This window comes from Enterobacter genomosp. O (assembly GCF_001022965.1).
Lineage (GTDB): Bacteria > Pseudomonadota > Gammaproteobacteria > Enterobacterales > Enterobacteriaceae > Enterobacter > Enterobacter cloacae_L.
In genome coordinates this window covers 689,663-805,005 of the sequence record NZ_LECZ01000025.1, presented here as the reverse complement: position 1 = coordinate 805,005, position 115,343 = coordinate 689,663, and the positions used below count along the sequence as shown (strand labels likewise).

103 protein-coding genes and 1 tRNA gene (2 of these 104 running past the window's edge) are annotated in these 115,343 nt (G+C 51.0%); 69 read left to right on the top strand and 35 right to left on the bottom strand.

The genetic code is table 11. The features are described from left to right. The 3 genes in view from ABR39_RS13705 to ABR39_RS13695 are tightly spaced (at most 9 nt apart) and all read left to right on the top strand, a layout consistent with a single transcriptional unit that may run on beyond the window. Positions 1–283, top strand: the final stretch of a protein-coding gene (locus tag ABR39_RS13705) for an ABC transporter permease (RefSeq protein WP_047347363.1). It extends 659 nt beyond the left edge of the window; the window shows 283 of its 942 coding nt (coding positions 660–942); the start codon falls outside the window, past its left edge; the stop codon is at positions 281–283. Between the two features lie 2 nt (positions 284–285). Then, positions 286–1,161, top strand: a complete 876-nt coding sequence (locus ABR39_RS13700; RefSeq protein ID WP_047347362.1) for an ABC transporter permease — start codon at positions 286–288, stop codon at positions 1,159–1,161. Between the two features lie 9 nt (positions 1,162–1,170). Continuing rightward, positions 1,171–2,772 carry a gamma-glutamyltransferase family protein gene (locus ABR39_RS13695; RefSeq protein WP_047347361.1) on the top strand — a complete coding sequence of 534 codons (1,602 nt, stop codon included), beginning with the start codon at positions 1,171–1,173 and terminating at the stop codon, positions 2,770–2,772. 84 nt (positions 2,773–2,856) lie between these two features. Here the strand turns inward: ABR39_RS13695 and ABR39_RS13690 are convergent, their stop codons facing one another. Beyond that, positions 2,857–3,627: an amidohydrolase gene (locus ABR39_RS13690; RefSeq protein ID WP_047347360.1), complete on the bottom strand. Its 771-nt coding sequence runs from the start codon at positions 3,625–3,627 to the stop codon at positions 2,857–2,859. Positions 3,628–3,735: 108 nt separating this feature from the next. Continuing rightward, positions 3,736–6,180, bottom strand: a complete 2,445-nt coding sequence (gene fadE / locus ABR39_RS13685) for an acyl-CoA dehydrogenase FadE (protein WP_047347359.1) — start codon at positions 6,178–6,180, stop codon at positions 3,736–3,738. A 239-nt stretch (positions 6,181–6,419) separates the two neighbouring features. Here fadE and lpcA point away from each other — a divergent pair, with 239 nt between their 5' ends. Further along, positions 6,420–6,998, top strand: a complete 579-nt coding sequence (gene lpcA, locus ABR39_RS13680; RefSeq protein ID WP_047347358.1) for a D-sedoheptulose 7-phosphate isomerase — start codon at positions 6,420–6,422, stop codon at positions 6,996–6,998. A 46-nt stretch (positions 6,999–7,044) separates the two neighbouring features. Then, positions 7,045–7,812 (top strand): class II glutamine amidotransferase, encoded by a 768-nt coding sequence (locus ABR39_RS13675; RefSeq protein WP_010427885.1) that lies wholly within the window; start codon positions 7,045–7,047, stop codon positions 7,810–7,812. Here ABR39_RS13675 and dpaA read toward each other — a convergent pair. Further along, positions 7,783–8,523 carry a peptidoglycan meso-diaminopimelic acid protein amidase gene (dpaA, locus tag ABR39_RS13670; RefSeq protein WP_047347357.1) on the bottom strand — a complete coding sequence of 247 codons (741 nt, stop codon included), beginning with the start codon at positions 8,521–8,523 and terminating at the stop codon, positions 7,783–7,785. The genes ABR39_RS13675 and dpaA overlap by 30 nt on opposite strands. Before the next feature lie 298 nt (positions 8,524–8,821). On the opposite strand from dpaA, the gene ABR39_RS13665 reads away from it, so the two are divergent. The 8 genes from ABR39_RS13665 (at position 8,822) to dinB (ending at position 16,029) form a co-directional block, all read left to right on the top strand. Then, complete coding sequence (locus ABR39_RS13665) at positions 8,822–10,165, top strand: Na(+)-translocating NADH-quinone reductase subunit A (protein ID WP_047347356.1); 1,344 nt, start codon at positions 8,822–8,824, stop codon at positions 10,163–10,165. A 3-nt stretch (positions 10,166–10,168) separates the two neighbouring features. Continuing rightward, positions 10,169–11,404, top strand: a complete 1,236-nt coding sequence (locus ABR39_RS13660) for an NADH:ubiquinone reductase (Na(+)-transporting) subunit B (RefSeq protein WP_047347355.1) — start codon at positions 10,169–10,171, stop codon at positions 11,402–11,404. Then, positions 11,397–12,191, top strand: a complete 795-nt coding sequence (locus ABR39_RS13655; protein WP_047347354.1) for a Na(+)-translocating NADH-quinone reductase subunit C — start codon at positions 11,397–11,399, stop codon at positions 12,189–12,191. The genes ABR39_RS13660 and ABR39_RS13655 overlap by 8 nt, the downstream gene beginning before the upstream one ends. Next, the gene (locus ABR39_RS13650) at positions 12,184–12,822 is read left to right on the top strand and encodes an NADH:ubiquinone reductase (Na(+)-transporting) subunit D (protein WP_008500256.1); all 639 of its coding nucleotides are present in this window, start codon (positions 12,184–12,186) and stop codon (positions 12,820–12,822) included. The genes ABR39_RS13655 and ABR39_RS13650 overlap by 8 nt, the downstream gene beginning before the upstream one ends. Before the next feature lie 6 nt (positions 12,823–12,828). Beyond that, a complete protein-coding gene (gene nqrE / locus ABR39_RS13645; protein WP_044867920.1) occupies positions 12,829–13,425 on the top strand; it encodes an NADH:ubiquinone reductase (Na(+)-transporting) subunit E in 597 nt (198 codons plus the stop codon). Between the two features lie 10 nt (positions 13,426–13,435). Continuing rightward, complete coding sequence (gene nqrF, locus ABR39_RS13640; RefSeq protein ID WP_047347353.1) at positions 13,436–14,659, top strand: NADH:ubiquinone reductase (Na(+)-transporting) subunit F; 1,224 nt, start codon at positions 13,436–13,438, stop codon at positions 14,657–14,659. Then, positions 14,659–14,862: a (Na+)-NQR maturation NqrM gene (gene nqrM / locus ABR39_RS13635; protein ID WP_059310466.1), complete on the top strand. Its 204-nt coding sequence runs from the start codon at positions 14,659–14,661 to the stop codon at positions 14,860–14,862. Before nqrF ends, nqrM begins: the two co-directional genes overlap by 1 nt. Positions 14,863–14,970: 108 nt before the next feature. Then, positions 14,971–16,029 (top strand): DNA polymerase IV, encoded by a 1,059-nt coding sequence (gene dinB, locus ABR39_RS13630; protein WP_047347351.1) that lies wholly within the window; start codon positions 14,971–14,973, stop codon positions 16,027–16,029. A gap of 62 nt (positions 16,030–16,091) precedes the next feature. Here dinB and pepD read toward each other — a convergent pair whose 3' ends face one another. Continuing rightward, positions 16,092–17,549 carry a cytosol nonspecific dipeptidase gene (gene pepD, locus ABR39_RS13625; protein WP_047347350.1) on the bottom strand — a complete coding sequence of 486 codons (1,458 nt, stop codon included), beginning with the start codon at positions 17,547–17,549 and terminating at the stop codon, positions 16,092–16,094. Between the two features lie 260 nt (positions 17,550–17,809). Here pepD and gpt point away from each other — a divergent pair, with 260 nt between their 5' ends. From gpt to crl, 3 genes are all read left to right on the top strand, one after another. Next, complete coding sequence (gene gpt / locus ABR39_RS13620) at positions 17,810–18,268, top strand: xanthine phosphoribosyltransferase (protein ID WP_010427903.1); 459 nt, start codon at positions 17,810–17,812, stop codon at positions 18,266–18,268. 104 nt (positions 18,269–18,372) lie between these two features. Next, positions 18,373–19,617, top strand: coding sequence for an esterase FrsA (gene frsA / locus ABR39_RS13615; protein ID WP_047347349.1), 1,245 nt, complete (start codon positions 18,373–18,375; stop codon positions 19,615–19,617). Between the two features lie 57 nt (positions 19,618–19,674). After that, a complete protein-coding gene (gene crl, locus ABR39_RS13610; protein WP_045330370.1) occupies positions 19,675–20,076 on the top strand; it encodes a sigma factor-binding protein Crl in 402 nt (133 codons plus the stop codon). A gap of 159 nt (positions 20,077–20,235) precedes the next feature. On the opposite strand, the gene phoE is transcribed toward crl, so the two are convergent. Beyond that, entirely contained in the window at positions 20,236–21,288 is a 1,053-nt protein-coding gene (gene phoE / locus ABR39_RS13605; RefSeq protein ID WP_047347348.1) for a phosphoporin PhoE, read from the bottom strand. A 304-nt stretch (positions 21,289–21,592) separates the two neighbouring features. Between phoE and proB the strand changes: the two genes are divergently transcribed. The 12 genes from proB (at position 21,593) to ABR39_RS13545 (ending at position 33,825) form a co-directional block, all read left to right on the top strand. Next, positions 21,593–22,696, top strand: a complete 1,104-nt coding sequence (gene proB, locus ABR39_RS13600; RefSeq protein ID WP_047347347.1) for a glutamate 5-kinase — start codon at positions 21,593–21,595, stop codon at positions 22,694–22,696. 11 nt (positions 22,697–22,707) lie between these two features. After that, the gene (gene proA / locus ABR39_RS13595) at positions 22,708–23,961 is read left to right on the top strand and encodes a glutamate-5-semialdehyde dehydrogenase (protein WP_047347346.1); all 1,254 of its coding nucleotides are present in this window, start codon (positions 22,708–22,710) and stop codon (positions 23,959–23,961) included. Positions 23,962–24,072: 111 nt separating this feature from the next. Beyond that, positions 24,073–24,148 (top strand) — tRNA-Thr (locus ABR39_RS13590). Positions 24,149–24,323: 175 nt separating this feature from the next. Continuing rightward, the gene (locus ABR39_RS13585) at positions 24,324–25,538 is read left to right on the top strand and encodes a tyrosine-type recombinase/integrase (RefSeq protein WP_000772660.1); all 1,215 of its coding nucleotides are present in this window, start codon (positions 24,324–24,326) and stop codon (positions 25,536–25,538) included. Between the two features lie 148 nt (positions 25,539–25,686). Beyond that, positions 25,687–26,544, top strand: coding sequence for a DUF6387 family protein (locus ABR39_RS13580; RefSeq protein ID WP_001412615.1), 858 nt, complete (start codon positions 25,687–25,689; stop codon positions 26,542–26,544). A 90-nt stretch (positions 26,545–26,634) separates the two neighbouring features. Beyond that, positions 26,635–26,841, top strand: coding sequence for a helix-turn-helix transcriptional regulator (locus ABR39_RS13575; protein ID WP_001075424.1), 207 nt, complete (start codon positions 26,635–26,637; stop codon positions 26,839–26,841). 381 nt (positions 26,842–27,222) lie between these two features. Further along, the gene (locus ABR39_RS13570) at positions 27,223–28,428 is read left to right on the top strand and encodes a site-specific integrase (RefSeq protein WP_000540852.1); all 1,206 of its coding nucleotides are present in this window, start codon (positions 27,223–27,225) and stop codon (positions 28,426–28,428) included. A 1-nt stretch (position 28,429) separates the two neighbouring features. After that, a complete protein-coding gene (locus tag ABR39_RS13565; RefSeq protein ID WP_000428095.1) occupies positions 28,430–29,740 on the top strand; it encodes a tyrosine-type recombinase/integrase in 1,311 nt (436 codons plus the stop codon). Next, entirely contained in the window at positions 29,740–31,371 is a 1,632-nt protein-coding gene (locus ABR39_RS13560) for a hypothetical protein (RefSeq protein ID WP_001059532.1), read from the top strand. Before ABR39_RS13565 ends, ABR39_RS13560 begins: the two co-directional genes overlap by 1 nt. Beyond that, on the top strand, positions 31,372–31,770 hold the full coding sequence (locus tag ABR39_RS13555) for a hypothetical protein (RefSeq protein ID WP_001052045.1): 399 nt from the start codon (positions 31,372–31,374) through the stop codon (positions 31,768–31,770). 97 nt (positions 31,771–31,867) lie between these two features. After that, positions 31,868–32,281: a hypothetical protein gene (locus ABR39_RS13550; protein WP_000357937.1), complete on the top strand. Its 414-nt coding sequence runs from the start codon at positions 31,868–31,870 to the stop codon at positions 32,279–32,281. Positions 32,282–32,676: 395 nt separating this feature from the next. After that, entirely contained in the window at positions 32,677–33,825 is a 1,149-nt protein-coding gene (locus ABR39_RS13545; protein WP_047347345.1) for a hypothetical protein, read from the top strand. 77 nt (positions 33,826–33,902) lie between these two features. On the opposite strand, the gene bamE is transcribed toward ABR39_RS13545, so the two are convergent. From bamE to ABR39_RS25875, 7 genes are all read right to left on the bottom strand, one after another. Next, positions 33,903–34,205, bottom strand: a complete 303-nt coding sequence (bamE, locus tag ABR39_RS13540; protein ID WP_001417601.1) for an outer membrane protein assembly factor BamE domain-containing protein — start codon at positions 34,203–34,205, stop codon at positions 33,903–33,905. Between the two features lie 101 nt (positions 34,206–34,306). Then, complete coding sequence (locus tag ABR39_RS13535; protein WP_000027943.1) at positions 34,307–34,975, bottom strand: hypothetical protein; 669 nt, start codon at positions 34,973–34,975, stop codon at positions 34,307–34,309. Between the two features lie 310 nt (positions 34,976–35,285). After that, the gene (locus tag ABR39_RS13530) at positions 35,286–36,590 is read right to left on the bottom strand and encodes a relaxase/mobilization nuclease domain-containing protein (RefSeq protein ID WP_000677846.1); all 1,305 of its coding nucleotides are present in this window, start codon (positions 36,588–36,590) and stop codon (positions 35,286–35,288) included. Further along, complete coding sequence (locus ABR39_RS13525) at positions 36,559–36,999, bottom strand: hypothetical protein (RefSeq protein WP_000226603.1); 441 nt, start codon at positions 36,997–36,999, stop codon at positions 36,559–36,561. Before ABR39_RS13525 ends, ABR39_RS13530 begins: the two co-directional genes overlap by 32 nt. A gap of 183 nt (positions 37,000–37,182) precedes the next feature. Then, positions 37,183–38,427: a hypothetical protein gene (locus ABR39_RS13520; protein ID WP_047347344.1), complete on the bottom strand. Its 1,245-nt coding sequence runs from the start codon at positions 38,425–38,427 to the stop codon at positions 37,183–37,185. Continuing rightward, positions 38,420–39,514: a nucleoid-associated protein gene (locus ABR39_RS13515; RefSeq protein ID WP_000157695.1), complete on the bottom strand. Its 1,095-nt coding sequence runs from the start codon at positions 39,512–39,514 to the stop codon at positions 38,420–38,422. The genes ABR39_RS13520 and ABR39_RS13515 overlap by 8 nt, the downstream gene beginning before the upstream one ends. Positions 39,515–39,985: 471 nt before the next feature. Further along, positions 39,986–40,498 carry a hypothetical protein gene (locus ABR39_RS25875; protein ID WP_001063576.1) on the bottom strand — a complete coding sequence of 171 codons (513 nt, stop codon included), beginning with the start codon at positions 40,496–40,498 and terminating at the stop codon, positions 39,986–39,988. Positions 40,499–41,182: 684 nt separating this feature from the next. On the opposite strand from ABR39_RS25875, the gene hxsD reads away from it, so the two are divergent. Genes hxsD through ABR39_RS13490 form a run of 5 tightly spaced genes read left to right on the top strand, consistent with a single transcriptional unit; the run spans position 41,183 to position 46,199 of the window. Further along, entirely contained in the window at positions 41,183–41,455 is a 273-nt protein-coding gene (hxsD, locus tag ABR39_RS13510) for a His-Xaa-Ser system protein HxsD (protein WP_000333422.1), read from the top strand. Beyond that, on the top strand, positions 41,455–42,843 hold the full coding sequence (gene hxsB / locus ABR39_RS13505; protein WP_000422313.1) for a His-Xaa-Ser system radical SAM maturase HxsB: 1,389 nt from the start codon (positions 41,455–41,457) through the stop codon (positions 42,841–42,843). Before hxsD ends, hxsB begins: the two co-directional genes overlap by 1 nt. Further along, positions 42,836–43,948 (top strand): His-Xaa-Ser system radical SAM maturase HxsC, encoded by a 1,113-nt coding sequence (hxsC, locus tag ABR39_RS13500; RefSeq protein ID WP_000005563.1) that lies wholly within the window; start codon positions 42,836–42,838, stop codon positions 43,946–43,948. The genes hxsB and hxsC overlap by 8 nt, the downstream gene beginning before the upstream one ends. Next, positions 43,945–44,574, top strand: a complete 630-nt coding sequence (hxsA, locus tag ABR39_RS24870) for a His-Xaa-Ser repeat protein HxsA (protein ID WP_001667894.1) — start codon at positions 43,945–43,947, stop codon at positions 44,572–44,574. The genes hxsC and hxsA overlap by 4 nt, the downstream gene beginning before the upstream one ends. Positions 44,575–44,594: 20 nt before the next feature. Further along, positions 44,595–46,199 (top strand): TIGR04141 family sporadically distributed protein, encoded by a 1,605-nt coding sequence (locus tag ABR39_RS13490; protein WP_000694696.1) that lies wholly within the window; start codon positions 44,595–44,597, stop codon positions 46,197–46,199. A gap of 3 nt (positions 46,200–46,202) precedes the next feature. Here the strand turns inward: ABR39_RS13490 and ABR39_RS13485 are convergent, their stop codons facing one another. From ABR39_RS13485 to ABR39_RS13475, 3 genes are read right to left on the bottom strand one after another with little or no spacing between them, the layout of a single operon-like run. After that, positions 46,203–47,075, bottom strand: a complete 873-nt coding sequence (locus tag ABR39_RS13485) for a plasmid partitioning protein RepB C-terminal domain-containing protein (protein ID WP_000598936.1) — start codon at positions 47,073–47,075, stop codon at positions 46,203–46,205. Between the two features lie 8 nt (positions 47,076–47,083). Continuing rightward, complete coding sequence (locus ABR39_RS13480) at positions 47,084–47,956, bottom strand: ParB N-terminal domain-containing protein (RefSeq protein WP_000650759.1); 873 nt, start codon at positions 47,954–47,956, stop codon at positions 47,084–47,086. Further along, complete coding sequence (locus tag ABR39_RS13475; protein WP_000502165.1) at positions 47,957–49,492, bottom strand: recombinase family protein; 1,536 nt, start codon at positions 49,490–49,492, stop codon at positions 47,957–47,959. Positions 49,493–50,520: 1,028 nt separating this feature from the next. Between ABR39_RS13475 and ABR39_RS26225 the strand changes: the two genes are divergently transcribed. Both ABR39_RS26225 and ABR39_RS26220 read left to right on the top strand, forming a co-directional pair. Further along, positions 50,521–51,426, top strand: a complete 906-nt coding sequence (locus tag ABR39_RS26225) for a DUF262 domain-containing protein (protein WP_240477066.1) — start codon at positions 50,521–50,523, stop codon at positions 51,424–51,426. Positions 51,427–51,480: 54 nt separating this feature from the next. Next, on the top strand, positions 51,481–52,077 hold the full coding sequence (locus ABR39_RS26220) for an HNH endonuclease signature motif containing protein (protein WP_240477065.1): 597 nt from the start codon (positions 51,481–51,483) through the stop codon (positions 52,075–52,077). Between the two features lie 287 nt (positions 52,078–52,364). Here the strand turns inward: ABR39_RS26220 and catA are convergent, their stop codons facing one another. The 6 genes from catA to ABR39_RS13435 form a co-directional block, all read right to left on the bottom strand. Next, the gene (gene catA, locus ABR39_RS13465) at positions 52,365–53,042 is read right to left on the bottom strand and encodes a type A chloramphenicol O-acetyltransferase (RefSeq protein ID WP_047347343.1); all 678 of its coding nucleotides are present in this window, start codon (positions 53,040–53,042) and stop codon (positions 52,365–52,367) included. Positions 53,043–53,103: 61 nt separating this feature from the next. Beyond that, the gene (locus ABR39_RS13460) at positions 53,104–55,035 is read right to left on the bottom strand and encodes a putative bifunctional diguanylate cyclase/phosphodiesterase (RefSeq protein WP_047347342.1); all 1,932 of its coding nucleotides are present in this window, start codon (positions 55,033–55,035) and stop codon (positions 53,104–53,106) included. 17 nt (positions 55,036–55,052) lie between these two features. Then, entirely contained in the window at positions 55,053–55,547 is a 495-nt protein-coding gene (locus ABR39_RS13455) for a molybdopterin-dependent oxidoreductase (RefSeq protein ID WP_047347341.1), read from the bottom strand. Between the two features lie 1,027 nt (positions 55,548–56,574). Next, positions 56,575–58,119 carry a DHA2 family efflux MFS transporter permease subunit gene (locus ABR39_RS13445; RefSeq protein WP_047347339.1) on the bottom strand — a complete coding sequence of 515 codons (1,545 nt, stop codon included), beginning with the start codon at positions 58,117–58,119 and terminating at the stop codon, positions 56,575–56,577. Between the two features lie 13 nt (positions 58,120–58,132). Further along, on the bottom strand, positions 58,133–59,275 hold the full coding sequence (locus ABR39_RS13440; RefSeq protein ID WP_047347338.1) for an HlyD family efflux transporter periplasmic adaptor subunit: 1,143 nt from the start codon (positions 59,273–59,275) through the stop codon (positions 58,133–58,135). 49 nt (positions 59,276–59,324) lie between these two features. Next, on the bottom strand, positions 59,325–60,821 hold the full coding sequence (locus ABR39_RS13435; protein WP_205626271.1) for an efflux transporter outer membrane subunit: 1,497 nt from the start codon (positions 60,819–60,821) through the stop codon (positions 59,325–59,327). Between the two features lie 180 nt (positions 60,822–61,001). On the opposite strand from ABR39_RS13435, the gene ABR39_RS13430 reads away from it, so the two are divergent. Together ABR39_RS13430 and ABR39_RS13425 are read left to right on the top strand one after the other, a co-directional pair. Next, on the top strand, positions 61,002–61,646 hold the full coding sequence (locus ABR39_RS13430) for a TetR/AcrR family transcriptional regulator (RefSeq protein ID WP_047347336.1): 645 nt from the start codon (positions 61,002–61,004) through the stop codon (positions 61,644–61,646). Between the two features lie 124 nt (positions 61,647–61,770). Then, positions 61,771–62,175 carry a helix-turn-helix domain-containing protein gene (locus tag ABR39_RS13425; protein WP_047347335.1) on the top strand — a complete coding sequence of 135 codons (405 nt, stop codon included), beginning with the start codon at positions 61,771–61,773 and terminating at the stop codon, positions 62,173–62,175. A 12-nt stretch (positions 62,176–62,187) separates the two neighbouring features. Here the strand turns inward: ABR39_RS13425 and ABR39_RS13420 are convergent, their stop codons facing one another. The 4 genes from ABR39_RS13420 to ABR39_RS13405 all read right to left on the bottom strand — a co-directional run bounded on the left by ABR39_RS13420 (position 62,188) and on the right by ABR39_RS13405 (position 67,680). After that, positions 62,188–63,972 (bottom strand): diguanylate cyclase, encoded by a 1,785-nt coding sequence (locus ABR39_RS13420; RefSeq protein WP_047347334.1) that lies wholly within the window; start codon positions 63,970–63,972, stop codon positions 62,188–62,190. Positions 63,973–64,091: 119 nt separating this feature from the next. After that, a complete protein-coding gene (locus tag ABR39_RS13415; protein ID WP_047347333.1) occupies positions 64,092–65,201 on the bottom strand; it encodes an AI-2E family transporter in 1,110 nt (369 codons plus the stop codon). A 98-nt stretch (positions 65,202–65,299) separates the two neighbouring features. Next, on the bottom strand, positions 65,300–66,481 hold the full coding sequence (locus ABR39_RS13410) for an amidohydrolase (protein WP_047347332.1): 1,182 nt from the start codon (positions 66,479–66,481) through the stop codon (positions 65,300–65,302). Between the two features lie 11 nt (positions 66,482–66,492). After that, positions 66,493–67,680 carry an MFS transporter gene (locus tag ABR39_RS13405; protein WP_047347331.1) on the bottom strand — a complete coding sequence of 396 codons (1,188 nt, stop codon included), beginning with the start codon at positions 67,678–67,680 and terminating at the stop codon, positions 66,493–66,495. A 127-nt stretch (positions 67,681–67,807) separates the two neighbouring features. On the opposite strand from ABR39_RS13405, the gene ABR39_RS13400 reads away from it, so the two are divergent. From ABR39_RS13400 to tauD, 7 genes are all read left to right on the top strand, one after another. Then, positions 67,808–68,716 carry a LysR substrate-binding domain-containing protein gene (locus ABR39_RS13400; protein WP_047347330.1) on the top strand — a complete coding sequence of 303 codons (909 nt, stop codon included), beginning with the start codon at positions 67,808–67,810 and terminating at the stop codon, positions 68,714–68,716. 237 nt (positions 68,717–68,953) lie between these two features. Next, complete coding sequence (gene mmuP, locus ABR39_RS13395; protein WP_047347329.1) at positions 68,954–70,354, top strand: S-methylmethionine permease; 1,401 nt, start codon at positions 68,954–68,956, stop codon at positions 70,352–70,354. Then, complete coding sequence (gene mmuM, locus ABR39_RS13390) at positions 70,341–71,273, top strand: homocysteine S-methyltransferase (protein WP_047347328.1); 933 nt, start codon at positions 70,341–70,343, stop codon at positions 71,271–71,273. The genes mmuP and mmuM overlap by 14 nt, the downstream gene beginning before the upstream one ends. A 236-nt stretch (positions 71,274–71,509) precedes the next feature. Further along, complete coding sequence (gene tauA, locus ABR39_RS13385) at positions 71,510–72,472, top strand: taurine ABC transporter substrate-binding protein (protein WP_023293188.1); 963 nt, start codon at positions 71,510–71,512, stop codon at positions 72,470–72,472. 10 nt (positions 72,473–72,482) lie between these two features. Beyond that, positions 72,483–73,250 (top strand): taurine ABC transporter ATP-binding subunit, encoded by a 768-nt coding sequence (tauB, locus tag ABR39_RS13380; RefSeq protein WP_047347327.1) that lies wholly within the window; start codon positions 72,483–72,485, stop codon positions 73,248–73,250. Further along, the gene (tauC, locus tag ABR39_RS13375; RefSeq protein ID WP_047347326.1) at positions 73,247–74,074 is read left to right on the top strand and encodes a taurine ABC transporter permease TauC; all 828 of its coding nucleotides are present in this window, start codon (positions 73,247–73,249) and stop codon (positions 74,072–74,074) included. Before tauB ends, tauC begins: the two co-directional genes overlap by 4 nt. Next, a complete protein-coding gene (gene tauD, locus ABR39_RS13370) occupies positions 74,071–74,922 on the top strand; it encodes a taurine dioxygenase (RefSeq protein WP_047347325.1) in 852 nt (283 codons plus the stop codon). Before tauC ends, tauD begins: the two co-directional genes overlap by 4 nt. A gap of 69 nt (positions 74,923–74,991) precedes the next feature. On the opposite strand, the gene ABR39_RS13365 is transcribed toward tauD, so the two are convergent. Together ABR39_RS13365 and hemB are read right to left on the bottom strand one after the other, a co-directional pair. After that, complete coding sequence (locus tag ABR39_RS13365; protein WP_047347324.1) at positions 74,992–76,716, bottom strand: lysophospholipid acyltransferase family protein; 1,725 nt, start codon at positions 76,714–76,716, stop codon at positions 74,992–74,994. Between the two features lie 72 nt (positions 76,717–76,788). Continuing rightward, the gene (gene hemB / locus ABR39_RS13360; RefSeq protein ID WP_025756233.1) at positions 76,789–77,763 is read right to left on the bottom strand and encodes a porphobilinogen synthase; all 975 of its coding nucleotides are present in this window, start codon (positions 77,761–77,763) and stop codon (positions 76,789–76,791) included. Between the two features lie 451 nt (positions 77,764–78,214). Between hemB and ABR39_RS13355 the strand changes: the two genes are divergently transcribed. Both ABR39_RS13355 and ABR39_RS13350 read left to right on the top strand, forming a co-directional pair. Continuing rightward, positions 78,215–80,989, top strand: coding sequence for an autotransporter outer membrane beta-barrel domain-containing protein (locus ABR39_RS13355; protein WP_047347323.1), 2,775 nt, complete (start codon positions 78,215–78,217; stop codon positions 80,987–80,989). Positions 80,990–81,075: 86 nt separating this feature from the next. Then, the gene (locus tag ABR39_RS13350; protein ID WP_047347322.1) at positions 81,076–81,699 is read left to right on the top strand and encodes a helix-turn-helix domain-containing protein; all 624 of its coding nucleotides are present in this window, start codon (positions 81,076–81,078) and stop codon (positions 81,697–81,699) included. 2 nt (positions 81,700–81,701) lie between these two features. Here ABR39_RS13350 and ampH read toward each other — a convergent pair whose 3' ends face one another. Next, positions 81,702–82,862: a D-alanyl-D-alanine-carboxypeptidase/endopeptidase AmpH gene (gene ampH / locus ABR39_RS13345; protein WP_047347321.1), complete on the bottom strand. Its 1,161-nt coding sequence runs from the start codon at positions 82,860–82,862 to the stop codon at positions 81,702–81,704. 204 nt (positions 82,863–83,066) lie between these two features. Here ampH and ABR39_RS13340 point away from each other — a divergent pair, with 204 nt between their 5' ends. The 3 genes from ABR39_RS13340 (at position 83,067) to ABR39_RS13330 (ending at position 86,047) form a co-directional block, all read left to right on the top strand. Then, complete coding sequence (locus ABR39_RS13340; protein WP_047347320.1) at positions 83,067–83,600, top strand: isochorismatase family protein; 534 nt, start codon at positions 83,067–83,069, stop codon at positions 83,598–83,600. Between the two features lie 114 nt (positions 83,601–83,714). Continuing rightward, positions 83,715–84,935: a peptide antibiotic transporter SbmA gene (gene sbmA, locus ABR39_RS13335; protein WP_023334663.1), complete on the top strand. Its 1,221-nt coding sequence runs from the start codon at positions 83,715–83,717 to the stop codon at positions 84,933–84,935. A gap of 14 nt (positions 84,936–84,949) precedes the next feature. Next, entirely contained in the window at positions 84,950–86,047 is a 1,098-nt protein-coding gene (locus tag ABR39_RS13330) for a DUF1615 domain-containing protein (RefSeq protein WP_047347319.1), read from the top strand. Here the strand turns inward: ABR39_RS13330 and ABR39_RS13325 are convergent. Then, positions 86,044–86,343, bottom strand: a complete 300-nt coding sequence (locus ABR39_RS13325; RefSeq protein WP_047347318.1) for a DUF2755 family protein — start codon at positions 86,341–86,343, stop codon at positions 86,044–86,046. The two genes, ABR39_RS13330 and ABR39_RS13325, sit on opposite strands and share 4 nt — an antisense overlap. 248 nt (positions 86,344–86,591) lie before the next feature. On the opposite strand from ABR39_RS13325, the gene ABR39_RS13320 reads away from it, so the two are divergent. Beyond that, on the top strand, positions 86,592–86,828 hold the full coding sequence (locus ABR39_RS13320) for a DUF2754 domain-containing protein (protein WP_047347317.1): 237 nt from the start codon (positions 86,592–86,594) through the stop codon (positions 86,826–86,828). On the opposite strand, the gene ddlA is transcribed toward ABR39_RS13320, so the two are convergent. After that, on the bottom strand, positions 86,825–87,925 hold the full coding sequence (ddlA, locus tag ABR39_RS13315; RefSeq protein WP_047347316.1) for a D-alanine--D-alanine ligase: 1,101 nt from the start codon (positions 87,923–87,925) through the stop codon (positions 86,825–86,827). The genes ABR39_RS13320 and ddlA overlap by 4 nt on opposite strands. A 103-nt stretch (positions 87,926–88,028) precedes the next feature. Between ddlA and ABR39_RS13310 the strand changes: the two genes are divergently transcribed. The 6 genes from ABR39_RS13310 (at position 88,029) to adrA (ending at position 93,696) form a co-directional block, all read left to right on the top strand. Next, the gene (locus ABR39_RS13310) at positions 88,029–88,712 is read left to right on the top strand and encodes an extensin family protein (protein ID WP_047347315.1); all 684 of its coding nucleotides are present in this window, start codon (positions 88,029–88,031) and stop codon (positions 88,710–88,712) included. A 168-nt stretch (positions 88,713–88,880) separates the two neighbouring features. Continuing rightward, positions 88,881–90,095 (top strand): multidrug efflux MFS transporter, encoded by a 1,215-nt coding sequence (locus tag ABR39_RS13305; RefSeq protein ID WP_047347314.1) that lies wholly within the window; start codon positions 88,881–88,883, stop codon positions 90,093–90,095. A 209-nt stretch (positions 90,096–90,304) separates the two neighbouring features. After that, on the top strand, positions 90,305–90,565 hold the full coding sequence (iraP, locus tag ABR39_RS13300; RefSeq protein ID WP_024906786.1) for an anti-adapter protein IraP: 261 nt from the start codon (positions 90,305–90,307) through the stop codon (positions 90,563–90,565). 99 nt (positions 90,566–90,664) lie between these two features. Then, complete coding sequence (phoA, locus tag ABR39_RS13295) at positions 90,665–92,080, top strand: alkaline phosphatase (RefSeq protein ID WP_047347313.1); 1,416 nt, start codon at positions 90,665–90,667, stop codon at positions 92,078–92,080. An 89-nt stretch (positions 92,081–92,169) separates the two neighbouring features. After that, the gene (psiF, locus tag ABR39_RS13290; RefSeq protein WP_047347312.1) at positions 92,170–92,490 is read left to right on the top strand and encodes a phosphate starvation-inducible protein PsiF; all 321 of its coding nucleotides are present in this window, start codon (positions 92,170–92,172) and stop codon (positions 92,488–92,490) included. A 102-nt stretch (positions 92,491–92,592) separates the two neighbouring features. Next, positions 92,593–93,696 (top strand): diguanylate cyclase AdrA, encoded by a 1,104-nt coding sequence (adrA, locus tag ABR39_RS13285; protein ID WP_047347311.1) that lies wholly within the window; start codon positions 92,593–92,595, stop codon positions 93,694–93,696. Positions 93,697–93,712: 16 nt separating this feature from the next. On the opposite strand, the gene proC is transcribed toward adrA, so the two are convergent. Then, positions 93,713–94,522, bottom strand: coding sequence for a pyrroline-5-carboxylate reductase (proC, locus tag ABR39_RS13280; protein ID WP_047347310.1), 810 nt, complete (start codon positions 94,520–94,522; stop codon positions 93,713–93,715). A 97-nt stretch (positions 94,523–94,619) separates the two neighbouring features. On the opposite strand from proC, the gene ABR39_RS13275 reads away from it, so the two are divergent. The 5 genes from ABR39_RS13275 (at position 94,620) to ppnP (ending at position 97,257) form a co-directional block, all read left to right on the top strand. Then, positions 94,620–95,078, top strand: a complete 459-nt coding sequence (locus ABR39_RS13275; RefSeq protein ID WP_047347309.1) for a YaiI/YqxD family protein — start codon at positions 94,620–94,622, stop codon at positions 95,076–95,078. 144 nt (positions 95,079–95,222) lie between these two features. Continuing rightward, complete coding sequence (gene aroL / locus ABR39_RS13270) at positions 95,223–95,747, top strand: shikimate kinase AroL (protein ID WP_047347308.1); 525 nt, start codon at positions 95,223–95,225, stop codon at positions 95,745–95,747. A 44-nt stretch (positions 95,748–95,791) separates the two neighbouring features. Further along, positions 95,792–95,983, top strand: a complete 192-nt coding sequence (yaiA, locus tag ABR39_RS13265) for a protein YaiA (protein ID WP_032638425.1) — start codon at positions 95,792–95,794, stop codon at positions 95,981–95,983. Between the two features lie 237 nt (positions 95,984–96,220). Then, positions 96,221–96,898, top strand: coding sequence for an AroM family protein (locus tag ABR39_RS13260; RefSeq protein ID WP_047347307.1), 678 nt, complete (start codon positions 96,221–96,223; stop codon positions 96,896–96,898). Positions 96,899–96,969: 71 nt separating this feature from the next. Beyond that, on the top strand, positions 96,970–97,257 hold the full coding sequence (gene ppnP, locus ABR39_RS13255; protein WP_008503270.1) for a pyrimidine/purine nucleoside phosphorylase: 288 nt from the start codon (positions 96,970–96,972) through the stop codon (positions 97,255–97,257). A 46-nt stretch (positions 97,258–97,303) separates the two neighbouring features. Here ppnP and rdgC read toward each other — a convergent pair whose 3' ends face one another. After that, positions 97,304–98,218: a recombination-associated protein RdgC gene (gene rdgC, locus ABR39_RS13250; protein WP_023310540.1), complete on the bottom strand. Its 915-nt coding sequence runs from the start codon at positions 98,216–98,218 to the stop codon at positions 97,304–97,306. A gap of 123 nt (positions 98,219–98,341) precedes the next feature. Between rdgC and mak the strand changes: the two genes are divergently transcribed. Then, complete coding sequence (gene mak / locus ABR39_RS13245; RefSeq protein ID WP_047347306.1) at positions 98,342–99,247, top strand: fructokinase; 906 nt, start codon at positions 98,342–98,344, stop codon at positions 99,245–99,247. Between the two features lie 184 nt (positions 99,248–99,431). On the opposite strand, the gene sbcC is transcribed toward mak, so the two are convergent. Both sbcC and sbcD read right to left on the bottom strand, forming a co-directional pair. Beyond that, positions 99,432–102,563, bottom strand: a complete 3,132-nt coding sequence (gene sbcC / locus ABR39_RS13240) for an exonuclease subunit SbcC (protein WP_047347305.1) — start codon at positions 102,561–102,563, stop codon at positions 99,432–99,434. Then, positions 102,560–103,765 (bottom strand): exonuclease subunit SbcD, encoded by a 1,206-nt coding sequence (gene sbcD, locus ABR39_RS13235; RefSeq protein ID WP_047347304.1) that lies wholly within the window; start codon positions 103,763–103,765, stop codon positions 102,560–102,562. Before sbcD ends, sbcC begins: the two co-directional genes overlap by 4 nt. Positions 103,766–103,952: 187 nt before the next feature. Here sbcD and phoB point away from each other — a divergent pair, with 187 nt between their 5' ends. The 7 genes from phoB (at position 103,953) to ABR39_RS13200 (ending at position 115,189) form a co-directional block, all read left to right on the top strand. Then, positions 103,953–104,642 (top strand): phosphate response regulator transcription factor PhoB, encoded by a 690-nt coding sequence (gene phoB / locus ABR39_RS13230; protein ID WP_008503265.1) that lies wholly within the window; start codon positions 103,953–103,955, stop codon positions 104,640–104,642. Between the two features lie 21 nt (positions 104,643–104,663). Continuing rightward, a complete protein-coding gene (gene phoR, locus ABR39_RS13225) occupies positions 104,664–105,959 on the top strand; it encodes a phosphate regulon sensor histidine kinase PhoR (RefSeq protein ID WP_047347303.1) in 1,296 nt (431 codons plus the stop codon). A 409-nt stretch (positions 105,960–106,368) separates the two neighbouring features. Beyond that, positions 106,369–107,688: a branched-chain amino acid transporter carrier protein BrnQ gene (gene brnQ, locus ABR39_RS13220; protein WP_047347302.1), complete on the top strand. Its 1,320-nt coding sequence runs from the start codon at positions 106,369–106,371 to the stop codon at positions 107,686–107,688. A gap of 80 nt (positions 107,689–107,768) precedes the next feature. Beyond that, positions 107,769–109,142, top strand: a complete 1,374-nt coding sequence (proY, locus tag ABR39_RS13215) for a proline-specific permease ProY (RefSeq protein ID WP_047347301.1) — start codon at positions 107,769–107,771, stop codon at positions 109,140–109,142. 140 nt (positions 109,143–109,282) lie between these two features. Then, positions 109,283–111,100, top strand: coding sequence for a maltodextrin glucosidase (malZ, locus tag ABR39_RS13210; protein WP_047347300.1), 1,818 nt, complete (start codon positions 109,283–109,285; stop codon positions 111,098–111,100). 91 nt (positions 111,101–111,191) lie between these two features. Further along, the gene (locus ABR39_RS13205) at positions 111,192–113,807 is read left to right on the top strand and encodes a DUF2339 domain-containing protein (protein ID WP_047347299.1); all 2,616 of its coding nucleotides are present in this window, start codon (positions 111,192–111,194) and stop codon (positions 113,805–113,807) included. Next, positions 113,804–115,189, top strand: coding sequence for a DUF3999 domain-containing protein (locus ABR39_RS13200; RefSeq protein WP_047347298.1), 1,386 nt, complete (start codon positions 113,804–113,806; stop codon positions 115,187–115,189). Before ABR39_RS13205 ends, ABR39_RS13200 begins: the two co-directional genes overlap by 4 nt. 43 nt (positions 115,190–115,232) lie before the next feature. Here the strand turns inward: ABR39_RS13200 and ABR39_RS13195 are convergent, their stop codons facing one another. Further along, on the bottom strand, positions 115,233–115,343 hold the end of the coding sequence (locus tag ABR39_RS13195) for a peroxiredoxin (protein WP_014168840.1). The gene runs 492 nt beyond the window's last position; the window shows 111 of its 603 coding nt (coding positions 493–603); its start codon lies beyond the right edge, outside the window; it ends in the stop codon at positions 115,233–115,235.

Genomic DNA, 115,343 nt, shown 5'->3' with positions numbered 1-115,343 from the left:
GCTGCTGCCGAAGGCGGTGATCCTGAAGCACGCGTTCCGCAACGCGCTGGTGCCGGTGATCACCCTCACCACGCTGCTGTTCGGCGAGCTGCTGGGCGGCGCGGTGCTGACCGAGCAGGTCTTCACCATTCCGGGCTTCGGCAAGATGATCGTCGACTCGGTATTTAACCGTGACTACGCGGTGGTGCAGGGCGTAGTGCTGATCGTGGCGATTGGCTTCCTGATGCTCAACCTGCTGGCCGACGTGCTCTACGTCCTGATCAACCCGAAAATGCGAGGTTAACCATGGCGGAACTGACAACGCAAACCGTTGCCCCCGCGCTGCCGCGCGCGCAGAACCGGGTGCTGAAGAAATTCCTCGCCAATAAAAGCGCGGTGATTGGCGCGGTGGTGGTGGGGTTCTTTGTGCTGCTGGCGCTGCTGGCACCGTGGATTGCCCCGTTCGACCCGGTTAAAGCCAACTTCCTGGCGGTGCGCAAAGCGCCGTCGGCGATGTACTGGTTCGGTACCGACGAGCTGGGGCGCGATATCCTGTCCCGCATTATCTGGGGGGCGCGCACCTCGCTGATGGCGGGCTGCATGTCAGTCGTTATTGCGGTGGTTATCGGCGTGCCGCTGGGGCTGGTGGCGGGCTACTTCCAGAAGATGTGGGACGGGGTGATCTCACGCTTTATCGAGGCGCTACTGGCCTGTCCGTTCCTGATCATGGCGATCGCGCTGGGAGCATTTTTGGGCCCGAGCCTGACCAACGCGATGATCGCCATCGGTCTTTCTGCGATGCCGATCTTCGCCCGCCTGACGCGCGGGCAGGTGATCGCCATTCGCAACGAAGAGTACATCGACGGCGCGCGGGCGATTGGCCTGCCGGATCGCTGGATCATCATTAAATACGTCCTGCCAAACGTGATGTCACCGATCCTGGTGCAGGCCACGCTGGCGATTGCCTCGGCGATTATCGCCGAAGCCAGCCTGTCGTTTTTGGGCCTGGGACAGCAGCCGCCAAATCCGTCCTGGGGCTCCATGCTCAACACCGCGAAAGGGTTTCTTGAGCAGGCTCCGTGGATGTCCGTTTTCCCCGGCGTGGCGATTTTCCTTGCCGTGCAGGGCTTTAATTTACTCGGCGACGGGCTGCGCGATGCGCTCGATCCGCGCCATGACTAAGGAGTCATGATGACCAAAGCGCTAGATTTTACCTCCGGTTATGATTCACGACGCCCGCCGATGCTGGGCCATAACGCGGTTGCGACATCACAGCCGCTGGCGGCACAGGCAGGCATGAAGATGCTGCAGCTGGGCGGGAATGCCGTCGATGCGGCCATTGCCACCGCGATGGCGCTGACGGTGGTCGAGCCGACCGGCAACGGGATCGGCAGCGACGCCTTTGCCATCGTCTGGGACGGTGAAAAGCTGCACGGCCTGAACGCGTCCGGTCGTTCGCCAGCCAGCTGGCATGCGGATCTGTTTGCCGGAAAAACCGCAGTGCCGGAAATTGGCTGGGACGCGGTGACCGTGCCGGGGGCGGTTTCCGGCTGGGTCGCCCTGGCGGAACGCTTTGGCACGCTGCCGCTGACCACGCTGGCGCAGCCCGCCATTGACTATGCGCGCAACGGCTTCCCGGTCTCGCCGCTGATTGGCCATCTCTGGCAGCGCGGCTATAACAAGCTGAAAGATCAGCCGGGCTTTAGCGCCTGCTTCGCGCCGGAAGGCCGCGCCCCGCGCGTGGGGGAGATTTTCCGTAACCCGGCGCAGGCAAACTCGCTGGAGCTGATTGCGAAAACCAACGGCGACGCGTTTTACCGCGGCGAACTGGCGCAGAAAATTGCCGCCTTCGCCAAAGAGCACGGCGCGCACCTGACGGCAGAGGATCTGGCAAACCATCGCGTGGACTGGGTTGACCTGCTGTCGCGCGACTTCGCGGGCGGTTCGGTGCAGGAGCTGCCGCCAAACGGCCAGGGGATCGCCACGCTGATTGCGCTGGGCATCCTGGAGCAGTGCGGCATTGAGAAGCATCACCCGGATTCCGTGCAATCCCTGCACCTGTCCATTGAGGCAATGAAGCTGGCGCTGGCGGATCTCGATCGCTACGTGGCGGACGAAGAACACATGGCGTTCGCGGCGAAAGAGCTGCTGAGCGACCATTACCTGAAGTCGCGCGCGGCGCTTATCAACCACGATAGCGCCTCTGATTTTGTCTACGGTTCCCCGACGCAGAGCGGCACGGTTTACATCAGCACCGCCGACGCCAGCGGGATGATGGTCTCGTTTATTCAGTCCAACTATATGGGTTTCGGTTCAGGCATCGTGGTGCCGGATACGGGGATCAGCCTGCAAAACCGGGGCTGCGGGTTTGTACTGGATCCCAATCACCCGAACGCACTGGCGGGCAGCAAGCGTCCGTTCCACACCATCATTCCGGGCTTTGCGATGGACGGCAGCGGCAAGCCGCTGATGTCCTTCGGCGTCATGGGCGGGCCGATGCAGGCGCAGGGGCACATGCAGATGGCGCTGCGCATTATGCTGCACGGGCAAAACCCGCAGGCGGCAATCGATGCCCCGCGCTGGCGCGTGGTGCAGGGCAGGGAGGTGATCGTCGAATCGACGTTCGATCGCAATACTATCGCGGCGCTGCGCGAGCGCGGGCATCAGATCGTGGTGGAAGATCCGCTTCAGGATTACAACTTCGGCGGTGCGCAGGTGATTTACCGTATGCCGGAAGGGCACTACGTGGCCGCGACGGAAAGCCGCAAAGACGGACAGGCGCTGGTGAGTTAATTAATGCCCGGTGGCGCTGCGCTTACCGGGCCTACGCTATGATTTTTGTAGGCCGGGTAAGGCGTAGCCGCCACCCGGCATTTTTCAGCCAATGCTAAACGGATCCGCATCCTGCCACGCCGGAAACTTCTCCCGGTATTCCTTCAGCGCCGTCAACGACAGCTCCGCATCAATGCGCGTCGCCTGATGCGGCTCGGCGGTGGCAATTATCTCGCCCTGCGGATTCACCACCCGGCTGTCGCCGCGGTAGTGATGTCCGTTGCCGTCCGTTCCCACGCGGTTACAGCCCACCACGTACGCCTGGTTCTCAATCGCGCGCGCCACCAGCAGCGACTGCCAGTGCAGGGAGCGCGGCGCAGGCCAGTTGGCGACGTACAGCGCCAGGTCGTAATCGTTGCGGTTACGTGACCATACCGGAAAGCGCAGGTCGTAGCAGACCAGCGGCAGAATGCGCCAGCCGCGCCATTCAAACACCACGCGCTCGTTACCCGCTTCATAGTGATGGTGCTCATCCGCCATGCGGAACAGGTGGCGTTTATCGTAAAAGTGCACTTTCCCCTCCGGCTCGACCAGCAGGAAGCGGTTCACCGGTCCGCGTTCGGTTTGTAGCGCGGCGCTACCGGCAATTAGCGCGTTGGTCTCCTGCGCTTTGGTCTGCATCCATGCGACCACCTCATCCTGAGGCATTGACTGTTTCGCCGCTTCCATGGCGAAGCCGGTAGTGAACATCTCCGGCAGGACAATCACATCACGCCCGGTAATGCCTTCCAGTTGACGATCGAAGTGGCGCAGGTTGGCGGGGCCATCCATCCACACTAAAGGTTGCTGCAAAATAGAAATCTTCAGACCAGGCACAATTCAGACTCCTCAAACGACCGCTTTTTGACACTGTAGCACGACATAACGAGAAAATGTGGCAATAAAAAACCCCGCGCTAGGCGGGGTTTGTGCAGGCGAAACGCGTTACGCCGCTTCAGGTTTACGGTGCTTCTCCGGCAGCTTTACCGGCTGCGTCGCCAGCTCTTCCGGTTCGAAATCGTCCACGTTAATGCTGCGCAGACGGCTCTCTTCGGCTTTCACCAGCAGAGCAGCTTCATCTTTACTGATAATGCCACCTGCCAGCGCCTGTTTCGCCAGTTCGTCCAGACGGGTAAACGGCAGGTTTTTGCCCAGCTGTTTACAAATTTTCTGGTGAATAGGGTCGGCGGCCATCACGTCCAGCAGCGCCTCTTCCAGCAGGCCTACCGGGTTATGCGGCGTTGGCGCCAGATACTGGCCGCGGCCGATACGGGAGCGGGTTGCGCTCGGTACCTGCAGGATCTTCGCCACTTTGTGGTCCAGCTTGTCCGACGGCGCCAGATGATGACGGCCGGTCGGGAAGATCACCGCGCGCAGGGCGCCTGCGACAAAGCGGTTCGGGAAGTTTGCCAGCAGATCGTCAATGGCCTGCTCTGCCTGATACATCGCATCCTGAACGCCCCAGTGCACCAGCGGCAGATCCGCTTCCTGACGGCCTTCATCGTCGTAGCGTTTCAGCACCGCAGAGGCCAGGAAAATCTGGCTCAGCACATCACCCAGACGAGCGGAGATACGTTCGCGACGCTTCAGGCTTCCGCCCAGCACCGCCATAGAGACGTCGGACAGCAGCGCAAGGTTGGCACTCAGACGGTTCAGGTGCTGGTAATAACGTTTGGTGGCATCACCGGTTGGCGTCGCGCTGGTGAGGCCGCGCGTCAGGCCCAGCCAGAAGCTGCGCACCTTGTTGCTGCCCACGTGACCGATGTGTTTGAACAGCAGCTTATCGAAGGCATCCACGTCGTTGTTCTGCGCGGCAGCCATCTCTTCCAGCACGTACGGATGGCAGCGGATTGCGCCCTGACCGAAGATCATCATGCTGCGGGTCAGGATGTTTGCCCCTTCAACGGTGATGGCAATCGGTGCGCCCTGATAGCCGCGCGCCAGGAAGTTGCCTTCGCCGAGCATAATGCCTTTACCGCCTGCGATATCCATCGCGTCAATGATCGACTGCTGCGCGCGGTGGGTACAGTGGTACTTCACAATGGCGGACAGCACGGCCGGTTTTTCGCCCAGCATGATGCCGTAGGTAATCAGGGAAGCAGCGGCATCCATCACGTAGGCGTTGCCCGCGATACGCGCCAGCGGCTCTTCGATACCTTCCATCTTGCCGATGGAAATTTTGAACTGACGGCGGATGTGGGCGTACGCACCAATCCCCATCGCCACAGACTTCAGACCACCGGTTGAGTTCGACGGCAGGGTAATGCCGCGGCCAACTGACAGACATTCAACCAGCATACGCCAGCCCTGACCGGCCATTTTCGGGCCACCGATGATGTAATCAATCGGCACAAAGATATCCTGGCCGCGGGTTGGGCCGTTCTGGAACGGCACGTTCAGCGGGAAGTGACGACGACCAATTTCAACGCCAGGGGTAGAGGTTGGGATCAGCGCACAGGTAATGCCCAGATCTTCTTCGCCGCCCAGCAGTTTTTCAGGGTCAGAGAGCTTAAAGGCCAGACCCAGCACGGTGGCGATAGGCGCCAGCGTGATGTAACGCTTGTTCCAGGTCAGGCGCATGCCCAGCACCTGCTCGCCCTGCCACTCGCCCATGCAGACCACGCCGGTATCCGGAATTGCGCCCGCATCGGAGCCTGCTTCCGGGCTGGTCAGCGCGAAGCAAGGGATTTCCTGACCGCGTGCCAGACGCGGCAGGTAATGATCTTTCTGCTCTTCCGTACCGTAATGCTGCAGCAGTTCGCCCGGGCCTAAGGAGTTAGGCACGCCAACGGTAATCGCCAGGATTCCGGAAACGCCCGCCAGCTTTTGCAGGACGCGAGCCTGAGCGTAGGCGGAGAATTCCAGACCACCGTACTCTTTCTTAATGATCATCGCGAAGAAGCGATGCTCTTTCAGGTATGCCCACAGCTCTGGCGGCAGATCGGCCATTTCATGGGTAATGGCAAAGTCGTTCGCCATGCGGCACGCTTCTTCCACCGGGCCATCAATAAAGGCCTGTTCTTCAGCGGTCAGACGCGGCTGTGGATAGTTATGCAGCTTTTTCCAGTCAGGATTGCCCTGGAACAGATCGCCTTCCCACCAGGTAGTGCCTGCATCAATCGCTTCTTTTTCAGTACGCGACATCGGCGGCATCACCTTGCGGAAGCCTTTGAACACCGGCGCAGAGATCATTGATTTACGCATCGGGGCAAAGTTAAACGGCAGAAGAATGATGGCAAGAGGGACTAAAAGCCAAATATTCCAGAGACCGGCGACGCCAAGCGCAGCGGTCCAGGCCAGAAGAATCAGGCTGCTCAGGAATAAACTGACGCGGTGATAGAACAGCACACCGAGCAGAACAACGGTTGCGAGAATGCTCAAAATCATCATAAAGAAAAGCTCCCTTGCTTGTAGGAGGTCTGACCACTTGTGATGATATGGTTGTAGTTGATGTTATTTCCTTTAGCAATGTGTTTACAAAATAATTACAACCTGGTTCACATTGTTCGCGTTTTCGCCGGCACGAAAAAGCAAAACGCCGGGCGATTCGTATGGCTTTAGCTTCTCGCTTTTCCCGCTATCCGGTACACTCCACTGTGTTATTTCATCAATACTGAAGGATTATCCTCATGTACCAGGATCTTATTCGTAACGAACTGAACGAAGCGGCGGAAACGCTGGCTAACTTTCTGAAAGATGATGCCAATATTCACGCTATTCAGCGCGCAGCGGTCCTGCTGGCCGACAGTTTCAAAGCCGGTGGCAAAGTGCTCTCCTGCGGTAACGGCGGTTCCCACTGTGATGCGATGCACTTTGCAGAAGAGCTGACCGGTCGCTATCGCGAAAACCGTCCGGGCTACCCGGCGATTGCGATTTCCGACGTGAGCCACATCTCCTGCGTAGGCAACGACTTTGGTTACGACTACATCTTCTCCCGCTATGTTGAAGCGGTCGGTCGTGAAGGTGATGTGCTGCTGGGGATCTCTACCTCCGGCAACTCCGGAAACGTGATCAAAGCGATCGCTGCCGCGCGTGAGAAAGGGATGAAAGTCATCACCCTGACGGGCAAAGATGGCGGTAAGATGGACGGTAGCGCGGACGTTGAAATCCGTGTTCCGCACTTCGGTTATGCTGACCGCATTCAGGAAATTCACATCAAAGTGATCCACATCCTGATCCAGCTGATCGAAAAAGAGATGGTTAAGTAAGACTTCGCTGGGGGCACTTTTGCCCCCGCTGTTGTGGAGGTGACGTATGTGCGAACTGCTCGGGATGAGCGCCAATGTGCCAACCGATATCTGCTTTAGTTTCACCGGGCTGGTGCAGCGCGGTGGAGGAACCGGGCCGCATAAAGACGGCTGGGGCATTACCTTCTACGAAGGCAAAGGATGTCGCACGTTCAAAGATCCACAGCCCAGCTTTAACTCACCGATTGCTAAACTGGTGCAGGACTATCCCATCAAGTCGCGCTCGGTGATTGCCCACATTCGCCAGGCAAACCGTGGCGAAGTCGCGCTGGAAAATACCCATCCGTTTACCCGCGAGCTGTGGGGCCGTAACTGGACTTACGCGCACAATGGGCAACTCACGGGCTATAAGTCGCTGGAGACGGGCAATTTCCGCCCGGTTGGCGAAACCGACAGTGAAAAAGCCTTCTGCTGGCTTCTGCACAAGCTGACGGAGCGCTATCCCCGCACGCCAGGCAATATGGCCGCCGTGTTTAAATACATCGCGACGCTGGCGTCGGAGCTACGCGAAAAAGGCGTGTTCAACATGCTGCTCTCTGACGGGCGCTACGTGATGGCGTTCTGCTCGACGAATCTGTTCTGGATTACCCGCCGTGCGCCGTTTGGCGTTGCGACGCTACTCGATCAGGATGTGGAGATAGACTTTCAGAAGGAGACCACACCGAACGATGTGGTCACTGTCATTGCAACGCAGCCGCTGACGGGCAACGAAACCTGGCAAAAGATTATGCCAGGCGAGTGGGTACTATTTTGTCTCGGGGACCGTGTAATTTGACGCCAGCTGTGGATGGACGACTTCGTGGCTCAGCGGTTTGCTGACCACGTAACGGCCATCTACGATAGAGACCACCGGTGGCTTATGGGTCTGCTCAAAGTAGTCGTAACCTGGCTTCAGCTGTTTCCAGAAATCCGCGTAGTATGAGTACTTGTGACGCGTCATGTTGGCGTCCGTCATGCGGAACGGATAGATGCTGACCTGAACGTTAGGCTGCCCGAAGACCAGCGCGCCGGTCACGAACTGGAAAATCTCATCAATGCCGGAATCGGTCATCGCATAACAGCCGATAGACACGCAGGCACCGTGGATCATCAGGTATTTACCTTCATAACCGTGAGCACGGTCATAGGCATTCGGGAAGCCGATGTTAATGGCTTTATAGAAGCGGCTGTCGGGTTTGAGCTGGCTGCGCTGAACGTTGTAAAACCCTTCCGGACTTTTGAAATCGCCCTGACGCTGTTTTGGCCCCAGTCCGCCGGAGTAGTTACAAATCTTGTAGCTATCAAGCAGCTGATAAGTCTCACCCATTTTTACAAACAGATCGAGAGTGCGCTCTTCCTTGAAGATCTGAATATAAACCGGCGATCCCATTAACTGCTGTTTATATTCTTTGCTGACCGGCGTCGTTGAGCTATTACTGCTGAGCAGTCCGGCAAACGACATGCACGGAATCAGAAGCATCGCAATGAACAATGCGATTTTACGCATACTACTAGTTCCTTGATAAAACCATGACCAACTTGCCAGGACGGCAAAAGAGACCCGAAATCAGATTATTCTGTTAGGAGCGCTCACATTAGCACCGCCAGAGATTTTCGCAAGAGCCGGGCGGTGAGTTTACAAATTAGTTTTACGTTATAAACCATCAAAATCGCGATGGCTCCAGGAACTTTGCGTATTAGCTCGCAATTTGGCGCGTGCGACGGCGGATTCCCTGCCCGCGGGAAGGGGAAAATGTTACACTTCGCGCCCACTGGATTGTTGTTCATGGAAACCTGCTAACCACATGTTTAAAATCAAAAAAGGACTTGATCTGCCGATTGCAGGCGTGCCCGATCAGCACGTTTCGACAGGCGTTAGTGTCCGTCATGTCGCCATCCTGGGCGACGACTACCTGGGAATGCGGCCGTCAATGCTGGTACAGGAAGGCGATCGCGTTATCAAAGGACAGGCGCTCTTTGAGGACAAAAAAAATCCCGGCGTAATGTTCACGGCACCCGCGAGCGGCATCGTTGTGGCGATAAACCGCGGCGAACGGCGCGTTCTGCAATCAGTGGTTATCCGCATTGAAGGCGATGAACAGCGTGAATTCGCCCATTACGATGTTGCGGACCTCGCGTCGCTGAGCCGTGACGCTGTTCAGGCTCAACTTCTGGCGTCCGGTTTATGGACCGCGCTTCGTACGCGTCCCTTCAGCAAATCCCCTGTTCCCGGTACGGAACCGGCCGCGATTTTCGTTACGGCAATGGACACCAACCCGCTTAGCGTGGACCCGCAGCCGGTTATCCTGGCGCAGCGCAAAGCCTTTGATGCCGGGCTGACACTTTTAACCCGCCTGACGTCGGGGAAAGTTCACGTTTGTCAGGCCGGCGGCGGCAAGCTCGGCGGGCATCCGCAGGGGCAGGTCACGTTTAACGAGTTTGCTGGCCCGCATCCGGCGGGGCTGGTCGGGACGCACATCCACTTCCTTGAGCCGGTAAGCCTGACGAAACAGGTCTGGCATCTTAACTATCAGGACGTTATTGCCATCGGTAAGCTATTCACCACCGGTGAACTGTGCGCTGAGCGGATCATCGCCATCGCCGGGCCTCAGGCGAGCCACCCGCGTCTGGTGAAGACGCTGCTGGGCGCGGATATCAATGAACTGCTGGTGGGTGAGATAAAAGAGGGCGAAAACCGCCTGATTTCCGGTTCGGTGCTCAGCGGCCGCCATGCTGTTGATGCGCACGCCTATCTGGGACGTTTCCATTTGCAGGTCAGCATTGTGCAGGAAGGCCGCGAGAAAGAGTTGTTCGGCTGGGTGCTGCCCGGCGCGGAGAAATATTCCGTCACCCGGACCACGCTGGGTCACTTCCTGCGTAACCGGCTGTTTAACTTCTCGACCACTACGCACGGTGGAGAGCGCGCCATGGTCCCGATTGGCAACTACGAGCGCGTCATGCCGCTGGATATTCTGCCGACCATGCTGTTGCGCGATCTCCTCGCCGGCGATACCGACAGCGCACAGGCGCTGGGCTGCCTTGAGCTGGACGAAGAAGACCTGGCGCTCTGTACCTATGTGTGTCCGGGAAAATACGAATACGGACCCGTATTGCGCGAGGTGTTAACCCGCATTGAGCAGGAAGGATAACCGATGGGCTTAAAACACCTCTTTGAAAAGATTGAGCCGCACTTTACCGAAGGGAAGCTCAAAAAGTACTACCCGCTGTATGAAGCAACGGCGACCATTTTCTACACGCCGGGGCTGGTGACGAAAGGGGCGGCGCACGTTCGTGACGCCATCGACCTCAAGCGGATGATGATCCTTGTGTGGTTTGCGGTCTTCCCGGCGATGTTCTGGGGGATGTACAACGTTGGCCTGCAGACCATACCGGCGCTGCACCACATGTACGATGCAGAGCAGCTGGCGCAGGTGCTTCAGTCTGACTGGCACTACCGTCTGGCCCAGTCGTTAGGGGTGAGCTTCGCGGCAGACGCAGGCTGGATGAGCATGATGACGCTGGGCGCGGTTTTCTTCCTGCCGATTTACATCACGGTCTTTATCGTGGGCGGCTTCTGGGAAGTGCTGTTTGCCATCATCCGTAAACATGAGATCAACGAAGGCTTCTTCGTGACCTCCATTCTATTTGCCCTGATTGTTCCCCCGACGCTACCGCTCTGGCAGGCGGCGCTGGGCATCAGCTTTGGCGTGGTGATAGCCAAAGAGATCTTCGGCGGAACCGGGCGGAACTTCCTTAACCCGGCGCTGGCGGGGCGTGCGTTTCTGTTCTTTGCCTATCCGGCACAAATCTCGGGCGACCTGGTGTGGACGGCGGCAGACGGTTTTTCCGGCGCCACACCGCTTTCGCAGTGGGCGGCACGCGGCGGTGAAGCGCTGGTGAACAACGCGACGGGACAGCCTGTCACCTGGTTCGATGCCTTTATTGGCAACATTCCGGGCTCCATCGGGGAAGTCTCTACGCTGATGATTTTGCTGGGCGGCGCGATCATTCTTTTCGGTCGCGTGGCCTCCTGGCGGATTGTTGCAGGCGTGACGATCGGCATGGTGCTGACCGCCACCCTGTTCAACGCTATCGGTTCGACCACCAACCCGATGTTCTCCATGCCGTGGTACTGGCATCTGGTGCTGGGGGGCTTCGCGTTCGGCATGATGTTTATGGCGACCGACCCTGTCTCTGCCTCGTTTACGGATAAAGGCAAATGGAGCTATGGCGTGCTCATTGGCGCGATGTGTGTCCTGATCCGCGTGGTCAACCCGGCGTATCCGGAGGGGATGATGCTGGCCATTCTGTTTGCCAATCTGTTTGCGCCACTCTTCGATTACCTGGTGGTGCGGGCCAACATTAAGCGGAGGAAGGCGCGTGGCTGAAGTTAAAAATAACGACAGCATCAGCAAAACGCTGCTGGTGGTATTGGTGCTCTGTCTGGTCTGTTCGATTGTCGTGGCCGGTTCTGCCGTGGGGTTAAAACCTCTGCAGCAGAAGCAACGCGCGCTGGATAAACAGCGCAACATTCTGGCCGTGGCCGGGCTGATGCAGGAAGGAATGAGCGCAGATGATGTTTCGGCAGTCTTTGCCGAACGTATTTCGGCGCGTCTGGTGGATTTAAAAACCGGACAGCTGCTGGATAAAGACCCGGCAACATTCAACCAGGCGCTGGCGCTGAAAGATCCGCAGATGAGCCTGACGCTTGAGGCATCGCAAGATCCCGCCGGTATTAAGCGCCGCAGTAATCTCGCCGAAATTTACCTGGTGCGCGATGAGCAAAAACGCGTGCAGGAAATGGTGCTGCCGATTTACGGCAACGGACTGTGGTCGATGATGTACGCCTTTGTGGCCCTTGATACGGATGGCCGCACCGTAAAAGGCATTACGTACTATGACCAGGGGGAAACGCCGGGGCTGGGTGGCGAAGTTGAGAACCCTAACTGGCGGGCACAGTTTGTCGGCAAAAAAGTGCTCGACGATAACGGCCTGCCCGCGCTGAAGGTGATGAAAGGGGCGGCACGTCCCGGAGACGACTACGCCGTCGACGGGCTTTCCGGCGCCACGCTCACATCAAAAGGCGTGCAGCACAGCTTTGATTTCTGGATGGGCGAGCTGGGCTTTGGTCCTTTCCTGAAAAACGTACGTGAAGGAGCGCTGAACAATGGCTGATACCGGTGAACTGAAAGAAGTCAAAAAGGTGCTCATTGGCCCACTGCTCGCCAATAACCCGATAACGCTGCAGGTGCTGGGCGTCTGTTCAGCCCTTGCGGTGACGACCAAGCTGGAAACGGCGGTCGTGATGACGCTGGCGGTAACGCTGGTAACCGCGTTTTCCAGCATGTTTATCTCAATGATCCGCCACCACATTCCCAACAGCGTGAGGATCATCGTGCAGATGGCGATCATCGCCTCGCTGGTGATCGTGGTCGATCAGCTGCTGCGCGCCTTCGCCTATGAAACCTCGAAACAGCTTTCGGTGTTTGTTGGGCTTATCATCACCAACTGTATCGTCATGGGGCGCGCGGAAGCCTACGCCATGAAAATGCCGCCGCTGGCGAGCTTTATGGACGGTATCGGCAACGGCCTCGGCTACGGCGTGATCCTGCTGACCGTTGGGTTCCTGCGTGAGCTCATTGGCAGCGGCAAGCTGTTTGGCATCACGGTGCTGGACACGGTGCAGAACGGCGGCTGGTATCTGCCAAACGGCCTGTTCCTGCTGGCTCCTAGCGCATTTTTCATTATCGGTTTGTTGATCTGGCTGATTCGTACGTTAAGACCAGAACAGCAGGAAAAGGAGTAACCGACGATGGCTCATTACCTGAGTTTGTTTGTGCGCGCGGTGTTTGTTGAAAACATGGCGCTCGCGTTTTTCCTGGGCATGTGTACGTTCCTTGCGGTTTCCAAAAAAGTGTCGACGGCCTTTGGACTGGGCGTGGCGGTGACGGTCGTGCTCGGGCTCTCCGTGCCCATTAACAATCTGGTGTACAACTTTGTGCTGCGGGACGGCGCGCTGGTGGAAGGCGTTGATCTCAGCTTCCTGAACTTCATCACCTTTATCGGGGTAATCGCGGCGCTGGTCCAAATCCTTGAGATGATCCTGGATAGGTATTTCCCGTCGCTTTACAACGCGCTGGGGATCTTCCTGCCGCTTATCGCGGTGAACTGCGCCATCTTCGGCGGCGTCTCGTTTATGGTTCAGCGTGATTACAACTTCAGTGAATCCGTCGTTTACGGCTTCGGTTCCGGCATCGGCTGGATGCTGGCGATTGTCACCATGGCGGGGATCCGCGAAAAAATGAAATATGCCAACGTGCCCGCGGGCCTGCGTGGCTTAGGGATCACCTTTATTACCACCGGGTTGATGGCGCTGGGCTTTATGTCCTTCTCCGGCGTGCAGCTATAAGGGCTTACAGATGGAAATTATTCTTGGCGTGGTGATGTTCACGCTGATTGTTCTGGTGCTGTCAGGGCTCATTCTGGCGGCGCGCGCGAAGCTGGTGAATTCCGGCGACGTGGTGATTGATATTAACGACGAGCCGCAGAATCAGATCCGCACGCCGGCGGGGGATAAGCTGCTCAATACGCTCTCCGGTAACGGCATTTTTGTCTCCTCAGCCTGCGGCGGCGGCGGCTCCTGCGGGCAGTGCCGCGTGAAGGTGAAAGAGGGCGGTGGCGATATTCTGCCAACCGAACTGGCGCATATCACAAAACGTGAGGCAAAAGAGGGCTGCCGTCTCGCCTGCCAGGTCGCGGTGCGGCAGAACATGAAGATTGAGCTGCCGGAAGAGATATTCGGCGTTAAAAAATGGGAGTGCGAGGTTATCTCTAATGATAACAAAGCCACCTTTATTAAAGAGCTGAAGCTGCGGGTACCGGAAGGGGAAGATGTTCCGTTCCGCGCCGGGGGATACATTCAGATTGAGTGCCCGGAGCACACGGTGGCGTATGCGGACTTTGACGTTCCGCAGGAGTACCGCGCCGACTGGGACAAATTCAATCTCTTCCGCTTTGTGTCGGAGGTGAAAGAGCCGACGCTGCGCGCCTACTCGATGGCCAACTACCCGGAAGAGAAGGGCATTATCATGCTCAACGTGCGTATCGCCACGCCGCCACCGAACGTGCCGGACGCGCCGCCGGGCGTGATGTCGTCGTACATCTGGTCCCTCAAGCCTGGTGACAAAGTGACGATCTCCGGTCCGTTCGGTGAGTTCTTTGCCAAAGATACCGAGGCTGAAATGGTGTTTATCGGCGGCGGTGCCGGTATGGCCCCGATGCGCTCGCACATCTTTGACCAGCTGAAGCGGCTCGGTAGCCAGCGCAAGATCAGCTTCTGGTACGGGGCGCGCTCGCTGCGCGAGATGTTCTATGATGATGAATTCGAACAGCTGGCGCGTGAAAACCCGAACTTTACCTTCCACGTGGCGCTCTCCGATCCGCAGCCGGAAGATAACTGGACGGGATACACGGGGTTCATTCACAACGTGCTGTATGAACACTACCTCAAACAGCACCCGGCACCTGAGGACTGCGAGTTCTATATGTGTGGGCCACCGATGATGAACGCCGCCGTGATTAAGATGCTGAAAGATCTTGGCGTGGAAGATGAGAACATCATGCTTGATGACTTTGGAGGCTGATGATGCTGACGTTTCTGGCAACCTTTGCGGTTTTTGTGCTTGTCATCTTCGGCATGTCGTTAGGCTGGATCGTTAAGCGGAAAAGCCTTCAGGGCAGCTGCGGCGGCATCTCATCCATTGGGATGGAGAAGGTGTGCGACTGCCCGGAACCGTGCGATGCGCGGAAAAAACGGATGGCCCGCGAACAGCAGCGCATTATTTAAGTTTTTGTCGGCCGGGTAAGGCAAAGCCGCCACCCGGCGTTCTTAGATCAGCTTCTCAATCCTCATTTGTTTACTGTATACTTATCCAGTAATGAGTGAGGGCTTACTATGCGCAAAATTATCCATGTTGATATGGACTGCTTTTTTGCCGCAGTGGAGATGCGTGACAACCCGGCGCTGCGGGATATTCCCATCGCCATTGGCGGCAGCCGCGTGCAGCGGGGGGTGATCAGCACCGCAAACTACCCTGCGCGCAAATTTGGCGTGCGTAGCGCCATGCCGACGGCGATGGCCTTAAAGCTTTGCCCTCATCTCACGCTCCTGCCAGGCCGGTTTGACGCCTATAAGGAAGCCTCGGTTCATATTCGCGAAATCTTCTCCCGCTATACCTCTCTGATTGAACCGCTGTCGCTGGACGAAGCCTATCTGGATGTTACCGACAGCGTGCATTGTCACGGCTCCGCCACGCTAATGGCTCAGGAGATCCGCCAGACGATTTTCAACGAGCTGAATCTGACCGCATCGGCGGGCGTGGCACCCGTTAAATTCCTCGCCAAAATTGCCTCCGATTTGAATAAGCCCAACGGCCAGTACGTCATCACGCCGGAAGAGGTGCCTGCATTTTTAAAAACGCTGCCGCTCGGCAAAATCCCCGGGGTGGGAAAAGTCTCCGCCGCAAAGCTGGAAAGCATGGGATTACGCACCTGCGAAGATGTGCAGCGAAGCGATCTCGCCATGCTGCTCAAGCGCTTTGGCAAGTTTGGCCGTGTGCTGTGGGAGCGCAGCCAGGGGATTGACGATCGCGATGTGAACAGCGAACGGTTACGGAAATCCGTTGGCGTTGAGCGAACCCTCAGTGAAGATATTCATGACTGGTCCGAATGCGAATTCATTATCACAGAACAGCTCTACCCGGAGCTGGAACGACGCTTAATTAAAGTAAAACCGGACCTGCTTATTGCCCGTCAGGGTATCAAGCTAAAATTCAACGACTTCCAGCAGACCACGCAGGAACACGTCTGGCCGCGTCTGAATAAAGACGATCTCATTGCGACGGCGAAAAAGGCATGGGAAGAGCGGCGGGCAGGGCGCGGAGTCAGGCTGGTGGGGTTGCACGTCACGCTGCTGGACCCGCAGCTGGAACGACAGCTGGTATTGGGATTGTAAAAAGACCGGTGGCACGATGTTGTACACCCTCTCCCCTTTGGGAGAGGGCTGGGGTGAGGGTATTACTTAGCAGGAATCGCTTTCAGCAGTTCAGTCAGCAGTGTCCAGTAATGGCCCACGCTTTCGATATGAACCTGCTCATCCGGTGAGTGTGGTCCGGTAATGGTTGGCCCGATAGAAACCATGTCCATGTCCGGATACGGCTTTTTGAACAGGCCACATTCCAGACCGGCGTGGATCACCTGGATGTTCGGGGTGCTGTTGAACAGACGCTGGTAAGTTTCACGCACCAGTGCCATCACCGGAGAGCTCGCATCCGGCTGCCAGCCCGGGTAGCTGCCTTTAGCGGAGGTTTTTGCGCCCGCCAGCGTGCCCAGAGACTCCAGCATGCTCACTACGTACTCTTTACCGCTGTCGATAAGTGAGCGGATCAGGCAGATGATTTCCGCGCTGTCGTCGCTCATGGTTACTACGCCCACGTTCAGGGAGGTTTCCACCACGCCTTTCGCCACGTCAGAGTTGCGGATCACGCCGTTTGGCGTCGCATTCAGCAACTGAACGAAGGTGTCACGAGACTTTGCGGTCAGCGCGGCTTTATCCGTGGAGACGGATTCCAGCACCACGGTCAGATTTTTCTCTTTTGCTGACAGTTCGTTTTTCAGGATATCCAGGTACACGCTGGAGAGCTTTTTCAGCTCGTCCGCTTTTGCCGCCGGCACCGCCACGGTGGCGAACGCTTCGCGCGGGATCGCGTTGCGCAGCGTACCGCCGTTGAAATCGACCAGACGCAGGTCCAGTTCAGCCGCATGACCTGCCAGGAAGCGCGCCAGCAGTTTGTTGGCATTCCCCAGGCCCAGGTGAATATCACCGCCGGAGTGGCCGCCTTTCAGCCCTTTCAGCGTCAGCTTGAAGGTCTGGAAACCGGCAGGAATCGCTTCGCGCGACAGCGGCAGGGTAGAGATGAAATCAATCCCGCCCGCGCAGCCCATGTAGATCTCGCCTTCTTCTTCGGAGTCGGTGTTGATCAGAATATCCGCCTGCAGCCAGTTCGCCTGCAGACCGAATGCGCCGTCCATACCCGCTTCTTCAGTCATGGTCAGCAGCACTTCCAGCGGACCGTGCTCAACGCTGTCGTCAGCCAGCACGGCCAGCGCAGAGGCCATGCCGATCCCGTTATCTGCGCCAAGCGTAGTGCCGCGCGCTTTCACCCAGTCGCCGTCGATGTACGGTTGAATCGGATCTTTAGTGAAGTCGTGAACGGTGTCGTTGTTCTTCTGTGGCACCATGTCCAGGTGCGCCTGCAGCACAACCGGTTTACGGTTTTCCATGCCTGCGGTAGCGGGCTTGCGGATCAGAATGTTGCCAACCTGGTCACGTTCAGCATGCAGGCCTTTTTCCTTCGCCCAACCCATAATATGTTCGGCAAGCTGTTCTTCATGGTAGGAAGGGTGTGGAATGGAGCAGATTTTGGCAAAAATATCCCACAGCGGCTGCGGAGATAATTGAGACAGTTCAGACACGATAAGTCTCCTTGTCGAGGCGCTGCAAACAGGGTTGCAGGTCACAGGGTTAGCAGGTTAATAGTTACCACAAGTCAGGCTTGCGAGATGAAACTGAGAATACCACTTTCTCTGCTGGCTGGTAGCATAAAGCATGTAAAAACTCAGGCAGAGGGCGCTAAACACTGGTTTTTAGTGCGTCAGATCTCTATAATCTCGCGCAACCTATTTCCCCCTCGAACACTTTTTAAGCCGTATAAAAACAGGCTGGGACACTTCACATGAGCGAAAAATACGTCGTCACCTGGGACATGTTGCAGATTCACGCACGCAAACTGGCTGCGCGTCTGATGCCTTCCGAACAGTGGAAAGGCATTATTGCCGTCAGCCGTGGCGGTCTGGTACCGGGGGCGCTGCTGGCACGTGAGCTGGGCATTCGTCATGTCGATACCGTATGCATCTCCAGCTATGACCATGACAACCAGCGCGAGCTGACCGTACTGAAACGCGCGGAAGGCGACGGTGAAGGTTTCATCGTTATTGATGACCTGGTGGATACCGGCGGTACTGCGGTGGCCATCCGCGAAATGTATCCAAAAGCGCATTTCGTGACTATTTTCGCGAAACCAGCGGGTCGCCCACTGGTTGACGATTACGTGATTGATATCCCGCAGGATACCTGGATTGAACAGCCATGGGATATGGGCGTGGTCTTTGTACCGCCTATTTCAGGCCGTTAATATCAGTACGTAACTTTACACGCCCGGCTATGCCGGGCGTTGTTCTTTTTAGCCTGCACCGCGTTACAATAGTCTCTATACGACGTATCCATGGAGGCAACGCAATGACGCAGGCGAATCTCACCGAAACTCTCTTCAAACCCCGTTTCAAACACCCTGAAACGTCGACGCTGGTGCGTCGCTTTAATCCGGGTACCCAACCTGCCGTCCAGTCTGCGTTAGACGGTAAAAACGTGCCTCACTGGTATCGCATGATTAACCGCCTGATGTGGGTCTGGCGCGGTATCGATCCGCGTGAAATCCTCGACGTGCAGGCGCGTATCGTAATGAGTGAAGCCGAACGTACCGACAGCGAACTCTACGATACGGTGGTGGGCTACCGCGGCGGTAACTGGATCTACGAGTGGTCGAAACAGGCGATGCTCTGGCAGCAAAAAGCCAGCCAGGAAGAGGACGCCACGCTCAGCGGCAAGCACTGGCTGCATGCCGCTAACCTTTACGGGATTGCCGCCTACCCGCATTTAAAAGGCGATGAACTGGCCGAGCAGGCTCAGGCGCTGGCGAATCGCGCCTATGAAGAGGCGGCTCAACGCTTGCCGGGCCAGATGCGCGAACTTGAGTTTACCATTCCGGGTGGCGCGCCCGTTACCGGGTTCCTGCATATGCCTGAAGGGGAAGGCCCGTTCCCGACCGTACTGATGTGCGGGGGGCTGGATTCGTTGCAGATCGACTATTACAGCCTGTACGAGCGCTACTTCGCACCAAAAGGGATCGCGATGCTGACGCTGGATATGCCCTCAATTGGTTTCTCATCCAAGTGGAAACTGACTCAGGATTCGAGCCTGCTGCACCAGCATGCGCTAAAAGCGCTTGAAAACATTCCGTGGGTTGACCACACCCGCGTGGCGGCATTTGGCTTCCGTTTTGGCGCGAACGTCGCGGTGCGTCTGGCCTACCTTGAAGCTTCTCGTCTGAAAGCCGTCGCCTGCCTTGGGCCGGTCGTTCACGCCCTGCTCAGCGATCCCGCGCGCCAGGGTAGCGTACCTGAAATGTACCTTGACGTGCTGGCCAGCCGCCTTGGCATGCATGATGCATCAGACGAAGCGCTGCGCGTTGAGCTCAATCGCTACTCGTTAAAAACGCAGGGTTTGCTGGGACGACGCTGCCCAACGCCGATGCTGTCGGGGTTCTGGAAAAACGATCCGTTCAGCCCGGAAGAAGAGTCGCGCTTAATCACGTCGTCATCTGCGGATGGCAAATTGCTTGAGGTGCCGTTCAGCCCGGTCTATCAGAATTTCGACAAAGCACTGAAAGAGATTACGCGCTGGATCGCTCAGAGATTGTGTTAATAGTTTGCTAAATTTTGCTGGTTTGGTAAAACAGTGGCTTCACAAAAGGAGATCGCAATGACGTTACCGAGTGGACACCCGAAAAGTAGACTGATTAAGAAGTTTATGGCTCTCGGCCCGTATATTCGAGAAGAGCAGTGTGAAGAGAATCGCTTTTTTTTCGACTGCCTGGCTGTATGCGTCAACGTGAAGCCTGCACCCGAAAAACGTGAATTCTGGGGCTGGTGGATGGAAATGGAAGCAGAGGAAAAACGTTTTACGTATAGCTACCAGTTTGGCCTGTTTAATAAAGACGGCAACTGGCAGGCCACCACCATTAAAGATCAGGAAGTGATCGATCGCCTCGAATATACGCTGAAAGAGTTCCACGCTAAAGCAAGCGCGCTGCTGGCAACCCTGGATCTGAAGTTCGAACCAGCGGATGACTTTTCCAGCGAAGCGGTGAAGCTGACTGCCTGATGGTGTCACGACGCCGGGTGGCGGCTTCGCCTTACCCGGCCTACAAAAACTGATGCTCTTCTCCCTCTCCCTGTGGGAGAGGGCCGGGGTGAGGGCACCAGACCGCATTAATTCCCGACAAAAAAACCGGCATCACGCCGGTTTTTTTATTTCGCATAATCAGAACTGGTAGGTCATGCCCAGAGCAACAATGTCATCGCTGCTCACGCCCAGTTTATTTTTGTCGTCAATCTGGTTGATTTTATAATCAACAAACGCGGACATATTTTTGTTGAAGTAATAGGTCGCGCCAACGTCAATATATTTCACCAAATCTTCGTCACCGATACCTTCGATATCTTTGCCTTTAGACTGGACATAACCCAGGGACGGACGCAGACCGAAATCGAACTGATATTGTGCAACGACTTCAAAGTTCTGCGCTTTATTTGCAAAACCACCTGAAATTGGGGTCATGTTGCGGGTTTCTGAATACATGGCGGCCAGATAAATATCGTTCGCGTCATATTTCAGACCGGTTGCCCAGGCTTCTGCTTTTTGCCCCTGACCACGCGCCAGCAGGTTCTGAGCATTGGTGCGGTCAGAGCTGGTGTAAGCGCCGCTGACTGCGAAATCGCTGCCGCCGAAGTCATAGGACAGAGAGGTACCAAAACCGTCACCGTTCTGTTTCTTGGCGTCACGGTTTTCGTTTTTGCCCTGGTATTGCAGGGTCATGTCCAGGCCGTCAACCGCGCCGAAGAAGTCGGTGTTACGGTAGGTGGCAAGGCCGGTAGCACGCTTGGTCATGAAGTTATCGGTCTGCGCGGAAGAGTCGCCGCCGAACTCAGGGAACATATCGGTCCAGGCTTCGACGTCATACAGGGCGCCCAGGTTACGGCCGTAATCCAGAGAACCGAAGTTTTTCAGCTTCAGGCCCGCGAACGCCAGACGGGTTTTCTGGGAGGAGTCGCTCTCGGCTTTGTTGCCCGCAAATTCGGATTCCCAACGGCCATAGCCCGTCAGCTGATCGTTAATCTGTGTTTCGCCTTTAAAACCGAAACGAACGTAAGTCTGGTCGCCGTCTTTAGTGTCGTCATCACTGATGTAGTGCATGGCTTTAACTTTGCCGTACACGTCCAGTTTATTACCGTCTTTATTATAAACTTCAGCTGCGTGAACGGATGCAGAAGCCACTACGCCCATAACCACTAATGCCAGAGTGCTCTTTTTCATTTTCGATCCTGTCTTATAAACGCGCTAAAAAATTCGCTGGACGATAAGCTCATGCTTAAGTCCCGTGAAAAAACAGGAAGGGTTTTATCGTTCTGGAGTGAAACTTTTATGACAAACTAAGAATAATTTTAAAAAACGGTGATTTATTATTTCGGTAATAAATGTGTCAAATTCTCCCGCTACGCTTCCTGATCCCGCGCAACAAAGTGTTTCGCGATGTGCTAAGGCAGTTGGCAACAGGGCTGACTCCTGTTAAAACGTTCGTTCGACATTACTTTCCCTTATCGTTGAACGGCAGAGAATCATGAGTGACAGCCAGACGCTGGTGGTAAAACTCGGTACCAGTGTTTTAACAGGCGGATCGCGCCGCCTAAATCGCGCCCACATTGTTGAGCTTGTACGTCAGTGCGCTCAGCTACATGCCGCAGGGCATCGTATTGTGATAGTGACCTCCGGGGCGATTGCCGCCGGGCGTGAACACCTGGGTTACCCCGAACTCCCCGCGACGATCGCCTCCAAACAGCTGCTGGCCGCCGTGGGGCAAAGCCGACTCATTCAACTCTGGGAACAGCTGTTCTCTATCTATGGCATCCACGTCGGGCAGATGCTGCTGACGCGTGCCGATATGGAAGACCGGGAGCGATTCCTGAATGCCCGCGATACCCTTCGCGCGCTGCTGGACAACAATATCGTTCCCGTTATTAACGAAAACGATGCCGTTGCCACCGCTGAAATCAAAGTGGGTGATAACGATAACCTCTCTGCGCTGGCCGCGATTCTGGCCGGTGCCGATAAATTACTGCTTCTGACCGATCAGCAGGGGCTGTTCACCGCCGATCCGCGCTCCAACCCGGAAGCCGAGCTGATTACCGACGTTCACGGCATCGACGATGCGCTGCGCGCCATCGCCGGCGACAGCGTGTCTGGCCTGGGAACGGGCGGTATGGGGACCAAGCTGCAGGCCGCTGACGTGGCGTGCCGCGCCGGTATTGACACCATCATTGCGTCGGGCAGCCGCCCGGGCGTGATTGGCGACGTGATGGAAGGTATTTCCGTCGGCACGCGCTTCCACGCCCAGGAATCCCCGCTGGAAAACCGTAAACGCTGGATATTTGGCGCGCCTCCGGCAGGCGAACTGGTCGTAGATGAAGGGGCTACCGCCGCGATTCTGGAACGAGGAAGTTCATTACTTCCTAAAGGAATTAAAAGCGTGACAGGCAACTTCTCCCGTGGTGAAGTGATCCGTATCCGTAACCTCGAAGGTCGCGACATCGCTCACGGCGTAAGCCGCTATAACAGCGACGCGCTGCGCCGCATTGCGGGTCACCACTCGCAGCAGATCGACGCCATTCTGGGCTATGAATATGGCCCGGTTGCCGTGCATCGCGATGACATGATTATTCGTTAAGGAGCCAGAACATGCTGGAACAAATGGGCGCCGCCGCGAAGGCCGCCTCTTACAAACTGGCGCTCCTTTCCAGCCGCGAGAAAAACCGCGTGCTGGAAAAAATCGCTGATTATCTGGAATCCCAGTCCCAGGAGATTTTGCTCGCCAACGAGCAGGATCTGCTGGAAGCCCGCCGTAACGGTTTGAGCGAAGCGATGCTCGACCGTCTGGCGCTGACGCCGGCGCGCCTGAAAGGCATCGCCAACGATGTCCGCCAGGTCTGTAATCTGGCCGACCCGGTCGGGCAGGTGATCGACGGTGGGCTGCTCGATAGCGGTTTACGCCTTGAGCGCCGCCGCGTGCCGCTCGGCGTCATCGGCGTTATTTATGAAGCTCGTCCAAACGTAACGGTTGATGTGGCCTCCCTGTGCCTGAAAACCGGTAACGCCGCTATTCTGCGCGGTGGCAAAGAGACCTGGCGCACTAACGCCGCGACGGTAAAAGTCATTCAGCAGGCGCTGGAAGAGTGTGGCTTACCCGCGGGTGCCGTGCAGGCGATCGAGAGCCCTGACCGCGCGCTGGTCAACGAAATGCTGCGCATGGACAAATACATCGACATGCTGATCCCACGCGGCGGCGCGGGCCTGCACAAGCTGTGCCGCGAGCAGTCGACGATCCCGGTGATCACCGGCGGTATCGGCGTATGTCATATCGTGGTGGACGACAGCGCTGAGATTGAACCGGCGCTGAAGATTATCGTGAACGCGAAAACCCAGCGCCCAAGCACCTGTAACACCGTGGAAACGCTGCTGGTGCATCAGGGTATTGCGAATACCTTCCTGCCGGCCCTGAGCAAACAGATGGCAGAGAGCGGCGTGACGCTGCATGCTGACGCCAACGCGCTCGCGCTGCTGCAGGATGGCCCGGCGAATGTCGTTCCTGTAAAAGCGGAGCAGTACGACGACGAGTTCCTGTCGCTGGACCTGAACGTGAAAATCGTTACCGATCTCGACGACGCCATTGCGCACATTCGTGAACATGGGACGCAGCACTCCGACGCTATCCTGACGCGCACGCTGCGCAACGCCGATCGCTTCGTGAACGAGGTGGATTCTTCCGCGGTATACGTCAATGCTTCAACGCGCTTCACCGACGGCGGCCAGTTCGGCCTCGGCGCTGAGGTGGCGGTCAGCACGCAGAAACTGCACGCGCGTGGTCCGATGGGCCTCGAAGCACTCACCACTTACAAGTGGATCGGCTTCGGCGACGATACGATTCGTGCGTAAATAATCACGGGTGATGCAAAAGTAGCCATTTGATTCAAAAGGGCATTGACGCATCACCCGGATAGATCTAACCTTTTGCCCCGTGGTTACGCTCGTAACCGGCCTCTCAGGGCCGATATAGCTCAGTTGGTAGAGCAGCGCATTCGTAATGCGAAGGTCGTAGGTTCGACTCCTATTATCGGCACCATCCTACCTATTTTAACGTCTCCCTAAGTCTACTCAAACACCCTTTAAATCCTTATAATATGCCGTTTCACGGCCCTTGTTGTCTCTGCTCGTCTACTCACGTTCACGAAAATCTACGGTGAGTTGGGGGCATCAGTGGGGGCATGTTGTATTCGGTCTAGAGGAGATGCCCCCAAATGAAGCTCAATGCCAGACAGGTCGAGAATGCCAAGCCTAAAGATAAACCCTATAAGTTAGCAGATGGTGGGGGCATGTATCTGGAGGTGTTCCCTAACGGCACCAAAAGCTGGCGCATGAAATACCGTATCGCAGGTAAAGAAAAACGTGTGGTGTTTGGTGTTTACCCGACCATTACCTTAGCTGATGCCAGAAGCAAAAGAGATGATGCTAAAAAGCTGCTGGTTAATGGCGTTGATCCGAGTGCGTTTAAGAAAGAAAGCAAACTAGCCCAAATCGAAGAAGTAAAAAACACCTTTCAGCAAATTGCGCTCGAATGGCACAACATGAAAGTGAAGAAATGGTCTGCGGGATATGCCTCTGACATTCTTGAAGCCTTCAACAAAGATGTCTTCCCGTTCATCGGTCAACGTCCTGTTGCAGACATCAAGCCGTTGGAATTGCTTAACGTGCTTAAAAAGATGGAAGAGCGAGGTGCGACTGAGAAAGCTAAGAAAGTACGTCAGCGGTGTGGTGAAGTGTTTCGCTACGCCATAGTTACAGGCAGAGCCGAGTATAACCCCGCACCAGATCTCACCAGTGCTATGCAGGGGCATGAGTCTAAACATTATCCATTCCTGACCATTGAGGAGCTTCCAGCCTTTTTTAAAGCCCTTGCTGGCTACTCTGGTAGTGAGTTGGTAGTGTTAGCCGCCCGACTAATGATCATCACTGGTGTTCGAACGGGTGAATTACGTGGTGCGTTATGGTCTGAAATTTATACTGATAAAGGGTTATGGGAAATTTCTGCCGAACGCATGAAAATGCGGCGTCCTCATATTGTTCCGTTATCCGTGCAGGCATTGGAAATTATTGAAAAAATCAGGGCAATGACTGGTAATTTTCATCTAATGTTCCCCGGTCGTAATGATCCAAGTAAAACAATGAGCGAAGCCAGTATCAATCAGGTGTTTAAGCGAATTGGCTATACCGGCCGCGTTACGGGGCATGGATTCCGTCATACCATGAGCACCGTTCTTCATGAACAAGGCTACAACACCGCATGGATTGAAACCCAGCTTGCGCATCTTGATAAGAATGCTATCCGTGGTACCTATAACCATGCGCAATATCTTGATGGCAGACGTGAGATGCTGCAATGGTATGCTGACTATATGGATAGCCTTGAGAATGGTGGCAATGTGATGCATGGGACGTTTAATCGACGTGCATAGAGGAAGCTGATGCTGAACTAAGGGCTACGTCTCGGTAGAGCGTAGCTCTTTTTTATGACTGCATTTTTTATAATTATTGCTTCTGGTCGCTCAGATGAGTTCAACTATCCATTTCTGAATGGAATAACAAAGGCACCAAATGGCAATCATGAGAAACTGGTCAACGGAACACACCAAAGAAGTTAAAAAATGGTTGGATATCAATACCTATCGAGGATTTGAAGATCTGACTCTCATACAGCTTTACCATGAGCTGCTTGCAAGGACACTGTTCTTTAAGCCTTATCATGAGGAATTCGAAGCGAAAGCCGTGAACCTCTATATTGACCGAATTTTCAGCGGAAAACCGTTTCTTATTACAGAGCAACATCTCGGATACCTCACGAGAGAGGACACCCTTTACCAACCCCCACATTTCTTTTTGACCACGACAGAACGGCTGGCTCAGCTCAGCATCGTTGGATTACGGAATTCATTATTTTTCTGGGATGGAAGTGATGAGTATTCGGTTAACCGTGAATTTCTCGATAGCCCTGTATCCGAAGCTCTCCCTAAGCTGTTCAGAGATACTGTCATGGTCGAAATAGACCTTGCGAATGGAACTGATGAGGAAATAGCTGAATCTTTGAAAGCCGCGCTACCTCAATGGCGTAAAGTACGGGGCATTGAAGCCGATACATCTGATTCGATCAGGTTTGGCTATGGAACCATCAAGAAAATCATCAACTACAGACTCATACCCATGATTGACATCCTTGTATGGTCTACTCTGCACAAGGTTCGCATATCAGAAGATCGACTTTCACGCCTCCTTTACACCGACGATGATGATGAAGAACAGACCCGCCTCAATCACCAAATTCGGGACACAGACAGACCACTGGCGATAAAAGCAGCCAGTATACCTTTCATCCGTCAGTTCCATCTGTTCATCAACAAAAACAGTCATCTCAAAAACATCAGAGTTTCAGACGTGATGAAAATCGCGGATTCTGATAAAGACTGATATCCATACCCTTGGCGATCTGAAGATCGCTCTTTTTGCTGGTGATTCAATCGTATATTCATTTCCGTCAACATAGATGAGGGAAATACCATGAATCAGCCATGCACACGTCTTATCCGCCTGTCAGAAGTGATGAATAAAACCGGATTTGGTAAGGCTTGGATTTATCGTCTTATCAGCCAAAATCGGTTTCCACAGCCTGTAAAGATCGGTATTCGTGCTATTGCTTTTATCGAAAGCGAAATCGATGAATGGATTCAATTAACTATAGAGAATTCAAGAAAGCATGTTGCTTAAGAGGAATGTTGCTACATCGATCTTTTAACTTTTAATAATATTAAGAAAATAAATTTATAGGCCTTATAAGTTCACTGACTGAGTTTCAAAAAAAACGAGGTTTTGTAAAGTTTAAATCTAAAAAATTACTATATTTAACGGAATTCTTTACTTTTTTTTCTGGCAGAGCTTTTGCTATAAGGTTTAGAGATGGTTTTCTTAATATCGGGTATGGATACTGGTAACTAGCCGTACCTGTTTATTTGACGTCAAATAAATTTTTCCAAGCCATTAATATATATGCCAAATAAACTAAAGTCATTGTAAAAAATTTGAATTATTTTGAATTGGAATATATTTAATAAGTGAGAGTGATATTAATTTGTAAAGAATGAGGTCAAAATGGGATATAAAGTAAAGAAATTCATCATGAGTAATGGGGAGCGAGGATGCCTGATCCTTGATAAAAATAGTAATCTACCAGCTTACTATCAAAATCTATTTCTTACTACAGACATAAGAAATAGAGGCGCAACCGCCTCAACTATGGAAATAGTTGCAACTAACTTACTAATTTTTAGTAATTTCTTAGATAGTAGGAAAATTAATATAGTTGATAGAATTGAGCTTAAAAAGTATCTCAGCGTTGCAGAAATAGATGATCTGGTAAGATATGCGAAACAAAGATTCGACAGACAAAAAATTATAAATATAAAATCAGCAAGTAATAGGTTTATTGCGAAGAGAACCTTTAGTTATAGAATACACGTTTTTTCACGCTACCTTAAGTGGTTATGTGGATTAGTTCATTCGTCAAAGGGGAATCATGCAAAGTATGAAGTAGACGTATTTATTGAAAGTATCAGAGCACATATTCCAAGAAACAGTTCATTGAATATGAATGAAATATCTGAAAAATCGTTAAATGAAGAAGAGATCAAAGTGCTTTTCCGTCTATTGGAAATTGGCGGGATTGAAAACCCTTTCCATAAGGAAGTACAGGTCAGGAACAGACTAATATTTACCTTGCTCTTAAATTTAGGTTTAAGGGCTGGAGAGTTGCTCAATCTTAAAATAGATGATTTTGATCTCAGAGACAACACTTTAAGTGTAGTCAGAAGACATGATTCAAAAGAAGATGGAAGATCTTATCAACCATTAGTAAAGACTGGAGAAAGGGTTATTCCGTTATCTGATGAGTTAGCCTGTGAAATTTTTGATTACATAAGTAATAGCAGAGAAAAAATGACAAAAAGGAAAAAGCATAATTTCTTATTGGTGGCTCATTGCACCGGAAAAAACGCAGGAGAACCCTTAAGCATTTCAGCTTATGAGAAGGTGATATCAACACTGAAACGAGCAAGTCCAGAGCTATATAATCTTTCAGGCCATAGGTTAAGGCACTCTTGGAATTATATGTATTCTAAAGGAATAGAAGGTGCTGAATTAGAATATAGTAGAAGGAAAGATTTAAGGAATTATCTAATGGGTTGGTCAAAGGAGTCAATAATGTGTGATAGATACAACTATAAATATATATCGCAACAAGAGAAGGATGTCGTCCTAAAGGTCTATAAATCAGTAAGTAAAATAATTAGTGGAGTTTAGTATGGAAAACAAATGTATTGAAAGTGAGCAAATCTTTTTTGCTAAGATGAACAGGTATAGTTTCAAACTGTCAGATAAGAAATGGCAACTGGATAAAGAAAACTGCGTATACCCTCATAAAGTTGTAGATAGAATGCCTACAAAAATGAAACTTAGCTACTTAAAAACATTGGCTTACTATGCGTCTGAATATAGTTCTTTTTATATTCAAAGCATTAACAATCTATTTTATAAGTGGTTTGGTGCGATGACTATCGATACTATTGATGACAAAGCCATATATCAATTGAATGTTTATTTAGGTTCAGCGAGAAACTACAAGCTAAACATAGTTAAGGCCTTCATAACTAAATGGAAAAAACTCAATTACCCTGGAGTAGAAGCGACTGCCCTTAGAATGTTGGAGAAAATAAAAATCATTCCAAACCAAACAGGAGAGGCAGTTAAAAGACGAGATCCAAATAAAGGACCTTTAACTGAAACGGAACTAAATTATATCCTTAACTCTGTTAGCAAACTTTATCTTCAGAAGAAAATTCAACGCTTCTTATATTGTTATATTCTTCTGTTGGCAATAACAGGAAGAAGGCCATTACAATTAATCTCTCTAAAAGCTAAGGATCTCATTAAAAATGAGAAAGGGTATTTTTTAAATGTACCAAAAGTAAAACAAAGGAAATCATTCAGAAATGAATTTAACATGGTAATGATAGAAAAGTTCTTATATGACAGCTTATCAATGCTAATTAATGAAAATCAGGTGTTTGTCGAAGATAAATTTAGTGTTGGGATTAATAACTATAGAGGCGAATTGCCAATCTTCATGGATTTAGACAAGATTACGGAAATAAAAAGAATTGAGGGTTTTCTATCTGATTTAACAACAGATTTTTTCCATATGAAAAATTCAGTCATTTCAAAGCTATTAAAACGCTTTCCTTCAAAATTCGATGTTAGATCAGAAAGGACTAACAGCTATATAGAGCTTAATGCCAGAAGATTCAGATATACATTAGGGAGTCGACTGGCTAATGAAGGAGCCTCAATTGAGGTGATTGCTAAAGCGTTAGATCATAAATCAGCAAACTCTTCTATGATTTATATAAAAAATAATCCTGACAGTGTTTATGATATCGATAAGAAACTAAGTGCATTTTTTAACCCCTTATCTAAAATACTTATGGGCGTAGAGATTGAAGAAAACAAGAACTTTTTTATCAAGTATGTTTTAGATTCATTTTTATTATTAGAAGATACGGAAGAGGAATTTAAATGTTTATCTTGTAAAAAATTCAACCCCTGGAGAGTATAATGAATAATATATTTATTTTTGAACCGAGTAATAGAAACAACCCACACGATAATGTTATTAAGTTCATCGAGTTTTGTAAGGATACCATTTCTAATAATAATTTAACAACTTCCTGGGAAAGCAATAAATGGAAAGGTTTATATAGGTTTACTAAGTTTAACACAAAAAACAACCTAAACAGCAAGGAATGCTTAGATGTTAGTTTTATTAACTTTGCTAAAGCATATATGTTGCATGTGCATTCATTCAATAAATCTAAGACGAAACACTCAACATTATCAATGTTGAAGATTGTAGAATTCGTTTTACTGAAAATCAATATGCAAGCTAATGTAAGCTATTGCAACAATTCAGTTTTTGATGAATGCATAAGAATAGCTTCTGAAAAGTATTCTAAAGCACATGCATTTGCTATTGGGAAAGAACTTGAGAAATTGAGTTCATTTTTAAGTGATAATATGATGACTAATTCATCTTATTTATTTTGGGTAAATCCAATTAGATATAGGATTACTCAGTCTTGGACTGGTTATGATTCTTCACTTGAAGGCCATCCTAGATTGCCTGATATCAAATCAGTTATTGCGATTGCTGAGATTTTTTCAAAGCGGGATGAACAATTATCTTCAAGAGATATATTTACTACATCTGTGCTTGCTTTACTTATGTGCGCACCAAGTAGGATATCAGAAATTTTAGCTTTGCCAGCGGATTGTGAAATTACAGAATGTGATGGAAAGGGTATTCAAAGATACGGATTGAGATTTTTTTCAGCAAAAGGGTATGAAGGTAATATAAAATGGATTCCAACTTTAATGATACCTGTAGCTAAAAGGGCTATTAGCAGATTAAAAGAATTATCAAGTCAAGCGAGGTTATTGGCTGCTGAATTTCAAAAAAATCACTCTAATTCAACGATGGGGACCCTTAAAGAGAATATACCTCAAGATTTCCCTTGGTATGATAGAGAGAAGAAAATTGAATATTCTAATGCGCTTTGCTTGTTAACTGAAGGACAGTTAAATCAAAACAAAAAGAAAATGTTAGATAAGTTATTCAGACCTACAATGAGTTTTTTTAAAACTGACATTGTTGATTCTGATTATATAAAAGGATATTTTAATATCTTTAAAAGATATGGTTATATAAATGAAGATGGTAGCCCATATTTGCTAAGAACACATCAACTAAGGCATCTTCTCAACACATTTGCTCAAATAAATAGCATGGATGAATTCAGTATTGCCCGCTGGTCTGGACGAAAGCTTATTTCTCAAAATGTTTCTTATGACCACAGATCGCATCTTCAAATGTCTAAAGCAATAAGAGAACAAAAGTTATCAGTGTGTGTTAATGAGCACAGAATAAAGGATATTCCAGTGGTGGATCTTAATGAGTTTGATTCACTTAGTAGTGGTGCAGTACTTGTATCAAAACATGGCTACTGCAAACACTCATATGCGTTTAAGCCGTGTGAACGTTATCCGATTGAGAATTCTGGTTTAGATAACGAAACGATTTCAAACATTCACGATAAAATTTTAAAAAGAACACTGTATGATAAAAATGATGGGAACATAAATGCTGATAGATGGTATGAATTTCATAAGAGAATAAAAAAAGGAGAATAAATGGCTAAGCATATAAATGGTTATCATGAGAAGAAGATTGTAGATGTTATTAATACATGGTCTATAGATGAAAAACTAACCTGGGATGCTTTGTGCGACAGGTTAGTAAGGATTATTGGCAAAAGGCCATCAAGACAATCCTTAAGTAGTCATGTAAGGATTGCAGAAAGCTTCAGTGTGAAAAAAGCCACTATCAAATCTGGTGCAATATACACTGTAAAACCTGCTAATTTAAAAGTGGCTTCTCAACGAATTAGAAGACTTGAAGCAGAAAATGAAGCTTTGAAGGCATTAAATGAACGCTATTTAGAGCAGTTCAAAGTATGGCTTTATAATGCTCACCTTAAACAAATAACGATTGAAGAACTTAATAATCCGTTACCTGCAAAATACCTTTAATAGAATGGATAGGTTTTAACTATTGACATGATTAATAATTATGGTATTTCTTTAATTGTCAGGATGACAAAATTTCACCATTGCAAGGATGCATATTATGGATAAAATAAATATTAACTTAATGGAAAGGTATCTACTACTGCTTGATCGATTCGTTGATAAACTCGCTGAATCTGGTTTCTCAGAGCAACGAATTGTCGAACAATCATATCTTTTTTGTGCAGGATTTTATATCAAATACCAAAGTGGTATCGAAAAAATGACCTTCTCCAACAGGGAGGTTGTTTTAACCTTTCTGCTACTTTCATATTATAGTCATATAAATAAACTGGATGATGATTTAATCAACAAAGAGCGTATGAAAAATATATGTTCTTCATTGATTAACTTTATAGTCAGTAATGGTAGCCGAACAGAGAAAGTCTATGCTAATGAGAAAAGGAAATATGAGGCTTCAACTCTAAAAAGAGAATTATCGAAAAAGGATAAAAAGAAAAGATATGGGTTGTAGTGTTTGTATGATTTTCATTGAACTTACTTAATCTATAGTCTAAATTTTAATATTAGATTCGTAAATCTATAATTCCATGAATCTAATTAATGCTTAAAAGCATCCTCTAAGATGCTTTTATTGTTACCATGCATACATACCCAGAACCTTTAACAAAGGATAATAGAGGGGAGTTGTGTATAACAACTCCCTGACCTTACTAAGGTTAGCGATATTATTCAGCATCGTTCTGTCGAACATTTAATTTCTTTGAAAAATACTAATTATACCACTTAAGTTAATAACTTCTGCTTGATAGTGTATTTTGGTAAGTTGGAATACAATTTTTTGATTGGATCGTCAATAAGAAAAAGCTAGAATCCTTAGAAGGACATAGATTTTCATAGGGTTAAGATATGACGATTGCGAAGGATAGTTCGACTGATGAAATCATTCATGGAAATGATCTCCGTGGAATGGATGATTTTTACATTAAGACAACGAGTTTTGAATGCCCATACGAGCCTTGTAAAATTAAAGCCACACCTTGTAGTTTTACTATGAAACATGTTAATCAATCATATTTTAGATATGGTGATAAACATAAGGATGGATGTGGTATTCATGACCCAAGATATAAAAACAATCATACTTCAAATGACGAAAGAAAACATAATTCGCCACCTGCTCCGGTTATATCACTTTTAAAAATTGATGTGAAGCCAAGAGGTGGTGTTAAAAATGCCAGAAGTAGTAAAAATGAAAATCACAAGGATGAAAAAAAAGCTAATGAACATCCTGTATCTTCATCAAGTATTAAGCCAGTCGTTGACTATTACATAAATAATAGCAATCATAATGAACAGCTATCAATCCCTCCATATGGCACGCGATCTTATAAAGATACGTTTCAACTTATTTTTTACAAAAACAACATACGTTATTACAAACCTGCAATTTATTATGGTGTAGTCCAGTCTAATATTCGTCTGCACGAAGATTCAGATAAACATTGTATTACTTTCCTCGCAAGGGATAAGAAGACCCAAAAACCATTTACGCTTGAAATTGATGTTTCTGACTGGAATAAAAGTCAGAAGGATGTGTTTTGGAAAGAATATGAAAAGCAAAGGAAGGAAGCTGATAGGTATTATAAGGGACTTAAAGATAAAAGGAATGCTAAAAAATACCTGACGGTTTTCTTTTTTGGGATGCCGGATGAAAATGATAAGTTTCTATTTAAGACAAACCACTTTAAATTAGTATATGTGGCTTTCTTGGGTAAATTTGAAAGCTCATATAATGATAGTAATTATTACATTGAAAATGATCTGTCTGTATCATCATTGAATGAACAACCCATTTCAGTATCTGATATAGACCATAAAAATCATGAATATAATATTGAAACTTCATTAGATTTTAGTACTCCTTTGCCAGAGCCAGAGCCAGAGCCAGAGCCAGAGCCAATAAAATCCTCTTTAAAGGAAAATACTGAGACTGTAGAAATGAAGAGCAAAGTTTGGGGGAGGCTGAAAAAGATAATCACTTTCTTTAAAAAGTGATTTATGTTTTCTGTAAAAAAGCCCGTAGGTTTCAACTGCGGGCTAAATTTTCCCTTGATGCTGGTTTTGTCTTTTATCTAAAAAATGCCAGTCTTCACGTTGCTTGTTCCAGCATTAAAGATGTATGTGCTGACTTTTTCGCCTTTGAAAGAAACTGTCAGAGATTTAGTTTGTGAGTCTGCTCCACCTGCAAGCAGTCCCACAACGGGGATGAAAGAGGTTGCTTTGGACTGACTGTTATACATAGTGTATGACCATTGCTCTTCACCATCGATCAAAGAACGGCTGTCAGGTTCACCGAACGATGCTAACACGTCCTGTTTTGTAGTTTTGCCTTTAACAATTTTAGTTTTCACACTTTCCTGCGTCTCATTTTTCAATGACTGGTTGCCTACTGAAGAACAACCTGCCAAGGTCAGAAAAACGAATCCTACGATTATGATTTTTTTCATACCACACTTTCCTTTTTTATTTTTAAATTTTAGCGCTTTACTGACTCAATAAGATTTCTAAGTTCATTTTCAAATTTCTGGCTTCGTCTTTTCATCAAATTGATACAAATAAAACTGCCAACTCTTGAGAAAAGATATGTAAACCACATGTATTTGTGGTCGCTCCACATGTAGCCGTCTTTAAATCCCCAGGGTAGTGTGAGAAATGAAATAAGTGCAGCGGAACAAAGTAAAATGAAAATAACAGTGAGAAACTTTGGAACAGGCATTGCTCTGTAATACGATGCTGTGGAGGCAGTATGAAATAGCATTGTCAGAAAAGCGGGGATAATAATAGTTTTTCTTTTTAAGTTTACCTCGTGTTCACCCGTTTTCTTATTAACGATAAGCGCATCTTTATATGTATTATACGAACCATCCTCACTATATTGGCGAAGTTCGTATTTATGGATAGTGTGTGAACTTCTGAAAGGGATACCATAGTCAGAAATCTGCTTCTCATCCCCTGTGTTGGTTTTTACCCAGATATGACCATTGCCTGGATCGGAGTTGATGACAGTGGCAGAGAAAGTCTCAATAAATGTGAAAGTTTCACCAAACAACACAAAATTGGGTGTCGTGATTTCCGTTTGCCGAGGATCATCAGAAAGACCAGCTTCAGCTTCTTTCTTCCTGCTTTTCGTAGCGGAGATGCTCATACAAGTTCCTTAGTGTTCAAAATGAAGTCATATTCGGTGATGTATGAAACCGTCCAAGCTTACAGTTGAGATGGTAGTTGCCATTTCAAACCCTGCGTTTGAGCTAATGAATAAGTAAATAGACTAGCTAAATCATATCGTTAGATGATTGCATGTAAATTGACATTTTGACTTAGTTCGTAAGAAACGCAAATCACTTGTACCGATCGATTATGAATTAATGATAGGTATAGACTATCAACACTAGATTATCGATCGGTATAAACGATCAATGTGTTGGGCTATATTAATCAAAAAAGGCTTGCCAGCCTTACATCGAAAGCGATGCTCTTCTGGATTGAGGTGGTGATTCGATGAGAGTTTTTTGGGGGATAGGCATAATCTCTACCACTCTCACGCCAGTGATGGTTTTGTGTTTTCTAGGGCGTTTAAGGGTTGGTATTTTGAGATTTTTCAACATACGATAAATTAAATCGAGGTAGGGGATGTATTCCAACCACCTGAAGGCTGAAACTGCATAGCTTCGGTCGGGGGCTTCTTTTAACGATTCTTTAGCACCAGCACCATCTTCTAAGTGAAACTGCTTTACAGAAGCGTTAGTGTATTCGTCCTGACCAGCAGCTCGTTTATCGAGGATAAGCGATTCGACAGGACTGTTAACGTCTTCTGTTGTGATTTCATGGGGATGTGTTGCTATGGCACTATCAGGCGCTTCGCTAACCGATGCCTTACTGACTGAGGGCATTTTCAATGCAAACAGGAAAGCATTGTCGCGTTCCGGCTGGTAATCTAGCCTGTTTTGTAAGGCAGACCAGGAATAACCTTTACCTAACTGCGAAGCTTTGAAAGCAATCCCCTGATATTCGAATGAAAACCCATTCATTTTCCCTGTTGAGGCAATATTCGGAAGCGCTTTGATATTGTTGGCGGCAAGCTGCATCACGAAATCAGTGGTGGATGGTTTATCGACAAGTAATGCTTCCAGAGCTTCCTGGATAACCGATTTGGGTGATAGCTCTCCTTTATACTTCTCCATCATCGCTTCGTTACGCGATAGCTTTTTAGGCTTCGGTATTGCGATTATCGGTTTTTGGGGCAGGGATTTTCTGGATAGCGAAGCTGGAGATGGTGATGCTACCAATTCTGGCCCTTTGGTTTTGGTCAGATGGTGATCTATTTCTAACTGTTGGATGATACGGGTGCTGATGAGGTTTTCATTTTTGCCCAAGTAAAGGCTTCTATTGGATAGATCTATACGACTGGCAATAATGTGGATGTGCTGGCCGGCCGCATCATCATGAAGGACATAGCATCTGAGGTGCGTTTCAGAGAAGCCCATTCGGGACATGTAATCATCAGCAATCCCTGACCACTGAGCATCTGTCAGCGCTTCGTTTTTCGGCAAGCGAAGCGAATTGTGCCAGACGGGTTTAGCAACATCCGGGCGAAGCGTTTTTGTAGCATCAAATTCAGCTATTAGATCTCCAGCATCACTTCCATCCATATTCCCACCAATGACATAAGGTGTGCATTTATGGTGAGAGCCTGGCTTTAATGCGTAGAGAACGACACCAGAGAAGTTTTTACCCCTGCTGATTTTTTGCATTCCCTTCATCAGAAGGTGATCTCCATAGGTCGGCTGTGATCAGCTTCATGCGAAGCTCAGATATCTGGCGCTTCACTGCGAATAGTTCTGTGTGCGTCAGAGAGCTACACTGGCTTTTATTATCCAGATGAGCGACAAGCTTGTTCAGCTTCTGTGAAATTTCGCTCAGCGATTTCCATGCTTCGAGATTAATCGATGGAATAACAAAGGGGAGGTTATGCAGAAGCGCCATACGAAGCCATTCGCCTTTACGATGACGGCCACGTCTCTCATTGAGAAGCGTTAGCTCTTCATCATTTAATCTGACACTGACGCAATGAGAACGAATCTTGTTGTGCGAGAACTTCGCTTCGTTAACGCTTCCATTATGAGAATGCTTACTCACAACGATCTTATTAAAAGTATTACTTGCGACCATATGAACTCCTTTTCATATAATTAAATAAAAGCATATTCCTTATGCTTAATTTATTTATATGATAGGAACTAATAATGTCAATGCAGTGTGTTGATTTTGCTTTTAATTTTTTTCAACCAAAGGGCGAAAAAACAAGGGAGAACTCGAAGAAGCAGCGTAGCGCTTCGTAGAGTTAGCCCTTGCTTAATTAGGAAGGGAGTCTTTTACTGATTGGATTATAGTTAATGCTTTAGAAATTATGTCATCTTTGAATTGATACAATACAAACATCGTCCAAACCGATACACCGAAGAAAACTAAACCTTCCAGTATCGTTAAGGTCTTTTCAGCACTTCTCTTTTTAATTTTAAGCTTCTCAACAGCATCTGTTGTAATCTGGTTTATTTTTTTAGTTAATGCAGCATCATTTTCATCAACGTTTTCCTTTGTAAAAAGAACCATTGTTGTATTCGATGATTCAATTATATCTGCAAGTGAATTTCTTGCATTACGAATACCTAAAATGACAACAGCACATGTAAGAAGCATCGCTATAAAAATAAGTAAGAGACCCGAAGGTGTCCAGCCTTTAATTATGGCGGTGCTAACCAGAACGGCTGGAATTGATAGAGATTTAGTCTGATGCTCCTGAACAAGTGAGTTCAGCTTCGAGAGGAAGTCTAATTTTTGCGTTTCGACCTCATGTATTATTTTGTTTATGGAATATTTGTTGATATATATTTCATAATTTATTGAAAATAAATCCCAAAGCTTTTTAGGTGATTGTAATATTGAACTAAGGAATGAAATTTTATCATTTGAATCATTGTAAAGTTCAATCAGTGATGATCTTAAAACTAACTTTCTTTCATATGAGTGTAGATCGACGCTTGTTAGCGTTGATACATCACATGGACTAATATCAATTGAATTTAGGAAGTCCTTTTCAATGTTCTTTAATGGAAGATTATAAGTCGTTATCTTCTTAGATTTACCACCCTCCATTACAAATATATAACTTGGCCATGCATTGGAGTCGTCATATTCTACATGGTCTGATATTTTCGAAAAGATCTCACACCATTGTATATATGCTTTTGATGAATTTGAAATGCTTTCAATTTCTTCTTGTTGCAGATTTTCTATGTAAAAGCCATCAATGTTTTCTTTGTTGTTTTTTATTCTTAACCTTAAAGCTTTGAAATAGTCATCAACAGAAGAATACCAGCATATATCTGTAGTTAATAATAGCGTTACTTTTGTTTGTTCTGCTCGTTTAGTTTTTTCTAATTCTAGACAGGCAATTTCTTGCAGACGAGTAATATCATCCTCTATCTTTGAATAAGAGGAATTATCAAAAACCCATACATGGTATGGGTTATCAAACTCAATCTTTATAACCTCTTGCTTGACCTTAAGCAGGAGGTTAATAATTTCTTGATTATTCATTTGCAAGTTCTTTTAATCGAGCAATGATTATTGGATCATCAATTTTTTGAGTCAGTTTCACTTCATTTGTTTCTGCGTCAAAAACGATAGGTCTATTTGAGCCAGGAAGACCTATCTGATGTTTTTTTACACTCATTTTAGCAATGCTGGTTTCAATATCTAACCATTCATATTGTTTTTTATCACTTGCTGAAACTTCAAATTCTTCGTTAACTTCAAAACCATTTTCATTTACGAAATCGACAAAGGTATTTTTATGCTCTGCTAAATCTACAGGGATTATTGCGTCAATCTGCGTTTGAATCTTATCTAAAGTTATAGATTGACCACGTTTGCAATTATTAAATAATTCTTGAACCTTAGATTCTATTTTTTCTCGTAAAGCACGACCAAAATCTTTTTGATGAGAAAACTCTTCTAAAGCTTTAATGCATTGTTCGCTACTGGTTTTATTTGAAATAATATCTTCGGCACCTATTGATTCCGTAAAATATTTCCTAACATCACCAGTTCCGCGAATAAAGCAAAGGTTGTTTTTATCATCATCTTCGTCATCTTCTGACATGAACCTGGTTATATCAACTCTTGCACCCTGTAAAAACTTATCCAAATCAATAATATCGACAGGATTTAGTTGCAAGTTTTCTTTAAATCTTAATGCATCTGTATTTTTCAGCATTAAAACTAAAAGCCTTTCAAAGTCTTTATGTATATTACCTTCATCATCTTCATGTTGAAGCTGATAATGAGTAAACACCAGAATTGCACCATTACTTGCTCTGGATTGCTTCGCTGAGATAATTAATTTCTTTTGAATAAAGTCATCTACAAAAACTTCAAATGAGGTTCGTTTCTCTAAAAAATTAGTTAGCTTAGAGGGGAAAGAGCTTCCTGGATAAGGTTTTTGAAACTTAGCGTAAGACTTACTGCTTCTTTGAAATCTTGCATCTACTTTTGTTGTGAATGTGATTACCTCATCCTGATCACATGGCCAAAGGGCACCAAGCTTGTAGGACCAATCCTTCTGCTCGCCCTCAGGAGGTGTGATTCTAACTGCTATAGCATTCAAAACTTGTAAAGAAGCCAATGTTAACTCCTAACCCATTGATATTGATTGATGTTATATAGAGGTGCATCCTTGATAAGGATTTTATCATAGCGGTGAAAATCAACAACATAACATAGTGAAAATTTATGATCTTGGTCAAAATAGGCAATTTTACTAACAAGGATAGATAGTTATTATATTCATATTATTAAATTAAAGTTAGATATAAGTACCTTAAGGAATATTATGTTAATTTAATCTATTTTCATGATTTTAAGTTTCAGAACAAATATTTGAATAATTGATAATTTAATGCTAATTAATATATGAAAACATGAATTAATTAAAGAGAGGTTTTATATGAATATGAAATTGAGTAAAAAAACCCTTTGTTTTATTATTGTAAATCTTATATCCATAATGACATTAAGTAGTCAAAATACATTTATTGCTTTTTTTAATGCAAGTGTTATATGGATTGATATAATACTTATCCCGATGATGATAGTTCTATTGTTTGATTTTTTTCTTGAAGAAGTATTTACGGTAAAATAATATAACTCTTTTCGTGAAATTTAAATTTTTGAAGCTTTCTTTTTCAGTTTTTCGTTCTTTTAAGAAATCATGGAAGGTTAGTAAGATTTTAGAAATAAGACTGTTGGCAATAACCATAAATTTCAATACTATGAGAAAGAATGTGAGTCTATCCTTTTCTAATAAATCAGCCGGAGGTAATAGATCAAGATCTTTACTGCCTGTTAATAAATAAACCAATGCTACAACCCCGGCAGATAATGCTAAAATAAAATCATTAAAATACTTGTATGACTTTCTTATATAACAGACAAAATATGTTAATGATGATGTCATCAGTAATGTCGTGCTCAAATAAGTCTTGGGGTATTCAGTAATCAAAGTTATGTTAAAAATAGCAGAAACTATAATGATAATGAAAAAAGTGCCTAAGATACTTAGAATTACTCTTGCAATAGTTCTAATATATTTTTTCTTGTTATTGTTCAATGTTAGTTCCCTCTGCCTACCTTAGAAGATTAACTTACCATACATCTTAATCGCTTTCCTACCCACCAGATTCTTTATAGTAAATAACGATATGTATCCCATCAGTAAACTAGAACCTACTAAGTAAACACTTTGTTCATGAATTTCAACAGTTTAATCACTGAAAAATGGTACTGCTGCATCATTCGCTTATAGCTTATGCTTGCGTTGATAAGAATTGCGCCCATACTTGTCCTCTCATAAGAAGTAAGATGTTCATACACACCCCCAACAGCTCATAATCTCTCTAAGTTGCTCAACGTATTGAAAGCGAGTGTAGGCTTCCCTGACATCAATGGTGCCAACGCTACTGGTCCACGCTCTTCGATTAAGTCAGCACACAATCCTTTCGCATTGTGATTACTGACGGGATACATCTCATGCTATGAGCCACTAACAACTCTTTGAAACCCATGCGTTTTAACGTCATGTTAGCTTCTTAGCTGTTTGCCGGTTCAAGCGGCATATGAAAATCAGAAAACATTATTGATTATCATAGGATAAGCAGCATCTTTTTTCGGAATTGCCATTCAGTTGCTAACATCTTGTAACATATTAATTGAATGGTGTATCCTCATTTCTATAGGAAAAATCCGCTTTAAAGCGGTTGCTGATTGTGATTATTAGTTTTGTGGGGCAATGGCAATGTGCGAAAGGGTGTTAAAAAAAGATGTTTATTCTGAATGGGTTATACGCAATAGCCTGTACTGGATGACTTCGCTTACTCAGTGGAAACTTTGTGAAGATATATCCTCCTGGACAATCTCTTTTGAAAACGATAGTCCCGAATGCCTCTATGAATTCGAGAGGCTGATGAATGATTACATTTTGCGAGAAAAACTACAGCATAAAACAGGGGCGTTGAGAGATTCTATTGTCCATAAAGTGCTTCGCAGTGTCGATGAAAGGCTTTCGTGATGGAATTGATGCCATTCAATTTTGACAGATTGCCTAATGGACAGGTGTTTATAAGCAACCTCGCTGGTTTTCATCACTTCATTGATGAGCAAGAGCTGCTTGATCTTTCTGATGAGCAAATCAGTGCGGAACAATCAAACGCACTTGAAAGCAAGCTGTTCATAACCAACGAAAGCTCATCAGCTATTGCTCCCTATGCTTTAAGTTCTGCTTTTGCAAAACGATTGATGAATGAACTGGCGATCAGGCCAATTTTCATGATTGTGCCCACATTACGCTGCGACCATACCTGCAAGTATTGTCAGGTCAGTAGAGCTTCAGTGAACGCCTCTGGTTATGATTTAGATCCCGCTCTCATCCCCGATATCATTTCTACTATCAAAAAACTATCAACTCCACCTTACAAGATAGAGATACAGGGTGGAGAGCCACTCTTGCGGTTCGATTTAATTCAGTCTATCTATGAGCAATGTGCTGAAACGCTGGGAAGCACCGATTTTGAGATGGTGGTAGCTTCAAGCCTGTCTGTCTTGAATGAAGATATGCTTGAATGGTCGAGAGACAGGAACATAACGTTCTCTGTTTCGCTTGATGGTGAGGAAGTTGTTCACAACAGTAATCGAATTCTTGGTCATGGGCTTGCGTACAGTAGAACAGTGTCAGGGGTAGAGGCTATCAAACAGTCTTTAGGCGCTGGTCGCGTTGCAACGGTTACTACAGTTACTAAAGATCTCATTAGGCATCCTGAATCGATTGTCCAGGCTCACTTGTCTCTTGGCCTCAAGGACATGTTTATCCGACCTGTAAGTCCCTATGGGTTTGCACAAAAAGCATCGTTCACATTTTCTATGGAGGAATACTTCAGTTTCTATGCCTCGTTGATAGATGAAATCCTTAAGATGAATAATGAAGGGATAAGGGTTGTGGAACATTCGGCCTCCATTCATCTTAAAAGGATCTTCAATCCCGGCTTTAGTGGTTATGCGGATTTAAAGTCGCCAAGCGGGGTCGTGCTTAACAGTATTCTTTTCAATTATGACGGTCGAGTATATGGTAGCGATGAGAGCCGTATGTTGCAGAAGGTGAATCCTGAAACGGAGTTCAGTGCGGGTGAGGTTAAGACGCTATCATTTTCCAAGAGTCCTTACTATAACGCAGTATTGAGTTCATCGTTCAATTTTGCTCTGCCAGGTTGTGATACATGTGCATATCAACCATTTTGCGGTGCAGATCCATGCCAGAACATAAGTGTACAGGGTGAGCCTGTCGGTGATAGGAGTCGTTCAACGTTTTGTCAGTATCACAAGGGGATGTTCAGGTATCTGATGAACTGCATCTCAGAGGGTGGTCCGAAGGCTGAGATGCTAAAAGGATGGGCATATGTCTGAGGTTATCAGGAACGATATCTTTCATTTTGCTTCAAAAAATAATGTGCCCACGGGGTTCTATCGGTTATGCAAAAAAAAACCAGTGAACCCTTTATTCTTTTTACCCAATTTACTGGTAGTTGCTGAAAGCAATAATGATGCGATTCTACCATGCTTTGATTACTCTGTTATTAGCACTGAATTATTTGAGTCAATTGAAGATGGAGATATTGGGATAATCAACAATGGCAATATGATACGCGTTATTCTATCCCGCAGAGCCAATCATAATACTGTCTTAGTTACGGAACGTTGCAATAACTTGTGTCTGTTTTGTTCGCAGCCACCAAAGAAATCAAATGATGACTGGCTACTTACCCAATCAGCTCTTGCTATAGCTTCATTTGGTTTAAATGGAGTTGTTGGGGTCAGCGGTGGTGAACCTTTGCTGTATGGAGATGATTTCCTTCACTTCATTGATTTTATCATCGAGAATTCACCAGATACTGCTTTGCATGTTTTAACAAACGGACGCAAATTCGCTGATACCAACTTTACTCAGGAAATGGCAAAGCGAAGCAAAAAGATCAAAATCACCTTTGGTATCCCGCTCTACTCATCAAGACCACTTGTGCATGATCATCTTGTAGGGAGTGATGGCGCATTTAATGAAACGGTTAAGGGGTTAATTAATGCAGGAAACTCAGGGATTAATATCGAACTTAGAGTTATTCCGACACTGGCTAACTATACAGAATTGGATGATATTGTAGAGTTCGTTGGCCGTGTGTTCTCCAACATCAATCAGATTTCCCTTATGGGGCTGGAATCAATCGGTTGGGCACGAAAGAATTGGTCAACAATCTTCATTGAGCACAGCAGTTATAGTGAGAAAATAATCTCCGCCATAGACGCTGCACACAGGTCAGGTATACCTCTAACAATTTTTAATTATCCTTTGTGTCATCTTCCTGAAAGAGCTTGGGAGCTTGCAGCTCAGTCGATCTCTGATTGGAAAAATTACTATCCTAAAGAATGTGATGAATGCACTCAGAAGTCTTCCTGTACTGGTTATTTCAGTTCCTCAACAGGCCGTTTTCATCAACCACCGAGACCAATTTTATGAAAAAATTTAATTTTGCTGCTCTACTTCCGGGATTTTTGGCGCTCAATAATTCTGTATGGGCAAGTGATTCATCCACCGGAGCAAGTGATTTGCCTGGTATGACTCTTAATGAACATGATTTAGTGATAGCACCACTTAACACCGAAGTTCCATTCTACATTGCAGGGCATCGCAGTCATAGCTCCCACCGGAGCCATAGTTCTCACCGATCATCATCAGGTGGCGGGTACTATGGTGGCAGCACTCCTTATTATCCAAAAACATACAGCTCACCAAGCTCATCTGGTTCTTCAAGTTCAGGAACAAGTTCCTCATCGTCCTCTTCTGTGCGTTCGCTTCGTTCTAACGACAATAATTCTACTACTACGAATTCAGTTGGAACTACAGAAGCTAACCGTGCAAGTAATGGGCTGACTTCTGGTACAGAAAAGCGTAAGCGCTTAATCATGCGGGTTCAATTCGCTTTGCTGGACAACGGTTATTACAACGGGAATATTGACGGCATAATGGGGCCCTCCACAAGGCAGTCTATAAAAAATTACCGAATTGCGAAGGGACTACCAACGCCAGCAACTGAAACATTGGATACTCAATTATTGAACTCGTTAAATATTCTGGCCCGCTAAAGAGTTCAGGAGGGAATGAAATGAAGATTAAACTCTCGATATATAAAGCAAAAAGATTCAATGATGATATTGAAAAAGTTTTGAATTTGGAGAGAGTGAGAAATCCGATTGAGTTCAACATAGATGAGGCAAGGGTGTACTTGTATGCAAAACAATTCTTAGATCCCAAGCCTCCTGAGTGGACAACTTTATTTACAAGCCAAAAGCCAGAATTGGACCATAATTTCTTCGGGAAAAATAGTAGCACTGGTGCAGTCTTAGTTGTTGAAATGAATAACTCAAGATATCTAATTCCTTTCGGGACAGGGCATCACTTAATTAATGATAATAGTATTGTCAAAGGTTTTGGTCTTAAAACTACGCTTAATTGTATTGAACATAACAAAATTCGTAGTTTGGATAAAGGCAGCCATAATGAAACAAATCTATTAACTCGTAGTCAAAGTAGTAAAGAGGTTGATATTTTTAACCTTAAAATTGATTCCGAGATGGATATACTTACCACTCTGACAGGGACTTCCACTGAAGATGTTTTAGGTAATAAAATAACGGGTAAAGATGCATTTGTAATTATGCCTGATACTGACCTGAAATCCATCCCGGAGTTGTTAAATAAAATAGACTCCATTTATTCTCAGCCTCTCCCTGAAGAGTTTGAATGGGTTAATAATATAAAAGAGGCAGATGAAGCAGAAGTTGAGATACTTGATTCAATTCTGGTCGATTTAATAAAAGCAAAAGATTTTAATGACATATGGTTGGGTGAACCTGAAATTGTAGATTGGGAGAATCAGATAGGCTATTGTTTTGAGAAGCGGCAAAGAAGCATGATTTATGAAAGTTTGTCGGTTAGTCATATTTGTGAGTATTTTGAAAGCAAAAAGATTGAAATTACTTTAAATGATCTCAAAGGAAGCAGTTTGCATGTTTTAGATGCAGATTACCAGTCTTTAAAAAAATGGTCTCTTTATAGATGTCTGTATGCTGAGATAAAGGAAGGTGATCAAAACTATATCCTGAGAGATTCAATTTGGTACGTGGCTGATAGAAAATTTGTTTCCACCATTGATAATGAAATTAAACGAATTAAGCTGTATGAGGAAGCCGACAAATTCCCGATTTATTCTTATAAAAGAGAAGAGCAATACAATAAAGAAACTTGTCTTGCTGATCAAAGCTTTACTCATATGGATCAAAAGTTCATATATCATGGTGGTGGGCGAAGTAAAATTGAATTTTGCGATATTATTAGAGGTGCAACTGATTTTATTCATGTGAAATATTATAGCGGTGCGCAAAGCATGAGCCATCTATTTTCACAAGGATTTATAAGCTCTGAACTTTTCATAAGCGATTCTGAATTTCGATGGAAGCTTAATGAAAAATTGCCAGCGCATATAAAATTAGCTGACCATACATTAAGGCCAGAGGCTCAGAAATACAAAATAGTTTTCGCGATTGCCACAAGTAAAAACCTCCCGGATGACTTGCCTTTGTTTTCTAAGATAAATTTGAAGAATTTTAATAAAACTATTTCTAATTTCGGATACGAAGTTAGGATCTGCAAGATAGATGTAGACCCCACAATTTATAAAAAGAAAATTTGTAAACCCCAAAAAAAATAAGATTCAATTTAATTTATCAATGTCAGAGATTTTAGTCAGTTCATTAAGGTATTCATTTTTGTTCCTAAGGAGCCAGTGAAATATTTTAGGGTTCTCAAGAAGTTTTTTAATGTGAGAAATGAGAATTGTCAGTTTCAAGCTATTTGAGCCATAACTCTCTTGTATTGATTGCGTGTCAAAATGAACCTGAGCCATTTCTTTCTCAAGTCGTTCAATAGCTTTTCTATTACCAGTTTTTGTATCTATATTATTTTTAGTTTTGTCAATTAACAACTCAGGGGAGGAACTATGATATAGAGACTCAGCAAAAAGTTTTGAGTAGTTATCAAACCTTATCATTAAATTAGCACATTCTATTTGTCTGAAAGGAACCATTCTTTTTAAAACTCTAAAAGTATTTATGGGAATATCTTTATCATTAAATAAATCAACTACTTGAGGGCATATCCCTTTCAATACGGACATGTTGGTTCTTAGAGAATCTATACTTATATTTAATGATGTACATAACATTTCTTCAGGCACTCCCACTCTTACAGCTTCTTTCAGCATTCTCTGTATTTGTATAATTGTTATACGGTTAACTTTTTTGTTCGGTGTATAAGTATCATATGTAGTTGAAATTAGGCAGTTTGCTTTATCTTCCCCAATATCTTTTAGTGCTTCGACTCTAAGGTGTCCATCGATTATTTTTGCAGTTTTATCACTTTGATCGATGTAAATTAATATCGGTTCAACAAGTCCCAACGCTGATATGGTGCTTTTGATCTGGGAATATTTTTTACTATTTTTGAAGTTAGTAGGCAGCTTTTTAGTATGAACAAGATCAGATAATTTTAAAGTGATTGTTTTTTCACTAAAGCAATATTTAATCATTTTGCACCTCAATTGGTCGTGTTTTTAACTATAATATTTACTACTTCATTTAGGCTTTCTTCATCTAATATCCGTAAAAACTCTTCATCATTGACAAGTTCTTTAAAGATTTGATTTGCTATCAACAAATTCATCTCAACGTATTCTGCTTTGTTTTTAATCTTTCTGTGCTGAGAAATGTTATCTTGATAGATTTTTTTTAATTCATCTGTAGTCATTTTTTTCTTTTTCTTTGTTATCCCAAAGTTATTATTTAGGTATCCTTTCAAGCCTTCATCTCGTGAGTCAAGTATCTCACGTATTTTTCCTACATCTTTGTGTTTTATTAGACCTTTATCAAATGCTTTAATTAACAATTCCTGACCACCTTCAAAATCGACTCTTGCAATCTCAACAGCAAGCGAGATAGGTATGCTGCCTGATTCTACAGCGGATAATAATTTATTTTCACCTTTACTGATAAGCATTGTCAGACTTGTTATCCAGTGTAATGATAATCCAGTCGAGTTAGATATTTCCTTATTGGTTAATCCTTGCTCTGTCATTTCCTTTATACGTTGGAACTGTTCACCAGCACGAGGAACTACTCTTGCCATATTTTCAACCAGACTCATTATGTAGGCTTTGTTTTCATCTATATCAAGTACGATTGCTGGTGTTAATTCTTCTCCTAAAGCTGTCAATGATTCGAGCCTTCCTTGACCACAAATTAAAGCGAATTGATACTTTTTGTCCACGATTCGACGTACGGTTATTGGCTTTCTCAGTCCACTTGTGTCGATACTTTCAGTAATTTCCGAATGTCGAACTTTATTTCGTGAACGTGGGATGACTACTTTTATGTCGGATATCTTAATCATGTGGATTTGATCATCTTTCATTTAGGCTACTTCCTTTTTATTGGTCGAAAGCATTTTAAAAAATTTGTTGATATCGTCGAATCGATACATCTCAAAGAGAAGGCTGTTATTTTCTTTTAGGTTTAATTCATTTTCAAATGAATCAATAGAAGGGAGGATATAGTAATCAAGGGGGACGCTATTAAGGCTATTCATCCTTACAATTATGTTGATGTCAGAATTAATGCTTCTGTCTAATCTCACAATCCATCTGCATTTATCTGTAGAGGTTTTTCTACAGCGTGCAAGTATTATGGTAAAGGTTAAGCTTTTATTGATCGTAATGAGTTTATTTTCAGATATTGTTACTTCACTATTTGTAATTTCCTTGCATATTGTCTTAATAGTGTCGGCATGTCTAACCCTTAAGGCTGAGTTTATTTCTATAAATCGATAATCTCTTTCTGGTGTGTAATTGATGAGTTTATAGGCATTCAAAAGCCCACCAAAACGACTTGCTACGACACTACTCGACGGACCATTATCATCTTCGTCGATAATAAAACCTGAAATTTTACCATGTTTAATGAGAACTTTTTTCAAAAAATTAAGTATTTCTTCATTGGTCATTTTTTTTGAACGATTGTCAATGATTTCTTTAGCTAATCTAAATTTCTCTGGTGAAATTATAGGCTTGAAAAATGAATCATATTCGATCCATTCTTCTTGTGGATTCTGAATTCTTTGAGCGTTCAATTTCTGTGAAGTACGATTATAAGTGTATTTCCCTGTGTAGCGAATATTAATTAGAATTGAATGTATTCTGCTCCTGTTCCATTCTGTTTTATCACTATATGTATACCCCTCTCTGTTTAGTTTTGTTGCGATAAGATATTCATTTAATCCATCAAAAATAAACATATTAAATATCTTTTTTACCAGCTTTATTTCTTTTTTTGTACCAGGGGTAAGAACTACTCGGTCAGTTTGCAAACTCTTTCTTTCACCAGGACAAAGTATCATTTTTGGTCTATTGTTATTATCAATTAACTTTCTTCTTAATCCATATCCTGGTATTCCTCCCTGAAAGTATCCCCTTTTAACAAGGTTTACGTGTCCCGCAAAAACTTTTACTGAAAGATTCCTACTGAAAGCACCAGCAGCATATCTAAGAGCAGGAAGTGTAAGCATTTGGATTTCAGGCGATTCATCTGGTAAGTTCTCAGCACAATAAATAATCCTAACCCCATGATATTTTAGTAGATAACTATAATGCCCTGCCTCATCATTATCTTGCCATCGACCAAACCGACTGACATCATAAACAAGAACAGCTTCTATTTTTACTCTTCCTGTAACGACATCTTCTATTAGTCTGTTGAAGTTTTTTCTACCTGAAGCGGAGACTCCGCTTTTACCTTCATCATCATAAGTTTCTACAATCACCATATTGTGATCTTCTGCATATTTTTTTAGATAAAGAGCCTGATTGTCGATTGAGAATTGTTGATGGTCTGTGGACATCCTCAGATACTGAGCGACTCTAATTTTATGATTTTTCTGACTTTCATCACCCATTACACTTTCTCCGACTAGTCAAAAGCGAACAAACCCCCAACAAAATTGATCATTTTTTAAGCGATTTCAACCTCTTTATCCCTTTCGAAGCTATAAGGTTCTTACCTTCATTAAATCATCAAGGTAATGGCAAAAAGCTTTTGCAGGGGATTTTGAGTGCTCGCTTTTGAGTTGCCAGAAAACTATTGAAGTATCTTGCCTCGGCAATCAGAGGACATACGTACATAGAGTGATATCGCAAGAAGAATCTATAGGACTTGAAGAGCGCTGGCGTATTTCATCTTCTTTGAAGTGTAGAGGTATAGCTATAGCTTGAAGTGCTTCAATTCTAAACGGACCAGATGCTTCTACTAAATGGCATACCATTAGCTACAAGCTCGCCCAAAACCAGATTCGGGATGATAGGGGCATTGGTGCATATGTTATGCGTGTTTTTGAGCTTCGGTGATAGTGGGGGAATTATTGGGGGCATGTGATTATTCGAAATGTGAAATATTCATATTTATCAGTAGCTTGTGAGTTTGGTTCCATTCCTATTATCGGCACCATCACATAGTTTTTTTAAGTCAAGCCAAACCAAAAAACCTTTATAAACATAGAACTTAAGATGGTTTAAGTTGTTTGTGGCTAGTTTCTGTAACTAGAAATCAACATGCAATTGAGGGCACTATCAGGAGAATCTTCTCTTCGCTTAGGAAATGTTCCCCTAGCTATACCCAATGCCCGTAAGATTGAAGTCGCAAAAGGTAAATTCAGCTTTTGCTTCGCTGTACAGCTCCAATTCTGGCACCGCTCTAGCGGTGCCGTTTGTAAAAATTCCAACTGAAGTATTTTTGTGCTCTGATAACTGCAGGCGGACGGAAGTGCGATTTTGGTCGAGAAGAAAAAAATTTGATAAATTGCCAAGAAATAAAAAATCTCGATCACATTTAACCCAACGACCTTATTGCAATAGTATCTGGTTAAATGTCATGATTTTAAGGAAGATACTCATCAACTTAGTCACTGTTGGGGCTTACGGAGAAGACATGGCGAGCAAAGCGATTTTAGTAAATTTGGATGCGATGATTAAGCGTGCAGATTTCGCTGCTGAGACTGATGACGAAACAACTTTTGATACAATAAATAGTATTTCGGTCAGAGATTTGAATGATTTTACTGCTATTTTAAGAAAGCCTGATTTTCAACGTGAGACAAATCACTGGTCACCTAATCAGGTAGTATCTATGCTTGAAAGTTATGTTAATGGTGATTTGATACCAGCAGTAATTCTTTGGAAAAGTTCATATATATTTGTGATTGATGGAGGGCATAGGTTAAGTGTTTTAAAAGCTTGGATTGAAGATGATTATGGTGATGGACCACTGTCAATAAAATATTTTGGTTCTGAAATTTCAAAAGAACAAAGGAGTATTGCAGACAAAACCCGAAAACTTATTAATGAGCGAGTCGGAAGTTGGAGCCATTTTAAACAACGTTTATTAGATGAAGACATATCTGCAACTGAAAGAAATAAAATAACAAATATTCTGACTAGAGGATTAACCATCCAATGGGTTAAAGGAAATGCAGATAAAGCAGAAAGTTCCTTCTTTAATATCAATATGCAGGGTACACCTCTTGATGAGGTGGAAGAATTACTTTTAAAAAACAGGCATAAACCAACTTCTATATCGGCACGCGCAGTAATTCGAGCAGGGAAAGGACATCGTTATTGGTCGGCTTTCAGTCAAGATTATTCAGATAAAATAGAAAGATCTGCTAAAAAACTTCATACTATATTGTTTGATCCTGATTTAAATACTCCTGTTAAAACTCTTGATTTACCACTAGGAGGAGCAAGAGGAGTAAGGGTCGCCATTCAACTACTGATCGATTTCATTCTTATTGCAAATAGGGATCAGCAAGGTAATCCTAAATCTTTAGATAAATAGGATGATGATGAATTAGGGGCTACAACTATTCAATCGCTAACTAATGCAATTAAATTGGCAGAGGTTATTACTGGGAATGGCGATGGTAGCTTAGGATTACATCCAGCAGTGTATTTTTATGGGCCAACAGGTAGACACACCAGTCCTATGTTTTTAGGTACTTCCGCTTTGATAGCTGAAAAATTAAATAATAACGATAAAGGGTTTTTTAAAAGGTTCACATCTGTAAGGTCTAATTTAGAGTCAATTTTAGTAAAAGATAAGGAATTGATTTCTATGATCATCCAGAAGAATAGTCATAGAGCAAGGGATGTTAAATATAAAGAATTTTTGGATGAATTAATAAAAAGATTAGTACTGAGTGATGAGGTTTCTGAAGCAGAATTAATTCAACTCGCTGGCCTTCAAGGGAAAATTGTTGCTGGGGATCTTGCATCAAAATCGAAGAAATTCAGTGATGATCAGAAAAGTAAGATATTTATTAATGCAGCGTTAATTTCTGCGATAAAGTGCCCTATTTGTAAAGGTTACTTGGATACCACAAAATCAGTATCATATGATCATGTCATTAGAGTTAGGGAAGGTGGGGTTGGAAGTAGTGATAATGGACAGTTGACCCATCCGTATTGCAACCAAGCGGTTAAAAATTGATAAGCTTCAAAGGTGAATTTTAGTTGATATTCTTGTCAATAATTTTATTCTGTGATGTTTAAAGATGTCATACAAGAGGATAGTATGACATCTTCCTTTATCAATTATTTCTTAATACGCATAGGAGCACTGACCTACATTGGTAAGTTGCAGTACTCGTTGAAGGAAGCAGATGTAGGAGTATTTTTTTATTAAAACAATTATCATTTAGATCTTGTTATATTTGTAATGCATTTTCCTTATCGCAAAGAAAAAATTTAGCACCTTTCAACGTGATTTCTCGCCCATCAGCCATTACGTTCCCCTGACAGCTCCGGCAAACCATCACACATCTCCTGCAGCTCATTAAACATCCTTGCCACGTGGAAACCATCGCACACGGAGTGATGAACCTGAACCGCGAGCGGCAACAGCACTTTTCCATCCTGTTCGTAGTATTTGCCAAACGTGAACATCGGGGAAAAGAAGTTCTTCATGTGAGCAATATTCATATTAAAGTTCGTAAACGTTACCCAGGGAATAGACGATACGAAAAAGACATTTTCCCGGGACTCTTCCTTAGGCCAGTAAGAAAGGGTATTTCCATAGCGGGCAACGTCTTCTGCATACGTATTCTGGAAGTGATGAATATTGCCATCATAATGGCTCCACAATGACGAAAACGTCTCCGTTTCGGGGTGGAAAATCGTATAGCTGGGATGAATTTCATTCCATACAACAAGCTCATTGTCCTTCATGGTCATACGGAACTCGGAATGCCGGTTCATGATTTTAGAGAGGAGGAAAATAATCGTTGGGTAAAACTTCCAGCCAACCTCTTTGATATGTTTTCGCAGCGCGGTAATGTCAATCAGAACAGTTTGGTTAATGGTACATTCAGCAAATGACTGAAATACCTCAAAATGCTCCTTCCTTGGCCAACGAGATAAGTCAACAGGCGTATATTCTGGGATGGTTTTTTTCATGTTTAACCTTGATTCGCAATCATCTGAAAGGTGTTGGGCCTGAAACAACCGCAAAACCTTTTCAACCGTATCTGATCTTCCTTTCAACCTCAGGCTGCGGTTTTCCGAAAAGGTAACCCTGTACGAGATCGCAGCCAAGCACCTGTAGACGTTCAAGCTGCGCTTCAGTTTCAACGCCTTCTGCAATGACCCTCATATTGAGGCTCTTGGCCATACCGGTAATCAATCTTACGATATTAAGCGCATCATCTTGCGTGGATATCGGGTTCACGAAGGATTTGTCTATCTTAATTTTATCAAAATTAAGCTCGCTCAGTCTTGAGAGCGACGAATATCCGGTACCGAAATCATCGATGGAAATTTTCACACCCAGCGCTCGTAGCTTTTTGAGAATAGTAAGCGGCGTGTTGCTGTCGCTGAAGAGCGAAGACTCTGTCACCTCTAACTCAAGTCGGCTAGCAGGCAACCCTGTCTCTTTCAGGATGGACTGCACCATCGTCGTAAACAATTTATTACCCAACTGAATAGGTGAGACGTTCACAGAGATCCTTGCCGGAACCGCCCAGGAAACCGCTTCCCGGCAGGCAAGCTCAAGCACCGTTTTACCGATCTCATTGATCATCCCTGTTTTTTCAGCAACAGAAATAAAGTAATCCGGCGACAGCATTCCCTTCACCGGGTGCATCCAGCGAATAAGCGCTTCATAGCCGTAAATTTCACTACTGAATGAATCGACAATCGGCTGGTAGTAAACAACGAACTCATGGTTATCCAGCGCCAGTGCCATATCATGTTCAAGGGTTCGGCTTTCCTGCAGCTTTTGCAGCATCCACTGACGGAAGACTTTTATCTGCTGTGAGCCTTCTTTTTTGGCTTCGTAGAGGGCCAGATCGGCAAATTTATAAAGATAATCAGAGCGTCGTTCATTATCAGATAAAACGATACCCACACAGGTGGCAATTTTTATCAGCTGGTTATTAATCGTATAGGGCTGGCTGATTTGATCGCTGATCTCTTTTGCGCGCGTAACTGCTGCGCTTTCGGTCAAGCCGCTGGACAGAAGGGCAAACTCGTCTCCGCCCAAACGGTAAAACGTATCGGAAGCACTGCTCATCGAGGTCAGTCGCCGGGAAACCTGATTCAACAGTAAATCGCCGGCATCATGGCCATAGGTATCGTTGACCTCTTTGAAGCGGTCCAGATCAAATAACATCACCGTGACGGGGATGTGGTTTTTATCGGCCTGAAGATTAATTTTGTTGAGGTCGTCCCAGAAGAAAAGGCGGTTTTTCATGCCGGTGAGGGAATCATGGTAAACATCATATTCCAGCTTCGCATTCTGGATTTGCAGCGTTTCTTTTGATATCTGAAGCTCGTCAGCGAGGCTTTTAACCTGCATGTGCGCTTTGAGAATATTTTTATTCTGGTAGATCATTAAGAAACCAAGGATGAAACTTAGTATTACCAGAAGTAACGAAAGTGCCGAATAAATATAATAAAGAATCTGTATTTTATTATTGGATTCATTAACTGTGTTAATATCTTTTGTTAATGCCGTTGCAGAAAGTTGGCTTAGCGGCGCATCGAGCTCATGCATATTTTTCAGGTATGCTTGTAACTCTGAATGGCTCATTTTTTCAAGATTAGCATCCAGATAGGCCAGTATTTGCTCTAAGCGTGAAGCGAGCGCCTGGTGCAGTTTATCGCTGTCAATATAGCGACCTAAATCTCCCCCTTTCATTAAGTCACTTTGGCTTAACATAATTTCGAGACGCATGCGGACCTGGTCTATCGTAACGTCATCGGTATCGGTTGCGTATAGACCAAGCCATGATTCAAATCGGTAGTACTCTGATACCAGTTGTGCCACGGACCAGGACTCAGTGTATTGAGTCAGTTTTTGCAACTCTTGCTGACGATCGTAAACAAGGTATGCAATATATCCTGTCGTGATAAAAAGAGAAAAAATGATACCAACCAGTATCCTGTTCATTATGTTCTCCTGAACTGCTACTCAATCTTCATTTTGCTAACCTGCCATGCTGATCGCGAGTAATAAATTTGATTATTCAACTCCGGAAGACTGTCATAGGGGTAAACAATGAATGATGGGCCTTTATCGCGGATGCGCATATATTCGCCATTGACCTTTAAAGCGAGAATGGCGTTGTATTTTTTGAAATCGCTGAGAGGGATGATCGTGGAATAATCATTGAGCGCAATAACGTTCACGTTAGAGCCCTTCGCACCCACATAATCCATGAGTTTGCTCATGGGAACACCCTCAAACTTAGTACGTCCATTATACCAGGGGGAGGTCGTCTCGAAACTCACCACACCCAGTTTTTCAAGGCTGGCGAGATCAAACACTGCTTTTCCATTTTCATTGGTATTTTCTATATTACCGTAAATCGTTAAAATGGGTTTACCAACTGGTTTTGGCAGTTCGCCAGCCCAGGTTACACCAGGTACCAGACAGCATAACAGCAGTAGGGTTAATCGCATTTTGGCCTCCACTTTTTAACAGAAGTATAAGAATTATAATTTAGATATCACACTAGTTTATATATTTTGTTGAGGAGTAATGGTTTTTATAGTTTTTGTTGATATAAAGTCAATGAAATCAGTCAGTTAAATGCATAGCGCGGCAGGGCGTTTGACAGTCGAATGACGTTTAACTTTTTGATAAAAGCTAAAGTTGCGTGCATAAACTCTCTTGTGTTTAAAAAATGTTCGTTTTAATTGATTGATATTATTTCGCACCGCAGATTTTACTCGTGACGAAAACGGCGAGCGGGCAATCGCTCAGCACCAGCCCTTCGCGCGCTAACGGAAGTGATGCAGCCGACTCGGACCTTCACAATGCGTTCACTTTAGCGCGAAGACGTAGGGTGTGCTGCGCCTGAAGGAATGGTTATTATCTTGCTGATTTTTCCGGGCAATCAGGCGCGCCAAAAAAATGAACGTATACGAGCTGCGTTTTTCCTGTTGCGATGGCAGAAAATGTAAATAATGAAAAGAATGGTTTATGAGATATTATCCATGAGATCGTCAGTTAACGGTTTCAATCTGTGTCTGAATAATTGCCTGATTTAGGACGCTTCTTCCACTGGGAAGCGTCCACTTTTTTTTCCCTCAAGCTGATACTTTCCGGTATTTCGCTAATTATGCCACTCACCTGGTCTGTTCAGAGCAGGAAACCCATCAACCATGTTCTGTCTGGGTGATTCTCAGGTAATTGCTCAAGAATGTGAATTAATGTATTTTGGTTTTCCTGTCCACTGTTGATAAATCTAAAAAAGTTACTGTCACATTTGCTTTTGTGATAATGTATTTTACAGAATTCTTTTTTTCTGAGAAAAGTACGCTCTAACCAGTTGAACTTTTTTATCTCTCTTTCCAGAAATTTCATTTCGGATATTGAAAGAAATATTTTCTTATACAGAAGGTCCCGATTACCAGTCGTTTGTGATTTATTGAGCATCAAGTTTTCTCTATTTTATGATATTCACATCCTTGTGCTGAATAAATATTAATGTCCTACAGAAGCGGCATCGACAACGCGAGAAGGCTTCGGCGCTAAAGCAATAGCAAATGCAGCGATAAAAAATATGACGCCGATCGACATCATCAGATTATTGGTGGAAAGCATCATGCTTTGGCTGTTAACCATTTTGTCAAAAAGCTCACGAACAAATTGCCCACCTTGCTGAGGGGCGGAACTAATGTAATGTGAAAGATCGCCAGTAGGATCGACAACGGATGCCAGTTTGTCATGCGCGATATAGCGCTGATCTTGCCATGACGTCGTCACGAGGGATGTGGCAAACGCGCCCGATAGCGTTCGCACAAAGTTCATTAACCCCGCCGCTGAAGGCATTTCCGCTTCATCTACAGAGCCCATCGCAAGCCCCGTAATCGGGACGTAGTACAGTGGCATGCCAACCCCCATGAATAACAAGGGGACACAGATGGACCAGTAGTCCATATCGGTCGTCGCATAAGATCGCCAGAAGGTGTCGAGACCTAGCCACGCGCAGCCAAAGAAGATAAGAATGCGCGGATCGATTTTGTTGGAAAGGTTAGCGGCAACAGGAGAAAAGACCACCTGCAGAAGCCCGCCCCAGGCAACCACAATCCCTGCCCACGTTGTCGTATACCCTAAGTTATATTGTAACCACAGCGGCGTAAGTACATTCAGACCAAAAAAACATCCAAACGCGAGCGCGAGGACAAACATACTGGCAGAAAAACCGCGATGGCGAAAAACTCTGATATCGACAATCGGATGTTCAGCCGTAAGTTCCCAGATGCAGAAACTTAAAAAGCCAATACAGGCAACGATCGCCAGAACCCATATTTCTTCTGAGGCAAACCAGTCAAGATCTTTCCCTTCATCCAGCATGATCTGCAATGCACCAACCCAGATAACCAATAAAATAAATCCAACAATATCAATGGAGTTATTAACCAGCGTATCTTCGAAAATTTTCAGCACTGACCACGCGACTAATGCAAAAGCGATGGCCATTGGAACGTTGATAATAAACACCCACGACCAGCTGTAATGATCGCAAATCCATCCTCCCAGAACCGGGCCAATAACGGGTGCCAGCAATGTGGTCATTGCCCATAATCCGGTCGCCTGCATGGATTTTTCTTTCGGGAAAATACGCAGCAGTAACGTTTGTGATAACGCCATCAGAGGGCCTCCCGCCATTCCCTGAAAAACCCGCATCAGCAGCAGCATTCCCAGCGAGGTGGAAAGGCCACAAAGCAACGAGAAAATGCCAAACATGAACACGGAAACGCAGAAAACACGCACCCCGCCGAACCGCGTTGTTAACCATCCTGATAGCGGCACCGTTATAGCTTCAGCAACGGCATAGGCCGTGATGATCCAGGTTCCCTGGCTGGTTCCCGCACCTAAGGCGCCAGCCATGTTGGGTTGAGTCACGTTTGCAATGGTCATGTTGAGCACGGCGAGAAAGTTCGCCATTGCAAGTACCAGAGCACCAATCCATAACATACCGCCTTTCAGCGAAGGCGGCTGGTTGTCGATAACGAATGTAGACATGGCCTGGTTTCCGCTATTCACTTTTTAAGTTAACAGTCGCTTTCATGGACAGCCCAACCCGCAACGGATGTGCTGCAAGCTCGTCGGCGTTGAGTTTGATGCGCACGGGTAAGCGCTGGACAACCTTAATCCAGTTACCCGTTGCGTTCTGCGCAGGAATAACTGAAAACGCTGCGCCGGTGCCGCCATCAAAACCTTCTACCGTTCCATGGAACGGCACGTTATCGCCATACAGATCGCTCACCAGCTCCACTTTCTGTCCCACTTTCACATGCTGGAGCTGAACTTCCTTGAAATTGGCATTGACGTGAATTTGCTGCACCGGCACGACGGATAATAACGGTGTGGAAGGCTGTACACGTTGCCCAAGCTCGACCTGGCGACGCGCAACCACGCCATCGACGGGTGAACGGATCACGGTTCTTTCCAGATCCAGTCTGGCCTGATCGCGCTTCGCTCTGGCGAGTGCCACTTCGGGGTTGGTCTCGGTATTTGCATCCTCAATCATGACGGCATTAGCCTGTCTTGCACCCATTGCCGCTTGTCTCGCTGCATCTGCTTGCGCCACGGCGGCTTTAGCGGCATTCAGGTTTGCCAGTGCGGAAGCGTAAACGTTTTGAATGCGTGTCAGTTCGTCGCCTGAAATCGCACCTGTCTGCATTAATGCTTCGCGTCGCTTGAGGTCAACCGTTGCGCGCTGTAAGTCAGCGTTTGCGGCATCAACCTGGGCCAGCAGGCGTTTTTGCTCTTTCTCATTAGCCACAACTTCTGCGCCGAGTTTTGTATCAGTGGCCCTATACCCATTTACCCGACGGATAGACAGGTCCAGGTTGGCTTCAGCCTGATTAAGGGCTAACTCTGCATCAGTCGGATCCAGTTGAATCAGAACATCGCCTTTTTTTACCACCTGAGAATCCGTGACCAGGATGGCATTTACCGTACCGGTAATCGCGGAAGAGAGCTGTGCGGACTCGACATCGGTATAGGCGTTATCGGTCTCAACATATCGGGAACCCACTAATTCCCAATAAATAAACGAGCCTGCGCCAGCAAGCGCGATGCTTAATGCAAGATAAGAGAACAGGCGTTTTCTTTTTTTCTTTTTGATATCGGATGATTCAATATTTTGATTTTCAATAGCTGCAGAATGACTCATTTTATTTCCTTTCTTTCCACTATTTGGTTATTAACCTGGTGTTAAAAGATCACTGTTTGCTCGAGGTATATCCGCCGCCTAACGCGCGCGCTAATGCGACGTCAACGGTAAAGGCGCGAGAATTCACATCGGCTAATTTTCTGCGGGCAGCGACCAGCTCATCTTCCGAGGACAAGACATCCAGATAATCAGCAACCTTACCTTCATATCGTTGTCTGGTGAGTGAATACGCTTTTTCTGCCGACGTGACGGCACCCTGGGAATAAACTATCTCGTCTTTAAGTGAGGCTCTGCTGGTAAGTGCATCGCTCACTTCCCGAAGTGCATTCGTTAACGTGTCGTTATAAACCTGCACCGCAATGTCATATTCACCGCTGGCATATTTCAAATCACCCTGAAGTCTTTGCGTATTAAAGATGGGCAACGATATGGCCGGACCAAAACTGCCAATTGCTGAGCCGCTTCGGGTAAGATTGTTAATACCTAATGACTGGAACCCGGCAAAGGCAACCAGATTAACGCTGGGGTAAAAACCGGCTTTTTTCTGCTTAATTTGCTCAGCTGCAGCCTCTGCGCGCAAGCGTGCCGCGACAATATCCGGACGTCGACCAATCAGGTCCAACGCAATATTGGGCGGAAGCTCCTCGTGCGCTAAAAGCGTTGCCTTAGGTGCGGTTATGGCCAGCGCTCTGTCAGGACCGTCACCGATCAGCGCCGCGAGCGCATGTTTTTTAATCGCAATGGATTCATCTATTGCCACCAGGTTTGCTTTGGCGTTGAGTTGACGCGTCTCGACCTGCTGAAGACTGGATAAATCTTCAAGCCCCGCGTCATGGCGTTGCTGGAATAACGCAAGCGTGTTTGTCCGTATGTTGAGCGTATCGTTAAGCGTTTCGCGAACGGTGTATAAATGCGCCAGCTCCGCATAAACGCTCACAATAGATGAAGACAGTACCAGTCTGGTTTGTGCTTCTTCTGCTACAGCAGCCATTTCACCTGACGTTGCGGCCGCGAGCGCGGCGCGGTTTTTACCCCAAAAATCGATTTCCCAGCTCATATCAAGCGTGGTTCGCCCATAGCTGTTCCAGTTTTGAGGCGTTGCGTTTTCCGGCGTCACATAGTTGTAACTCATTTTTTCCCGCATAAAGCTGGCGTTTGCGGTGACCTCAGGGAAAAGCGATCCGCTCGCACTCTGTGTCATCGCCTGCGCTTGCTTCACGCGCGCTTCGGCGATGTTAAGCGTGGGGGAGTTTTTAAGTGCGTCATCAATAAGCCCGTTGAGCTGCGCATCACCGTATTTTTTCCACCAGTCATCTTTCGGCCACTGGCCGTTCTGATGGGGAAAACTTTGATCGCTCTTAAGCTGTGTGACCGTCTTCATAGGAGGAGGGGTGCCAAGATCGGGGATCAGGGCACATCCGCTCATACTGATGGCGGAAATGAGGACGCAGCTCATCGCTATCCGGGACCCGGTTAAACCGGAAATACGACACCCCGGGAGTGTCTCCTGAAAACCTTTCATCAGTACGCTCATCATGCTGTTCATAGAGTAGTCCAAATACAGTACCGTACAGTACGGTACACTTTATATCTTGACTTCTGAGCGCCGTCAAATGAAAATGTACTCGTCAGTACGATTACGACCCCTACTATCAGACGTGATTCCGAAACCAGATAACAAAAAGTGTTTGCCCCAGGCCAGACACCTAAACTACCGAGGAAACATATGGATAAAAGAGCGCTTAAACGGCAGCAGATTCTGGAAGTCGCATCCGGGCTGTTTCGACAAAAAGGATTTGATGCCACGTCTATCTCAGAGATTAACGCGATTGTTGGTGGCTCAAAATCGACAATTTACAGTCACTTTTCTTCGAAAGAAGAGCTATTTGTAGAGTGCATGTCTTCAGAAACTGAACAGTATATAAAGAGCATGACTATTGAAACTGCAGGGCAGGTGCGCCTTTTCAGAAAATCACCACAGCTGGTCATCGAGCAATTTGCCGTTGCCTTTTTACGCTATCTTTGCTCTCCGGATATTGTGGATTTGCAAAGATTAATGATTTCCGAAGCAGGCCGGTCCGGTATCGGAGAGTTATATTATGCGCGAATGCAAAAACTGCGTTCAAACGTATCAGCGCTTTTTACTGATTTAATGAATCAAAACATCTTAAGAAAAGACGATCCTGTGCTGGCCGCCGAGTATTTTCGTTCTCTTCTGCAGGCCGACATCCTGGAACCATTACTGTTAAAAGCGAGAAAGGATCAGCCTGACGAAAGCGAAATTGTCATGAAGGCGCAGGCCTCCGTTAATGCTTTTATGAAATTGTATGGTCCAGAAAAAGAAAGCGATGTTGTAAAGACATCCTTATAAAACACGGTAAGCATTCTTTCACCCTATTATTAGGGTGATTTTCTTTTTAGGAAATATTTATTTTCAATTGTCATTGGATGACTTTGCCAGCGGCCTTCTTGTAAATAAAATTTCGTGGATACTTATGTGTATAAAATTTACTCTCTTAAAAGATCGTGAAGCTGTAATTAAGTCTCTTACTCACTGGATTGATTCGAACTTATACAGACCCATTACCGTTTTAGATGTGGCACGGAAATCCGGTTATTCATTGGCTTACATTCAGCGAAACTTTCGCCAGGAGTGTGGCATAAGTATTGGCCTTTATATCCGAAGCCGGAAACTGGAAAAAGCTGCGCATATGCTCAGACATACGCAGCTCTCTGTTTCAGATATATTCACGATGTTAGGCTACGAGGAGCCGTCAACGTTCAGCAGAGCTTTCTCGAATCAATATGGACTTTCCCCAACAAAATACCGCGAGCTGGCTAAACAAAGTCACTACCTGAATGGCTTGTCGGTGTTGATTAATGAAGCGACACGTGAGTAACACGAAAATCCGCTAACCCGCCTCCAGCATTCCAAAACTCACAATCCGCGCCCGGCCCAGCTCTTTCGCGCGGTACAGGGCCACATCCGCGGCACGCAGCAGGTTGTCAGTCTGGGCATGTTGCGGGTAGCTGGCAATGCCAATCGACACATCTACCGGCCCTATCTCGGTCAGGCCGTAGCGAATCGACAGCTCATGCACGCCGGTGTAAATCTTCTGCGCGCAGGCGTATGCCGCTGCTTCATCGGCACCGGCAAGCAGAACCAGAAACTCCTCGCCCCCGTAGCGGAACGCCAGTCCGTTGTCATGTGCGGCCCGCTGAACAATCGACGCCACGGTTTTGATAACCAGGTCGCCCGCTTCGTGGCCGAACCGGTCATTAATACTTTTGAAGTGATCGATATCGATCATCATGCAGCTTAACGGCTCGCCGCTGCGCATCGCCTGTGCCGTTTGGGTTTGCAGGGTATCTTCCAGATGATGACGATTACGCAGGCCGGTGAGCGGGTCAAACAAGGCTTTTTCCAGCAACGCGTCGCGCAGACGCTGGTTGGCCAGTGCCAGCCCGAGCGCTTCGGCCATCAGTTCCAGATACGCGCGGGAAGGGGCATTGTCTGCCGTGATATTCTGGAAGGAGAGCAGGCCAATGGCCTCGCCCTGGGCGATAAGCGGCACGCACAGCGCGGTTTCCGCCTGTGATGCAGGAAGATGGTAGCAGGCGATATCCGGCTCACCGTTTACCGGCGGATGGCTCTGCCCGCGACGTACGGCCCAGCACTCGTCCGGGTGGAAGGTTGTCTCTTCACCCACCGGTGAAAGCCAGTGTGCGACGCAGCGCATCTGCCACGGTTCACGGTCAAGAATGTAGAGCCGGCCCGCTATCCCCGGTGCGATATTGGGCGCAAACAGCTCCGCCACGTTAATCACATCGTTAAAGTTTTCACACCCCTGCAGCCGCTGGGTCATGCGCGCCAGCAGCTCGCGGATGGCCCAGTCGGCATCGCGCTCTCTTTCCAGACGCTGTCGCGCAAGGCCGTTTTCACGAAAGATGCTGATGGCCTGTGCCATATCGCCGATCTCATCAATCTGATTGAAATTGGGCGTTTCAACCGCGTAATCCTGTGACGCCAGGCGGTGCACCACGTCGCTCAGGCGCACCACGGGGCGCAGCACGCGGCGTTTTAATATAAAGCCGAGAACAAACAGGAACAGCAGGGCGGTCAGGCCGACCGTAAGCTCAGAGGCGGTACGCAGCGCTTTCGATTTTTTTGTCGCTTCCTGTACGGAGGCGATGACGCGTTTGTCGAGTATCTGGCGAAAGTGATCGATCTGGTTCTGCGCGCGCTCCAGCTCCTGCTCATAGGGCGCGCCATAGAGCAGGGCAACGGCCTGAGCGTCTTCGCCTTGCTCCAGGGTGTTCAGTGCAGTTTGCTGTTCGTCCTGCAGCTCATCGACGATCTTTACCCCTTCATGCAGCAGGGACAGTTCTTCATCCGATGCGCCATTATCCTGCAACTTTTCCAGCCGAAGTTCGATGCTCTTCAGGCTGTTTTCTGCCTGGTTGTATTCCTTTAACGTTTGCGGATCTTTTTTAATGACGTAGAGGCGTGCTAAATCGGACTGCGCCCAGATATCGGTTTCGATATCTTCCGTGAGCTGATCAAATTTCTGCCGTTGTTCAACGGCCTGACGCTCGATGGTATCGGCATTGGACGCCATTAGCATAATGATGCCGGAGGCGATGGTCAGGCAGACCGTGGCACCATAGGCCCAGTTGGTTATCGTCGCGATTCGCACCAGATGATCCTTTTACGGCATGAGTAGGATGGCGTTCTTCAAATTATAGAAAACGTTTGATTTAAGGTGAAAAAAAAGGCGGCACAGTGCCGCCTGGTGTGGTCTTTATCGTCACATCCCTACAAATCTGGAGGATTTTTTCCTTCTTCGATGAAATCCGCGTCCAGCTCTTCGGCGTTACCTTCGTGATCGCGCCCGGAGAAGAGGTTCCAGCAGGCGATAAACAGCGCGGCAATCAGCGGCCCAATGACAAAGCCGTTAATGCCGTACAGTTCCATACCGCCGAGGGTGGAGATCAGAATCAGGTAGTCCGGCATTTTGGTGTCTTTCCCCACCAGCAGCGGGCGCAGGATGTTGTCCACCAGCCCGACGACGATCACAAAGAAGCCGACAATAAACAGCCCTTGCCAGATCTGATGCGTGGCGAACAGGAAGATGGCGGCGGGCACCCAGACAATCGCCGAGCCGATGGCGGGCACCAGGGAGAGGAACGCCATCAGCGCGCCCCAGAGCACGCTGCCGTCAATACCCACAATTGCAAACGCAATTCCGCCGAGTATGCCCTGAACCACGGCCACCGCCGCCGTTCCTTTTACCGTGGCGCGCGAGACGCCAACGAATTTAGCGAACAGGTGCTGCTTGGCGAAATCAGACAGGGGCAGGGAGTCGAGGATCTGGCGCACCAGATACGGGCCGTCTTTCAGCAGGAAGAACAGCAGATAAAGCATGATGCCGAAGCTAATCGCAAAGCCAAACGTCCCTTTACCAATCAGAAACGCGCTGCCGGCGAGATATTGCCCGCCCTGCAGGGCGACATCGGAGAGTTTTTTCTGGATCTGCGCGGCGTTGGTCAGGTTGTGATCCGCCAGGAAGCCGCTGGCCCAGCTTGGAAGATGGTTGAAGATGCTCGCCACCACTTCCGGGAACTGGGTGTTGTTCTCCTGCAGTTTGGTGTAAACCACGTTCAGCTCAATGGCGAGCGAGGAGAGGATCACCATCAGCGGGATAAAGACGATCAGGCAGATAATGCCGATGGTCAACAGCGAGGCAAGCCCGTTGCGTTCCCCCAGCGCGGTGCGCAGCTTGTTTTTAACCGGGTTAAAAATGACGGTCAGAATCGCGGCCCACAGTATCGCGGAGAAGTAGGGCGAGAGCACGTCGAAGAAGGCCCAGGTCACAAGGGCGAGAATGAAAATAAAGAAGCCTTTGGTCAGTCCGTTAAAGCGCATCAGTCAGTCCTGGTTACTAAGAAACTGTGACGACTATAGAACCGATTGTGAGAATTACCAACCATTGCACCGGGTAAGGTGCAATGGTTGGTGAGGCGCTAAATCGCCTCAAATAACGCGCTAACCAGCGCAACATGCGCCTTAACGCCCACGGCCAGCGCGGCTTCATCAATGCGGAAGTGTGGGTTATGGACGTTCCATACCGCACCCTTTTCCTCGTTGCCGCAGCCGATAAACAGGAACGAGCCGGGAATTTTCTCCTGATAGGATGAGAAATCTTCGCTGCCGAACAGCGCGCGATCGGCAAGCTGTAGCGTCCCTTCACCAAAGTGCTCCGCAATGGCTTTTTTGGCGATGGCGTTGGTGTCGGCATGGTTATTTCCGACGGCATAACCCTGCTGCCAGCGGATCTCACAGCGCGCCCCGTGGGCGCTCACTACGCCTTCAACAATACGCTGCATCAGCTGGGGAACCTGTTCACGAACCTGCTGATTATGGGTTCGCACCGTTCCTGCCAGACGGGCGCTGTCCGGAATGACGTTATAGCTATCACCGGCCTGGAAGGTGGCAATGGTCAGCACCGGGGCGTTAATCGGGTCAAGATTACGTGCGACCACGTTTTGCAGGGCGGTAACCACTTCAGCGCCGATTACCACCGGATCGATACAGAACTGCGGCATTGAGCCGTGGCCACCCTGCCCAAAAATGGTGATGTCAAAGTTATCGCTGGAGGCGACGTAAACGCCCTCTTTTAGCGTAATTTTTCCCGTAGGGCTGTTCGGGAAGACGTGCAGGCCGAAAATCTTTTCGACGTCGTCAACGACCCCTTTTTCCACCAGCTCGCGTGCGCCGCCCGGCGGCACCTCTTCAGCAGGCTGGAAGATAAACTTAATGCTGCCGCAAAGCTGGCTGCGCAGATGGCAGAGCACTTTCGCTGCCCCCATCAACATGGCGGTGTGGGCATCGTGACCGCAGGCGTGCATCACGCCGGGCCGAGTGGAGCTAAATGATTCGCCACTCTCTTCCTGTAGCGGTAGCGCGTCGATATCGGCCCGCAGCGCCCACGTTGGGCCGGGCTTTTCGCCCTGCAATACGGCTACTACGCTGTTCTCCAGCGGGCGGCTTATCGTCAGCTCCGGCAGATTCCCCAGCTCGCGGGCAATAAAATCAGCGGTGGGTTTTTCCTGAAACGAGAGGTCCGGGTTGGCGTGAATATGCCTGCGCCAGCGGATCACCTCTTCATTAACGTCGCGGATAAGGTTTTCGGTGGTACTTTTCATGACGGTCTCCTTCAGTCAGTCACCGGCAGCGTGGTCACAGGTTTTTTTATCAGCGGTACTATCGCCGCCCCCGCGCAGATCATTGCCAGTGACAGGAAAATAAACGCGCTTTCGTAGCTGTGGCTTTTCCCGACAAGATAGCCAATTACGACAGGCGAAACGAAGCCTCCCAGCGTTCCGCCAGTGTTTATCAGGCCGATAGCCGATCCCATAATGTTCTCCGGAAGGCGTTTCATCGGCAGGGTAAAGGCGGTAACAAAGGTTGCCATCAGGAAAATCTCCCCCACGAACAGCAGGACGCTGGCCGTCAGCGCCGTAGCGGTATGGAAGATGCCGAAAATGGCGGCAGCACCGATCAGCGCGCAGATCAAAATCACCTGCGGCTCGCGGTTGTGGAAATATTTCCCAACGAACCAGCCGGTGCACAAGGATGAGAGCCAAATCCCCGCGCCGCCGACGGCGACGATATAGCCGGAAATTTCCAGCGGCATCCCCCTGCTCTGGACGAAGAATTTTGGCAGCCAGGCCATCAGGCCGTAGCTGGGAATATTGATGCAGAACACAGAGACAAAGAGTAGCACCACCGTCGGGTTACGCCACAGGGCGCCGTTTTGTTCACCTGACTGCTGGCGCGGCGCAGGTTTCTGATAGGGCACGCGCACGGCGATCAGCGCGGCGATGGCGCAGGCTACGATCCCCAGCGCCACAAACGACGCGTGCCAGCCCAGATGCTCCAGCGCAGAGACGGCCACAATGGGCCCCACGGTCATTGCCAGCCCGGCGGAGGAAAGCAAAACCGATTGCGCAAAGGTGCGTTTTTCCAGCGAGAAATTGCTGACCACCGCTTTCGCGCAAGAGCAGGGATAGCCGGAATGCCCCACCCCGGAGAGAAAGCGAAACAGCAGCAGCAGGCCAAAGCTCATGCCCAGCGCACCGAAGCACAGGGCGAAGATCCCGAGCGCGCACAGGGAGAGGATCAGCATGGTTTTATAGCCGAGCCTGTCGTTCAGCCAGCCTGCTGGCACCTGAAAGAGAGAGTAGGCCAGGAAGAAAATGCCGGTGATGTAGCCCAGCTCCGCGCTGGTGAGGCCGAACTCTTTTTCGATAGGCAGCAGGGCAAACCCCATGACGGTTTTATCGATATAGACCACGACATAGCCGACAAAAAGCAAAAAAATCATCTGTGACTGGCTTTTCATTTTATTTTCCGCCTGACGTCAGAGTGTGATGAGGAGTGTGGTGTGTACTCCGAATCTAGGGGTTTACCTGAGGCCCGGGAAGATATAATTTTTCTATAGGTGATGCTTTTTTGTTATAGGGTGAGTGATGAGATATTTGCCAAAGCTTGGGCATCTTCAGGCCTTTCGTCAGGTGGCACGTAGCGGCAGTATTCGTTCAGCCGCGCGCGAGCTGGGCGTTTCTCAGCCCGGGTTGAGCCGAACATTGCGTGAGCTTGAGCAAACTTTAGGCACGCAACTTTTATTGCGCAGCAAAGAGGGCATCGCCCTGACCGAGGCGGGAATGGCCTTTTCCCAACGCGCGGAGTGGGTGCTGGAGGAGTTGCGCCGCGCGGCAGATGAAGTAGAACAGATTAACCATTACACCCACGGACGGCTGACCGTGGGGTTCTCGTCACTGATTGCGCTGACGGTGTTTCCCGATGTGGCCGAGGCGTTTAAAAAGACGCTGCCGCAGGTGTTGCTGACGGTTAAAGAAGGACAGTTATCCTCGCTATTACCCGGCGTGCGCAACGGTGAAATTGATATCGCCATCGGCTCTGTCGATCCGATGGCGCCGCCAGAAGGGGTGATGATCGAACCCCTGTTCACCTCGCCGTTTTGTATCGTTGCGCGCAAAGGACATCCGCTGGCTGACGCACGGGATCTGATGGCGCTGCGTCAGGCTAAATGGCTGCTGCCGGAGTCATCAATGGGTTACTACCAGCAGCTGCAAAACGAGCTCAGCCATTTTTACCGACAGGTCGACGTGACGCCGCTGCGTACGGATTCTGTTATCACCGGCCTGAGTATGGTGCTCAACGCGGACTATCTGACGGTGGTCGCTCGGGCAATGTGTCAGCCGCTGCAGCTTGATGACAAGCTGGTCGCGTTGCCCATCACCCAGCTGCCGTCGGCTCAGTATTGCGCGGTGTGGTCGCAGAAATCGGCGATGACCACTAACGCGCGCCAGTTTTTAATTCGCCTGCGCGAGGCATGCAGAGGGTTTAGCTGGTAGGAAAAAGATACGACTTTTGTCTGACCCAGGATCGACGTCGTCCGCACCATGCTGTAAGTATCTGCTTGCGGAGGTGCTTATGGCCTGGCGTCCAATTCTCTATGTGATCCTCACAACCCACCCCAGACTCAGCGCGCGGCGCGCCCGTTTGCGTCTGGTCATCTAGCTTTTTATTAACAACCGCGGTATAACACACCTTCTTTGGATGTTTAGATGTCCATACGTATAGAAGGTAATATGCAAACACAACAAGAAAATGGGCAGCTTAAGCGCACCATGAAAACGCGCCACCTGATTATGCTCTCGCTGGGCGGCGTGATTGGGACAGGGTTATTCTTTAATACCGGATACATCATTGCGACGACTGGGGCAGCGGGTACGCTGCTGGCGTATCTTATAGGCGCGCTGGTGGTCTGGCTGGTGATGCAGTGTCTGGGCGAGCTCTCCGTGGCGATGCCGGAAACCGGCGCGTTCCACGTTTATGCCGCCCGCTATCTTGGTCCGGCGACGGGCTACACCGTGGCGTGGCTTTACTGGCTCACCTGGACGGTGGCGCTCGGGTCGAGCTTCACCGCCGCCGGGTTCTGCATGCAGTACTGGTTCCCGCAGGTGCCCGTCTGGGCATGGTGCGTGGTCTTCTGCGCGGTGATTTTTGGCCTTAACGTCATCTCCACGCGCTTCTTTGCGGAAGGTGAGTTCTGGTTCTCACTGGTGAAAGTCATCACCATTATCGCTTTTATTATCCTGGGCGGCGCGGCGGTCTTTGGCTTTATCCCGATGAAGGACGGTACGCCCGCGCCGGGCTTAACCAACATCACGGCCGAAGGCTGGTTCCCGCACGGCGGCCTGCCGATCCTGATGACCATGGTGGCGGTGAACTTTGCCTTCTCCGGGACGGAGCTTATCGGTATCGCGGCGGGTGAAACCCAAAACCCCCACAAGGTGATTCCGGTCGCTATCCGTACCACCATTGCGCGGCTGATTATCTTCTTTATCGGTACCGTCTTTGTGCTGGCGGCGCTGATCCCGATGCAGCAGGCAGGCGTGGAAAAGAGTCCGTTCGTGCTGGTGTTTGAAAAGGTCGGTATTCCTTACGCGGCGGATATCTTTAACTTTGTGATCCTGACGGCGATCCTCTCGGCAGCGAACTCCGGGCTGTACGCTTCCGGGCGCATGCTGTGGTCGCTCTCTAACGAGAAAACGCTGCCGCGCTGCTTTGCCCGGGTGAACAAAAACGGCGTGCCGCTGACGGCGCTTTCGGTTTCCATGCTCGGCGGCGTGCTGGCGCTGTTCTCAAGCGTCGTGGCTCCGGACACCGTGTTCGTTGCGCTCTCGGCGATTTCTGGCTTTGCCGTGGTGGCGGTCTGGATCAGCATCTGCGCGTCGCACTTCGTTTTCCGTCGTCGTCATCTGCAGTCCGGCCAGCCGCTCTCTGCGCTTCAGTACCGTGCACCGTGGTATCCGCTGGTGCCGGTGCTCGGTTTTATCCTCTGCGTGGTGGCCTGTGTCGGCCTGTGGTTTGACCCGAGCCAGCGCATTGCCCTTTATTGCGGGCTTCCGTTCGTTGCCCTGTGCTATGGTGCCTACTACCTGACCCGAAATATGACATCGCAGGAGCCTGAACATGTCGCAGAATAATCCGCTTACCGTCATCCTCGAAAAACAGCCGTTCGTAGTGCTGGATGGCGCGATGGCGACGGAGCTGGAAGCGCGCGGGTGTAACCTTGCAGACAGCCTCTGGTCTGCCAAAGTGCTGGTCGAAAACCCGGATCTTATCCGCGACGTTCACCTGGACTACTACCGGGCTGGCGCGCAGGTGGCCATCACCGCCAGCTATCAGGCGACGCCCGCGGGCTTTGCGGCGCGCGGACTGGACGACGCGCAATCCCGGGCGCTGATTGGCAAAAGCGTAGAGCTGGCGCGTAAGGCGCGCGAAGGGTATCTGGCCGAAAATCCGCATGCGGGCACGCTGCTGGTGGCGGGATCTGTCGGGCCATACGGAGCCTATCTGGCGGATGGCTCAGAGTATCGCGGCGACTACGTGCGCAGTGCGGAAGAGTTCACTGCTTTTCACCGCCCGCGCGTGGAGGCGCTGCTGGATGCGGGTGCCGACCTGCTGGCCTGCGAAACGCTGCCTTCCTTTGCGGAAATCAAGGCGCTGGCGGCACTCCTGGCCGATTATCCTCGCGCCCGGGCGTGGTTCTCATTTACCCTGCGAGACGGTGAACACCTGAGCGACGGCACGCCGCTTCGTGAGGTGGTCGACGCGCTGGCACACTCTCCGCAGATTGTCGCGCTGGGCATTAACTGTATCGCCCTGGAAAACACCACGGCGGCGCTAAAGCATCTGCAAGGCCTGACCGCGCTGCCGCTGGTGGTCTATCCGAACTCGGGCGAGCATTATGATGCCGTGACCAAAACCTGGCACCACCACGGCGAAGCGTGCGAGACGCTGTCGGGGTATTTGCCGCAGTGGCTGGAGGCCGGAGCGAAGCTGATTGGCGGGTGCTGTCGCACCACGCCAAAAGATATTGCTGGGTTGACGGCTCAGCGCTGAGGTCTTTGCCGGGTGGCGGCTGCGCCTTACCCGGCCTACCTTTAAGGTTCGTGCGGCCTGCTGCCCTCACCCTGACCCTCTCCCACGGGGAGAGGGAAAAAACATCGCACAAATATCGCTATCCTTTCCCGCTTTTTATCTAAAAACGAATCGTTATTAGCGATGCCTTTTTATTCCTTTATCAAAATTCCCGCGCCGGAAATACTGCCCTCATAACAACAAGGGGAGCAGGCACTATGGCAATTTCATCGCGAATCACATTACTCGGCGCACTGGCGCTGTGGGCTTTTCAGGCGCAGGCGGTGGACGTCACCGTCGCGTATCAAACCTCTGCGGAACCGGCGAAAGTCGCGCAGGCGGATAACACCTTTGCGAAAGAGAGCGGGGCGAAAGTCGACTGGCGTAAGTTCGACAGCGGGGCGTCCGTCGTGCGCGCCTTAGCGTCCGGCGACGTGCAGATCGGTAATATCGGTTCCAGCCCGCTGGCGGTCGCGGCCAGCCAGCAGGTGCCGATTGAGGTGTTCCTGCTCGCCTCGCAGCTTGGGAACTCTGAAGCGCTGGTGGTGAAGAAAAACATCACCAAACCGGAAGACCTGATCGGCAAGCGTATCGCCGTGCCGTTTATCTCCACCACCCACTACAGCCTGCTGGCGGCGCTCAAGCACTGGGGCATCAAGCCGGGTCAGGTACAAATTATCAACCTCCAGCCGCCGGCGATTATCGCGGCGTGGCAGCGCGGCGATATTGACGGGGCTTACGTCTGGGCGCCGGCCGTGAACGAGCTGGAAAAAGACGGCACCGTGCTGACCGACTCCGAAAAAGTGGGCCAGTGGGGCGCGCCAACCCTCGACGTGTGGGTCGTGCGCAAAGACTTCGCTGAGAAACATCCTGAGGTAGTGAAGGCCTTTGCCAAAAGCGCCATTGACGCCCAGCAGCCGTACATCAGCAATCCGGATGAATGGCTGAAGCAGCCTGCCAATCTGGAAAAACTGTCGCGCCTGAGCGGCGTGCCGGAAGCGGACGTGCCGGGGCTGGTGAAGGGCAATACCTATCTGACGCCTGCGCAGCAGGTGCAGCAGCTGACGGGGCCGGTGAACAAAGCGATTGTGGATACCGCCACCTTCCTGAAAGAGCAGGGCAAAGTGCCCGCGGTGGCGGCGGATTACAGCCAGTACGTGACCGACCGCTTTGTGAAATAAGGAGTTCGCCATGCTGAATATTACAAATCTGTACGCCGATTACGCCGGGAAGCGCGCGCTGGAGGACATCAACCTGACGCTGGACAGCGGTGAGCTGCTGGTGGTGCTGGGCCCGTCCGGGTGCGGGAAAACCACGCTGCTGAATCTGATCGCCGGGTTTGTCCCTTATCAGCATGGCACCATTCAACTGGAAGGCAAAAAGGTGGAAGGCCCGGGCGCCGAGCGCGGCGTGGTCTTCCAGAATGAAGGGCTTCTTCCCTGGCGCAACGTGCAGGAAAACGTGGCGTTTGGGCTTCAGCTTGCGGGTGTCCGCCGCGAACAGCGGCTGGAAACCGCACGAGAGATGCTCAAAAAAGTGGGCCTGGAAGGGGCGGAAAAACGGTTTATCTGGCAGCTTTCCGGCGGCCAGCGCCAGCGCGTCGGGATTGCCCGCGCGCTGGCGGCAAACCCGCAGCTGTTGCTGTTGGATGAGCCTTTCGGGGCGCTGGATGCCTTCACACGCGAGCAGATGCAAACCCTGCTGCTGCGCCTGTGGCATGAGACGGGCAAGCAGGTGCTGTTAATTACCCATGACATCGAAGAGGCGGTATTTATGGCCACCGAACTGGTGCTGCTCTCGCCGGGGCCGGGTCGCGTGCTGGAGCGCCTGCCGCTGAATTTTGCCCGCCGGTACGTCGCGGGGGAACCCGTGCGCAGCATCAAATCCGATCCGCTGTTTATTGAACAGCGTGAATACGTCTTAAGCCGCGTGTTTGAACAACGGGAGGCTTTCTCATGAGCATCGTCTTCAGTGAAAAAACGCGCCGCACGCGCCTCGCACTGCGCTGGCCGTTTTCTCGTCAGATAACCCTCAGCGTCGGCACGCTGCTGGTATTGCTGGCGGTGTGGTGGGCGGTTGCTGCCCAGCAGTGGGTTAGCCCGCTGTTTCTGCCGCCGCCGGGACAGGTGCTGACCAAACTCATCACCATTGCCGGGCCGCAGGGCTTTATGGACGCCACGCTCTGGCAGCATCTTGGCGCAAGCCTGACGCGCATTCTGGTGGCGCTGCTGGCGGCGGTGGTTATCGGTATTCCGGTCGGCATCGCGATGGGGCTAAGCCCGACGGTGCGCGGCATCCTCGACCCGCTGATTGAGCTTTACCGCCCGGTGCCACCGCTGGCGTATCTGCCGCTGATGGTGATCTGGTTCGGCATTGGTGAGACGTCAAAAATCCTGCTGATTTATCTGGCGATTTTTGCCCCGGTTGCCATGTCGGCGCTGGCAGGCGTGAAGAGCGCCCAGCAGGTGCGGATCCGCGCGGCGCAGTCGCTGGGTGCCAGCCGCACGCAGGTGCTACTGTTCGTGATTTTACCGGGTGCGCTACCGGAGATTTTAACCGGACTGCGCATCGGCCTTGGCGTGGGCTGGTCCACGCTGGTGGCGGCAGAGCTGATTGCCGCCACGCGAGGGTTAGGGTTTATGGTGCAGTCGGCGGGAGAATTTCTGGCGACTGACGTGGTGCTGGCAGGGATTGCGGTCATTGCCGCGATCGCCTTTGGATTAGAACTGGGGCTGCGCGCGTTACAGCGCCGTCTGACGCCCTGGCATGGAGAAATACAATGAGTGAACGTCTGACCATTACCCCGCTGGGGCCGTACATTGGCGCGCAGGTGTCGGGCCTGGATGTGACCCGTCCGCTGAGCGATAACCAGTTCGAGCAGCTGTACCACGCGGTGCTGCGCCATCAGGTCGTTTTCCTGCGCGAACAGGCGATCACCCCGCAGCAGCAGCGCGCACTGGCCCTGCGGTTTGGCGATCTGCATATCCACCCCGTCTATCCGCATGCGGAAGGCGTGGAGGAGATTATCGTTCTGGACACCCACAACGATAACCCGCCGGACAACGACAACTGGCACACCGACGTGACCTTTATTGAGACGCCGCCCGCCGGGGCGATTCTTGCGGCGAAGCTGCTGCCGGAAACCGGCGGCGATACGCTGTGGGCCAGCGGCATTGCGGCGTATGAGGCGCTCTCCGCGCCGTTCCGGACGCTGCTAAGCGGGCTGCGCGCAGAACACGACTTCAAAAAATCGTTCCAGGAATATAAGTACCGCAAGAGCGAAGAGGAGCATCAGCGCTGGCAGGAGGCTGTCGCGAAACACCCGCCGCTGCTGCACCCGGTCGTGCGGACCCATCCGGTCACGGGCAAGCAGGCGCTGTTTGTGAACGAGGGGTTCACGACGCGCATTGTGGACGTGACGGAAAAAGAGAGTGAGGCGCTGTTAGGTTTCCTGTTCGCGCATATCACCAAACCGGAGTTTCAGGTGCGCTGGCGCTGGCAGGAGAACGATCTGGCGATCTGGGATAACCGCGTGACGCAGCACTATGCGAATGCGGACTATCTGCCGCAGCGCCGGATTATGCAGCGGGCGACGATTTTGGGGGATAAGCCTTTCTTTCGTGCGGGTTGATCCCCTCACCCTAACCCTCTCCCCAAAGGGGCGAGGGGACCGCCCGGTACGGTTTTCACCCTCTCCCTTTTAGGGAGAGGGCCGGGGTGAGGGTATTAAATGCACCTCAATATACCGCTGATAGCGGTTCGCCTTCAGGTAACACAAATCCACCAGCACCAGCCCGTCGACGCAGTCGTTGAAGGCCGGGTCGCTGCCAAAATCAATAAACTGCACGCCGCCGGGTTCACACAGCTCCGAATATTGCTTGTAGAGCGGCGGAATGCCGCAGCCAAGATTGCCGAGCAGGGATTTCAGCTTCGTCAGGTCGTCCACGTAATCCACTCCGCCAAACTGCGCAAGAACGTCCGGCAGCGATGCCGGATACGGCTGGCGCGAGGCGGCGAGCGGATGGCTTGCCGGGAACCACAGGCGGTAAAATGCGACCAGTAGATCCCGCGCGGCAGGCGGTAAGCCACCGGAAATGGAGACCGGGCCAAACAGGTAGCGATAGTGCGGATAGCGCGCCAGATAAGCCCCAATGCCGGACCACAAATAGTCCAGGCCGCGGCGACCCCAGTAGCGCGGCTGAATAAAGCTGCGCCCCAGCTCGATGCCGTGTTCCAGAACGTCCTGCATTTTATCGTCGTAGTGGAACAGGCTATAGCTATATAACCCTTCCAGACCCCGACGCTCAACCTGGCTGGCGGTGGGCATAAAGCGATACGCGCCGACGATCTCCAGATCCTCATCATCCCAGAGGATCAGGTGCAGATAATCGTCATCGTAGCGGTCGGTGTCCCGGCGTTTGCCGCTCCCTTCCTCCACCGCGCGAAAGGCAATCTCGCGCAGACGGCCCAGCTCGCGCAGCAGCGGGGCATCTTCCTGACCGTTGCGCTGCCACAGATAGATGGTTTTACCGTCGCTGGTTTTGCCCAGGCACTCGGCCTGCGCCAGCGCGCGTTTCAGCGTGGCGCGGTCTTCCGGGCGGGCAATGGCGCACTGGGTTTTAAAGATGCCAGGCACTCCCTTGCCAAGACGCATCACGTGCTGACGGCACTGCTCGGCCATCTCACGCGACGAAAGGGTGGCGCTATGCCAGTTATGCCACGCAATCTGCTGGCCGATTTTAATCGGAAGCTGGCTGTGGCGGCGGCGGAACATTTGCTGCATCAGCAGCAGCAAGGACAGCGTCGGCGACACCAGCGTGCTGGCATAAAAAAGCAGGCTGTTATGCGCCTGAATATGCACAGGCAGCAGCGGGGTGCGCAGCTTGCTGGCGAGTTTGATAAAGCCGGAGTGCCATTTCTTATCGCGAATGCCCTTGCGCGTGGGGCGAGAAACTTCGCCTGCCGGGAAGAAGATCAGCACGCCCGCGTTTTGCAGATGCCGTTCCATCTGGAGCAGGGACGATTTCGCCGTCCTGCCGCCCATATTGTCCACGGGAATAAACAGCGAACTGAGAGGCTCAAGGTGGGTCAGCATCCGGTTGGTCACGACTTTAACGTCGCGCCGCACGCGGGAGACAGCGTACATCAGCGCCAGCCCGTCCAGCGTACCCGTAGGGTGGTTGGCAATAATGACCAGCGGGCCATGTTCGGGGATTTGTTCGAGATCGCGAGTGGAAACGGTGCAGAGAATATCAAGATGTTCCAGAACTTGCTCCACCATATCCAGTCCTTTCAGGTGGCGGTGTGCTGCGGCAAACTGCTGAAACTCGTCTTCGTAAAACAGTCTTTTTAACAGACTTTTTTGCCAGGGTGCAGGCCTCGCCTGAGGCCAAAGATCGTCGAGAACGCTATCGAGGCTAAACATGGTCACTCCTCCTGCCGTCTTGCCCAGACAGTCGAAGGAGGAGATGTCGGTTGTATTGCAGTTTGGTGAAGATTAGCGGAGGATTTTCTTCTCAGCCAGATCCAGCGCGAAGTAGCTGAAGATCAGATCCGCGCCGGCGCGCTTGATCGCCCCCAGGCTTTCCAGGATCACTTTCTCTTCGTCAATCGCACCGGCCAGAGCAGCGAATTTGATCATCGCGTACTCGCCGCTGACCTGATAAGCCCCCAGTGGCAGCTCGGTGCGCTCGCGGATGTCGCGCAGGATATCAAGATACGCGCCAGCTGGTTTCACCATCAGGCAGTCTGCGCCCTGGGCTTCATCAAGCAGGGATTCGCGGATCGCTTCCCGGCGGTTCAGCGGGTTCATCTGATAGGTTTTACGATCGCCCTTCAGTGCCGTACCGGCAGCTTCGCGGAACGGGCCGTAGAAGGAGGAGGCGAATTTGGTGGAGTAGGACATGATGGCGGTATCGGTAAAGCCCGCCGCATCCAGCGCCTGACGAATCGCCTGAACCTGTCCGTCCATCGCGGCAGAAGGCGCAATGAAATCCGCACCGGCAGCGGCCGCAACGACAGCCTGCTTGCCAAGGTTAAGCAAGGTAGCATCGTTATCCACGCCGTGATCGCACAGCACGCCGCAGTGGCCGTGAGAGGTATATTCACAGAAGCAGGTGTCTGACATCACCACCATTTCCGGCACGGTCTCTTTGCAGATCCGCGACATGCGGGCGACGAGGCCATCTTCTTTCCACGCATCGCTGCCGGTGGCGTCGGTATGGTGAGAAATGCCGAAGGTCATCACCGAGCGGATCCCCGCGTTGGCGATACGTTCGATCTCGCGTGCCAGATGCTTCTCCGGAATGCGCATTACGCCCGGCATGGCTTCGATGGCCTTATAGTCATCAATCTCTTCTTCGACAAAAATCGGCAACACCAGATCGTTTAAGGTCAGGGTTGTCTCTTCAAACATGGCGCGCAGTGCAGGTGACTTGCGCAGGCGGCGGGGGCGTGCAATTAAATCGGTCATGGTATGCCTGATGTTTGTGGAACAAAGAAGGCTAGTGTACCTCAAAGTGGAGGCTGTGGTTTTACGAAATCAGGCTTTTTGTTTTTGCAAAATGCGGCAGGTCAGGCTTTATCTCATGAATATATAATTCAGGGAAGTATCACTCTGAAAGAGCGATGAGATATTCGCGCTATTTCTATATTAAAGATGATATATCATTAAAAATGATCCATTATCTTTTGTTATATCTTTCGCATGGCTTTCCTCGTATTTTAAGCTTCTGTTTTGATAATGTTTATTTGTAGGGGTTTATAGTTTCGTGGTTTCAGAGTGTTATTTGTCTGGATACGGACTTAATGGAAACATTCATTGAACCTTTTCGAAATGAAAATGCATAATTCCCTCCGCAATTAAATATTGCCAAATGATTTGATGGACAAACTTGCTTACGTCCCTGAGGAGGGATGACCCAATGCAAACATGGAAAAAGAAACTGGTTGTATCTCAACTTGCATTAGCCTGCACCCTGGCTATCGCTTCTCAGGCCAATGCGAAAGATATTTCTGGTACGACATATAATACTTTTGGATATGATAATACCGCTTCTACGCCCTGGTATTATGGTTATGCTGACTGGAATTACTCCGGTGCCAGTCATGACGGTGATATTTACCCGGTGATTAATAAATCCACCGTGAATGGTGTTATTTCAACGTATTATCTGGATGATGGTATCAATGGTCGGGCGAATGCATTAAACATTTCCAACAGTACCATTAATGGCATGATTACGTCAGAGTGCATGACCACCACATGTGCTGACGGCCTGGATACTGACGGCACCAATCATTCGCAATACGATCGCTTTAGCCTGACCGTCGATAATTCCACCATTAACGATACGTACGAGCATTATGCGTATGATGTCGTGAATGGGGAAAACACGGAAAAACACTATCTGGACACATATGGTCTGGGTAATGCGATTACCCTGGATGTGGAATCAGATATTGTTATCCAGAATAATTCACACGTCGCCGGTATAACCCTGACGCAGGGTTATCAGGAGCTGGATAATACCCCGTACGACGGTGTTGAAGGCGTAGCCAATAGCAGCAACGTCTTTACCGACACGCTGTTGGTGAAAGATTCTGTACTGACCTCTGGCGCCTACAGTGATTTAGGCACCAGCGGCTTCTACGGCCAAACCGCGAAACCGAGCGATTACGGTGAAACCAACGCAACAGCGGCAGATGATGCGGCGCTGATTGTGGCCGCTGGCGCGTCTGATAACGCGATGCAAACGACCGCAATGTTTGATCACTCCACCGTGACTGGCGATATTCTTTTCTCCAGCACCTTCGACAACAACTTCTACCCGAACGGTGACCCGGCAACCGATACCACTCAGGATGGCGTGTATAACCCAACCACCAACGGCTGGGACGGCACCGATAAGCTGGATGTCACCCTGACCAACGGCAGCAAGTGGGTGGGTGCCGCGCAGTCCAGCGTCGAGGCTATCGGCACGGCGCAGATGTATGGCCTGGGCTACAGCAACGTAGACTGGAGTAGTCTGTCCCCTAACAGCATTTGGCCGGATTCCACCTATGACAGCAACGGACACGTTGCGGGGGAAGCGGTGTACCAGAGCGGTCTGTTTAACATCGCGCTGGATAACGGCTCTGAGTGGGATACCCGCAAGGTATCTAACATCGACGCGCTGACGGTAAACAACCGTTCTCAGGTCAATGTTGAAAACTCTGGCCTGCTGGCGGATACCATCACCCTGACCAATGCCTCATCATTGAATATTGGTGACAGCGGTGGCGTGGCGACCGACCATCTGTATCTGGACAGCTATAGCCGTGCTGCCCTGACGGAAGAAACGGCCGAACTGTATGCTAACACCATCACCGTGGATAACGGTGCAGAGCTGGCGCTGGGGCTGGGTCAGGTTGATACGCACAATATGGTACTGACCGATGGTGGTGTGCTGAACGTTGCCAGCCGTGATTACGTGTTGAACAGCGATCTGAACAACGCACGCTATATCACTAACGATATTCACCAGGCTGATTACGACCACGGCGTTGTGGCGATTAACTCTGACGGCCATCTGGCGGTGAACGGTGATGTCGCAGGCAACTACAAAGTCCGTATCGACGACGCGACCGGTGCCGGTTCCGTTGCTGATTACAAAAATAAAGAGATTATCCGTGTCTATGACAATAACGCGGACACCAATGCCAGCTTTACTGCTGCAAACAAAGCCGATTTAGGTGCTTATACCTACCAGGCGAAGCAGCAGGGTGACATCGTTGTTCTGCAGCAGAAAGAGTTGACTGACTACGCCAACATGGCGCTGAGCATTCCTTCTGCCAATACCAATATCTGGAACTTGCAGCAGGATACCGTAGGCACGCGTCTGACCAACAGCCGTCACGGCCTGGCGGATAACGGCGGGGCGTGGGTAAGCTACTTCGGCGGCAACTTCGACGGTGACAATGGCGTTATCAGCTACGATCAGGACGTGAGCGGTATTATGGTGGGTCTGGATACCCAGATTGACGGTAATAACGCGAAGTGGATAGTCGGTGGTGCGGCAGGGTTTGCGAAGGGTGATATCAGCGATCGTACCGGTCAGGTCGATCAGGATAGCCAGACGGCGATGCTCTATGCGTCGGCGAAGTTTGCGAACGATGTGTTCCTCGACAGCTCACTGAGCTACACCCGCTTCAACAGCGATCTCTCCGCTAATATGAGCATCGGCCAATATGTTGACGGCAATACCACCAGCGACGCAGTTGGTTTTGGTCTGAAACTGGGCTATGACTGGAAACCTAACCTCTCTGGCTATGTTACGCCATACGCAGCTGTGTCTGGCCTGTTCCAGTCTGGTGATGATTATCGCCTGAGTAATGACATGCGCATGGACGGGCAATCTTACGATAGCCTGCGCTATGAGCTCGGTGTTGATACGGGTTACACCTTCAACTACGGCGGCGATCAGGCTCTGACGCCTTACTTTAAACTGGCCTACGTCTATGACGATGCCGATAACAGTGCTGACATTAACGGTGACAGCATTGATAACGGCGTGAAAGGTTCAGCCGTACGTGTAGGGCTGGGTACTCAGTTCAGCTTCACCAAAAACTTCAGTGCTTACACTGATGCCACTTATCTGGGCGGCGGCGACGTTGATCAGAACTGGGGCGCCAATGTGGGTGTGAAATATACCTGGTAATGCATAAAAGCGGGGGAGAATATCCCCCGCTTTTTTTTCGATAAAAATAATAGTGAACCGACAAATACGGATGCCTTGAGGTCTGCATGAACGTTAATGCGAAACCACTTTCTGAATTACGCCGGCTCGAACAGTGTCTGATAGCAGCCAGTACGCCTTTTAAATCTGCACCGCAACAATTAATTACCTCCGGCGAGCGTGATGAACCCCGCACTATCGTATTACAAACCGGTGTCATGGAAATCCATCGACATTCAGATGAATTGCTGGTGGGCATTGCGAGGGCCCCTTTTATTCTGGGACTTTCCACGTTGATGATTAACCACTGTCAGGAATACAGAGTGATAGCCAAAACACCCTGCACGGGTTTTTATTTGCCCACTGAAACCACTCGTCAACTGATACAACAGCATGCTCTTTGGAAAGAGGCTTTCTGTTGGTTATCCTGGATAAATCACATTCTTGAAAAACGCGATATGCAGCTGGTGGGAAATAATTCCTACCACCAGATCCGCGCCATGCTGTTGAATATGGCGGAGTGGGATGAAACGTTGCGCTCAAAAATTGGTGTGATGAATCATATTCAACAAAGCACGCGTATTTCACGTTCAGTGGTGGCAGAGGTGCTCGCGGCCCTGCGGCAAGGAAATTACATCAATATGAGCCGGGGCAAGCTGGTCAGCATTAACCGCTTGCCCACGGAATATTAGATTTAGTTAGACGCCGTGAGAACCTGTGCTTTGTTGGCGCTCAGTTCAGCCACTAAATTATTAATACCGTCACTCATATTAACGAAGCGCGTGTGCGGGGAGCGGGTGACCACCACAAACGCGCCCACGTTTGACTGCGGGATCATTGCCATATAGGTAATGAACCCGCCGCCACCGCCAGTTTTCTGAATAATACCCGGACGGCCATTTTTCGGCGCCATATAGACCCAGCCCATGCCGAGCGCATCGGCTTTACCCGGCACGTCCATCCCGATAACGCGGTGCAGCTGAGTACGCTGATAAATCAGGGTCTGCATACGATCGGCCTGGCTGCTGCGAGCGTAGAAATCCGATGAGAGGAACTGCTGCATCCAGCGCATCATGTCGCCAGGGGTGGAATACACTCCGCCACTGCCTACGGCAGCCAGCGTGTTATTACAGGGGCTTGCGCCTTTCTCCGCCACCATCAGGCGACGGCACTGATCCGGGGAAGGGGTAAAGGTGGTGTCTTTCATGCCCAGTGGACGGGTTATCTGCTCTTCAAACAGCTGCGTGTAGGGTTTGCCAGCCGCCGTCGAGAGGGCATCCGCCAGCAGGTCAAACGCCAGGTTTGAATAAGAGGCCTGCGAACCCGGGGCCGCCTTCAGCGTGGCGGTACTCAGGTAGCTCCAGCGCTGGTCGCGCGTTGGCCAGACAAATACGTCACGATGCGCAGCCCCGCCAGGCTGCTCGCGCGGCAGAGCGCTGGTGTGGGTGGCAAGGTTCACAAGCCGGATCGGCGTGCCCTGATATGTCGGAACCCGGGCACCTGGCGGCGCGAATTTGCTGAGCGGGTCGTCGAGTTTCACCACGCCCTGGTCGAGCAGTTTTACCAGCATTTCGCTGGTCATCAGCTTGGTTAAGGACGCGATGCGGATAACGGAATCCAGCTGCGGGTGAACGTTATTTCCTGGGCGCGTTTCGCCAAAGCTGCGGAATACGCGCTGGTTGCCGTCGATGACAACCATCGCCATCCCGGTTGCGCCGCTACCGTAATAGATAAGGTTCGCGTAGCGATCGGCAATGTCTGAAGCTAAAACGGGCGCCGTCAGCGGTTGGGCTGCCTGGGCGGTAGAAAAGCTCACCGCACACAGCGCGGCAAAAGAGAGCAGACAACGTTTCAACGAAAAGCATCCATGAAGTGAATTAGGAAAGTAATGGGTATTTATACTACTAATCGGTACCGTGCAATGCCCGGAATTGCATAACGATAGCGAGAAAAACGTAACCATGGGTAAATATGAACAATTTACTTGCGAGCCATCTCCCATTTTGTGACATCGGGCTTATGATAGGCACCAGTGTCACTCAATCTTACGGAGAACGGTATGTCTGAAAAGCGTGTGGTTATGGTTGTCGATATGCAGAACGGGGTATTTGAAACCCCGCGTCATCAGCGCGAAAAGTGCGTCTCTCTGATCAACCAGCTTACGCAGGCAGCCGACAAGGTGATTTTTATTCAGCATACCGAGACCGGGGGGCTGGAAGAGGGAAGTGAAGGGTTTGCGCTACTGCCTGAACTCAATCAGCTGGCTGACGCACTTTACGTGACCAAAACCGCCTGTGATGCCTTCTATAACACCGCGCTTGAGACGCTGCTGCGTGAGCAGGGCATTCGCGAGTTTGTCATCTGCGGCTGCGCCACCGATTACTGTGTCGACGCGACCATTAAAAACGGCGTCAGTCGGGGCTATCACATCACCGTGGCGGAAGATGCCCATACCACCGCCAATCGCCCGGCGGCTGATGCGCAGATTCTGATTAACCACTACAACGACGTCTGGCGCGACTTCATCGCACCCGCGAATCCTCTTGCGGTGAAACGCACCGAAACAATTCTCAAAAACTGGAAAGCGAACTAATAATCAACCCTCGGGTCTGACCTTTTTGCCTGAGCCGCCAGGCTGGCTCAGGCAGATTTTCGTGTGGTGATGTGTTGTGCACAGCAACAGCCATAACAACAAGAAGGAAGTATTATGTTTAAGTCTTTTTTCCCAAAGCCGGGGCCTTTTTTCCTGTCGGCATTTATTTGGGCACTCATCGCTGTTATTTTCTGGCAGGCGGGCGGCGGCGCATGGCTGACGCGCATCACGGGGGCAACGGGCGATGTACCGATTAGCGCCGCGCGCTTCTGGTCGCTGAGCTATCTGCTGTTTTATGCCTACTACATGGTATGCGTGGGGCTGTTTGCGCTGTTCTGGTTTGTTTATTCTCCGCACCGCTGGCAGTACTGGTCTATTCTCGGCACATCCCTGATTATCTTTGTGACCTGGTTCCTCGTGGAAGTGGGCGTGGCGGTTAACGCCTGGTATGCGCCGTTCTACGATCTGATCCAGACCGCGCTGAGTTCGCCGCACAAGGTGACCATTAACCAGTTCTACCATGAAGTCGGGATCTTCCTCGGTATCGCCCTTATTGCGGTGATCATCGGCGTGATGAACAACTTCTTCGTCAGCCACTACGTTTTCCGCTGGCGTACCGCAATGAACGAACATTACATGGCGCACTGGCAGCACCTGCGCCATATCGAAGGTGCCGCGCAGCGTGTGCAGGAAGACACCATGCGTTTCGCCTCCACCCTTGAAGACATGGGCGTCAGCTTTATCAACGCCATCATGACGCTGATTGCCTTCCTGCCCGTGCTGGTGACGCTCTCCGCGCATGTGCCGGATCTGCCGATTGTTGGTCACCTGCCGTATGGTCTGGTGATTGCCGCAATCGTCTGGTCGCTGATGGGGACGGGCTTACTGGCGGTGGTTGGGATCAAACTGCCGGGCCTGGAGTTTAAAAATCAACGCGTCGAAGCCGCATACCGTAAAGAGCTGGTTTACGGCGAAGATGATGCCAACCGCGCCTCGCCGCCGACCGTCCGCGAGCTGTTTGGCGCCGTGCGTCGCAACTATTTCCGTCTCTACTTCCACTATATGTATTTCAACATCGCGCGTATTTTGTATCTGCAGGTCGATAACGTTTTCGGTTTGTTCCTGCTGTTTCCGTCGATTGTTGCGGGTACGATTACGCTCGGTCTGATGACGCAGATCACCAACGTTTTCGGTCAGGTTCGTGGCTCTTTCCAGTACCTGATCAGCTCATGGACTACGCTGGTAGAACTGATGTCCATCTACAAACGTCTGCGCAGCTTTGAACGCGAGTTGGACGATCGTGACCTGCAGGAAGTCACCAATACATTTAGCTAATACAGGAAGTTGCTATGTCTTTTGCCGTAACGCGCGCGTTACCGTTGTCCTTACTGGCCGCTCTTGTGCTGGCGGGCTGTGCCGAAAAGGGGGCCGCTCCGCTCAAAAAGGGCGAGAAGCCCGTTGATGTGGCAAGCGTTGTGCGACAGAAAATGCCCGCCAGCGTGAAGGATCGCAATGCGTGGGCAGATGCGCTGGCAAAAACTTTTGAAAGCCAAAAGATCGCGCCGACCGAGGAGAACATCTGCTCGGTGCTGGCGGTGGCGCAGCAGGAGTCGATGTACCAGTCAGATCCGGCCGTGCCGGGTCTGAACAAAATAGCCTGGAAAGAGATCGACCGCCGGGCAGAATCCATGCACATCCCGGTGTTCCTTGTGCATACCGCGCTTAAAATCACCTCGCCGAACGGTAAAAGCTACAGCGAGCGGCTGGATTCGGTGAAAACCGAAAAGCAGCTCAGCGCCATCTTTGATGATTTCATCAGCATGGTCCCGATGGGACAGAAGCTGTTTGGCTCGTTGAACCCGGTACACACCGGTGGGCCGATGCAGGTGAGCATTGCGTTCGCGGAGAAACATACCGACGGCTACCCGTGGAAAATCGACGGTACGGTGCGTCAGGAGGTCTTCTCTCTGCGCGGTGGACTGTGGTTCGGCACGTATCATCTGCTGAACTATCCGGCGAACTACAATGAGCCGCTCTACCGCTTTGCCGACTTTAATGCGGGCTGGTATGCCAGCCGTAACGCGGCATTTCAGAGTGCGGTCAGTCGCGCAAGCGGGGTTAAGTTGGCGCTGGACGGCGATCTCATCGCTTACGGCAGCAGCGAGGCGGGAAGCACCGAGCTGGCAGTACGGAAATTATCGACAACGCTTGGCCTGAGCAACAGCGACATTCGCCGTCAGCTTGAGAAAGGTGATAGCCTGGCATTCGAGAAAACGGATCTATACAGGAAGGTGTTTGCGCTCGCAGAGCAGAAAAGCGGGAAAACGTTACCGAGGGCTATCCTGCCGGGGATCCAGCTGGAAAGCCCGAAGATTACGCGTAACCTGACCACTGCCTGGTTTGCTAAACGCGTGGACGATCGCCGGGCACGCTGTATGGGGCTTTAACGGCGACGGCGAAAACGCAGAACTAACGCGACAACGCCCAGAATCATACATCCCGTGAGGAAGGGAATCAGGCCGAACAGGGTGCTGACACCAAAACCAATCTCAACCCGCGGGCGTCCGTTGTCCTGGACCTGCATCAGGTGTTCATAAACGCCCGGCGCATGGACCAGCATATTGAGCAGCTGCGAGCCGGCCCAGAAGCAGAACAGAACAAACAGGGCATAAGCGATATTACCCGCCGTGGAGGTTTTTGGTTTGCCGCCAAAAATCGGTTTCGACAATGTAAAGTCAGCCATAGGACCTCCCGAAATATCACTCTGTTTCAATACGCTTCTAACAGGGTGAGTTTGACAGGTCATCGCATTTGTCAATATCAGAATCGTGGTAATTTACCCGCCGGAATCCTCCTGGATTGTCGAATTCTGCAGCACATCACAATTTCATCACTTAAGTGAAATTGCGTCGCGTTTCAGAATTTCCGTATCTGCCACAGACCTGGCCATAAAACTGTGAGAGGATGTCTTTTTTTCCTGCCGGAGTTGTTATGAAGCTCACGTCCAAACTACGCCGTGACTGGCACTACTACGCCTTTGCTATTGGGCTTATCTTTATTCTGAACGGCGTCGTGGGCCTGCTGGGGTTTGAAGCAAAAGGGTGGCAAACGTATGCCGTCGGGCTGGTGACCTGGGTAATCAGTTTCTGGCTGGCGGGTTTGATTATCCGCCGTCGTCCTGAAGAGACGACAGCGGATGAGGCGGAAGCGGCGAAGAGAGCCGATTAACCGTTTACGGAACTTTTAAGCGCGCTGTCGGCGGCGTGACGCTCCAGCGCCAGTTCAATCAGCCGGGTGATCAGTTCTGAGTAGCCCAGCCCGCTCGCCTGCCACAGTTTCGGATACATGCTGATGTTGGTGAACCCCGGCAGCGTGTTGATTTCATTGATCACCACGTCGTTTTCCGGCGTCAGGAACACATCCACCCGCGCCATGCCGCAGCAGCCGAGCGTCTGATAGGCGCGAATGGCGATCGCCCGGATCTTATCGTTGATTGCCGGATCGATATCCGCAGGAACGACAACCTGAGCGCCTTTGTCATCAATGTATTTGGTGTCGTACGAGTAGAAGTCGCTGTTTAAGACCACTTCGCCGCAGGTGCTCGCCTGTGGGAAATCGTTGCCCAGTACGGCGCATTCAATTTCACGGCCTTTGATACCCTGCTCAACCACCACCTTATGGTCGAACTCAAACGCCAGGCGGACGGCCTCGGTGAACTGTGCTTCGCTTGTCACTTTGCTGACGCCCACGGAAGAACCCTGGTTTGCAGGCTTCACAAACAGCGGCAGTCCCAGCTGTTCGCTGATTTGCGCGAAGCCGTGCTTGTCGCGGTTGGCGCGGGTCAGGGTGACGAACGGCGCAATATTCAGTCCGGCATCGCGCAGCAGGCGCTTGGTGACGTCTTTGTCCATGCAGGCGGCGGAGCCGAGGACGTCCGAACCGACGAACGGCAGGTTGGCCATGCGCAGCATTCCCTGCAGGGAACCATCTTCACCCAGGGTGCCATGTACGATAGGGAAGACAACGTCAATCTGGGCGAGAGCCTGTGCATTGCCGGCGTCGATGAGCTGTCCTTTCACCACGCCCGGTACGGTCGCGACGCTAATTTCCGATGGATTAAGGGCGATATGTGCCGGATCGTGAGCATTAAGCAGATACTGGCTGGCATCGTTAACGTGCCACTGACCCTGTTTATCAATGCCCAGCAGCACCACGTCGAAACGGCTTTTATCGATCGCATCAACGATATTTTTGGCCGATTGCAATGAAACTTCGTGCTCCGCTGATTTTCCCCCAAAGACAATACCTACGCGCTGCTTAGCCATCTCACTCTCTTCCAGTCTGACGAAAAGCCAATAACATACCACGATGCCCGGCGGGTTTCGCGACCTTCTGCCATACTATTTTGGGGAATGTTGAGGGGGGTGAGTGAAAGGAAAAACGCTGCTGACCGTTTTGATTATTGTGGCCATCGCAACGGTGGGTTACCGCTGGTTGCCGCCTGACTACAACCCTTTTATCCCGCTGACGCTTGACGACCCGCCTGGCCGAATCACCCAGTATAAGCTTCGGCGTTTAACCCCCGAGGCGTGCGCCAGCCTGTTATCCCAGGCTAACCAAAGAGATCTTATCCGCACCCAACCGGTGGCTGACAGCGGCGGGGCGTGTCCGCTTAACAATGTCGTGCGCGTGCGTAGCTTCGGCCCGGTCAGCCTCAACGGCAGTTTTCTTGCCAGCTGTTCGCTGGCGCTCAGCTCTGCGCTGTTTATCAGCCAGCAGGCACGGCCGCTGACAAAACGCTATATGGGCAGTGACCTGGTGCGTATCGACCACCTCGGCAGCTATGCCTGCCGCAATATTTACCACCGCCCTGATGCGCGACGCAGTGAACATGCCACGGCAGAGGCGCTGGATATCGCCGCCTTTCGGCTGACGAACGGTGAACGCGTCACGGTGCTAAAAGGCTGGAAGGCGGCCAACACGCAGCCATGGCTAAAGGCAATGCTGGCGGCAAGCTGTGGCTACTACGGGAACGGTCTGGGGCCAGAGTATAACGCGGCGCATGCCAACCACTTTCATCTGGGGATGCGCGGTTTTGGACTTTGCCGCTGAAGCATAATATTCCGCCAGAAAATGGATGATTTGTGACTTATTTCACAAATATGATGACTGGGAAGATAAAACACCAAAGTCATTCAGGCCGCATCTCTGGTGCGACGTCAACACGCGTAACTTGCTAATCTGTCTGCGAATTCGCCTAAAAATGAAGACTATTTCTTTATGGAATCCTGGAAAGTTAATCTCATCTCGGTCTGGTTCGGTTGCTTCTTTACCGGGCTTGCCATCAGCCAGATCTTGCCGTTCCTGCCGCTATACGTTTCACAGCTGGGTGTGACCTCGCATGAAGCGCTTTCCATGTGGTCCGGTCTGACGTTCAGCGTTACGTTTCTGGTCTCCGCCATTGTGTCACCGATGTGGGGCAGCCTGGCCGACCGGAAGGGCCGGAAGCTGATGCTGCTGCGCGCCTCGCTCGGGATGGCGATAGCCATTCTGCTGCAGGCCTTTGCCACCAACGTCTGGCAGCTCTTTTTCCTGAGAGCGGTGATGGGGCTGACGTCCGGGTATATTCCCAACGCCATGGCGCTGGTTGCCTCTCAGGTACCGCGCGAGCGCAGCGGCTGGGCGCTAAGCACGCTCTCCACGGCGCAGATAAGCGGCGTTATCGGTGGCCCGCTGCTGGGAGGCTTTCTGGCGGACCATGTCGGGCTGCGCGCGGTATTTATCATCACCGCGATCCTGCTGGTGGTCAGTTTTCTGGTGACGCTCTTTCTTATCAAAGAGGGAGGCAGGCCCGTTATCAGTAAATCTGAACGCCTCAGCGGCAAGGCCGTTTTCGCCTCGCTGCCTTATCCGGGGCTGATGATCAGCCTGTTCGTGACCACCATGGTTATCCAGCTCTGTAACGGTTCGGTTGGTCCGATTCTGGCGTTATTTATTAAGTCGATGGAGCCGGAGAGTAATAATATCGCTTTTCTGAGCGGCATGATTGCCGCCGTGCCGGGCGTATCCGCGCTGATTTCCGCGCCGCGTCTTGGTAAACTGGGTGACAGGATCGGCACGGCGCGCATTCTGATGGCGACGCTGATCTTTGCCGTCGTGCTCTTTTTCGCCATGTCGTTTGTTACCTCTCCGCTTCAGCTTGGCGTACTGCGTTTTCTGCTCGGCTTTGCCGATGGTGCAATGTTGCCTGCGGTACAGACCCTGCTGGTTAAATATTCCAGCGACCAGGTGACGGGGCGTATTTTTGGATATAACCAGTCATTTATGTATTTGGGGAATGTTGCCGGTCCGCTTATTGGCGCTTCCGTTTCCGCAATGGCTGGTTTTCGTTGGGTATTTGCTGCTACGGCGATTGTCGTTTTAATCAATATTATCCAGCTGGCTATTGCGCTGCGTCGTCGCAGGCAAATGGCGGAGGCGAAATCAGGGAGATAATCGTTTCGCTGATGTATTATATATTCTTATAGTAGCCGCATTTTTATATAACAAAATGCGGCATTTTTTTATAGAAAAACGTTTCGCTGACGGCGTGAGTCGTTTATTTTCGTTCCTGCATCACTTTTGCATACCATAATATATTTCTTCTCTTTGCATAACGGATTCAGAATGCTAACTTCAGACAAAACTGATAAGGAAATAGCACGATGAAAAATCTGATTGCTGAATTGCTGGTCAAGCTTGCACAAAAGGAAGAAGAGTCAAAAGAGCTGGTCGCTCAGGTCGAAGCGCTGGAAATTGTGGTTACCGCGCTGCTGCGGCAGATGGCGAAAACCGATCAACAGGCGTTGATTGAGAGCGTGGAAGGTGCGCTGGACAGCGTCAGGCCTGAATCGCAGGTGCCGGTTGAAGATGCGGAGATGCTCCATCAGTACGTAAAGAAGCTGTTAAGGCATCCGCGCAGCTAAACCGTCACAGGACGTAACGACGTGTCATAGAATTGTCATGCAGGATGCCTATAGTCGCTCTGTTTTTATTTTTATGTATTTGTACATGGAGAAAATAAATTGAAACAGAGCGCACTTTTCATCGCATTACTTCCCCTTTTAATTACCCCGGCCATTTATGCGGACACAGTCCAAACCAGCGTGCTGGATAATCGTGCTGCAAAAGGGGATATCACCGAGCCTGGCGGCGCACGCAGATTGTCGGAAGATCAAACCGCTGCTATTCGCGCTTCGCTGAATGAGAAACCAGCAAAAAACATTATTCTGCTCATTGGCGATGGAATGGGTGATTCCGAAATCACGGCGGCGCGAAATTATGCTGAGGGTGCGGGCGGCTTTTTTAAAGGTATCGACGCATTACCGCTGACCGGACAATATACCCATTACGCGCTGGATAAAAAAACCGGCAAACCTGATTACGTAACGGATTCAGCGGCCTCCGCCACGGCGTGGTCCACTGGCGTGAAAACCTATAACGGCGCGCTGGGCGTGGATATTCACGAAAAAGATCATCAAACCCTTCTCGAGATGGCAAAAGCGGCGGGGCTGGCGACCGGCAACGTCTCTACCGCTGAGCTTCAGGACGCAACGCCTGCGGCGCTGGTGGCGCACGTAACCTCACGCAAATGCTACGGCCCGTCCGTGACCAGCGAAAAATGCCCAACGAACGCGCTGGAAAAAGGCGGCAAGGGATCGATTACGGAACAGCTGCTGAACGCGCGCCCTGACGTGACGCTGGGCGGCGGCGCGAAAACCTTCGCGGAAACCGCTACGGCCGGCGAGTGGCAGGGCAAAACGCTGCGCGAGCAGGCGCAGGCTCGCGGCTATCAGCTGGTGAGTGATGCCACTTCTCTGGCCGCAATAACCGAGGCGAGCCAGGACAAACCGCTGCTGGGGCTGTTCTCCGACGGCAACATGCCCGTGCGCTGGGAAGGACCAAAAGCCTCATATCACGGCAATATCGATAAGCCTGCCGTAACCTGTACGCCTAACCCAAAACGCACTGACAGCGTACCGACGCTGGCGGCGATGACCGATAAAGCGATCTCTCTGCTGAGCAAGAGCGAAAAAGGGTTCTTCCTGCAGGTGGAGGGCGCGTCGATCGATAAACAGGATCATGCTGCCAACCCGTGCGGCCAGATTGGTGAAACGGTCGATCTGGACGAAGCGGTGCAGAAGGCGCTCGCGTTCGCGAAAAAAGACGGTAACACCCTGGTGATCGTCACCGCGGATCATGCGCACGCCAGCCAGATCATCCCGGCAGATACCAAAGCACCGGGCCTGACGCAGGCGCTGAATACCAAAGATGGCGCCGTCATGGTGATGAGCTATGGCAACTCTGAAGAAGAGTCCATGGAGCACACGGGCACCCAGCTGCGCATTGCAGCCTACGGCCCGCATGCGGCAAACGTGGTGGGTCTGACCGATCAAACGGATCTGTTCTACACCATGAAGGCGGCGCTGGGTCTTAAATGATAAAACCCCGGCGGAAATCACATCTGCCGGGTGGTTTTTTTCCCGTCACGAACCAGACTTACAGGGAATGTTCACAAAAGGATGGTGCAATGAAAACAACATTACTGGTTACTCTGCTCTCTGGCCTGTTCATGGTCGCATCGGCGAACGCGGAAGAGAAAACGTTAACGCCTCAACAGCAGCGTATGACTACGTGTAATCAACAGGCCACGTCTCAGAGTCTGAAGGGGGACGCCCGTAAGACCTACATGAGCGACTGTCTCAAAAATGGCGCCTCGAAACCCGCTGAAAAAAGCCTGACGCCGCAGCAGCAAAAAATGCGCGAGTGTAATGCGAAGGCAACCGAGCAGTCCCTGAAAGGGGACGACCGCAGCAAGTTCATGAGTGCCTGCCTGAAGAAAAAAGTGTAGTCCTATCGGGTGAGTGGCTCCGGCGGCTCACCCGAAATTTCATACTTTCCCCGCAGACCCCCTCTCTATAATTTGGGAAAATGTTTCAGAATATTCCCAAAAATGATGAATGATGAAACCTATTACAACAAAAAGCGCATTCGGGAAGAGTGGAATTTAACCCTTTCTCAGGATGATCCTCACCGCGCCGGCATTCAGTTTGCCCGGCGAGTTCGGCTGGCACGCGCTGCCGGGCTGGCGGCAATGTTTTTTCCCATCGCCGGAATGCTGGTCACCCATTTTTTACCCGGCGGCTGGTGGCTTTTACTGGTGGGGTGGTCGTTCATCTGGCCACATTTTGCCTGGCAGTTATCCTGCCGCGCCACGTCGCCTCATCAGCAGGAAATCTTCAATCTTAAGATCGATGCCATTATTGCCGGGCTCTGGATCGGCGTGATGGGAATGAATGCGTTACCTACCGCAGCGCTGCTGATGATGGTGGGGATGAATATGATGGGCTCCGGCGGCTGCCGCCTGTTTATCCCGGGGATAACGTTGACCCTGCTCTCCGGGCTGGTGACGTTGCCGTTCTTCGGCAGGGTGGCTGTCTTCAGCCCCGCTCCCGTGGAGTGGGGCTTCACGCTTCCCGTGTTCGTGCTTTATCCCATGCTCTTTGCCTGGCTCAGCCACCGAACGGCCGTCAGGCTTGCGGAACATAAACGGCGGCTGGAAATGATGAGCACCCGCGATGGAATGACCGGGGTCTTTAATCGCCGGCACTGGGAAATGCTGCTGCGAAATGAATTTGAGAATTGCCGACGCAGCCACATCACCGCAACGATACTGCTGATTGATATCGACCACTTTAAGAACATCAACGATACCTGGGGGCACGATGTGGGCGACGAGGCCATTATTGCCATTACGCGCCAGCTCCAGATGTCGGTGCGTTCAGGCGATGCTATCGGCCGGTTTGGCGGGGATGAGTTTGCGGTGATTATGTCTCAGACCTCGGCGGAAAGCGCCATCGCCGTGATGTCACGGGTGCACGAGCGGTTGGAGAAACTGTCTTTACCGTGCGCGCCAAAAGAAGCGCTGCGCATAAGCGTGGGCGTTGCCCCCTGGGGGCCGCAGTTTGGGCATTATCGGGAATGGCTGAAGGCGGCTGACGTGGCGCTGTACAGGGCGAAAAATGCCGGGCGCAGCCGCACCGAAGTGGCCGCCTGACGCCCGGCTGAGACGATCAGGATTTACTCAGCTTCTCTGATTTTTCCATGCATTTTGTCATCGCTTCAATGACCGCCGAGCGGAACCCGCGCTCTTCCAGCACCCGCACCGCTTCGATGGTGGTACCGCCCGGAGAGCAGACCATATCTTTCAGTTCACCAGGGTGTTTGCCGGTTTCCAGCACCATTTTGGCGGAGCCCATGACGGCCTGCGCGGCGAACTTATACGCCTGCGCACGCGGCATACCGCCAAGCACGGCGGCGTCGGCCATCGCTTCTAAAAACATGAAGACATACGCAGGCGCAGAACCACTCACGCCGACCACCGGATGAATCATCGATTCGGCAATCACTTCCGCCTCACCGAAGCAGCGGAAAATGTTCAGCACATCGGCCACTTCTTCTGAGGTCACCAGCGCGTTAGGCGTCACGGAGGTCATGCCGGCGTTGACCAGCGAGGGGGTATTAGGCATCGCGCGGACGATTTTACGGTCGTGACCCAGCGCGCGGGCCAGCTGATCGAGCGTGACGCCAGCGGCAATCGACACGACCAGCGTCTCTTTGTTCAGGCTGGAGGTGATATCGCTCAGGACTTTGATCATGATGTTTGGCTTGACGGCACCAAAAACGATATCGGCAACCTGGGCCACTTCCTGCGCGCTTTCGGCGGCGTTGATCCCGTATTGATCGCGCAGCGCGGCGACCTTGTCCGGTGACGGGGTATAGACCCAAATCTGACCCGGCAGCACCTGCCCGCTGGCGATCAGACCGCCCAGGATGGCTTTGCCCATGTTACCGCAGCCGATAAACCCGATTTTCTTGTCCATCACGATTCTCCGTCATTGTGCGTTGTTTTCTCTGATTGATAGCTTAACAACGAAATGCAGGCGACAATAGTCGGCAGACTCATTATGGGGAGACAATATGGCGATTTGGGTTGATGCGGACGCGTGTCCGAATGTGATTAAAGAGATTTTGTTTCGTGCCGCCGAGCGCGTCCAGATGCCGATGACGCTGGTGGCGAACCAGAATATTCGCGTACCGCCTTCGCGGTTCATCCGTTCTTTGCGCGTTCCGGCCGGATTCGACGTGGCGGATAACGAAATTGTGCGCCTGTGTAGTGCGGAAGATCTGGTGATCACGGCGGATATTCCGCTGGCTGCTGAAGTGCTGGAGAAAGGGGCAGCGGCGCTCAACCCGCGCGGTGAACGTTACTCGCCTTCGACCATTCGTGAGAAGCTCACCATGCGCGATTTTATGGATACGATGCGGGCCAGCGGCGTGCAGACCGGTGGACCGGACAGCCTGTCCCAGCGCGACCGTCAGCAGTTCGCTGCCGAGCTGGATAAATGGCTGCTGGAAGTGAAGCGCCGCACTGCGTAATGATAATTATTGTCAATTTGTGGTACAGTGTGGCCTCCACAGGGTTGTCATCCCGTACCGCTTTGCAGTAAAGTAATCGCAACATCTTCTGCAATTATTTCTTTACACTCTTCAGCCATCCGGCATCAAGGGGAACACCTGGCTATGACCCAACCCATCTTTTTAGTTGGCCCCCGCGGCTGTGGGAAAACCACCGTTGGCCTGGAGCTGGCACGCGTGTGTCATCGCCAGTTTGTTGACACCGACCACTGGCTGCAAACCGAGGCCGGAAAAACCATCGCCGACATTGTTGAGCAGGAAGGGTGGGAGAGCTTTCGCGCACGCGAAACGGCCGCGCTGAAAGCGGTCACTACGCCATCAGCGGTGATTGCGACCGGCGGAGGCATAGTTCTGGCGGAATGTAATCGTCACTTTATGCGCGAAAAAGGGATTGTGATATATCTCAGCGCGCCGGTGTCGGCGCTGGTCGGGCGTCTGGAAGCGTTTCCTGAAGAGGGGCAACGTCCCGCGCTGACCTCCAGGCCGCTCAGCGAAGAGGTGAGTGAAGTGCTGGCCGAACGCGATGCGTTATACCGCGAAGCGGCTCACCACGTGGTGGATGCATCGGCGTCTCCCGAAGATGTTGTGATTCAGATTATTACCGCCCTGCGTTTGGCTTGTGCAAGCTAACCGGCGTCTATACTTATAGCTCAGACATAAAAAAAGGATGAGCTATGCCAACCAGACCTCCCTATCCGCGTGAAGCGCGCATTGTTACCGTTGAAAAAGGCCAGACGGGTCACACCGTGACCTGGTATCAACTGCGTGCCGATCACCCAAAACCGGACTCGCTGATCAGTGAACACGAGACTGAACAGGAAGCGCTGGATGCGAAACGGCGCTACGAAGATCCCGATAAAACCTGACAGTTTTCCTAAACGCTCCAATATCGTGCCTGAATCACACTTTTTACTCACCGAGAAAGTTAAGCCGGAGTTAATATTTAGTTATTACAAGTAACTCCGGTATCGGCAGGCGATCTTTACATTTCGATGTCGGGATCGCCTGCTACGCTTGGTGCTGTTTTGTTGAAAAAATGAACTGTGCAGCGTAGTGAGCCTGTACCTGTGTGCACGATGTTGGAGTAATGGAAGGCGATAAAGATGAAGGCAACGTTGGCGATCCTCACCATTGGTGTGGTCCCTGTAAGCGAAGTGTTACCGCTCTTAACCGAGCATGTATCTGAACAACAGATAACGCACCTCAGCCTGCTGGGGAAGATGAGTCGGGAAGAGGTCATGGAAGACTACGCTGTAGAGGCGGGGGAGGATCCCCTGGCGACGTTATTAAGCGACGGTAAACTGGCGCATGTATCACGCCAGAAAATCGAGCGCTCGCTGCAGGGCGTGATAGAAGTACTCGATAATCAAGGTTATGACGTTATTTTGCTGATGAGCACCGCGCCCATTAAGGGGCTCATGGCGCGCAATGCGATTTTGCTGGAGCCGATGCGGATCATTCCGCCGCTGGTGGCCTCCATCGTCGATGGCCATCAGGTGGGGGTGATTGTTCCTATCGAGGAGCTCATGGACAACCAGGAGGCGAAATGGCAGGTGCTCGAAAAAGTCCCCTTGTACGCGCTGGCAAATCCGTTCTGGGACAGTGAGGCCAAACTCATTGCCGCAGGGAAGGAGCTGCTGGAGAGAGGGGCTGATGTGTTGATCCTGGACTGTCTGGGTTTCCACCAGCACCATCGTGATTTGCTGCAAAAGGCGCTGGATGTGCCCGTACTGTTATCCAACGTTCTGATGGCGCGCCTGGCCTCGGAGCTTCTGATGTAATGATTTTGCGTGACAGGTGATGAGCATGGCCCCTATAGTGAATTTTTATCTAAAAATATAAGGGCCAGTTCATGCTTCAGAGTAACGAATACTTTTCCGGTAAAGTGAAATCCATTGGTTTTACCAGCAGCAGCACTGGCCGCGCCAGCGTTGGCGTAATGGCTGAAGGGGAATACACCTTCGGCACGGCGGAAGCCGAAGAAATGACGGTGGTGAGCGGCGCGCTGAACGTGTTGCTGCCGGGTGAAACGGAATGGAAAGTTTACGCCGCCGGACAAGTTTTCAACGTCCCTGGCCACAGCGAGTTCCATTTGCAGGTTGCTGAACCGACCTCGTATCTGTGTCGCTACCTGAAATGATTTTTTTCCCTCTCCCCATTGGGGAGAGGGTTAGGGTGAGGGGAGATTATCTCTGCGCTTCGCCGCCGAGACCTTCCACCAGGTTCTGAATCAGCGCGGCCAGCTCGCCAGTCATCAGGATGAAGTCCGCGTCAAAGCGCTGAGCGTAATCTTCCCTGTCGATATCCTCGTTCTGATCGCGCAGCTCGTCGCAGAACTTCAGACGCTTCACGGAGCCGTCGTCGCACATCACGAACTGAATGCGCTGTTGCCAGTCGAGCGCCAGTTTAGTGACCACTTTGCCCGCTTCAATGTGTACCGCGATCTCATCGCTCACCAGATCCTGTTTTTTCGCGCGGATCACGCCGCCGTCTTCCAGCAACGCTTTCAGTTCAGCTTCATCAAGGATCTGGAAACCCTGTGCCGCAGCGCCGCTGCGTACCCACTCGGTCAGCGTTAGCTCAATTGGTGTTTCCAGCGCCAGCGGAACGACCGGTAAAGAGCCGATACTTTTACGCAGCAGGGCCAGCGTATCTTCCGCTTTTTTAGCGCTGGCGCAGTCCACCATGATCAGTCCGTTAACGGTATCGATCCACATCATGGTCTGGCTGAAGCGGCTGAAGGCGCGCGGCAGCAGTGAATGCAGAACCTCGTCTTTCAGCGAATCTTTTTCGGTTTTTTTCAGCTTGCGGCCCTGCTCGGCTTCCAGCTTGAAAATTTTCGCTTCGAGCGCCTGCTTAACCACCGGCGTAGGCAGTATTTTCTCTTCTTTACGGGCGCAGACGATGATTTGACCCGTGCTGCTGGCGTGGGTCAGTGCATCGCTTTGAGAACCCATTGGCGGAACCCAACCGGTTTTTGCCATATCCTGGCTACCGCAAGGGGAAAAGGTATAAGCGGCTAACTGTTTTTCCATCTCTTCTGCACGCAGCGAAACGTCGCGGCTGAGACGGTAAACCATCAAATTTTTGAACCACAGCATGATAATTTCCACGGCCTTGTCGTTAAATCAGCGGGCATGATAACGAATTGTCGCATCGCTTGCATTGCTAATCGGGAAGCGTGCTTCTACTCTGTTGATAATCAAAATAATGAGGAGAGTCTTGTGCGTATTGGGATTGATTTGGGCGGCACCAAAACAGAAGTCATCGCGCTGAGCGAGCAGGGGGAACAGCTGTTCCGCCACCGTCTGCCTACGCCGCGCGATGATTATCACCAGACTATCGAGACGATTGCCAGGCTGGTCGAGATGGCAGAGCAGGCGACAGGACAAACCGGCAGCGTTGGGATGGGGATCCCGGGGTCGATCTCGCCGTATACCGGGGTGGTTAAAAACGCCAACTCGACCTGGCTCAACGGCCAGCCTTTTGATAAAGATTTAAGCGCGCGCCTGAACCGGGAAGTCCGTCTGGCCAACGACGCCAACTGCCTGGCGGTCTCAGAGGCCATCGACGGCGCGGCAGCCGGCGCCCAGACCGTGTTTGCCGTTATTATCGGCACCGGCTGCGGCGCGGGCGTGGCGTTCGGCGGGCGCGCCCATATCGGCGGTAACGGCACCGCGGGCGAGTGGGGACATAACCCACTGCCGTGGATGGATGAAGACGAACTTAAATACCGCACCGACGTTCCGTGCTACTGCGGTAAACAAGGCTGTATAGAGACGTTTATCTCCGGCACCGGTTTTGCGACCGATTACCACCGTCTGAGCGGCCAGCCGCTCAAGGGCAACGAGATCATGCGGCTGGTCGAAGAACAGGATCCGGTGGCCGAGCTGGCCCTGAGCCGCTACGAAATGCGTCTGGCGAAGTCTCTGGCGCACGTGGTGAATATTCTCGATCCGGACGTGATTGTGCTAGGCGGCGGCATGAGCAACGTTGACCGGCTGTACGCCACGGTGCCGAACCTGGTGAAACAGTGGGTGTTTGGCGGCGAGTGTGAAACCCCAATCCGTAAAGCCGTCCACGGTGACTCCAGCGGCGTGCGCGGCGCGGCGTGGCTGTGGCCGGAATAAAAGCAAAACAGCAACGCACGTTGCTGTTTTTAGTGTTTGTTCCCTCTCCCCGTGGGAGAGGGTCAGGGTGAGGCAAGGTAAAAGCAAAACAGCAACGTAAGCTGCTGTTTTTGGTGTTTTTACCCTCTCCCTGTGGGAGAGGGCTAAGGTGAGGGCACCAGACCGCACCGTAAAACAGCCCCCTTTACTGCACCGCAAACTCCCTGTCCAGCCTGCTGTACCCCAGCCCGTTAATTTTCTTCACTTTGATCTGCACCGGAATGCGCTCCTTCATCGCCTCAACGTGGCTGATCACGCCGATGGTTTTCCCGGTGGCGTTCAGCGCGTCGAGCGCATCCAGCGCGGTATCCAGCGTTTCGCTGTCGAGCGTGCCGAACCCTTCATCCAGGAACAGCGAATCGATCCGCGTTTTGTGACTCACCAGATCGGAAAGCGCCAGCGCCAGCGCCAGGCTGACCAGGAAGCTCTCGCCGCCGGAGAGCGTGCGGGTGTCGCGAACCGCATCCGCCTGCCAGGTATCGACCACTTCCAGCTCCAGCGCGTCGCTGGCCTTACGCTGTAGCAGATAGCGCCCGTGCAGGCGGGTAAGCTGCTGGTTGGCGAGCCAGACAAGATTGTCCAGCGTCAATCCCTGAGCGAACTTGCGGAATTTGTCGCCGGTGCTGGAGCCGATAAGCGCGTTCAGGTACCCCCAGTCGTCAGCCAGACGAGCGGCCTCTTCAATTTGCTGCATTAGCGCCAGCTGGTGCTGCCGGTTATCGCTGTCCTGCTTAAGCTGCTGACGGATCTCGCCCTGATGGGTGGTGTTCTCACGAAGCCGCTGCGCCAGCTGCTGCAGCTGGATTTGCAGGGTGGGAGCGTCGGCGTCGAGCGCTTCCGGTTGCAGTGCCAGGTGAGACTGCAGCTGTTGTTGAGCTTGCCCGCACAGCGTCGCGGCCTGCTGCAGCTGGTTTTCCAGCGACTGTTTCAGCTGTTCGAGGTGGCGGATGATTTCATCGTCCAGCAGCGCGGCAAGGAACGCGTCCCGGTCGGCAAAACAGCTGGCTGAGAGCGCCGCGGTGAATTGCGTTTGCGACTGCTGCAGGCGCTCCTGCTCCAGCGCTTCCTGCTGCTGCTGCGCGGTAAGCTGGCTTTGCAGCGACACGCATTCGTCGTGGATGGCGCGCCAGTCGTCAGGAATAGCCGGTTCGGCTTCTTCAACGTTCGTGGCCGGAAGCGCGTCGAGCAACGGCTTCAATGCGTTCATACGTTCCAGAAGCACGCCGTGCTGCGTTTGTTTCTCCTGCCACTGTGCGAACTCGGCTTCACGGGCGTGCAGCCAGGCGGCTTCGTTGCCGTCTTCAGGTACGTTAAGCGATAGCGAGAGCAGGGTGTGTTCCAGCGCCTGGCGCGTGGTGGCCAGCTGCTGCTGATACTGTCGTTCCTGCACCTCCTGCTCGTTAAGCTGGTTTTGCAGGGTCAGACGCTGGCTGAGCTGATAAAGCTGGTGCTCGTAGCGTTCCTGCTCGTTCATCCATGGAGCGATATCTTCCTGAATATTCAATGCGATATTTAGGGACGCGCAGACTTCCTGCCACTCTTTAGTGAGCGCTTGCTCTTCCTGAGCCAGGGTCTGCGCTTCGTCTGCCTCACGCTGGATCTGCTGCGTCAGGGCATTAACCTGCCCCAGCACCAGCAGGCCTTCCTCTTTGAGTGAGGCGACCTCTTTTTCCAGGGCATCGCGGCGGCGCTGGTTTTCCGTCAGCTCAAGCGACTGGTATGTCTCCACGGCGGGATGTTCGCTTGCGCCGCACAGTGGGCAGGGTTTGCCCGCTTCAAGCTGCGAACGATAATGTTCCAGCTTTTTGATTGTCGCTTCGGTTTCGCACAGGGCTTTCAGGTCCAGATAGTGCTGGTTTTTCTCTTTGTACTGCTGGCGGCGCAGCGCCAGCGTTTCATTGAGCTTACCCTGTTCCGCCTGCGCTTTTTGCAGACTTTCCGAGTTCTGAAGCAGGCGCTTTTGCAGCGGCTGATAGCGGGCGTGTAGCGACGTTAGCCGCTGGCGCAGCGTGCGTGACCGGGACTGCTGCTCCAGTGCCGCGCTGACCTCATCCACCGTCAGCGTCAGCGCATTTTCCGGCATCTCAGCCAGCTTGTTGCGTAATTCACGCATCCGCGCAGCAAGCGAGGCTAACTGCGTTTTATCGCGGTTAAGCTGCGAGAACTGCGCGCGCCAGCCGGCAATTTCCTGGCCCAGCAGGCGATAACGCTCGTGCTCCGCCAGCCACTGCGCCAGCGCCGTCAGTTCGGTCTGTAGCTGCTCGTGGTTACGCAGGGCGGTGGTGCGGATCCGTGCGCGCAGCGCGGTTTTAGCTTGTAAGCGAGTATTTACTTCGACAATTCGCTGCTGCGTTTGCGTCAGGCGCGCGGTTTGCTCCTGCTGATGCTCCCAAAGCGGCCGAAGCTGGGCGGCGGGCTGGGCAAGCTGGAGTTTTGCCAGCTCAGGCGCTGCGTCCGTCAGCGCCTGCTGCGCCTGCTGCTGCATCGCGGCGACGCGCTGTTGCTCGCGTAAAAGCTCATCATGGCGCGTAAGCCACTGAAAATCTCTCTGTTGGCTTTGCTGCTGTACCAGCAGGGTTTTCTCTTCGTCAGTAAGTGCCTGCAAACTTTGCTGTAACTGCTGCTGTTGCTCTTCGCTCAGCAGCACGACGCCCGCTGCCTGTGCCTCGCACTTTTCAAGCATACTGCGGGCTGCTTTATGTTTCTCAAATACCATGGCGGAAATCTGGCCGTAGATCTCGGTGCCGGTCAGCTCTTCCAGCAGTTCTGCGCGATCGCTCGGTTTGGCATTGAGGAAGGCGGCAAATTGCCCCTGAGAGAGCAGCATGGAGCGGGTAAAACGGCCATAGTCCAGCCCGGTGAGCGCGGCGGTTTGCTCCAGCTTATCCGTCACTTTGTCGGCCAGGATTTTGCCATCTTCGCAGCGCGCCAGCTCCACGCGCGGTGCCTGCAGGTTTCCGTCCGGCTGATTGCGCGCCCGGTTCTGGCTCCAGAAGGCGCGATAGGCCGTGCCTTTCACCTCGAACTCCACTTCTGCCAGACACTCGGCGGTGTCGCGCGTCATCAGATCGTTTTGCGCCTGAGAGACCTTCTGCAGGCGAGGGGTTTCGTGATAAAGCGCCAGGCAGATGGCGTCGAGCAGGGTGGTTTTACCTGCTCCGGTCGCGCCGGTTATGGCAAACAGCCCGTTGCTGGCAAAGGGCTCTGCGGTAAAGTCAATTTTCCACTCGCCCTTGAGGGAGTTAAGGTTTTTCAGGCGCAGGCTCAAAATTTTCATGCGTTTTCGTCCTCATCATTGAGCGCATGCAGGGTATGGGTGAACAGCTCGCTAAGCCTTGCGCGCTTCGCGTCGTCTATCTCCTCCTGCGAGAGCCTGCGTTCAAACACCTCTTCTACCCTCAGCTCGCTGAGGGTTTCGCGCCGGGCGCTGAGCAGAATTTTCTCGCGCTGCTCGCGGCTGCGGCGCACCAGCAACACCTCAACCGGCAAGTCTTCGGTCAGCGCCTGGATTTTTCGCTGCATATCGTGCAGGTAGTCATCGGTGGTGATTTCGATATCCAGCCAGACGGGAGGGTTAAGCGCCGCGCCGCGCCACTGCTCAAGCTGGGCGGTAATGGCGTCAAGATCGCCTTTCAGCACCGCCAGCGGCTGGGTGACCGGCACCTCCAGCGTCTCGACGGCGTGAAGTTTTCCGTCGGAGAAGCTCACCAGATGCACGGACTTGGCTTTGCCCGTTTCATCAAAGCTGAGCGAAAGGGGCGATCCGCAGTAGCGGATGTGCTCGCAGCCGCCGATAACCTGCGCGCGGTGGATATGCCCGAGCGCGATGTAGTCGGCTGGCGGGAAGTTTTGCGCTGGAAAGGCGTCCAGCGTGCCGATATAGATGTCACGTACGGCGTCGCTTTTACTGGCCCCGACGGTGGTGAGGTGCCCGGTCGCAATCACCGGAATCGGCTGTTCGCCGCGCAGGGCGCAGGCTTCGGCGTGCTGCTGATGATAATAGTCGGTGATGGCCTGCAGCAGATGTTGCTGCTTTTCCGCCCCCGACAGCCCCGCCTGGCTTTGCACGATGTCCCGCGGACGTAAAAACGGTATCGGGCACAGCACCGCGCCCGGCGTACCGTCGCGTTTTTTCAGGATCTGCGGGGCGTGCCCGGCGCTGGCGACGACGGTGGTATTGAGAAATGCCAGGATGTCGCGAGATTCATTGAGCGTCGCGACGGAATCATGGTTGCCGGCGACAATCACCAGATGACAGCCGGTTTGCTGGAGATTCACCACGAATCGGTTATACAGTTCACGCGCGTAGCTTGGGGGAGAGCCGGTATCAAAGATGTCACCCGCCACAATTATCGCGTCCACCTCGTGCGTCCGGGCCGTTTCCAGCAGCCAGCCCAGGAACGCTTCATGTTCAGCCGCACGGCTTTTGCTGTAAAAATTTTGACCCAGATGCCAGTCCGAGGTGTGAAGTATGCGCATAGCTGATCCGTGGCAAAAAAGAGAAAGCGGGATTATAAACCTTCAGAGACGGGAAAATAACCGCTGTAATAAAACAACGGTTTGCCCGTTATCGTGGTACTGTTTTTCATAAATCTGTCATAAATCTGACGCATAATGGCGCCGAATTACAAACTTGTAACTTAAATAAGATAAGACAGGGCAAAGTATGGCGAGACGTATTCTGGTCGTAGAAGATGAAGCTCCAATTCGTGAAATGGTGTGCTTCGTGCTCGAGCAAAATGGCTTCCAGCCGGTTGAAGCGGAAGATTATGACAGCGCAGTGAACCAGCTAAATGAACCCTGGCCCGATCTGATTCTGCTGGACTGGATGTTGCCCGGCGGCTCCGGACTGCAGTTTATCAAACACCTGAAGCGTGAAGCGCTAACCCGCGACATACCGGTGGTGATGCTCACGGCGCGCGGTGAAGAAGAGGATCGCGTGCGCGGTCTAGAGACCGGCGCGGATGATTACATTACCAAACCGTTCTCCCCAAAAGAGCTGGTGGCCCGCATTAAAGCCGTGATGCGCCGTATTTCACCGATGGCGGTGGAAGAGGTAATAGAGATGCAGGGACTCAGCCTTGACCCCACCTCACACCGCGTGATGACCGGTGAAAATCCCCTCGATATGGGGCCTACCGAATTTAAGCTTCTGCACTTCTTTATGACACACCCGGAACGCGTTTACAGCCGCGAGCAGTTGCTGAATAACGTCTGGGGAACTAACGTGTATGTCGAAGACCGGACGGTTGACGTCCATATCCGCCGCCTGCGAAAAGCGCTGGAACTGAGCGGCCACGATCGCATGGTGCAGACGGTCCGCGGCACGGGTTATCGTTTTTCTACCCGTTTCTGAACAATGACAGGAGTGTGACGCGTGCTGGAACGTCTGTCATGGAAAAGGCTCGTCTTTGAACTGATCTTATGCTGTATTCCGGCCTTCATTCTGGGGGCCTTTCTTGGACATCTGCCGTGGTTTCTGCTGGCGTCGGTCACCGGACTGCTGATCTGGCACTTCTGGAACCTGCTGCGCCTCTCCTGGTGGCTGTGGGTTGACCGAAGCATGACGCCGCCGCCGGGAAGCGGCAGCTGGGAGCCGCTGCTGTACGGTCTGCATCAGATGCAGATGCGGAATAAGAAGCGCCGCCGCGAGCTGGGAAGCCTGATTAAGCGTTTTCGCAGCGGTGCGGAATCGCTGCCGGATGCGGTCATTCTGACCACTGAAGAAGGGACCATCTTCTGGTGTAACGGCCTGGCGCAACAACTGCTGGGCCTGCGCTGGCCGGACGATAATGGCCAGAATATCCTCAACCTTCTGCGTTATCCCGAGTTCACGCTGTACCTGAAAAAGCGTGATTTTACCCGCCCGCACAATTTGAAGCTCAACAACGGTCGCCATCTGGAAATCCGCGTGATGCCCTACAGCGATAAGCAGTGGCTGATGGTGGCGCGCGATGTTACCCAGATGCACCAGCTGGAAGGGGCGCGCCGCAACTTCTTCGCGAACGTTAGCCACGAATTACGAACCCCGTTGACCGTGCTTCAGGGCTACCTGGAGATGATGCAGGAGCAAACGCTTGAAGGGGCGCCGCGTGAAAAAGCGCTGCACACCATGCGCGAGCAAACGCACCGTATGGAAGGCCTGGTGAAGCAGCTGCTGACGCTCTCGAAGATTGAAGCGGCACCCACGCTTGCGCTGAATGACACCATTGATGTGCCGATGATGCTGCGGGTCGTGGAGCGTGAAGCGCAGACGTTAAGCCACAAAAAGCACCACCTGACCTTTGAGGTCGACAGCGCGCTGAAGGTGCTGGGCAGTGAAGATGAACTGCGCAGCGCCATTTCCAACCTGGTGTATAACGCGGTGAATCATACGCCGGAAGGGACGGAAATCCTGGTGCGCTGGCACCACACCCCAGCGGGAGCCGAGTTTAGCGTGGAGGACAACGGGCCGGGTATCGCCCCGGAGCATATTCCGCGTCTGACCGAGCGCTTCTACCGCGTGGATAAAGCGCGATCGCGGCAGACAGGGGGAAGCGGCCTGGGGCTGGCAATTGTTAAGCACGCGGTGAATCACCATGAAAGCCGTCTCGAAATCCAGAGTACGCTGGGTAAAGGAACCCGCTTCAGCTTCGTTATCCCGGAACGATTAATTGCCAAAAAGATCGCCTGATAGCAGGTGTGTCATTTTACCTTTCCACGGGTCAGCCATCGCTGGCCCGTTTGCTTTGCAGTCAAGCGAAACGCGGATGAATTTTATACGGCTGGCTGTTTTTTGTTCGCATGATTAGCCATGGGTTTTTCTTATAAATAGCGTATTGTGCTAGTGTGTATTTTCATGATGGCATATTGTTCTGGTTTTACGATCCCTCCTTGCCTTTAAACGTTATAAGCGTTTAAATTGCCCCCCAGATACTGTCAGACCGACTGTATTTGCGTGGTAAATCGAAAAACTATTCTTCTCCACGCCAGGACGGGAGCATTTCCCGCTGAAATTGAGCAAATTTTCGGCTGTATCGTCCCGTCAGGGGAACCGGAAATCTCAATGTTTTCAACACCACATCCACAGGCAGTAAGGTTTTATGACCCATCACTTAAAATCGCGTGACATCATCGCGCTGGGCTTTATGACATTTGCGCTGTTCGTTGGCGCAGGCAACATCATTTTTCCTCCAATGGTTGGCTTACAGGCGGGTGAACACGTCTGGACCGCCGCGTTTGGTTTCCTGATTACTGCCGTGGGTCTACCGGTACTGACCGTCGTCGCGCTGGCGAAAGTCGGCGGCGGCGTGGATAGCCTCAGCACCCCAATTGGCAAAGTGGCGGGTGTTCTGCTGGCAACCGTCTGCTATCTGGCCGTTGGCCCGCTGTTCGCAACCCCGCGAACGGCGACCGTGTCCTTCGAAGTGGGTATTGCTCCCCTGACCGGTGACGGCGCGATGCCGCTGTTTATCTACAGCCTGATTTATTTCGCGATTGTGATTCTGGTTTCCCTCTATCCGGGCAAGCTGCTGGATACCGTGGGCAACTTCCTGGCTCCGCTGAAAATTGTGGCGCTGATCGTCCTGGCGGTGGCCGCCATTGTCTGGCCTGCCGGCCCGATTAGCGACGCGATGGACGCCTATAAAAACGCCGCGTTCTCTAACGGCTTTGTGAACGGCTATCTGACGATGGATACGCTGGGCGCCATGGTGTTTGGTATCGTTATCGTTAACGCCGCGCGTTCTCGCGGTGTGACCGAAGCGCGCCTGCTGACCCGCTATACCATCTGGGCTGGCCTGATGGCCGGTGTGGGTCTGACGCTGCTGTATCTGGCGCTGTTCCGCCTGGGCTCCGATAGCGCCATGCTGGTTGACCAGAACGCGAACGGTGCGGCTATCCTCCACGCCTACGTTCAGCACACTTTCGGTGGTGCGGGCAGTATGCTGCTGGCGGCGCTCATCTTCCTGGCGTGCCTGGTAACCGCGGTTGGCCTGACCTGCGCCTGTGCAGAGTTCTTTGCGCAGTATCTGCCGCTCTCTTACCGCACCCTGGTGTTTATCCTCGGTATCTTCTCCATGGCGGTGTCTAACCTCGGGTTGAGCCACCTGATTCAGGTCTCTATTCCGGTGCTGACGGCGATTTATCCGCCGTGTATCGTGCTGGTGGTGCTGAGCTTTACTCGCCCGTGGTGGAACAACTCCTCACGAATTATTGCGCCAGCCATGTTTATCAGCCTGATTTTTGGTATCCTTGACGGCATTAAAGCATCAGCATTCGCAGGAATACTGCCTGCATGGACACAGCGTCTGCCGCTGTCCGAGCAGGGTCTGGCCTGGCTGATGCCTACCGTTGTTGCACTGGTTCTGGCGATTATCTGGGACCGTGCCGCAGGGCGTCAGGTCGCATCGAACGCCCATTAATCAACGGCAACAAACTGTTTAACCACGGGGCTTAAGGCCCCGTGGTTTTTTGTTTTTTCGTGTTGAATGGCAAGATTTAAATGGAAAGCACTAACAAACTTAAACGTGGACTGAGCACGCGCCACATCCGCTTTATGGCGCTGGGCTCTGCTATCGGTACTGGTCTTTTTTATGGCTCGGCAGATGCCATTAAAATGGCCGGTCCCAGCGTTCTGCTGGCCTACATAATCGGCGGCGTGGCGGCGTATATCATCATGCGCGCCCTCGGTGAAATGTCTGTTCACAACCCGTCCGCCAGCTCGTTTTCCCGCTACGCGCAGGAAAACCTTGGCCCGCTGGCCGGGTTTATCACCGGCTGGACCTACTGCTTTGAAATCCTGATTGTGGCGATCGCCGACGTGACGGCGTTTGGCATCTACATGGGCGTCTGGTTCCCGGCGGTGCCGCACTGGATTTGGGTCCTGAGCGTGGTGCTGATCATTTGCGCCGTCAACCTGATGAGCGTGAAGGTGTTCGGCGAGCTGGAGTTCTGGTTCTCCTTCTTCAAGGTCGCCACCATTATCATCATGATTGTGGCCGGTTTCGGCATCATCATCTGGGGCATTGGCAACGGCGGGCAGCCGACCGGCATCCATAACCTCTGGAGCAACGGGGGCTTCTTCAGCAACGGCTGGCTCGGGATGGTCATGTCGCTACAGATGGTCATGTTCGCCTACGGCGGCATCGAAATTATCGGTATTACTGCCGGTGAAGCGAAAGATCCGGAGAAATCCATTCCGCGCGCCATCAACTCCGTGCCGATGCGTATTCTGGTGTTCTACGTGGGTACGCTGTTCGTGATTATGTCCATCTACCCGTGGAACCAGGTGGGTACCAACGGTAGCCCGTTTGTGCTGACCTTCCAGCATATGGGGATTGCGTTTGCGGCCAGTATTCTGAACTTTGTGGTGCTCACCGCGTCGCTCTCGGCAATCAACAGTGACGTCTTTGGCGTGGGCCGCATGCTGCACGGCATGGCGGAGCAGGGCAGTGCGCCGAAGGTGTTTGCCAAAACGTCGCGTCGCGGCACGCCGTGGGTGACCGTCGTGGTCATGACCGTTGCGCTGCTGTTCTCGGTTTACCTGAACTACATCATGCCGGAGAATGTCTTCCTGGTTATTGCGTCCCTGGCGACCTTCGCAACCGTCTGGGTGTGGATCATGATCCTGCTGTCGCAGATTGCCTTCCGCCGTCGCCTGTCGCCGGAAGAGGCGAAAGCGCTGAAGTTCAAAGTTCCGGGCGGCGTCGCAACGACCGTCGTCGGGCTGATCTTCCTGGTGTTCATCATTGGCCTGATTGGCTATCACCCGGATACCCGTATTTCCCTGTACGTGGGCTGTGCGTGGATCGTGCTGCTGCTGGTGGGCTGGATGTTTAAATGCCGCCGAGATCGTCAGCTGGCGGAAGTACAGTAATATCCTTTTCCCCTCTCCCCATGGGAGAGGGTATTTTTGCCTCCTCCTCCGTTCTCCTCCCCCAATAATCCCTATCGTGATGAGCTATCCTTAACCACCCTGTGGCAAGGTGACGTCAATTTCATCAAAGGGGATTCGTGATGTTAAACGCCTGGCACCTTCCGGTTGCCCCATTTGTTAAGCAAAACAAAGACAACCTTGTGATTACGCTCTGGCTGGCGGGGGAAAACCAGCCTGAACGCGTGACGCTCCGCGCCGAAGTGGATAACGAAGAAACGTCGCTGAAAATGCACAAGCAGCGCAGCCAGCCGCAGCCGGGGATCACGGCGTGGCGGGCGAATATCGACCTGAGTAGCGGACAGCCTCGCCGCCGCTACAGCTTCAAGCTGCTGTGGAATAACCGCCAGCTGTGGTTTACCCCGCAGGGGTTTAGCCGTTTTCCGCCCGCACGGCTCGAGCAGTTTGCCGTTGATTACCCGGATAACGGCCCGCAGTGGGTTAACGATCAGGTCTTTTACCAGATCTTCCCGGACCGATTTGCCCGCAGCCAGAAGCGGACCGCCGAACAGGATAAGGTCTATTACCACCACGCCGCAGGCCACGACATTATTCTGAAAGAGTGGGATGAACCGCTAACCGCGCAGGCCGGCGGCTCGACCTTTTACGGCGGCGATCTGGACGGCATTAGCGAGAAGCTCCCGTATTTGAAAAAGCTCGGCGTGACGGCGCTGTACCTCAACCCGGTGTTTAAAGCCCCGAGCGTGCACAAATACGATACCGAAGATTATCGCCACGTTGACGCCCGGTTTGGCGGTGACGAGGCGCTGCTGCGCCTGCGTAAGAACACCCAAAACGAAGGCATGCGCCTCATTCTGGACGGCGTGTTCAACCACAGCGGAGATTCGCACGCCTGGTTTGACCGTCATAACCAGTCGATGGGCGGGGCATGCCATAACCCGGATTCGCCGCAGCGAGACTGGTACAGTTTTAACGAGGAGGGCCGCGCCCTGGACTGGCTGGGCTACCCGAGCCTGCCGAAGCTGGATTTCCAGTCGCCTTCTCTGATCGATGAAATTTACGGCGGTGAAGACAGCATTGTCCGTCACTGGCTGAAGGCACCGTGGAATATGGACGGCTGGCGCCTGGACGTGGTGCATATGCTGGGGGAAGCGGGCGGCGCGCGGAATAACCTTCAGCACGTCGCCGGGATTACGCGCTCCGCGAAAGCGGCCCAGCCGGAGGCGTTTGTCTTCGGCGAACACTTTGGCGACGCGCGCCAGTGGCTGCAGAACGATGCGGAAGATGCGGCGATGAACTATCGCGGCTTTACCTTCCCGCTGTGGGGATTCCTCGCCAACACCGATATCTCCTACGATCCGAACCATATCGACGCGGAAACCTGCATGGCGTGGATGGAGAACTATCGCGCTGGCCTGTCGCATCAGCAACAGCTGCGGATGTTTAACCAGCTCGATAGCCACGATACCGCGCGCTTTAAATCCCTGCTCGGCAAGGACGTCGCGCGTCTGCCGCTGGCGGTCACCTGGCTCTTTACCTGGCCGGGCGTACCGTGCATCTACTACGGAGATGAAGTCGGGCTGGACGGCAACAACGATCCGTTCTGCCGCAAAACCTTCCCGTGGGAGACAGAGAAGCAGGACACCGTGCTGTTCAGCCTCTATCAGCGGCTGGCGAAACTGCGCAAGCAGAGTCTCGCCCTGCGCTACGGCGGCTGCCAGGTGGTGTACGCCCACGATAACGTGGTGGTCTTTGTCCGTGTCTATAATCAGCAGCGCGTGCTGGTGGCGATTAACCGGGGCGAGGCATGCGAAGTAGTACTGGAGGATTCACCGCTGCTGGCGGGAAAAACGTGGAAGAGCAAAGAGGGCAAAGCGACGTTCCAGGACGGCGTGCTCACGCTTCCGGCGATCTCCGCTGCGGTCTGGTTCGGTAGTTAATCGCGGGCGGTAGGGTTTTCACCTTTTAAGATGGCGCAAATGCAACTATTTGTGTCAATCTTAACGGATCGTTTACGGTGAAGGTGGAAACATGGACGAGCTCTACATCCTTGGCTGTTTGTTCCTGGTTTTTGCGCTGGGCGTTGCGCCGGTGCTTGCGGTTATCGGCTTTAACCGAAGCACGGCGGCGAAACAGGAGATTGCCCGGCTGCGCCAGCGCATTGAGGCGCTCGAGCAGCGCGGCGTCGCGGAGAAAGCGCCGGAGCCTGAACGGGCCGCCGCGCCGCCGGCAGTGGTCGAGCCGGTGGCTGAGGACGTACCCGCGCCTGTCGACCCCTGGCGTTCGGATATTCCCGCTGCCGCGGCAGCATCCGCTCCCGCTCCTGCGCCCGCGGCAAAACAGCCTTCTGCCTTTGGCGGCATGCTGACGTCGCTGGTGCGCTGGTTCATGCAGGGTAACCCGCTGGCGAAGCTGGGCATCCTGCTGCTCTTCCTCGGCCTCTCTTTCCTGCTGCGCTATACCGTCGAACACTCCCTGTTCCCGCTTGAGCTTCGCCTGGCTGCGACGGCGCTGTTTGCTATGATCCTGCTGGTCCTCGGGTGGCGGCTGCGGCACAAACAGCGCGTCTATTCGCTGATTCTCCAGGGCGGGGCGACAGGCATTCTCTATCTGACCGTCTTTGGCGCCTTCCGGCTCTGGCAGATGTTGCCGATGACGCTGGCCTTTGCGCTGCTGGTGGTCATTTGCGCGGCGAGCGTCGGGCTGGCGGTGCTGCAGAAGGCGCTGAGCCTTGCCATGCTGGCGAGCCTCGGCGGGTACCTTGCGCCGCTGCTCTTATCTACCGGAGGTGGCAGCTTTGTGGCGCTGTTCTCTTTCTATCTCCTGCTTTCCATCGGCATTCTCGCGATCAGCATCTGGCAGCACTGGCGCGAGCTGAATCTGCTCGGGCTGCTGTTTACGTTCGGCGTGGGCGGCCTGTGGGGGCTGAATGACTACCAGCCTGAAAACTACTGGTTCTGCCAGCTGTTCCTGATTGCCAATACGCTGATATTCGGCGTCCTGAGCGTGGCGCTGTCGCTGCGGGCGCAGGAGAAAGGGAAGCAAATTATTGACGGCGTGCTGCTGTTTGCCCCGCCGCTGGTTGGTTTTGGGATGCAGTACGGCATGACCCGGCACTGGGAATATGGTCCGGCCCTGAGCGCGCTGGGATACGGCGCATTTTATCTTACCCTCGCGTTCCTTGCGCTGCGGCGCTATCCCTCTATCGGACGACCGCTGGTCATGGCGGCGCTGGCCATCGGCGGCGGGTTCGCGACGCTCGCGATTCCGCTGGCGCTGTCGGCGCGCTGGACGGCGATGGCCTGGGCGCTGGAGGGGCTGGGCATCCTCTGGCTGGGCGTGCAACAGCAGCAGCGGCGCATGAGCTATAGCGGGACGGCGCTGCTGGTGCTGGCGCTGGGTAGCGCGCTGTGGGCGCAACTGAACGGTGTGACGTCGCTAAGCCTGCTGCTTATCTTCGCCGTTCTCAGCCTTTGCTGGCTGGCTGCGGCCTGGCTGTGGCGGAAAATCGTTCTACCAGTCAGTTGGGCGCTGCTGGCCGGCGGGCTGCTGTTCTGGATAGTGGCGCTGCTGGGGGCGGCGCAGCTGATGCTGAAGCAGGAGTTATCCGTTCTGGCAGGCGTGCTGGCGCTCTCGGCCGTCTCGGTCTGGGGCTGGCGGCAGGCTGCCGCTCGTCTGGCGTGGCGGGAGCTGGATGCCAGCAAATGGCTGCTGTGGCCGCTGATGCTGCTGATGGTGGGTTATCAGCTCTGGCATCAGCAGGTCTTTGCCGCCGGCTGGGCAAATCTGGCCTGGTGCGTTGCGCTTCCTGTCGCGCTGATGCTGCTGTGGCGCGACGGTAAAAGGCTCCTGCCGCGCCTCGCGATGGGGCTGCATCTGTCGCTGTTCTGGATGATTTTACTGGCGCTGGCCGCCGAGCTGTACTGGTTTGCCCGGTCACTTCCGTGGGGGATGGCGGCCTGGGGGAGTGGACTGGCGATGGCCGCGGGTGGCGGTTTGATTATGGCACTCTCTGCGGCGGTACGGCGGCGCGGGTGGCCGTTCCGGGAATGGCCCGCGCTTTACGCCTGCCTGGCCCCGATCCCTGCTGTCGCGGCGCTGCTGGTGTTGCTGGTCGTGACCAATTTCCAGGACGGTGTGGTCTATCGCCAGACATGGCTGCCGCTGGTGAACCCGCTTGAGGAAGGTGCCGCGTTCGCGCTGCTGGGGCTGGTCATCTTTTATCGCGCGGTAGAGCGCTACTACCCCGCGCTGCTTTCGCAAGCCCGTCCGTGGCCAGCCGTCGCGCTCATGGCGTTTGGCTTCTGGTGGCTTAACGGTGCGCTAATGCGCGCGCTGGCCTGGTATGGCAACGTGGCCTGGAATATGGAATCGCTGTGGGATTCGCGGCTTGTCCAGACCAGTTTTGCCCTGTTCTGGATGCTGAGCGCGCTGGTGGTCATGATCCATGCCACCCGTCGGGCTTCCCGGCAGGAGTGGCTCTGCGGCGCTGTGCTGCTGGGTGTGGTGATGGTTAAACTGATGCTGGTAGACAGCGCGGGCGGAGGCGGTCTGTCGCGCGCGGTGGCGTTTATCGGCGTGGCGATACTGGTGCTGATCGTGGGATATTTCTCGCCGCTGCCGCCCAAAACAGGAGAAGAAAAATGAAATGGATGAGAGCGGTAGCGTGTACCGCGCTGCTGGCGCTTTCCGGCCCGGCGCTCTGCGACGAGGGACAAACGGAATCGCCGCGAGATTATGCCTTTGGTCGCTCCCTGGATACGTCTGTCCCTTCCCAGTGGTATCGGGTCGCGCTCCCGCTCGCCGTCTATGAGCAGAGCATGTCACCAGAGTTGCACGATGTCCGCGTCTTTAACCAGTCGGGCGAGCCGGTTCCCTTCAGCCTGCTCACCGCGACGCGTCCGCAGGCGCCAGTGCAATCCACGGCGCTGCGCCTCTTTCCTCTGGACGCCTCACCGCTTGCGCCTGCGCGAGACGGTGGTGATAGCGATAAAATCCTGCTCCGTTCCGGAAACGGCGTGGAGATTGTGCTCGAGGGGCGAAAAGCCGCCGCAGCCGGGCAACATTATCTGCTGACCTTGCCGGAGCAGGCTACGGGCGAGATAAGCCTGTCCCAACTGCAGCTGCTCTGGAATACTCCTCAGACGTCGTGGCAGGGAACGGCGTCGGTTTATTACAGCGAGGATCTTAAGCGCTGGTATACCCTGCGCGAGGATATGCCCCTGCTGGACGTTGTCAGCGGTCAGGATCGCCTTAAGCTCGATCGGATCGATACCGATACGGTTTTGTCTCCCGATACGAATCGCTATCTCATGGTGGTTCTGAATACAAAAAGCCAGGGGATAACCTTGACCGGCGTAAACGCAATTAGCGCATCCGCGCAGGCGGCTCCGGAAGAAGTTAACCTGGAAGGTGAAGGGGAATCGTTATCGGCAAGTGAAGCGCAGTGGCACTGGGCGCGACCGCAGCCGCTGAGTGCTGTCAGCATTTCACTGAATGGCGACGGCGTTCTTCCCGTGGAGATAGCGTGGCGGAGTACCGAAAAAGACGCATGGCACCCCCTGAAAAAAGAGGTTCTTTACCGTCTGGAGGGGAAAACGTCTCCACCGGTTTCGCTTAACGGCGGCCTGGTGCAGGCGGTGAAAATCACGACGCTGAATGCGCGTTTGCCAGAATACCTGCCGGGCGTCACGGGCCATCGCGACCGATATGACCTCGTGTTCAACGCGCAGGGGAAAGCGCCGTACGTGCTCGCCTGGGGCAATGGCGCGGCAAAGCCTGCCAGCGTGGAGCCCGACATGCTGATCCCTGCCGGCCTGCGTAAAACCTATGATGTGGCAAACCTGCCGCAGGCTGACATTCAGGATAATGTCGCGTTAGGCGGCGAGGGGCGTCTGACCGCCACCTCCGCGGCCGAGCGGGAGAGCAGGATGAACACGCTGCTGGTGTGGGGCGTGCTGATTGCGGGCGTGGTTCTGCTGGCGGGCATGGCCTGGCGCATCTGGCGGGAGACGCAGCGTAAGGCATAAAAAAAGGCCCGCATAAGCGGGCCTTTTTCGTAAACCGTGCCAATTACAGGCTGGATACGTTCTCGGACAGGTATTTAGCAACGCCGTCTGGAGACGCGTTCATGCCTTCTTTACCTTTTTCCCACTGAGCCGGGCACACTTCACCGTGTTCTTC

Coding starts and splice junctions, on each gene's coding strand:
- ABR39_RS13475 (WP_000502165.1), bottom strand. CDS start 49,492: ATGGGTGATGAAAGTCAGAAAAATCATAAAATTAGAGTCGCTCAGTAT.
- ABR39_RS13330 (WP_047347319.1), top strand. CDS start 84,950: ATGTCTTTTGCCGTAACGCGCGCGTTACCGTTGTCCTTACTGGCCGCT.
- brnQ (WP_047347302.1), top strand. CDS start 106,369: ATGACCCATCACTTAAAATCGCGTGACATCATCGCGCTGGGCTTTATG.
- yaiA (WP_032638425.1), top strand. CDS start 95,792: ATGCCAACCAGACCTCCCTATCCGCGTGAAGCGCGCATTGTTACCGTT.
- adrA (WP_047347311.1), top strand. CDS start 92,593: ATGATGAATGATGAAACCTATTACAACAAAAAGCGCATTCGGGAAGAG.
- ABR39_RS13565 (WP_000428095.1), top strand. CDS start 28,430: ATGGAAAACAAATGTATTGAAAGTGAGCAAATCTTTTTTGCTAAGATG.
- rdgC (WP_023310540.1), bottom strand. CDS start 98,218: ATGCTGTGGTTCAAAAATTTGATGGTTTACCGTCTCAGCCGCGACGTT.
- ABR39_RS13415 (WP_047347333.1), bottom strand. CDS start 65,201: ATGCGCTTTAACGGACTGACCAAAGGCTTCTTTATTTTCATTCTCGCC.
- ABR39_RS13550 (WP_000357937.1), top strand. CDS start 31,868: ATGGATAAAATAAATATTAACTTAATGGAAAGGTATCTACTACTGCTT.
- hxsB (WP_000422313.1), top strand. CDS start 41,455: ATGGAATTGATGCCATTCAATTTTGACAGATTGCCTAATGGACAGGTG.
- proB (WP_047347347.1), top strand. CDS start 21,593: ATGAGTGACAGCCAGACGCTGGTGGTAAAACTCGGTACCAGTGTTTTA.
- ABR39_RS13305 (WP_047347314.1), top strand. CDS start 88,881: ATGGAATCCTGGAAAGTTAATCTCATCTCGGTCTGGTTCGGTTGCTTC.
- ABR39_RS13355 (WP_047347323.1), top strand. CDS start 78,215: ATGCAAACATGGAAAAAGAAACTGGTTGTATCTCAACTTGCATTAGCC.
- ABR39_RS13555 (WP_001052045.1), top strand. CDS start 31,372: ATGGCTAAGCATATAAATGGTTATCATGAGAAGAAGATTGTAGATGTT.
- ABR39_RS13700 (WP_047347362.1), top strand. CDS start 286: ATGGCGGAACTGACAACGCAAACCGTTGCCCCCGCGCTGCCGCGCGCG.
- hemB (WP_025756233.1), bottom strand. CDS start 77,763: ATGACCGATTTAATTGCACGCCCCCGCCGCCTGCGCAAGTCACCTGCA.
- ABR39_RS13405 (WP_047347331.1), bottom strand. CDS start 67,680: ATGAAAAGCCAGTCACAGATGATTTTTTTGCTTTTTGTCGGCTATGTC.
- crl (WP_045330370.1), top strand. CDS start 19,675: ATGACGTTACCGAGTGGACACCCGAAAAGTAGACTGATTAAGAAGTTT.
- ABR39_RS13580 (WP_001412615.1), top strand. CDS start 25,687: ATGAGAAACTGGTCAACGGAACACACCAAAGAAGTTAAAAAATGGTTG.
- ABR39_RS13340 (WP_047347320.1), top strand. CDS start 83,067: ATGTCTGAAAAGCGTGTGGTTATGGTTGTCGATATGCAGAACGGGGTA.
- tauB (WP_047347327.1), top strand. CDS start 72,483: ATGCTGAATATTACAAATCTGTACGCCGATTACGCCGGGAAGCGCGCG.
- mmuM (WP_047347328.1), top strand. CDS start 70,341: ATGTCGCAGAATAATCCGCTTACCGTCATCCTCGAAAAACAGCCGTTC.
- tauD (WP_047347325.1), top strand. CDS start 74,071: ATGAGTGAACGTCTGACCATTACCCCGCTGGGGCCGTACATTGGCGCG.
- aroL (WP_047347308.1), top strand. CDS start 95,223: ATGACCCAACCCATCTTTTTAGTTGGCCCCCGCGGCTGTGGGAAAACC.
- ddlA (WP_047347316.1), bottom strand. CDS start 87,925: ATGGCTAAGCAGCGCGTAGGTATTGTCTTTGGGGGAAAATCAGCGGAG.
- fadE (WP_047347359.1), bottom strand. CDS start 6,180: ATGATGATTTTGAGCATTCTCGCAACCGTTGTTCTGCTCGGTGTGCTG.
- sbcD (WP_047347304.1), bottom strand. CDS start 103,765: ATGCGCATACTTCACACCTCGGACTGGCATCTGGGTCAAAATTTTTAC.
- ABR39_RS13320 (WP_047347317.1), top strand. CDS start 86,592: ATGAAGCTCACGTCCAAACTACGCCGTGACTGGCACTACTACGCCTTT.
- ABR39_RS13200 (WP_047347298.1), top strand. CDS start 113,804: ATGAAATGGATGAGAGCGGTAGCGTGTACCGCGCTGCTGGCGCTTTCC.
- ABR39_RS13660 (WP_047347355.1), top strand. CDS start 10,169: ATGGGCTTAAAACACCTCTTTGAAAAGATTGAGCCGCACTTTACCGAA.
- proA (WP_047347346.1), top strand. CDS start 22,708: ATGCTGGAACAAATGGGCGCCGCCGCGAAGGCCGCCTCTTACAAACTG.
- ppnP (WP_008503270.1), top strand. CDS start 96,970: ATGCTTCAGAGTAACGAATACTTTTCCGGTAAAGTGAAATCCATTGGT.
- ABR39_RS26225 (WP_240477066.1), top strand. CDS start 50,521: ATGGCGAGCAAAGCGATTTTAGTAAATTTGGATGCGATGATTAAGCGT.
- proY (WP_047347301.1), top strand. CDS start 107,769: ATGGAAAGCACTAACAAACTTAAACGTGGACTGAGCACGCGCCACATC.
- ABR39_RS13365 (WP_047347324.1), bottom strand. CDS start 76,716: ATGTTTAGCCTCGATAGCGTTCTCGACGATCTTTGGCCTCAGGCGAGG.
- gpt (WP_010427903.1), top strand. CDS start 17,810: ATGAGCGAAAAATACGTCGTCACCTGGGACATGTTGCAGATTCACGCA.
- ABR39_RS13445 (WP_047347339.1), bottom strand. CDS start 58,119: ATGTCTACATTCGTTATCGACAACCAGCCGCCTTCGCTGAAAGGCGGT.
- nqrE (WP_044867920.1), top strand. CDS start 12,829: ATGGCTCATTACCTGAGTTTGTTTGTGCGCGCGGTGTTTGTTGAAAAC.
- ABR39_RS13545 (WP_047347345.1), top strand. CDS start 32,677: ATGACGATTGCGAAGGATAGTTCGACTGATGAAATCATTCATGGAAAT.
- hxsD (WP_000333422.1), top strand. CDS start 41,183: ATGTGCGAAAGGGTGTTAAAAAAAGATGTTTATTCTGAATGGGTTATA.
- ABR39_RS13525 (WP_000226603.1), bottom strand. CDS start 36,999: ATGGTCGCAAGTAATACTTTTAATAAGATCGTTGTGAGTAAGCATTCT.
- dinB (WP_047347351.1), top strand. CDS start 14,971: ATGCGCAAAATTATCCATGTTGATATGGACTGCTTTTTTGCCGCAGTG.
- nqrF (WP_047347353.1), top strand. CDS start 13,436: ATGGAAATTATTCTTGGCGTGGTGATGTTCACGCTGATTGTTCTGGTG.
- phoE (WP_047347348.1), bottom strand. CDS start 21,288: ATGAAAAAGAGCACTCTGGCATTAGTGGTTATGGGCGTAGTGGCTTCT.
- hxsC (WP_000005563.1), top strand. CDS start 42,836: ATGTCTGAGGTTATCAGGAACGATATCTTTCATTTTGCTTCAAAAAAT.
- ABR39_RS13480 (WP_000650759.1), bottom strand. CDS start 47,956: ATGAAAGATGATCAAATCCACATGATTAAGATATCCGACATAAAAGTA.
- phoB (WP_008503265.1), top strand. CDS start 103,953: ATGGCGAGACGTATTCTGGTCGTAGAAGATGAAGCTCCAATTCGTGAA.
- psiF (WP_047347312.1), top strand. CDS start 92,170: ATGAAAACAACATTACTGGTTACTCTGCTCTCTGGCCTGTTCATGGTC.
- mmuP (WP_047347329.1), top strand. CDS start 68,954: ATGCAAACACAACAAGAAAATGGGCAGCTTAAGCGCACCATGAAAACG.
- ABR39_RS13585 (WP_000772660.1), top strand. CDS start 24,324: ATGAAGCTCAATGCCAGACAGGTCGAGAATGCCAAGCCTAAAGATAAA.
- ABR39_RS13435 (WP_205626271.1), bottom strand. CDS start 60,821: ATGAACAGCATGATGAGCGTACTGATGAAAGGTTTTCAGGAGACACTC.
- ABR39_RS13520 (WP_047347344.1), bottom strand. CDS start 38,427: ATGAATAATCAAGAAATTATTAACCTCCTGCTTAAGGTCAAGCAAGAG.
- ABR39_RS13430 (WP_047347336.1), top strand. CDS start 61,002: ATGGATAAAAGAGCGCTTAAACGGCAGCAGATTCTGGAAGTCGCATCC.
- ABR39_RS13530 (WP_000677846.1), bottom strand. CDS start 36,590: ATGAAGGGAATGCAAAAAATCAGCAGGGGTAAAAACTTCTCTGGTGTC.
- ABR39_RS13205 (WP_047347299.1), top strand. CDS start 111,192: ATGGACGAGCTCTACATCCTTGGCTGTTTGTTCCTGGTTTTTGCGCTG.
- nqrM (WP_059310466.1), top strand. CDS start 14,659: ATGATGCTGACGTTTCTGGCAACCTTTGCGGTTTTTGTGCTTGTCATC.
- ABR39_RS13325 (WP_047347318.1), bottom strand. CDS start 86,343: ATGGCTGACTTTACATTGTCGAAACCGATTTTTGGCGGCAAACCAAAA.
- ABR39_RS13575 (WP_001075424.1), top strand. CDS start 26,635: ATGAATCAGCCATGCACACGTCTTATCCGCCTGTCAGAAGTGATGAAT.
- ABR39_RS13490 (WP_000694696.1), top strand. CDS start 44,595: ATGAAGATTAAACTCTCGATATATAAAGCAAAAAGATTCAATGATGAT.
- catA (WP_047347343.1), bottom strand. CDS start 53,042: ATGAAAAAAACCATCCCAGAATATACGCCTGTTGACTTATCTCGTTGG.
- ABR39_RS13665 (WP_047347356.1), top strand. CDS start 8,822: ATGTTTAAAATCAAAAAAGGACTTGATCTGCCGATTGCAGGCGTGCCC.
- tauC (WP_047347326.1), top strand. CDS start 73,247: ATGAGCATCGTCTTCAGTGAAAAAACGCGCCGCACGCGCCTCGCACTG.
- iraP (WP_024906786.1), top strand. CDS start 90,305: ATGAAAAATCTGATTGCTGAATTGCTGGTCAAGCTTGCACAAAAGGAA.
- ABR39_RS13695 (WP_047347361.1), top strand. CDS start 1,171: ATGACCAAAGCGCTAGATTTTACCTCCGGTTATGATTCACGACGCCCG.
- tauA (WP_023293188.1), top strand. CDS start 71,510: ATGGCAATTTCATCGCGAATCACATTACTCGGCGCACTGGCGCTGTGG.
- sbmA (WP_023334663.1), top strand. CDS start 83,715: ATGTTTAAGTCTTTTTTCCCAAAGCCGGGGCCTTTTTTCCTGTCGGCA.
- ABR39_RS13560 (WP_001059532.1), top strand. CDS start 29,740: ATGAATAATATATTTATTTTTGAACCGAGTAATAGAAACAACCCACAC.
- ABR39_RS13650 (WP_008500256.1), top strand. CDS start 12,184: ATGGCTGATACCGGTGAACTGAAAGAAGTCAAAAAGGTGCTCATTGGC.
- ABR39_RS13440 (WP_047347338.1), bottom strand. CDS start 59,275: ATGAGTCATTCTGCAGCTATTGAAAATCAAAATATTGAATCATCCGAT.
- hxsA (WP_001667894.1), top strand. CDS start 43,945: ATGAAAAAATTTAATTTTGCTGCTCTACTTCCGGGATTTTTGGCGCTC.
- ABR39_RS13460 (WP_047347342.1), bottom strand. CDS start 55,035: ATGAACAGGATACTGGTTGGTATCATTTTTTCTCTTTTTATCACGACA.
- ABR39_RS13675 (WP_010427885.1), top strand. CDS start 7,045: ATGTGCGAACTGCTCGGGATGAGCGCCAATGTGCCAACCGATATCTGC.
- ABR39_RS13400 (WP_047347330.1), top strand. CDS start 67,808: ATGAGATATTTGCCAAAGCTTGGGCATCTTCAGGCCTTTCGTCAGGTG.
- malZ (WP_047347300.1), top strand. CDS start 109,283: ATGTTAAACGCCTGGCACCTTCCGGTTGCCCCATTTGTTAAGCAAAAC.
- ABR39_RS13425 (WP_047347335.1), top strand. CDS start 61,771: ATGTGTATAAAATTTACTCTCTTAAAAGATCGTGAAGCTGTAATTAAG.
- ABR39_RS13350 (WP_047347322.1), top strand. CDS start 81,076: ATGAACGTTAATGCGAAACCACTTTCTGAATTACGCCGGCTCGAACAG.
- sbcC (WP_047347305.1), bottom strand. CDS start 102,563: ATGAAAATTTTGAGCCTGCGCCTGAAAAACCTTAACTCCCTCAAGGGC.
- ABR39_RS13455 (WP_047347341.1), bottom strand. CDS start 55,547: ATGCGATTAACCCTACTGCTGTTATGCTGTCTGGTACCTGGTGTAACC.
- proC (WP_047347310.1), bottom strand. CDS start 94,522: ATGGACAAGAAAATCGGGTTTATCGGCTGCGGTAACATGGGCAAAGCC.
- frsA (WP_047347349.1), top strand. CDS start 18,373: ATGACGCAGGCGAATCTCACCGAAACTCTCTTCAAACCCCGTTTCAAA.
- ABR39_RS13260 (WP_047347307.1), top strand. CDS start 96,221: ATGAAGGCAACGTTGGCGATCCTCACCATTGGTGTGGTCCCTGTAAGC.
- ABR39_RS13535 (WP_000027943.1), bottom strand. CDS start 34,975: ATGAGCATCTCCGCTACGAAAAGCAGGAAGAAAGAAGCTGAAGCTGGT.
- ABR39_RS13410 (WP_047347332.1), bottom strand. CDS start 66,481: ATGAAAAGTACCACCGAAAACCTTATCCGCGACGTTAATGAAGAGGTG.
- ABR39_RS13485 (WP_000598936.1), bottom strand. CDS start 47,075: ATGATTAAATATTGCTTTAGTGAAAAAACAATCACTTTAAAATTATCT.
- ABR39_RS13275 (WP_047347309.1), top strand. CDS start 94,620: ATGGCGATTTGGGTTGATGCGGACGCGTGTCCGAATGTGATTAAAGAG.
- ABR39_RS13570 (WP_000540852.1), top strand. CDS start 27,223: ATGGGATATAAAGTAAAGAAATTCATCATGAGTAATGGGGAGCGAGGA.
- dpaA (WP_047347357.1), bottom strand. CDS start 8,523: ATGCGTAAAATCGCATTGTTCATTGCGATGCTTCTGATTCCGTGCATG.
- lpcA (WP_047347358.1), top strand. CDS start 6,420: ATGTACCAGGATCTTATTCGTAACGAACTGAACGAAGCGGCGGAAACG.